This is a genomic window from Mycolicibacterium boenickei (genome assembly GCF_010731295.1).
GTDB lineage: Bacteria > Actinomycetota > Actinomycetes > Mycobacteriales > Mycobacteriaceae > Mycobacterium > Mycobacterium boenickei.
In genome coordinates this window covers 2,779,794-2,891,936 of record NZ_AP022579.1, presented here as the reverse complement: position 1 = coordinate 2,891,936, position 112,143 = coordinate 2,779,794, and the positions used below count along the sequence as shown (strand labels likewise).

General features: G+C 67.0%; 115 protein-coding genes and 1 pseudogene (2 of these 116 running past the window's edge). 45 read left to right on the top strand and 71 right to left on the bottom strand.

Features of this window, described 5'->3' with window-relative positions:
- A protein-coding gene (locus G6N57_RS13795; protein ID WP_077742988.1) for a bifunctional cytochrome P450/NADPH--P450 reductase crosses the window boundary here: on the bottom strand, positions 1–724 show its 5' end (the start). Its footprint begins 2,429 nt before the window's first position; the window shows 724 of its 3,153 coding nt (coding positions 1–724); the start codon lies at positions 722–724; the stop codon falls past the left edge of the window.
- A 47-nt stretch (positions 725–771) separates the two neighbouring features.
- Positions 772–2,280, bottom strand: a complete 1,509-nt coding sequence (locus G6N57_RS13790) for a flavin-containing monooxygenase (protein WP_077742987.1) — start codon at positions 2,278–2,280, stop codon at positions 772–774.
- Positions 2,281–2,380: 100 nt separating this feature from the next.
- Between G6N57_RS13790 and G6N57_RS13785 the strand changes: the two genes are divergently transcribed.
- Positions 2,381–3,610 (top strand): Rv1453 family transcriptional regulator, encoded by a 1,230-nt coding sequence (locus G6N57_RS13785; RefSeq protein ID WP_077742986.1) that lies wholly within the window; start codon positions 2,381–2,383, stop codon positions 3,608–3,610.
- 5 nt (positions 3,611–3,615) lie between these two features.
- Here G6N57_RS13785 and G6N57_RS13780 read toward each other — a convergent pair whose 3' ends face one another.
- Positions 3,616–3,981: an Rv1152 family transcriptional regulator gene (locus tag G6N57_RS13780; RefSeq protein WP_077742985.1), complete on the bottom strand. Its 366-nt coding sequence runs from the start codon at positions 3,979–3,981 to the stop codon at positions 3,616–3,618.
- 36 nt (positions 3,982–4,017) lie between these two features.
- Here G6N57_RS13780 and G6N57_RS13775 point away from each other — a divergent pair, with 36 nt between their 5' ends.
- Positions 4,018–4,743, top strand: a complete 726-nt coding sequence (locus tag G6N57_RS13775) for an NAD-dependent deacylase (RefSeq protein WP_077743260.1) — start codon at positions 4,018–4,020, stop codon at positions 4,741–4,743.
- Here G6N57_RS13775 and G6N57_RS13770 read toward each other — a convergent pair.
- Genes G6N57_RS13770 through G6N57_RS13760 form a run of 3 tightly spaced genes read right to left on the bottom strand, consistent with a single transcriptional unit; the run spans position 4,730 to position 8,368 of the window.
- Positions 4,730–5,365 (bottom strand): class I SAM-dependent methyltransferase, encoded by a 636-nt coding sequence (locus tag G6N57_RS13770; protein WP_077742984.1) that lies wholly within the window; start codon positions 5,363–5,365, stop codon positions 4,730–4,732. The genes G6N57_RS13775 and G6N57_RS13770 overlap by 14 nt on opposite strands.
- Positions 5,362–6,066 carry a TetR/AcrR family transcriptional regulator gene (locus G6N57_RS13765; protein WP_077742983.1) on the bottom strand — a complete coding sequence of 235 codons (705 nt, stop codon included), beginning with the start codon at positions 6,064–6,066 and terminating at the stop codon, positions 5,362–5,364. Before G6N57_RS13765 ends, G6N57_RS13770 begins: the two co-directional genes overlap by 4 nt.
- Before the next feature lies 1 nt (position 6,067).
- On the bottom strand, positions 6,068–8,368 hold the full coding sequence (locus G6N57_RS13760) for an MMPL family transporter (protein WP_077742982.1): 2,301 nt from the start codon (positions 8,366–8,368) through the stop codon (positions 6,068–6,070).
- Positions 8,369–8,528: 160 nt separating this feature from the next.
- Here G6N57_RS13760 and G6N57_RS13755 point away from each other — a divergent pair, with 160 nt between their 5' ends.
- Positions 8,529–9,071: a DoxX family protein gene (locus G6N57_RS13755; RefSeq protein WP_077742981.1), complete on the top strand. Its 543-nt coding sequence runs from the start codon at positions 8,529–8,531 to the stop codon at positions 9,069–9,071.
- Between the two features lie 185 nt (positions 9,072–9,256).
- On the top strand, positions 9,257–9,388 hold the full coding sequence (locus G6N57_RS32215; RefSeq protein WP_003882239.1) for a hypothetical protein: 132 nt from the start codon (positions 9,257–9,259) through the stop codon (positions 9,386–9,388).
- Between the two features lie 78 nt (positions 9,389–9,466).
- Here the strand turns inward: G6N57_RS32215 and G6N57_RS13750 are convergent, their stop codons facing one another.
- From G6N57_RS13750 to G6N57_RS13740, 3 genes are read right to left on the bottom strand one after another with little or no spacing between them, the layout of a single operon-like run.
- Entirely contained in the window at positions 9,467–10,480 is a 1,014-nt protein-coding gene (locus G6N57_RS13750) for an NAD(P)H-dependent flavin oxidoreductase (protein WP_077742980.1), read from the bottom strand.
- A 16-nt stretch (positions 10,481–10,496) separates the two neighbouring features.
- The gene (locus G6N57_RS13745; protein ID WP_036450705.1) at positions 10,497–11,252 is read right to left on the bottom strand and encodes a 3-hydroxyacyl-CoA dehydrogenase; all 756 of its coding nucleotides are present in this window, start codon (positions 11,250–11,252) and stop codon (positions 10,497–10,499) included.
- Between the two features lie 52 nt (positions 11,253–11,304).
- Positions 11,305–12,390 (bottom strand): CaiB/BaiF CoA transferase family protein, encoded by a 1,086-nt coding sequence (locus G6N57_RS13740; protein ID WP_077742979.1) that lies wholly within the window; start codon positions 12,388–12,390, stop codon positions 11,305–11,307.
- A gap of 134 nt (positions 12,391–12,524) precedes the next feature.
- On the opposite strand from G6N57_RS13740, the gene G6N57_RS13735 reads away from it, so the two are divergent.
- Both G6N57_RS13735 and tet(V) read left to right on the top strand, forming a co-directional pair.
- On the top strand, positions 12,525–13,328 hold the full coding sequence (locus tag G6N57_RS13735; RefSeq protein WP_077742978.1) for an enoyl-CoA hydratase: 804 nt from the start codon (positions 12,525–12,527) through the stop codon (positions 13,326–13,328).
- 75 nt (positions 13,329–13,403) lie between these two features.
- The gene (tet(V), locus tag G6N57_RS13730; RefSeq protein WP_097926292.1) at positions 13,404–14,681 is read left to right on the top strand and encodes a tetracycline efflux MFS transporter Tet(V); all 1,278 of its coding nucleotides are present in this window, start codon (positions 13,404–13,406) and stop codon (positions 14,679–14,681) included.
- Here tet(V) and G6N57_RS13725 read toward each other — a convergent pair.
- Entirely contained in the window at positions 14,678–15,265 is a 588-nt protein-coding gene (locus G6N57_RS13725) for a TetR/AcrR family transcriptional regulator (protein WP_077742977.1), read from the bottom strand. The two genes, tet(V) and G6N57_RS13725, sit on opposite strands and share 4 nt — an antisense overlap.
- A gap of 78 nt (positions 15,266–15,343) precedes the next feature.
- Between G6N57_RS13725 and G6N57_RS13720 the strand changes: the two genes are divergently transcribed.
- Entirely contained in the window at positions 15,344–16,381 is a 1,038-nt protein-coding gene (locus tag G6N57_RS13720; RefSeq protein ID WP_077742976.1) for an aldo/keto reductase, read from the top strand.
- Here G6N57_RS13720 and G6N57_RS13715 read toward each other — a convergent pair.
- Together G6N57_RS13715 and G6N57_RS13710 are read right to left on the bottom strand one after the other, a co-directional pair.
- Positions 16,353–16,874: a gamma carbonic anhydrase family protein gene (locus tag G6N57_RS13715; protein ID WP_039324483.1), complete on the bottom strand. Its 522-nt coding sequence runs from the start codon at positions 16,872–16,874 to the stop codon at positions 16,353–16,355. The two genes, G6N57_RS13720 and G6N57_RS13715, sit on opposite strands and share 29 nt — an antisense overlap.
- A 31-nt stretch (positions 16,875–16,905) precedes the next feature.
- Positions 16,906–17,862: a GlxA family transcriptional regulator gene (locus G6N57_RS13710; RefSeq protein WP_077742975.1), complete on the bottom strand. Its 957-nt coding sequence runs from the start codon at positions 17,860–17,862 to the stop codon at positions 16,906–16,908.
- Positions 17,863–17,901: 39 nt separating this feature from the next.
- Between G6N57_RS13710 and G6N57_RS13705 the strand changes: the two genes are divergently transcribed.
- A complete protein-coding gene (locus G6N57_RS13705) occupies positions 17,902–19,242 on the top strand; it encodes an MFS transporter (protein WP_077742974.1) in 1,341 nt (446 codons plus the stop codon).
- Between the two features lie 157 nt (positions 19,243–19,399).
- Positions 19,400–20,089 (top strand): fasciclin domain-containing protein, encoded by a 690-nt coding sequence (locus tag G6N57_RS13700; RefSeq protein ID WP_036448100.1) that lies wholly within the window; start codon positions 19,400–19,402, stop codon positions 20,087–20,089.
- 81 nt (positions 20,090–20,170) lie between these two features.
- On the opposite strand, the gene G6N57_RS13695 is transcribed toward G6N57_RS13700, so the two are convergent.
- The 3 genes from G6N57_RS13695 to G6N57_RS13685 are packed head-to-tail and all read right to left on the bottom strand — an operon-like array spanning position 20,171 to position 23,262.
- Positions 20,171–21,313, bottom strand: coding sequence for an acyl-CoA dehydrogenase family protein (locus G6N57_RS13695; RefSeq protein ID WP_077742973.1), 1,143 nt, complete (start codon positions 21,311–21,313; stop codon positions 20,171–20,173).
- A gap of 3 nt (positions 21,314–21,316) precedes the next feature.
- Positions 21,317–22,117 (bottom strand): crotonase/enoyl-CoA hydratase family protein, encoded by an 801-nt coding sequence (locus G6N57_RS13690; protein ID WP_077742972.1) that lies wholly within the window; start codon positions 22,115–22,117, stop codon positions 21,317–21,319.
- Positions 22,114–23,262 (bottom strand): thiolase family protein, encoded by a 1,149-nt coding sequence (locus G6N57_RS13685; RefSeq protein ID WP_065509939.1) that lies wholly within the window; start codon positions 23,260–23,262, stop codon positions 22,114–22,116. Before G6N57_RS13685 ends, G6N57_RS13690 begins: the two co-directional genes overlap by 4 nt.
- A gap of 202 nt (positions 23,263–23,464) precedes the next feature.
- On the opposite strand from G6N57_RS13685, the gene G6N57_RS13680 reads away from it, so the two are divergent.
- Positions 23,465–24,256: a FadR/GntR family transcriptional regulator gene (locus G6N57_RS13680; RefSeq protein ID WP_077742971.1), complete on the top strand. Its 792-nt coding sequence runs from the start codon at positions 23,465–23,467 to the stop codon at positions 24,254–24,256.
- 102 nt (positions 24,257–24,358) lie between these two features.
- Here G6N57_RS13680 and G6N57_RS13675 read toward each other — a convergent pair whose 3' ends face one another.
- The 4 genes from G6N57_RS13675 to G6N57_RS13660 all read right to left on the bottom strand — a co-directional run bounded on the left by G6N57_RS13675 (position 24,359) and on the right by G6N57_RS13660 (position 27,908).
- The gene (locus G6N57_RS13675) at positions 24,359–24,754 is read right to left on the bottom strand and encodes a hypothetical protein (protein WP_077743259.1); all 396 of its coding nucleotides are present in this window, start codon (positions 24,752–24,754) and stop codon (positions 24,359–24,361) included.
- A complete protein-coding gene (locus G6N57_RS13670) occupies positions 24,726–26,459 on the bottom strand; it encodes a DUF3556 domain-containing protein (protein ID WP_077742970.1) in 1,734 nt (577 codons plus the stop codon). Before G6N57_RS13670 ends, G6N57_RS13675 begins: the two co-directional genes overlap by 29 nt.
- Before the next feature lie 137 nt (positions 26,460–26,596).
- Entirely contained in the window at positions 26,597–27,121 is a 525-nt protein-coding gene (locus G6N57_RS13665) for a DoxX family protein (protein WP_077742969.1), read from the bottom strand.
- A 22-nt stretch (positions 27,122–27,143) separates the two neighbouring features.
- Positions 27,144–27,908, bottom strand: a complete 765-nt coding sequence (locus tag G6N57_RS13660) for an SDR family NAD(P)-dependent oxidoreductase (RefSeq protein ID WP_077742968.1) — start codon at positions 27,906–27,908, stop codon at positions 27,144–27,146.
- A 24-nt stretch (positions 27,909–27,932) separates the two neighbouring features.
- Between G6N57_RS13660 and G6N57_RS13655 the strand changes: the two genes are divergently transcribed.
- Positions 27,933–28,568: a TetR/AcrR family transcriptional regulator gene (locus G6N57_RS13655; protein ID WP_077742967.1), complete on the top strand. Its 636-nt coding sequence runs from the start codon at positions 27,933–27,935 to the stop codon at positions 28,566–28,568.
- Here G6N57_RS13655 and G6N57_RS13650 read toward each other — a convergent pair.
- The 5 genes from G6N57_RS13650 to G6N57_RS13630 form a co-directional block, all read right to left on the bottom strand.
- A complete protein-coding gene (locus G6N57_RS13650; protein WP_077742966.1) occupies positions 28,532–29,788 on the bottom strand; it encodes a WS/DGAT/MGAT family O-acyltransferase in 1,257 nt (418 codons plus the stop codon). The genes G6N57_RS13655 and G6N57_RS13650 overlap by 37 nt on opposite strands.
- A 3-nt stretch (positions 29,789–29,791) precedes the next feature.
- Positions 29,792–30,703: an alpha/beta fold hydrolase gene (locus tag G6N57_RS13645; RefSeq protein ID WP_077742965.1), complete on the bottom strand. Its 912-nt coding sequence runs from the start codon at positions 30,701–30,703 to the stop codon at positions 29,792–29,794.
- The gene (locus G6N57_RS13640; protein WP_077742964.1) at positions 30,700–31,497 is read right to left on the bottom strand and encodes a hypothetical protein; all 798 of its coding nucleotides are present in this window, start codon (positions 31,495–31,497) and stop codon (positions 30,700–30,702) included. The genes G6N57_RS13645 and G6N57_RS13640 overlap by 4 nt, the downstream gene beginning before the upstream one ends.
- Positions 31,494–32,153 (bottom strand): Rv1363c family protein, encoded by a 660-nt coding sequence (locus tag G6N57_RS13635; RefSeq protein WP_077742963.1) that lies wholly within the window; start codon positions 32,151–32,153, stop codon positions 31,494–31,496. The genes G6N57_RS13640 and G6N57_RS13635 overlap by 4 nt, the downstream gene beginning before the upstream one ends.
- A 104-nt stretch (positions 32,154–32,257) precedes the next feature.
- Positions 32,258–32,887 carry a TetR/AcrR family transcriptional regulator gene (locus G6N57_RS13630; protein ID WP_234815794.1) on the bottom strand — a complete coding sequence of 210 codons (630 nt, stop codon included), beginning with the start codon at positions 32,885–32,887 and terminating at the stop codon, positions 32,258–32,260.
- Positions 32,888–32,985: 98 nt separating this feature from the next.
- On the opposite strand from G6N57_RS13630, the gene G6N57_RS13625 reads away from it, so the two are divergent.
- Together G6N57_RS13625 and G6N57_RS13620 are read left to right on the top strand one after the other, a co-directional pair.
- Positions 32,986–33,858 (top strand): alpha/beta fold hydrolase, encoded by an 873-nt coding sequence (locus G6N57_RS13625; protein WP_097926305.1) that lies wholly within the window; start codon positions 32,986–32,988, stop codon positions 33,856–33,858.
- Entirely contained in the window at positions 33,855–36,788 is a 2,934-nt protein-coding gene (locus G6N57_RS13620) for an aminotransferase (protein WP_077742961.1), read from the top strand. The genes G6N57_RS13625 and G6N57_RS13620 overlap by 4 nt, the downstream gene beginning before the upstream one ends.
- 9 nt (positions 36,789–36,797) lie before the next feature.
- Here the strand turns inward: G6N57_RS13620 and G6N57_RS31675 are convergent, their stop codons facing one another.
- Positions 36,798–36,968 (bottom strand): hypothetical protein, encoded by a 171-nt coding sequence (locus G6N57_RS31675; RefSeq protein ID WP_097926293.1) that lies wholly within the window; start codon positions 36,966–36,968, stop codon positions 36,798–36,800.
- 26 nt (positions 36,969–36,994) lie between these two features.
- Between G6N57_RS31675 and G6N57_RS13615 the strand changes: the two genes are divergently transcribed.
- From G6N57_RS13615 to G6N57_RS13605, 3 genes are all read left to right on the top strand, one after another.
- Positions 36,995–37,690 carry a guanylate cyclase gene (locus G6N57_RS13615; protein WP_077742960.1) on the top strand — a complete coding sequence of 232 codons (696 nt, stop codon included), beginning with the start codon at positions 36,995–36,997 and terminating at the stop codon, positions 37,688–37,690.
- An 83-nt stretch (positions 37,691–37,773) separates the two neighbouring features.
- Positions 37,774–38,181 carry a hypothetical protein gene (locus G6N57_RS13610; RefSeq protein ID WP_077742959.1) on the top strand — a complete coding sequence of 136 codons (408 nt, stop codon included), beginning with the start codon at positions 37,774–37,776 and terminating at the stop codon, positions 38,179–38,181.
- Between the two features lie 163 nt (positions 38,182–38,344).
- Positions 38,345–39,775 (top strand): aldehyde dehydrogenase family protein, encoded by a 1,431-nt coding sequence (locus G6N57_RS13605; RefSeq protein WP_077742958.1) that lies wholly within the window; start codon positions 38,345–38,347, stop codon positions 39,773–39,775.
- 8 nt (positions 39,776–39,783) lie between these two features.
- On the opposite strand, the gene G6N57_RS13600 is transcribed toward G6N57_RS13605, so the two are convergent.
- From G6N57_RS13600 to ychF, 5 genes are all read right to left on the bottom strand, one after another.
- Complete coding sequence (locus G6N57_RS13600; RefSeq protein ID WP_077742957.1) at positions 39,784–40,179, bottom strand: hypothetical protein; 396 nt, start codon at positions 40,177–40,179, stop codon at positions 39,784–39,786.
- 41 nt (positions 40,180–40,220) lie between these two features.
- Positions 40,221–40,967: a class I SAM-dependent methyltransferase gene (locus G6N57_RS13595; protein ID WP_077742956.1), complete on the bottom strand. Its 747-nt coding sequence runs from the start codon at positions 40,965–40,967 to the stop codon at positions 40,221–40,223.
- Between the two features lie 157 nt (positions 40,968–41,124).
- Positions 41,125–41,457 (bottom strand): YciI family protein, encoded by a 333-nt coding sequence (locus tag G6N57_RS13590; protein ID WP_077742955.1) that lies wholly within the window; start codon positions 41,455–41,457, stop codon positions 41,125–41,127.
- Positions 41,458–41,508: 51 nt separating this feature from the next.
- Positions 41,509–41,907: a VOC family protein gene (locus tag G6N57_RS13585; RefSeq protein WP_077742954.1), complete on the bottom strand. Its 399-nt coding sequence runs from the start codon at positions 41,905–41,907 to the stop codon at positions 41,509–41,511.
- A 48-nt stretch (positions 41,908–41,955) separates the two neighbouring features.
- Complete coding sequence (gene ychF / locus G6N57_RS13580; RefSeq protein WP_077742953.1) at positions 41,956–43,029, bottom strand: redox-regulated ATPase YchF; 1,074 nt, start codon at positions 43,027–43,029, stop codon at positions 41,956–41,958.
- Between the two features lie 84 nt (positions 43,030–43,113).
- Between ychF and G6N57_RS13575 the strand changes: the two genes are divergently transcribed.
- Positions 43,114–44,307: a DUF6542 domain-containing protein gene (locus G6N57_RS13575; RefSeq protein ID WP_163646631.1), complete on the top strand. Its 1,194-nt coding sequence runs from the start codon at positions 43,114–43,116 to the stop codon at positions 44,305–44,307.
- A gap of 30 nt (positions 44,308–44,337) precedes the next feature.
- Here the strand turns inward: G6N57_RS13575 and G6N57_RS13570 are convergent, their stop codons facing one another.
- Positions 44,338–45,351 carry a 4-hydroxy-3-methylbut-2-enyl diphosphate reductase gene (locus G6N57_RS13570; protein WP_077742952.1) on the bottom strand — a complete coding sequence of 338 codons (1,014 nt, stop codon included), beginning with the start codon at positions 45,349–45,351 and terminating at the stop codon, positions 44,338–44,340.
- A 62-nt stretch (positions 45,352–45,413) separates the two neighbouring features.
- Here G6N57_RS13570 and G6N57_RS13565 point away from each other — a divergent pair, with 62 nt between their 5' ends.
- From G6N57_RS13565 to G6N57_RS13550, 4 genes are all read left to right on the top strand, one after another.
- Positions 45,414–45,992 (top strand): lipid droplet-associated protein, encoded by a 579-nt coding sequence (locus G6N57_RS13565; RefSeq protein ID WP_077742951.1) that lies wholly within the window; start codon positions 45,414–45,416, stop codon positions 45,990–45,992.
- Entirely contained in the window at positions 45,989–47,245 is a 1,257-nt protein-coding gene (gene xseA / locus G6N57_RS13560; protein WP_077742950.1) for an exodeoxyribonuclease VII large subunit, read from the top strand. The genes G6N57_RS13565 and xseA overlap by 4 nt, the downstream gene beginning before the upstream one ends.
- A 22-nt stretch (positions 47,246–47,267) precedes the next feature.
- The gene (locus G6N57_RS13555) at positions 47,268–47,480 is read left to right on the top strand and encodes an exodeoxyribonuclease VII small subunit (RefSeq protein ID WP_077743257.1); all 213 of its coding nucleotides are present in this window, start codon (positions 47,268–47,270) and stop codon (positions 47,478–47,480) included.
- A gap of 63 nt (positions 47,481–47,543) precedes the next feature.
- Positions 47,544–48,641 carry a 3-beta-hydroxysteroid dehydrogenase gene (locus tag G6N57_RS13550; RefSeq protein ID WP_077742949.1) on the top strand — a complete coding sequence of 366 codons (1,098 nt, stop codon included), beginning with the start codon at positions 47,544–47,546 and terminating at the stop codon, positions 48,639–48,641.
- Positions 48,642–48,653: 12 nt separating this feature from the next.
- On the opposite strand, the gene G6N57_RS13545 is transcribed toward G6N57_RS13550, so the two are convergent.
- Positions 48,654–48,929, bottom strand: a complete 276-nt coding sequence (locus tag G6N57_RS13545; RefSeq protein WP_065463287.1) for a dsRBD fold-containing protein — start codon at positions 48,927–48,929, stop codon at positions 48,654–48,656.
- A 1-nt stretch (position 48,930) separates the two neighbouring features.
- Positions 48,931–50,004: a tellurite resistance/C4-dicarboxylate transporter family protein gene (locus tag G6N57_RS13540; protein ID WP_077742948.1), complete on the bottom strand. Its 1,074-nt coding sequence runs from the start codon at positions 50,002–50,004 to the stop codon at positions 48,931–48,933.
- Between the two features lie 138 nt (positions 50,005–50,142).
- Here G6N57_RS13540 and G6N57_RS13535 point away from each other — a divergent pair, with 138 nt between their 5' ends.
- From G6N57_RS13535 to G6N57_RS13520, 4 genes are all read left to right on the top strand, one after another.
- Positions 50,143–51,693 carry an arylsulfatase gene (locus G6N57_RS13535; RefSeq protein ID WP_077742947.1) on the top strand — a complete coding sequence of 517 codons (1,551 nt, stop codon included), beginning with the start codon at positions 50,143–50,145 and terminating at the stop codon, positions 51,691–51,693.
- A gap of 13 nt (positions 51,694–51,706) precedes the next feature.
- A complete protein-coding gene (locus G6N57_RS13530; RefSeq protein WP_077742946.1) occupies positions 51,707–53,248 on the top strand; it encodes an arylsulfatase in 1,542 nt (513 codons plus the stop codon).
- Positions 53,249–54,142 (top strand): HAD family hydrolase, encoded by an 894-nt coding sequence (locus G6N57_RS13525; RefSeq protein ID WP_077742945.1) that lies wholly within the window; start codon positions 53,249–53,251, stop codon positions 54,140–54,142.
- A 78-nt stretch (positions 54,143–54,220) separates the two neighbouring features.
- Positions 54,221–55,108: a formylglycine-generating enzyme family protein gene (locus G6N57_RS13520; protein WP_077742944.1), complete on the top strand. Its 888-nt coding sequence runs from the start codon at positions 54,221–54,223 to the stop codon at positions 55,106–55,108.
- On the opposite strand, the gene G6N57_RS13515 is transcribed toward G6N57_RS13520, so the two are convergent.
- A complete protein-coding gene (locus tag G6N57_RS13515; protein ID WP_077742943.1) occupies positions 55,105–55,671 on the bottom strand; it encodes a TetR/AcrR family transcriptional regulator in 567 nt (188 codons plus the stop codon). The genes G6N57_RS13520 and G6N57_RS13515 overlap by 4 nt on opposite strands.
- 165 nt (positions 55,672–55,836) lie before the next feature.
- On the opposite strand from G6N57_RS13515, the gene G6N57_RS13510 reads away from it, so the two are divergent.
- The gene (locus G6N57_RS13510) at positions 55,837–57,036 is read left to right on the top strand and encodes a cytochrome P450 (RefSeq protein ID WP_077742942.1); all 1,200 of its coding nucleotides are present in this window, start codon (positions 55,837–55,839) and stop codon (positions 57,034–57,036) included.
- Between the two features lie 11 nt (positions 57,037–57,047).
- On the opposite strand, the gene G6N57_RS13505 is transcribed toward G6N57_RS13510, so the two are convergent.
- Positions 57,048–57,323 carry a hypothetical protein gene (locus G6N57_RS13505; RefSeq protein WP_174814481.1) on the bottom strand — a complete coding sequence of 92 codons (276 nt, stop codon included), beginning with the start codon at positions 57,321–57,323 and terminating at the stop codon, positions 57,048–57,050.
- Between the two features lie 398 nt (positions 57,324–57,721).
- Between G6N57_RS13505 and G6N57_RS13500 the strand changes: the two genes are divergently transcribed.
- From G6N57_RS13500 to G6N57_RS13485, 4 genes are all read left to right on the top strand, one after another.
- Positions 57,722–58,801, top strand: a complete 1,080-nt coding sequence (locus G6N57_RS13500) for a cholesterol dehydrogenase/isomerase (protein ID WP_077742941.1) — start codon at positions 57,722–57,724, stop codon at positions 58,799–58,801.
- Positions 58,798–59,562 (top strand): SDR family NAD(P)-dependent oxidoreductase, encoded by a 765-nt coding sequence (locus tag G6N57_RS13495; RefSeq protein WP_097926295.1) that lies wholly within the window; start codon positions 58,798–58,800, stop codon positions 59,560–59,562. The genes G6N57_RS13500 and G6N57_RS13495 overlap by 4 nt, the downstream gene beginning before the upstream one ends.
- 31 nt (positions 59,563–59,593) lie before the next feature.
- Entirely contained in the window at positions 59,594–60,430 is an 837-nt protein-coding gene (locus G6N57_RS13490; RefSeq protein ID WP_077742939.1) for an SDR family NAD(P)-dependent oxidoreductase, read from the top strand.
- Positions 60,431–60,505: 75 nt separating this feature from the next.
- Positions 60,506–61,687, top strand: a complete 1,182-nt coding sequence (locus tag G6N57_RS13485) for an AI-2E family transporter (RefSeq protein WP_077742938.1) — start codon at positions 60,506–60,508, stop codon at positions 61,685–61,687.
- On the opposite strand, the gene G6N57_RS13480 is transcribed toward G6N57_RS13485, so the two are convergent.
- Positions 61,665–62,477: a dienelactone hydrolase family protein gene (locus tag G6N57_RS13480; protein ID WP_097926296.1), complete on the bottom strand. Its 813-nt coding sequence runs from the start codon at positions 62,475–62,477 to the stop codon at positions 61,665–61,667. The two genes, G6N57_RS13485 and G6N57_RS13480, sit on opposite strands and share 23 nt — an antisense overlap.
- Before the next feature lie 11 nt (positions 62,478–62,488).
- A complete protein-coding gene (locus tag G6N57_RS13475; RefSeq protein WP_077742937.1) occupies positions 62,489–63,127 on the bottom strand; it encodes a DUF4245 domain-containing protein in 639 nt (212 codons plus the stop codon).
- A gap of 55 nt (positions 63,128–63,182) precedes the next feature.
- On the opposite strand from G6N57_RS13475, the gene glpX reads away from it, so the two are divergent.
- Both glpX and G6N57_RS13465 read left to right on the top strand, forming a co-directional pair.
- Entirely contained in the window at positions 63,183–64,211 is a 1,029-nt protein-coding gene (glpX, locus tag G6N57_RS13470) for a class II fructose-bisphosphatase (RefSeq protein ID WP_029107932.1), read from the top strand.
- A gap of 18 nt (positions 64,212–64,229) precedes the next feature.
- A complete protein-coding gene (locus G6N57_RS13465) occupies positions 64,230–65,639 on the top strand; it encodes a class II fumarate hydratase (protein WP_077742936.1) in 1,410 nt (469 codons plus the stop codon).
- Between the two features lie 86 nt (positions 65,640–65,725).
- On the opposite strand, the gene G6N57_RS13460 is transcribed toward G6N57_RS13465, so the two are convergent.
- The 13 genes from G6N57_RS13460 to G6N57_RS13400 all read right to left on the bottom strand — a co-directional run bounded on the left by G6N57_RS13460 (position 65,726) and on the right by G6N57_RS13400 (position 77,983).
- A complete protein-coding gene (locus G6N57_RS13460) occupies positions 65,726–67,450 on the bottom strand; it encodes a GAF domain-containing sensor histidine kinase (RefSeq protein ID WP_097926297.1) in 1,725 nt (574 codons plus the stop codon).
- A gap of 36 nt (positions 67,451–67,486) precedes the next feature.
- A complete protein-coding gene (locus G6N57_RS13455; protein ID WP_077742935.1) occupies positions 67,487–67,921 on the bottom strand; it encodes a pyridoxamine 5'-phosphate oxidase family protein in 435 nt (144 codons plus the stop codon).
- Between the two features lie 81 nt (positions 67,922–68,002).
- Positions 68,003–68,650, bottom strand: a complete 648-nt coding sequence (dosR, locus tag G6N57_RS13450; RefSeq protein WP_077742934.1) for a hypoxia response regulator transcription factor DosR/DevR — start codon at positions 68,648–68,650, stop codon at positions 68,003–68,005.
- A gap of 10 nt (positions 68,651–68,660) precedes the next feature.
- Positions 68,661–69,107 (bottom strand): universal stress protein, encoded by a 447-nt coding sequence (locus tag G6N57_RS13445; RefSeq protein WP_162564008.1) that lies wholly within the window; start codon positions 69,105–69,107, stop codon positions 68,661–68,663.
- A 20-nt stretch (positions 69,108–69,127) separates the two neighbouring features.
- The gene (locus tag G6N57_RS13440; RefSeq protein WP_077742932.1) at positions 69,128–70,111 is read right to left on the bottom strand and encodes an Acg family FMN-binding oxidoreductase; all 984 of its coding nucleotides are present in this window, start codon (positions 70,109–70,111) and stop codon (positions 69,128–69,130) included.
- A 70-nt stretch (positions 70,112–70,181) separates the two neighbouring features.
- A complete protein-coding gene (locus tag G6N57_RS13435) occupies positions 70,182–71,066 on the bottom strand; it encodes a polysaccharide deacetylase family protein (RefSeq protein WP_077742931.1) in 885 nt (294 codons plus the stop codon).
- An 81-nt stretch (positions 71,067–71,147) separates the two neighbouring features.
- Positions 71,148–72,461 (bottom strand): RNA 5'-3' helicase PhoH2, encoded by a 1,314-nt coding sequence (locus G6N57_RS13430; RefSeq protein WP_077742930.1) that lies wholly within the window; start codon positions 72,459–72,461, stop codon positions 71,148–71,150.
- Between the two features lie 200 nt (positions 72,462–72,661).
- Positions 72,662–73,489, bottom strand: a complete 828-nt coding sequence (locus G6N57_RS13425; RefSeq protein WP_077743254.1) for an acyl-ACP desaturase — start codon at positions 73,487–73,489, stop codon at positions 72,662–72,664.
- A 78-nt stretch (positions 73,490–73,567) separates the two neighbouring features.
- Positions 73,568–75,031: a glycine hydroxymethyltransferase gene (locus G6N57_RS13420; RefSeq protein ID WP_077742929.1), complete on the bottom strand. Its 1,464-nt coding sequence runs from the start codon at positions 75,029–75,031 to the stop codon at positions 73,568–73,570.
- A 24-nt stretch (positions 75,032–75,055) separates the two neighbouring features.
- Positions 75,056–75,559, bottom strand: coding sequence for a hypothetical protein (locus G6N57_RS13415; RefSeq protein ID WP_077743253.1), 504 nt, complete (start codon positions 75,557–75,559; stop codon positions 75,056–75,058).
- Between the two features lie 43 nt (positions 75,560–75,602).
- Positions 75,603–75,917: a hypothetical protein gene (locus tag G6N57_RS13410; protein ID WP_077742928.1), complete on the bottom strand. Its 315-nt coding sequence runs from the start codon at positions 75,915–75,917 to the stop codon at positions 75,603–75,605.
- Positions 75,918–76,131: 214 nt separating this feature from the next.
- Positions 76,132–76,542, bottom strand: coding sequence for a hypothetical protein (locus G6N57_RS13405; RefSeq protein WP_133118368.1), 411 nt, complete (start codon positions 76,540–76,542; stop codon positions 76,132–76,134).
- A 211-nt stretch (positions 76,543–76,753) separates the two neighbouring features.
- Entirely contained in the window at positions 76,754–77,983 is a 1,230-nt protein-coding gene (locus tag G6N57_RS13400) for a DUF885 domain-containing protein (protein WP_077742926.1), read from the bottom strand.
- Positions 77,984–78,013: 30 nt separating this feature from the next.
- On the opposite strand from G6N57_RS13400, the gene coaA reads away from it, so the two are divergent.
- Positions 78,014–78,952 carry a type I pantothenate kinase gene (gene coaA / locus G6N57_RS13395; RefSeq protein ID WP_070185470.1) on the top strand — a complete coding sequence of 313 codons (939 nt, stop codon included), beginning with the start codon at positions 78,014–78,016 and terminating at the stop codon, positions 78,950–78,952.
- Positions 78,953–78,961: 9 nt separating this feature from the next.
- Here coaA and G6N57_RS13390 read toward each other — a convergent pair whose 3' ends face one another.
- From G6N57_RS13390 to G6N57_RS13370, 5 genes are all read right to left on the bottom strand, one after another.
- A complete protein-coding gene (locus tag G6N57_RS13390) occupies positions 78,962–79,534 on the bottom strand; it encodes a hypothetical protein (RefSeq protein ID WP_077742925.1) in 573 nt (190 codons plus the stop codon).
- Between the two features lie 70 nt (positions 79,535–79,604).
- On the bottom strand, positions 79,605–80,018 hold the full coding sequence (locus tag G6N57_RS13385) for a hypothetical protein (RefSeq protein ID WP_077742924.1): 414 nt from the start codon (positions 80,016–80,018) through the stop codon (positions 79,605–79,607).
- A 125-nt stretch (positions 80,019–80,143) separates the two neighbouring features.
- Positions 80,144–80,569, bottom strand: coding sequence for a hypothetical protein (locus tag G6N57_RS13380; RefSeq protein ID WP_077742923.1), 426 nt, complete (start codon positions 80,567–80,569; stop codon positions 80,144–80,146).
- A 135-nt stretch (positions 80,570–80,704) separates the two neighbouring features.
- Entirely contained in the window at positions 80,705–82,078 is a 1,374-nt protein-coding gene (locus G6N57_RS13375; RefSeq protein ID WP_077742922.1) for a hypothetical protein, read from the bottom strand.
- Positions 82,079–82,093: 15 nt separating this feature from the next.
- Positions 82,094–82,885 carry a (2Z,6E)-farnesyl diphosphate synthase gene (locus G6N57_RS13370; protein WP_055116753.1) on the bottom strand — a complete coding sequence of 264 codons (792 nt, stop codon included), beginning with the start codon at positions 82,883–82,885 and terminating at the stop codon, positions 82,094–82,096.
- A gap of 56 nt (positions 82,886–82,941) precedes the next feature.
- On the opposite strand from G6N57_RS13370, the gene trhA reads away from it, so the two are divergent.
- The gene (gene trhA, locus G6N57_RS13365; protein WP_077742921.1) at positions 82,942–83,685 is read left to right on the top strand and encodes a PAQR family membrane homeostasis protein TrhA; all 744 of its coding nucleotides are present in this window, start codon (positions 82,942–82,944) and stop codon (positions 83,683–83,685) included.
- Positions 83,686–83,830: 145 nt separating this feature from the next.
- Here trhA and G6N57_RS13360 read toward each other — a convergent pair whose 3' ends face one another.
- Genes G6N57_RS13360 through mca form a run of 4 tightly spaced genes read right to left on the bottom strand, consistent with a single transcriptional unit; the run spans position 83,831 to position 87,368 of the window.
- Positions 83,831–84,205: a nuclear transport factor 2 family protein gene (locus G6N57_RS13360; RefSeq protein ID WP_077743252.1), complete on the bottom strand. Its 375-nt coding sequence runs from the start codon at positions 84,203–84,205 to the stop codon at positions 83,831–83,833.
- Positions 84,206–84,215: 10 nt separating this feature from the next.
- Entirely contained in the window at positions 84,216–86,246 is a 2,031-nt protein-coding gene (locus G6N57_RS13355) for a thioredoxin domain-containing protein (RefSeq protein WP_097926299.1), read from the bottom strand.
- Complete coding sequence (locus G6N57_RS13350) at positions 86,206–86,505, bottom strand: hypothetical protein (protein WP_077742920.1); 300 nt, start codon at positions 86,503–86,505, stop codon at positions 86,206–86,208. Before G6N57_RS13350 ends, G6N57_RS13355 begins: the two co-directional genes overlap by 41 nt.
- Complete coding sequence (mca, locus tag G6N57_RS13345) at positions 86,502–87,368, bottom strand: mycothiol conjugate amidase Mca (RefSeq protein WP_077742919.1); 867 nt, start codon at positions 87,366–87,368, stop codon at positions 86,502–86,504. Before mca ends, G6N57_RS13350 begins: the two co-directional genes overlap by 4 nt.
- A gap of 111 nt (positions 87,369–87,479) precedes the next feature.
- Between mca and G6N57_RS13340 the strand changes: the two genes are divergently transcribed.
- The 3 genes from G6N57_RS13340 (at position 87,480) to G6N57_RS13330 (ending at position 89,342) form a co-directional block, all read left to right on the top strand.
- Positions 87,480–87,902, top strand: a complete 423-nt coding sequence (locus G6N57_RS13340) for a DUF4307 domain-containing protein (protein WP_077742918.1) — start codon at positions 87,480–87,482, stop codon at positions 87,900–87,902.
- A 237-nt stretch (positions 87,903–88,139) separates the two neighbouring features.
- Positions 88,140–88,634 (top strand): transcription elongation factor GreA, encoded by a 495-nt coding sequence (gene greA / locus G6N57_RS13335; protein ID WP_019346394.1) that lies wholly within the window; start codon positions 88,140–88,142, stop codon positions 88,632–88,634.
- Between the two features lie 36 nt (positions 88,635–88,670).
- Positions 88,671–89,342 (top strand): GOLPH3/VPS74 family protein, encoded by a 672-nt coding sequence (locus tag G6N57_RS13330; RefSeq protein ID WP_077742917.1) that lies wholly within the window; start codon positions 88,671–88,673, stop codon positions 89,340–89,342.
- Between the two features lie 12 nt (positions 89,343–89,354).
- Here the strand turns inward: G6N57_RS13330 and G6N57_RS13325 are convergent, their stop codons facing one another.
- The 5 genes and pseudogenes from G6N57_RS13325 to G6N57_RS13305 all read right to left on the bottom strand — a co-directional run bounded on the left by G6N57_RS13325 (position 89,355) and on the right by G6N57_RS13305 (position 95,175).
- Positions 89,355–90,512: a cystathionine gamma-synthase gene (locus G6N57_RS13325; protein WP_036447995.1), complete on the bottom strand. Its 1,158-nt coding sequence runs from the start codon at positions 90,510–90,512 to the stop codon at positions 89,355–89,357.
- Between the two features lie 93 nt (positions 90,513–90,605).
- Positions 90,606–91,202: a TM2 domain-containing protein gene (locus tag G6N57_RS13320; RefSeq protein WP_407665971.1), complete on the bottom strand. Its 597-nt coding sequence runs from the start codon at positions 91,200–91,202 to the stop codon at positions 90,606–90,608.
- Between the two features lie 1,086 nt (positions 91,203–92,288).
- Positions 92,289–92,447, bottom strand: a pseudogene (locus G6N57_RS32345) (hypothetical protein); the annotation flags it as partial.
- Positions 92,448–92,713: 266 nt separating this feature from the next.
- Positions 92,714–94,108 (bottom strand): cystathionine beta-synthase, encoded by a 1,395-nt coding sequence (locus G6N57_RS13310; RefSeq protein WP_077742914.1) that lies wholly within the window; start codon positions 94,106–94,108, stop codon positions 92,714–92,716.
- 29 nt (positions 94,109–94,137) lie between these two features.
- A complete protein-coding gene (locus G6N57_RS13305) occupies positions 94,138–95,175 on the bottom strand; it encodes an alpha/beta hydrolase (protein ID WP_077743251.1) in 1,038 nt (345 codons plus the stop codon).
- 192 nt (positions 95,176–95,367) lie between these two features.
- Here G6N57_RS13305 and G6N57_RS13300 point away from each other — a divergent pair, with 192 nt between their 5' ends.
- Together G6N57_RS13300 and G6N57_RS13295 are read left to right on the top strand one after the other, a co-directional pair.
- On the top strand, positions 95,368–96,342 hold the full coding sequence (locus tag G6N57_RS13300; protein WP_407665970.1) for an SGNH/GDSL hydrolase family protein: 975 nt from the start codon (positions 95,368–95,370) through the stop codon (positions 96,340–96,342).
- Between the two features lie 43 nt (positions 96,343–96,385).
- Positions 96,386–97,603 (top strand): acetyl-CoA C-acetyltransferase, encoded by a 1,218-nt coding sequence (locus tag G6N57_RS13295; RefSeq protein WP_077742913.1) that lies wholly within the window; start codon positions 96,386–96,388, stop codon positions 97,601–97,603.
- Between the two features lie 72 nt (positions 97,604–97,675).
- On the opposite strand, the gene G6N57_RS13290 is transcribed toward G6N57_RS13295, so the two are convergent.
- Positions 97,676–98,428 (bottom strand): DUF559 domain-containing protein, encoded by a 753-nt coding sequence (locus G6N57_RS13290; RefSeq protein ID WP_234815883.1) that lies wholly within the window; start codon positions 98,426–98,428, stop codon positions 97,676–97,678.
- Between the two features lie 154 nt (positions 98,429–98,582).
- Positions 98,583–99,431 carry a Bax inhibitor-1/YccA family protein gene (locus G6N57_RS13285; RefSeq protein ID WP_077742912.1) on the bottom strand — a complete coding sequence of 283 codons (849 nt, stop codon included), beginning with the start codon at positions 99,429–99,431 and terminating at the stop codon, positions 98,583–98,585.
- A gap of 174 nt (positions 99,432–99,605) precedes the next feature.
- On the opposite strand from G6N57_RS13285, the gene G6N57_RS13280 reads away from it, so the two are divergent.
- Genes G6N57_RS13280 through G6N57_RS13270 form a run of 3 tightly spaced genes read left to right on the top strand, consistent with a single transcriptional unit; the run spans position 99,606 to position 103,139 of the window.
- The gene (locus G6N57_RS13280) at positions 99,606–100,655 is read left to right on the top strand and encodes an enoyl-CoA hydratase/isomerase family protein (RefSeq protein ID WP_077742911.1); all 1,050 of its coding nucleotides are present in this window, start codon (positions 99,606–99,608) and stop codon (positions 100,653–100,655) included.
- Positions 100,652–101,428, top strand: a complete 777-nt coding sequence (locus G6N57_RS13275) for an enoyl-CoA hydratase (protein WP_077742910.1) — start codon at positions 100,652–100,654, stop codon at positions 101,426–101,428. Before G6N57_RS13280 ends, G6N57_RS13275 begins: the two co-directional genes overlap by 4 nt.
- A gap of 10 nt (positions 101,429–101,438) precedes the next feature.
- A complete protein-coding gene (locus tag G6N57_RS13270; protein WP_077742909.1) occupies positions 101,439–103,139 on the top strand; it encodes an alpha/beta hydrolase in 1,701 nt (566 codons plus the stop codon).
- Between the two features lie 12 nt (positions 103,140–103,151).
- Here G6N57_RS13270 and G6N57_RS13265 read toward each other — a convergent pair whose 3' ends face one another.
- Together G6N57_RS13265 and G6N57_RS13260 are read right to left on the bottom strand one after the other, a co-directional pair.
- Positions 103,152–103,520, bottom strand: coding sequence for a rhodanese-like domain-containing protein (locus G6N57_RS13265; protein ID WP_065509986.1), 369 nt, complete (start codon positions 103,518–103,520; stop codon positions 103,152–103,154).
- Positions 103,521–103,522: 2 nt separating this feature from the next.
- The gene (locus tag G6N57_RS13260) at positions 103,523–104,047 is read right to left on the bottom strand and encodes a cysteine dioxygenase (protein ID WP_097926490.1); all 525 of its coding nucleotides are present in this window, start codon (positions 104,045–104,047) and stop codon (positions 103,523–103,525) included.
- Between the two features lie 116 nt (positions 104,048–104,163).
- Between G6N57_RS13260 and lpqV the strand changes: the two genes are divergently transcribed.
- The gene (gene lpqV / locus G6N57_RS13255) at positions 104,164–104,613 is read left to right on the top strand and encodes a lipoprotein LpqV (RefSeq protein WP_077742907.1); all 450 of its coding nucleotides are present in this window, start codon (positions 104,164–104,166) and stop codon (positions 104,611–104,613) included.
- Here the strand turns inward: lpqV and G6N57_RS13250 are convergent.
- The gene (locus tag G6N57_RS13250) at positions 104,610–106,319 is read right to left on the bottom strand and encodes a SulP family inorganic anion transporter (protein WP_077742906.1); all 1,710 of its coding nucleotides are present in this window, start codon (positions 106,317–106,319) and stop codon (positions 104,610–104,612) included. The two genes, lpqV and G6N57_RS13250, sit on opposite strands and share 4 nt — an antisense overlap.
- Before the next feature lie 47 nt (positions 106,320–106,366).
- Between G6N57_RS13250 and G6N57_RS13245 the strand changes: the two genes are divergently transcribed.
- The gene (locus G6N57_RS13245; RefSeq protein ID WP_077742905.1) at positions 106,367–107,944 is read left to right on the top strand and encodes a SulP family inorganic anion transporter; all 1,578 of its coding nucleotides are present in this window, start codon (positions 106,367–106,369) and stop codon (positions 107,942–107,944) included.
- On the opposite strand, the gene G6N57_RS13240 is transcribed toward G6N57_RS13245, so the two are convergent.
- Positions 107,941–110,271: an arylsulfatase gene (locus G6N57_RS13240; RefSeq protein WP_077742904.1), complete on the bottom strand. Its 2,331-nt coding sequence runs from the start codon at positions 110,269–110,271 to the stop codon at positions 107,941–107,943. The genes G6N57_RS13245 and G6N57_RS13240 overlap by 4 nt on opposite strands.
- A 64-nt stretch (positions 110,272–110,335) precedes the next feature.
- Positions 110,336–111,607 (bottom strand): Glu/Leu/Phe/Val family dehydrogenase, encoded by a 1,272-nt coding sequence (locus G6N57_RS13235; RefSeq protein ID WP_234815884.1) that lies wholly within the window; start codon positions 111,605–111,607, stop codon positions 110,336–110,338.
- A gap of 239 nt (positions 111,608–111,846) precedes the next feature.
- Between G6N57_RS13235 and G6N57_RS13230 the strand changes: the two genes are divergently transcribed.
- On the top strand, positions 111,847–112,143 hold the 5' end (the start) of the coding sequence (locus G6N57_RS13230) for a patatin-like phospholipase family protein (protein WP_077742903.1). It continues 693 nt past the right edge of the window; only the first 297 of its 990 coding nucleotides appear in the window; the start codon lies at positions 111,847–111,849; its stop codon lies beyond the right edge, outside the window.

Here is a 112,143-nt window from a genome sequence, read left to right as displayed (position 1 = left end):
CGTCAGCCGCCGGTCGCAACATCAGGGCAAGCAGATCGTCGACCTCGGCCATACCGGCGCGATGCCCGGCGATCAGGTCGTCGACGAACGCGAAAAGCTTGTCGCGCTCGGTTGCGAACACCTCCGCGTCGCCACCGCCCGGGGCGATGATCTGGTCCAGTGCGACGGCGAAGCTGGCGGGGATCGCGGCGAGCCGGTCCTGGTGATACGAGTCGAACCGCGCCCCGAATCCGGCCAGTCCGACGGTGTCCATGGCGAGCTTGGCCAGGTCCCCGGCGACGTCGACGCGGCGGCGGCCGGCAGCCTGGTCCCACAGGGCGATGAGCTGGCGGTTGATGTCGAGCATCGCCGGGTGATAGCTGCGCAGACCGCTGAAGCTGAAGCCCGGGATCAGGACGTCATGAGCCTGCTGCCACCCGTCTTCCCCCGGGTAGGCGGTGAACAGACCGTTCCCGGCCAGCGCCCGGAAGCGGTCCAGACGGTCCGTGACGCCTTTGGCGAACCGGGTCTCGTCACACAGTTCGTCGACCAACGCCAACGAGCACGCATAGAGCCGTCGGCTGCCGGTGAAGTCGGCATAGAACAGCGGTCCGTACTGCTCGGCGAGCACGTCCGCGGGAAGTGCGTAGGGCCGGCCCGGAACCGGCCCCTGCGGCAATTCCACCCCGACTGCCGAGGGCACACCGTCGATCTCTGGTGGCAGCGCCGGCGAGAACGTCTCCATGGGCGCGAGCTTAGCCACGCAACGGGTGCCGGCTCTGCGAATCAGACTCAGAAAACGAGCTGAGGGGCCGGGTCGGAATCATCGGCCCGGCGCCGGGATCCGAACCGCAGAGCGGAATCCTCAACCGGACCGTTGCGTAGCGTCTCGGCGTCGAGCGTGTAGTTCATCGTCATCTGCCAGGGTCCGTCGACACCCTGCCGGGGAATCTCGTCGAGAGAACGCTGCACGTACCCCGCGCCGAAGTCCAGCAGCGGGCGGGTCTGACCACCGGCGAACTCCGGTCGCACGGTGTCAAAGCCGTTGTCGTCCATGTGCTTCAGCAGTCGGCAGAAATGCTCGCAGAGCAGTCCGACCTTGAGCGTCCACGACGAGTTGGTGTACCCGAACGCGAACGCGAAGTTCGGCACACCCGAGAGCATGATGCCCTTGTAGGCCACGGTGTCGGAGAGGTCCACCGGTTGGCCATCGACCGTCAGCGTCATCCCGCCGAACAGCTGGATATTCAGACCTGTTGCGGTGACGATGATGTCGGCATCGAGCTCGCGGCCTGACTCCAGCAGGATGCCGCGCTCGGTGAACGTCGCGATCCGATCGGTGACCACCGAGGCGCTGCCGTTGCTGATCGCCTTGAACAGGTCGCCGTCGGGCACGGCGCACAGCCGCTGGTCCCAGGGGTTGTAGCGGGGTGCGAAGTGCTCATCGACGGGATAGCCCTTGGGCAACTGGGCGGCGTTGACCTTCCGGATCAGCCGACGCGCCGCGGTCGGGTACTTCTGGCACAGCGTGTAGACGGCGCGCTGCTTGATGATGTTCTTGCGCCGGGCCAGCGCGTAGCCGCGACGATCGCCGAAGAGTCGCTTTGCGGTGTTGGCGAAGCCGTCCTTGGCCGGGACCGGAAGCACGTAGGTGGGCGAGCGCTGCAGCATGGTCACGTGCCCGGCCGTCGGCGCCATCGACGGCACCAGCGTCACCGCGGTGGCGCCACTGCCGATCACCACGACCTTCTTGCCCGTGTAATCGAGGTCCTCGGGCCAGTGCTGGGGGTGCACGATCTGGCCGGTGAAGCGCTCCTGCCCGTCGAAGTGCGGCGTGTAGCCCTGGTCGTAGCGGTAGTAGCCGCCACCACAGAACAGCCAGTTGGCGCTGATCTGGATCAGCTCGGCGTCCCCGCCCTCGCCGTCCGTGCGCTCGATGTCCACCGTCCAGCTCGCGGTCGCAGAATCCCAGGCCGCGCCGAGCACTTTGTGGTGGAACCGGATGTGGCGGCCGATGCCGTTCTCCGAGATCGTCTCGTGGAGGTAGGCCAGGATCTTGTCGGCGGTGGCGATGGCATGCTCGTCACGCCACGGCTTGAACTCGTAGCCGAAGGTGTGCAGGTCCGAGTCCGACCGAATCCCCGGGTAGCGGAACAGGTCCCAGGTGCCACCGGCGGCGCCGCGGGCCTCCAGGATCGCGTAGCTGCGCCCCGGGTGTTCGCGCTGCAGGTAGTAGGCGGCACCGATGCCGGAGATGCCGGCGCCGATGATGAGTACGTCGACGTGTTCGGTGTGGTTCATGTCTCAATGGTTGCGGCAGGCCGGCCGTCGCCCAAGGTCGGAAATACCAAACATCCACTATCTGATGGTGCACTTTGCACCACCGCTCTACGCTGGGGTGATGGTGTGGCAGCCACCGTCGCAGCGGGTCCAGGACCTGATCCGGCAGTGCGCACAGATCGTCCTCAATCCGCGCCAGGACTGGCTCGACGAATTCGATGCCGCGGTCCTGGCCGCCAGTCCGGCAATCGCGTCCGACCCCGAGCTCGCCGCCGCGGTCGTCCGCAGCAACCACGCCAACCTGTTCTTCTGGGGCACCGCGAATGTACGCGACCCGGGCGCCCCGGTGCCGCCGAACACCGGCCCCGAGCCGCTGAGCATCGCGCGGGAACTGGTGCGCCGCGGTGTCAACGAGTTTCCGCTCGATGCCTACCGGGTCGGTGAGGGTGTGGCGTGGCGCCGGCTCATGGAAATTGCGTTCGAGCTGACGTCCGACCCTGGCGAACTACACGAGATGCTCGATGTCTGCTCGCAGTCCATCAGTGCGTTCGTCGACGCCACACTGGCCGGCATCGCCGCCCAGATCGACCTCGAACGCGAGGATCTGACCCGCGGCACCCACGCCGAACGGCGCGAGACCGTTGCGCTCCTGCTCGAGGGTGCCCCGATCCCCCGGCAGCGAGCCGAAGCGCGCCTCGGCCACGCACTGACCGGGGCGCACACCGCCGCGGTCATCTGGAGCGAGGACCCTGCGGGCGACATGTCCGGATTGGACCGGGCCGCCGAGGCATTCGGCCAGGATTGCGGCGATCCGCGGCCGTTGAGCGTGCTTGCCAGCACGGCCACCCGCTGGGTGTGGGCGGCCGGCAGCGCCGACACCCAGCGCGGGTTCCAGGCACTGACCCGCGCCGCCGCAGAGCTGGACGGCGTCCGCATCGCCGTCGGACCGGTCGCCGACGGCCTGGATGGCTTCCGGCGCAGCCATTTCGACGCGATCACCACTCAGCAGATGATGGCCCGGCTGCACTCCACGCAACAGATCGCACAGTTCGCCGACGTGGAACTGGTAGCACTGATCACCGCGGAGCCCGATCGCGCGGCCGAATTCGTCAGCCACGCCCTCGGCGCATTCGAGCCGGCCGACTCCGAATTACAGGAAACGGTCAGGGTATTCGTCAACGAGCAGTGCAACGCCTCGCGTGCCGCAGCTCGGTTGTACCTGCATCGCAATACGCTGCTACGCCGGCTGGCCCGTGCCGACGAACTCCTGCCCCGCCCGCTGGCCGAGAACAGCGTCGCGGTCGCCGTCGCACTGGATGTGCTGCGTTGGCGCGGCAACACCACCGGCTGAGCCGGTCAATCAAAGGCCGCGTCCAGATAGCGCAGCGCGTCGGACTTGCCGATCCCGAGCGCACGCGCGGCCTCGGCGAACGAGTGCGCGGCCGCGGCCATCGCGGCATCAGCCGGATCCGCCCGTGCGACGAACGTCCCGTACCGCCCTCGGGTCTCCAAGACGCCCGCCGACTCCAACTCGCGATATGCCCTGGCCACGGTGTTGACCGCGAGGCCGACCTTCCCCGCCAATTCACGCACCGTCGGCAGCCGGGTACCCGGCGCCAGCCGCCCCTGCCTTATTCCGTCGATAATCTGGATCCTGAGCTGATCGAACAGCGGCTTGTCCGCAGTCGGATCAACCAGCACCCAATCCCCCAACTCACCCACATGCCCAGTATCACCCAAACCGACTACGTTGGTGATGTGCAAGTGACTGTCCTGTCCGGTGCCGGGATCTCGGCCGAAAGCGGTGTGCCGACGTTCCGCGACGTCGAAACGGGGCTGTGGGCGAAGGTGGACCCATACGAAATTTCCAGCATCGAAGGCTGGCAGCGGCATCCCGAAAAAGTCTGGGCCTGGTATCTGTGGCGCCACTACATGATGGCCCACGTGCAGCCCAACGACGGGCATCGCGCCGTGGCCGCCTGGCAGGACTACGCCGACGTCCACGTCATCACCCAGAACGTCGACAATCTGCACGAGCGTGCCGGCAGCACCAACGTCTACCACCTGCACGGAAACTTGTTCGAATTCCGGTGCGATGCTTGCGGTTCGAGGTTCGAAGGAACCCTGCCCGAAATGCCGGAGCCGGTCGAGACCATCGAACCCCCGGTCTGCCCGTGCGGCGGCCTGATCCGGCCGAGTGTCGTGTGGTTCGGCGAGCCGTTGCCCGACGACGCCTGGCAACGGTCGGTGCAGGCGGTCGGCAATGCCGACGTGGTGATCGTGGTGGGCACCAGCTCGGTCGTCTATCCCGCGGCGGGCCTGGCCGAAGCCGCGGTGGCCGCGGGCACCGTGGTGGTCGAGGTCAACCCGGAGCGCACGCCACTGTCCGACAGCGCGACGATCTCACTGCGCGAGACGGCCGCCGGTTCCCTGCCGAACCTGCTGCAGCGATTGCCCACCCTGCTGGGGTCTAAGCAGGCCTGACCGCACGGCCGATGGCGAACTCCGTCACCGGCAGCGGCACCCAGGCCGGCATGGCCAGCTCACGGTGGGCAGTGGCGACCTGAAACCCGCTGCCGGCGATGGTCTGCTCGGTGTGCCGATGGGTGTGGCAGTTTCCGAACAGCCGTGGCCACACCGTGGCGTCGGCCACGCGCTGCATCCCGGCCCGCCAGCCGCTGCCCGCGACATGCTCCAGGTACCTCAGCTCACCGCCCGGCCGTAGTAGCGAAAATAGTTGCTGTAGAACAGCATCCGGTTGTTCGATGGAGCACAGCACCAACGAGCAGACCACCGCGTCGAACGGTTCGGCACTGCTGAACTTCTCGGCGGTGTCGCTGGTGACGGTCACCCGCACCGGCGCCTTGGCCGCCGCTGCGCGGGCCACCTCGGCAAGGTGACGTTCGGGCTCGATGGCGACCACCTCGGTCACCGTCGCCGGATAGAAGGCAAAGTTGGTCCCGGTGCCCGCACCGATCTCCAGGACACGGCCGCTGAGCCCGGCGAGGTTCTCGCCGCGCAGCCGCCGCAGCGCCTTCGGCTCCGAACTCGACAACGTCTTCCACACCCGGGCGAAGAACGGGTTGTCCACGGTCTTGTCAGTCACAGTGCTCCTCCGTCGGCGTACTCACTGGCGAATCCCTTCAACCGGGCGATGGTCTCGGCGGGCTCGAGGTCGGTTCCGATGATCCCCGAGACGATCTGGCCCGTGCACACCGCCCGCAGCACACGGTCGGTGAACTCCTGGACATCTCCCCACGGCAGATACGGTTTGGAGATCAGAATGGCGGCCACCCCGTGTGCGGCGGTCCACAATTCGAGCGCCAGCATCGTGGCGTCGCCGGACGGGTACACCCCCTCGGCGATCAGCGCTTCGATGGCAGCACGCATGTGCTGGAACGCCGAGCTGTTGAGGGTCACGTCGACGTCGCTGCCGGGCCTGCCCTCCCCCATCGTCGCCAGCCGGTACAGCTCCGGCGTGCGCCTGGCGAAGTTCACGTATGCGTGGCCCTGGGCCCGCAACACCTCGATGGTCGAGCCGTGATCGGCGGCCGCCCGCTGCATCTCCTCGTCGAGCTTCTCGAAGTACCGCGAGCACACCGCATCCAGCAACGCGTCCTTGTCGGCGAAATGCAGGTAGATCGACGGCGGGGTGACCCCGACCCGCTCGGCCACCGACCGGATCGACACCGCCTTGGCGTGACCGGTTTCCAACAGCAATTCGGTTGTGGCATCGAGGATCTGATCACGGAGCAGCTCCCCGGAGCCGCGCGGCGCTCGGCGTCGTTTACGGGGTTGGATCGGCATGCTAAACGTCCGTCACTCCGGCGCCGGCCCGTTCCCGCTTGTCGCCGCCCGGTGGAATGTCGCCGGGCTCGCTAGGGTCCGCTTCGGCCGGCCCTGACTCACTGATCCCGAATCGCTTGTGCAGACGGGCCAGTGGTGCGGGCGCCCACCAGTTCCACTGCCCCATCAGATGCATGAACGCCGGCACCAACAACATTCGCACCAACGTCGCGTCGACCAGCACCGCGATGGTCAGGCCGAGGCCGAACATCCGCATGAAGGCCACCTGCGCGGCGATCAGCGCCGCGAACGAGATCGACATCAGCAACGCGGCGGCCGTCACCACCCGGCCGGTGCGGGCCAGACCGAGCGCCACGCTCTCGTCGTTATCTTGGCGGGTCTGGCCGGATTCGAGCCAGTACTCGCGAATGCGCGAGACCAGGAACACCTCGTAGTCCATGGACAACCCGAACGCGATGCAGAACAACAACACCGGCAGGTTGGCGACCAGGGTGCCCGTCGACGTGGTGCCCAGCGCACCGAGATGGCCGTCCTGGAAGATCCACACGAGTGCGCCGAACGCCGCCGAGAGCGACAACACGTTGAGCACCAAGGCTTTCAGCGGAAGTATCACGCTGCCGGTGAGCAGGAACAGCAGCACGAACGTGATCGCGGCGATGATGCCGAGCACCATCGGTAGCCGTGAGGTGATCGCCTGCGAGCTGTCCCGGTTGACCTGCGCGATGCCGGTGAACTTCGTCTCGGTCGGCGCGGGCACCGCGTGCAGTGCGTCGAGCTGGGCCTCGGAGGCGTCGCTGAACAACGGCACGTTGCTGCCGACCGTCAGATACGCGCTGCCGTCGGCGATTCCGGTTCCCGAGGTCGGCGGGCCGACCCGGCGACCGTCGACAAACGTACCTCCTGGTGCGGAAACCGAAACCTCAGCAGCTGCACGCGAGAGATCGCTTGCGTAGCGGTCGATCTCGGCGGGCGGTAGGCCGGCGACGTCGGGAAGTACCACGGTGACGGCGGTCGAGGAGTCGACGGCGAAATCGTTGCGCAGCTCGTCGCCGACCTCGCGGGCCGATGCCGATGAGGGCAGCACGCGGTCGTCGGGGAAGCCCCACTTGATCCCGAGGAAGGGTGCGCCCAGCATCAGCAGCAGCGCGATCACCGCGAGCCCGACCGGGACCGAGCGACGCATGACCCGCTTGGTCGTGCGGTACCAGAAGGTCTGCTCGACGGGCTTGGCCACGGGCTCAGGCCGACCCAGGATTCTGCGGATGAAGCGGCGTACGTCGTACGCGTCCAGACGATCACCGAGCAACGCGATGGCGGCCGGGGCCACCACGATCGCCGCGAATGCCGCCAGCGCCACCACCGCGATCCCCGCGTAGGCGAACGACTTGAGGAAGTACATCGGGAACAGCACCATCGCGACCATCGACAGCGCCACTGTCATCGCGGAGAACAGCACGGTGCGTCCGGCGGTGACCATGGTGCGCACCAGTGCCCGGTCCGGGTCGACGCCGTCGGCCAATTCGTCGCGGTAGCGGCTGACGATCAACAGCGTGTAGTCGATGGCCAGTGCCAGCCCCATCGCGACGGTGAGATTGAGGGCGAAGATCGAGACGTCGGTGACCATCGTGAACCCCCGCAGCACTGCCAGGGACCCGAGAATCGCGAATCCTCCGACCGCCAGCGGCAACGCGGCGGCGAGCAGCCCGCCGAACACCCACACCAGCACGAGGAAGCTCAGCGGGATCGCGATGGACTCCATCATCAGGAGATCTTTTTCGCTCTGCCCGTTGATCTGCACATAGATCATCGCTTCGCCGCCCGCTCGCACGGTCACGCCGTCGCGGTCGTGCACCAGCTGGTCGGTGAGCTCCTTGGCGTGTTTCTGCGCGCCGCTCTCCCCGCCGGTGATGCCGGCCAGGATGAGCCCGGTCTTGCCGTCCTTGCTGACCAGCGTGGCCGCCGCGGGTGCGGGCACGGTCCACGTCGAGCTGACCTCGGTCACATACGGCGACGCTTTGAGTTTGGCGGCGATGTCGGCGCCCACCGCCCGGGCGGCTGGACTGTCGGCTCCGGCGTTGTCGTCGGTCACGCTGATGACCAGCTGCATGTCACCGCGGGCGAACTTGTCCGAGAGCAGCTGGGTGGCCTGCGCGGATTCCGACGTCGGATCCTGGAAACCGCCGGCCGAAAGGCTCTTGGCCACCGGAATGCCGAAGACGCCCGCGGCCACCATGACCAGCGCGGCAACGGCGAGGACACGTCGCGGTGCGGCGATGGCCAGATGGGCGATTCGATGGAGCACTGTGCGTCCTTCCCCGAAGATTATCGCCGTTAAGTTAACAGCGGTAAGTTTCCGGCGTCAACGTCGTCCCTGCTCTACATACGGGCATCAGCACCGAAGAGTTCATCCGGCGAACGCACCGCTTTCCCGGCGATGAGTTCTGCGGCATGGCAGGGTCTAGATGGCTATGACCGACACCACCGTCGCCGAAACCGCGACCACCCGCATGACCGATACCGGGCTGCTGATCCTGCGCGTCGCCGTCGGCGCCACGATGCTGCAGGCCGGCCTGATCAAGGCGTTCGACTTCGGCACCGCCGTGGGGTTCATGGAATCCAGCGGTTGGCGACTACCCGCGTTCGGCGCGTTCATGGTGACCGCGGCCGAAACGCTCGGCGGCATCGGCCTGCTGTTCGGGGTCCTCACCCCGCTGGCCGCGTGTGCGGTGATCGGCGCGATGGTCGACGCCTGGGCGGTGAACGTGTCGACCGACGCCTTCTGGTCCCAGCCGTTCAACGTTCCGTTCCTGGCCGCGTTCGGCGCCGTGGCGCTGCTGTTCACCGGCGCAGGCTCGTTCTCCATCGATGAGCGGGTGTTCGGCCGTTCCCGGGTGTCGGCCAGAGCTGCGGTGGGTCTGCTGTTGATCGGCATCGCCGTCGCCGTGGTGACCTGGATTGCGCTGAACGGCACCAACCCGATCCACGTCACAAAGCCGCAAGCCTGAATTGCGCCCACCTCTACACCTGGGCTGTCGATCGCGTGGTCAAGCAACCCTGCGGTAGAAATCGGCGACCGTGGACCCCAGGACGCTCTGGCTACTGGCCAGAAACCTACCCAAAAGTAGGATTGCCACCATTTTCCGAACCGTGACTCAAAGATTCCTTAATGGTGACCCATACGCTCAGTGTCATGTGGATCGACGACACCAGTGCCGATGTCATCAAGGTTGACTTCGAGGCTCTCTACCACGGCGATGTCCTGGTCGAGGGTGAAACCTCCGAGCAGTTTGACGACTTCCAAGAACTGCCCACCGCAGTATGAGAAAACGCGCGCCTCGCGGCGCGCGTTTCCCATCTTGAGTTTGCCGTAGCTTGCCCCTTCCGGGGCCACAGTCCTCGCTCAGGCGAGGACTGCTTCTTTCTCCGGTTCGGCTTCGCCCGCACCGACCATGTTCGCCAGGCGCCCACTGATCAGCTCCTCGGCCTCCGACACCATCCGCGAGACGAGTTCGCCGCAGGTGGGAATGTCGTTGATCAGGCCCATCGAGGTTCCGACCGACCAGATGCCCGCGTCGAGATCACCGATCTCATAGACCTTCACGCCGCGTTTGCCTGCCACCAGATCCTTGACGTCCTCGAACTGGCCACCGTCTTTGAGGATCTGCACCACCTCACGCGAGACCGCGTTGCTCGCGACCCGAGCGGTGTTGCCCAGGCTGCGGAAGATCAGCTCGGTGTCGAGTTCGGTGCCCGCCACGATCGCTTCCTTGACCTTCTGATGGATCGCCGACTCGGCGGTGCACATGAACCGCGAGCCCATGTTGATGCCGTCGGCGCCCAGCGCCAGCGCGGCCACCAGACCACGCGCGTCGGCGAAACCACCTGAGGCGATCATCGGGATGTCGATCTTGGCCGATGCGGCCGGGATGAGCACCAGGCCCGGGATGTCGTCCTCACCGGGATGGCCGGCGCACTCGAACCCGTCGATGCTGATGCCGTCCACGCCCAGGCTCTGCGCCTTGACCGCGTGGCGCACCGAGGTGCACTTGTGCAGCACCTTGATGCCGTTGTCGTGGAACATCGGCAGGTGCGGCGCGGGGTTGGAGCCGGCCGTCTCGACGATCTTGATGCCGGAGTCGACGATCACCTGGCGGTACTCGTCGTATGGCGGCGGGTTGATCGTCGGCAGGATCGTCAGGTTCACCCCGAACGGCTTGTCGGTGAGCTCACGACACCGCTCGATTTCTTTGGCCAGATCCGCCGGGGTGGGCTGGGTGAGTGCGGTGATGAAACCCAGCGCACCCGCATTGGCCACGGCCGCAACGAGTTCGGCGCGACCGACCCACTGCATGCCACCCTGCACGATGGGGTGCTCGACCCCGAACGTCTCGGTGAACTTCGTCTTCAATGCCATGTGTTCGCCTTCCTGGTTACCGGGGAGCCATGCGGATGGCGCCGTCGAGGCGGATCACCTCGCCGTTGAGCATCGGGTTCTCGATGATGTGCACGGCCAGGGCGCCGTACTCGTCGGGATCGCCGAGCCGGGCCGGGTGCGGCACCTGCTGCCCCAGCGACTTCTGCGCCTCCTCGGGCAGCGAGCCCAGCAGCGGGGTCTTGAACAGGCCCGGCGCGATGGTGCACACGCGGATCAGCTCACGCGACAGATCGCGCGCGATCGGCAGGGTCATGCCGACCACACCGCCCTTGGACGCCGAGTAGGCGGCCTGCCCGATCTGCCCGTCGAACGCCGCCACCGAGGCGGTGTTGATGATGACACCGCGCTCTTCGTTCTTCAGCGGCTCGGTCTTCGCGATGCGCTCAGCGCTGAGCCGGATCACGTTGAACGTGCCGATCAGGTTGACCTCGACCACCTTGCGGAACCCGTCGAGCGGGAACGCACCGTTCTTGGACAGGGTCTTGATCGCGTTGCCGATGCCCGCGCAGTTGACGTTGATCCGCACCGGGCCAAGCGATTCCGCGACGTCGAGCGCCTCGGTCACGCCCGCCTCGTCGGTGACGTCGGTGGCGACGAACCTGGCCCGATCACCCAGTTCGGCCACCACCTCCTCACCCTTGAGGTCGATCACGACCACCTGAGCACCCGCGTCCAGCAGGCGCTTGGTGGTCGCCAGGCCGAGGCCGGAGGCACCGCCGGTGACGACGGCTACCGCGTCCTTGATCTCCATGTACCGCATTCCTTTCCGGCCGGCGCTACGCCGACCTTCTGATGTGGTTGAACTAAACCCAGTCCCGCAGAACGGCTTCGGTGTCAGCTCCCCGCGGGCCCGGTGGCGTCGGCACCGCAGGCACGCTGCGGGAGAACCGCGGCGCCGGCATCGGCTGCAGGTTCCCGCCCTCGTCGAAGAACGTGTTGCGCTCGGCGATGTGCGGTTCGGTGAGCACCTCGGCGAACGACAGCACCGGGGCGGCGCACGCGTCGGTGCCGGCGAACACCTCGGCCCAGTGATCGCGGTCGTGTGCGGCGAACGCCTTGGTGAACGCCTCGCGCAGCTCGGGCCAGCGGGCCATGTCGTTCTGGTCGGGAAGGTCGGCGTCGTCGAGTCCCAGGCCCTTGAGCAGCTCGGCGTAGAACTGGGGCTCGATGGCCCCGATCGACATGTACTTGCCGTCGGCGGTCTCGTAGGTGTCGTAGTACGGAGCGCCGGTGTCGAGCATGTTGGTACCACGCTCGTCGGACCACATGCCCTGGCTGCGGAAGCTCCACATCATCTGCATCAGCACGCTGGAGCCGTCGATCATCGCGGCGTCGATCACCTGCCCCTTACCCGAGGTCTGCCGCTCGAACAGCGCCGCGAGGATGCCGACGAGCAGGAACATCGACCCACCGCCGAAATCACCGGCGAGGTTCAGCGGCGGCACCGGCCGCTCGCCCTTGCGCCCGACCGCATGCAGCAGGCCGTTGAGCGAGATGTAGTTGATGTCGTGGCCGGCCTGCAGGGCCCGCGGGCCCTCCTGGCCCCAGCCCGTCATGCGGGCGTAGATCAGCCGTTCGTTGACCTTGGCGCAGTCATCGGGCCCGAGACCCAACCGCTCGGTGACGCCCGGCCGGAAGCCCTCGATGAGCACGTCGGCCTTCTCGATGAGCTTGAGCACCAACGCGCGGCCCTCGTCGCTCTTCATGTCCGCGGCCACCGACCGACGGTTGCGCAACATGGTGTCGCCGCTCGGCGTACCGGTGCCCTTGCCCGGCCGTTCGATCCGCACGACGTCGGCACCCAGATCGCCGAGAATCATCGCCGCGTGCGGGCCAGGGCCGATACCGGCCAGCTCCACAACGCGCAAACCTTGCAATGGTCCTGCCATGCTCTTCCGCCCTTCGCGTGTTAGGCCTTGGTTGACCGGTGACATAGCTTACTTGTATAACCTTCTCGACCGGCATGGCCATAGCCGGCCCCGCCTCGAGCGGGCCTCCGGCCCGCCAGACTTAAGGTGCATAGATGACCGCGACCCACGCATACCCCGACGTCAAAGACGTATCCGTGTCCCTTGAGGACGGCGTTCTGGCGGTGACGCTGAACCGGCCCGACAGCCTCAATTCGCTGACCCAGGACATGCTCGTGGCGATCGCCGATGCCATGGAACTGGCCGCCACCGACACGGGAGTGCGCGTGGTCCGCCTCGGCGGGGCGGGCCGCGGATTCAGCTCCGGCGCCGGCATCAGTGAGGAAGACCAGAACGCCAAGAGCCACGACGCCGAAGGCGTGCTCGACGCCGCCAACCGCGCCGTCGCATCGATCGTGGCGCTGCCCAAGCCGGTCGTGGCCGTGGTGCAGGGGCCCGCCGCCGGTGTCGGCGTGTCACTGGCCCTGGCATGCGATGTCGTTCTGGCCTCCGACGCCGCCTTCTTCCTGTTGGCCTTCACCAAGATCGGGCTGATGCCCGACGGCGGCGCCTCGGCGCTCGTCGCCGCGAACATCGGCCGGATCCGGGCCATGCGCCTGGCCCTGCTGGCCGACCGCCTCACCGCCACCGACGCCTTCGACTGGGGTCTGATCAGCGCCGTGTACCCGGCCGACGAGTTCGACGCCGCGGTGGACAAGATCATCGCCAAGCTGCGCTCGGGCCCGGCAGTTGCCCTGCGCGAGACCAAGCAGGCAGTCAACGCGGCCACCCTCACCGAGCTCGAAGGCGCCTTCGCCCGCGAGCGCAAGGGCCAACTGCAACTGCTGGTGTCCGACGACTTCCGCGAGGGCACCAAGGCCTTCCAGCAGAACCGGCGTCCGGAGTTCACCCAGCAGTAAGCGCCCGCCGGGCTCGCACGGCGAAAATCGTTGGACTCAACCCACTCCGGGTGGGCACCATCGAATGTTGTGAGCATGCAACACGACATCCAGCCACCGGTCGATCAGACCGGTGGCTGGCGTGTGCTCGCCCCCTTCCGCATCCGCGAGTACCGGTTGCTGATCGCCGCGGTCACGCTGTCGATCTTCGCCGAGGGCATGTGGTCTGTGGTGATGGCGTTGCAGGTCATCGCCATCGACAACGACCCCGCCTCACTGTCAATCGTCGCCACCTGCATGGGTGTCGGCCTGGTGGCGTTCGTCCTGATCGGCGGCATCACCGCCGACCGGATCAACCAGCGCACGATCATCATCGCGGTGGAGACGGTCAACCTGGTGACGGTCGCGACGGTGGCCGCGCTGGGCGTGCTCGACCTGCTCAAGATCTGGCATCTGGCCGTCGCGGCAGCCATCCTCGGCATCGCCGCGGCGTTCTTCTTCCCGGCCTACAGCGCCCTGCTGCCGCGTATCCTGCCTGCCGAACAACTGTTGGCCGCCAACGGCGTTGAGGGCGTGGTGCGCCCGGTGTTCCAGCGTTCGGTCGGCCCGGCGGTGGCCGGCATGGTGATCGCCGCGACCTTCCCGTCGCTGGGTGCGGTCGTGGTGGCGGTGTTGTTCGGCACCGGCCTGGCCCTGCTGATCGCCACCCGCCCCACCACGGATTCGGTTGCGCAGGGCGATGACGAGCGGCCACACGTATTACGCGATCTGCGTGAAGGTTTCGCGTTCATGGTGCGGACCCCGTGGCTGCTCTGGACCCTGCTGTTCGCGAGCATGTTCGTGCTCGTGGTACTGGGGCCGATCGAGGTACTGCTGCCGTTCATCGCCCAGGACCGGTTCGCCGACGGCGCCCGCGCGTACGGATTCATCCTGGCGTTCTTCGGATTCGGCAGCGCACTGGGTGCGTTGACGGTGTCCTCGCGACGGATGCCGCGGCGCTACCTGACGACGATGATGGCGATGTGGGGGCTCGGTTCGGTCCCGCTCGTGGTCGTCGGCGTCACCTCCTCGTTCCCGTTGATGGCATTGGCCACCTTCTGCATCGGCGTCACCGACGGCGCGGGGATGGTGATCTGGGGAACGCTGCTGCAACGCCGGGTGCCGACGGCGATGCTGGGCCGGGTATCGAGCCTGGACTTCTTCGTGTCACTGGCGTTCATGCCGCTGTCGTTCGCGATCGTCGGCCCGCTGTCGAAAGTGGTCTCGATGGAGTCCATCTTCCTGGTGGCCGGGCTGCTGCCTGCGGCGCTGGCCGCGGTGGCCGTGACGGCGGCGCGGATGCCGCGCGACGAGCTGGCGCACCCGCTGCGCTAGGTGAACACCCCTGCCATGACAGCCGCGATCGCGGCGTCGACCGCACGCCGCGCGTCGGCGACCGTGAGAGCTCGTGTACTGGTGAGGAATTGGTAGTAGAGCGGGGCGGAGACCTGTCGGATGACCGCAGCGGCATCGGTCCCGGCAGGTGCCTCGCCGCGTTCCACCGCGTCGGTCACGCACCCGGCCCACTCGGCGATCCGCCGGTCGTAGAACACCTGCAGCGCCGCGGCGGTGCCTTGGTCACACGTCGCAGCCGCGATGGCGGCCTTGAACAACCGGCCCTGGCGGACATCGTTCAAAGTGCGACGCACCAGCTTGGCGTTGGCCCACAGATCGCCACGCAGGGAACCGGTGTCGGCCCGGGGCAGCGACTGATCTGCCATGTCAGCCAAGAGGTCGGCCACCAACGCCGGGGCCGAACCCCAACGCCGGTACACCGTCGACTTGCCGACGCCGGCCCGCTGCGCCAGCGCGGTCAGTTCCAGACCTTCCAGCCCGGCCTCGATGAGTAGGTCGGCCGTCGCGCGCAGCACCGCAGCGCGTACGGCCGCAGTGCGCCCGCCGGGGCGTTCGGCTGCCATAGGGCCGATTTTAATAGGAATATTGTCCCGTTAGTGCGACGTTCCTTATCGGGAAGACAATCTCGTTAAGGAGTGGAAATGGAATATCGCAGAGTGGGTGACTCTGACCTCGTGGTCTCCGAGTTGAGCCTGGGCGCAGCGACGTTCGGTGGGTCGGGAGAGTTCTTCGGCGCCTGGGGCGACACCGGGGTCAACCAGGCGCGGGCGATGGTCGACCTGAGCCTTGAAGCCGGCATCAACCTGTTCGACACGGCGGACGTGTACTCCGACGGCGCGTCGGAAGAGGTTCTCGGCGCGGCGCTGCGGGGGCGTCGCGACGACGTGCTGATCTCCACGAAGGCCGCGTTGCCCACCGCACCCGACGACTGGGGTACCTCGCCGGCACGGTTGGTGCGGGCCGTGGACAACGCATTGGCACGTCTGCAGACCGACCGCATCGACCTGTTCCAGTTGCACGCGTACGACGCGTTCACCCCGATCGACGAGGTGCTGCAGGCCCTCGACACGCTCGTCGAGGCCGGCAAGGTGCGATACACCGGGGTGTCGAACTTCTCCGGCTGGCAGCTGATGAAGTCCCTGAGCCTCGCCGAAAAGAACGATCGCCCAAGGTATATCGCTCACCAGGTGTACTACTCGTTGATCGGGCGCGATTACGAATGGGAGCTCATGCCCTTGGCGAGCGCCGAGGGCATCGGTGCGCTCGTATGGAGCCCACTGGGCTGGGGCCGGCTCACCGGGAAACTCCGTCGGGGCCGGCCGCTGCCGGACCGCAGCCGGCTGCACGCCACCGCTGACGCCGGGCCGCCCGTCGACGACGACCTTCTCTACGGTGTCGTCGACGAACTCGACGTGATCGCCGCAGAAACCGGCAGAACCGTCCCACAGGTCGCGCTCAACTGGCTGCTGCGCAGGCCGACGGTGTCCTCGGTCATCATCGGCGCCCGTGACGAGCGGCAGCTACGAGACAACCTCGGCGCCGTCGGGTGGGCGCTGGATGCCGATCAGATCGCACGACTCGACGCCGCAAGTACCAGGGACGCGCCCTACCCCTATTTCCCGTACTACCGGCAGGACGGGTTCGCGAAACTCAATCCGCCTCTCGGTGCAGCCCGGTGAGGTGCGTATAGGCCGCCGCGTTCAGCTGGTTGTGGCCGACCTCGTCATCGCTGAGCTCTCGGCGCACCTTGGCGGGCACACCGGCCACCAGCGAGCGCGGCGGCACCACCATGCCCTGCGGCACCACCGCACCGGCGGCCACCAGCGAGCCGGCGCCGATCACCGCACCGTTGAGCACCACGGCACCCATCCCGACCAGACTGTCCTGCTCGACGGTGCAGCCGTGCAGCACCACGTTGTGCCCCACCGTCACGCCGGTGGCGATGCGGCACGGGAAACCCGGGTCGACGTGGACGGTCACCCCGTCCTGGATGTTGCTGCCCTCGCCGACCTCGATTGGCTCGACCTCGGCGCGCAACGTGGCGCCGTACCAGACGCTGGCACCGGCGGCCAGCGAAACCTGGCCGATCACACTGGCATTGGGGGCAACCCAGGCATCCGGGTCGATCTGCGGGGTATGACCGGCGACGGACACGATCAGCGGCTCTGGCATGCCGGTCATCGTAGACAGCCGACCGGCCGCGTCACGCGCCCTGGTACACCTTGCGGTAGCTGGACGGCGACATCCCGACGCCGCGGCGCAGATGGTGACGCAGATTGCCCGCTGTGCCCAGACCCGAACGCCTGGCCACCTCGTCGACGGACAGGTCTCCGGATTCCAGCAGTTCGCGGGCCAGGTCCAGCCGACGGCTGCGGATCCAGGCACCCGGGGCCTGTCCGGTCTCCTCACGGAAACGCCGGTTGAAGGTACGAGCGCTCATGTGGGCCTGGGCAGCCAGCCGGGTCACGGTGAGTTCCTCATCGAGGTGCTGCAGCGCCCAGTCGCGGGTGCCTGCGGTCGAGGCATGGTCGGTGACGGTGAACCCGTGGTCGATGAATTGCGCCTGCCCGCCCTCGCGCCACGGTGGCACCACGCAGTAGCGGGCCACCGTGTTGGCCACCTGGGCACCGTGGTCGGAGCGAATGATGTGCAGGCACAAGTCGATTCCGGCAGCCAGGCCCGCCGAGGTCAGCACGTCGCCGTCGTCGACGAACAGGATGTCCTCGTCGAGCTGAACCTCGGGGTGCAGCCGGCGCATATCGGCGGCGAAGCGCCAATGCGTGGTGGCCGGCCGTCCGTCCAGCAGGCCCGCCGCGGCCAGCACGAAGGCCCCGGTGCAGATCGACACCAGCCGGGTGCCGGGACGGATGCGCGACAGCGCCGCCGTCACATCGGCGCCCAGCACACCGTCGGCCCGGGCCGGCGCATACCGGGTGCCCGGGATCACCACGGTGTCGGCCGAGTCCAGCGCCTCGGCCCCCGCGGTGGGCACCATCGCGAAGCCCGTGGTCGACGGCACCGGGTCCGTGGTGAGCCCGCACGTCACCACCTCGTAGAGCGGACGGCCCTCGCTGTCGGTGGCGTTGGAGAAGAACAGCGGCGCGATGGTCGCGTCGAAGCCGACCACCGGGGCCAGCAGCAGGACGGCAACACGGTGCACGCCGCCAGTGTGGCACGTTTTTGATGATTGCTGTCGTTTATGCCACTGGTAGCGCCGGGCGTCCTCGGCAACAGTGGTCGGGTGACTTCGTTGCCGGGGCAGACGCGTACCCGTATCCACTGGGCTTGGGTGGTCGCCGCCGTCAGCTTCGTGGCGATCCTCGGCGCGGCCGGATTCCGGTCCATTCCGGGCGTGATGATGAATCCGCTACACCACGAGTTCGGCTGGTCGCACGGCACGGTCGGGCTGGCGATGTCGGTCAACATGATGTTGTACGGGCTCACCGCGCCGTTCGCCGCGGCACTCATGGACCGCTTCGGCGTCCGGCCGGTGCTGACCGTGTCGCTGCTGCTGATCGCCACCGGTTCGGCCTGCAGCGTCGCGATGACGGCCAGCTGGCAGCTGGTCCTGCTGTGGGGCGTGCTGGTCGGGATCGGCACCGGCTCGATCTCGATGGGCTTCGTGGCAACCGTCGCCACCCGCTGGTTCGAGCAGCGTCGCGGACTGGTCACCGGTGTGCTCACCGCCGCCAGCGCCACCGGCCAACTGCTGTTCCTACCTGTCGTGGCGGCCGTCACGACACAACACGGTTGGCGCTGGGCATCTTTGATCGTCGCCGCCGCCTCGCTGGCCGTCGTCCCGCTCGTCGCGGTGTTCATGCGCAACCGCCCCGCCGACCTCGGTCTGGCTCCGTACGGGGCGACAGAACTCGCCCCGCCCGCCCCGGTTCCCGCCGGCGGCTTCAAGACCGCGTTCGACGGTCTTCGCATCGGCGCCAGGACCCGCGTGTTCTGGCTGCTCGCCGGGAGCTTCGCGATCTGCGGGATGACCACCAACGGGCTGATCGGCACGCACTTCATCCCGGCCGCCAACGACCACGGCATGCCGACGACGGTCGCCGCCGGTCTGCTCGCCACCATCGGCATCCTCGACGTCGCGGGCACGGTGTTCTCCGGCTGGCTCACCGACCGGGTGGACCCGCGGCTGCTGCTGCTCGTCTACTACGCGGGCCGCGGTCTGTCCCTGATGCTGTTGCCGTCACTGCTGTCTCCGCACGCCGAACCGAGCACCTGGGTCTTCGTCATCTTCTACGGCCTGGACTGGGTGGCCACCGTGCCGCCGACCATCGTGCTGTGCCGGGACTACTTCGGAGATCGTTCGCCAGTGGTGTTCGGCTGGGTGTTCGCCTCCCACCAGGTCGGCGCGGCCATCGCCGCTGCCGGCGCGGGGTGGCTACGCGATCTGAACGGCAATTACGACCTGGCTTTCCAAGTTGCCGCAGGGCTGTGCTTCGTCGCCGCCGCGCTCTGCCTCAGTATCCGAAAAGCCCAGGTCACAACCGCCGAGCCGGTGCGAGTAGACACTTCGGCTTTGCCGTAACCGCTTCGTTACCCTTACCATCCGATGCGGCGCCGCGGGGAACGCTGAGGCTGTCATGCTCGCGGTCGCTCGCCATAGTCGCGCGGATAACCGCGTAACGCGTCACCGACAGCCGACGAATACCAGGCTAGGCATGAGCGGGAGGAAAACCCACCAAATGAAGACTCGCACCAAGACACTGGGCGTTGCTGCGGCCGTTGCCGCGATCACGGCGTCGCTGCCGTTGGCTGTCACCGCCTACGCCGACCCGGCACCGACGACGACCGCCGCCCCGGTGGTGGAGATCCCCGACCCGCAGGGCTCGGGCTGCGACAACTTCAAGAAGGCCCTGCCGGATTGGAAGGCCTTCGCGGATCTGCCGGCAGGCAAGGTTCTCGCCAGCATCCCCGACATCAGCACCTTCAACTCCGCGCTGTCGGGCGGGCTGAACCCGGGCGTCAACATCGTGCCGGTGCTCGACAACGGCCCGTACGTGATCTTCGCGCCGACCAATGACGCGTTCGCCGCGATGGAGCCGGGCAAGCTCGATGCGCTCAAGGCCGATCCGGCCGCGCTGACCAGCTTCGACTACTACCATGCGTTCCTCGGCCTGCTCGGCCCCGATGACGTCAAGGGCCAGCGGCCCACCCAGCAGGGCGCCGAGGTCAAGGTGACCGGCAAGGGCGGCGACATCAAGGTCAACGACACCGCCAAGCTGGTCTGCGGCCCCATCCAGGCGCAGAACGCCCGGATCTACCTGATCGACACCGTGCTGGATCCCAACTCCCCGCCGGAGGCCCTGGTGCCGACGATCACGGGCACCAGCACCACCAAGGCGACCCCGGCCGCCGACGCCCCGATCGGCTGATTTCTTTCTCAGCGCGAGCAGACGCCAAACCCCCCAAATCTCCGCTGATTTGGGGGGTTTAGTGTCTGTTCGCCGAGAGAACTAGACGCCGAGCTCGCGACCGATGATCTCCTTCATGATCTCGGTGGTGCCACCGAAGATCGTCTGGATGCGCCCGTCCACGTAGGCGCGGGCGACGCGGTACTCCATCATGTAGCCGTAGCCACCGTGCAGCTGCACGCAGTTGTCGACGACCTTCTTGGCGACTTCGGTGGCCCACCACTTGGCCTTGGCCGCCTCGACCGCCGTCAGTTCACCGTCGACGACGCCCTGCAGGCAACGGTCGATGTAGTTCTCGGTGACCTCCAGCTCGGTCTCCATCTCGGCGAGCAGGAACCGGTTGTGCTGGAAGCTGCCGATCGGCTGGCCAAAGGCCTTGCGGTCCTTGGCGTATTGCAGCGTCTCCTGGAAGACCCCACGGGCACCGTAGATCGCCGAGATGGCGATCCCGAGCCGCTCCGAGGGCAGGTTGGTCATCAGGTGGTAGAAACCGCGACCTTCCTTGCCGAGCAGGTTGGCGTTGGGCACGCGCACGTTCTCGAAGTGCAGCTCCGAGGTGTCCTGGCTGTGCAGACCCATCTTGTCGAGCTTGCGGCCGCGGGTGAAGCCCTCCATGCCCCGCTCCACCACGAACAGCGTGAAGCCCTTGTGCCCGGCCTCGGGGTCGGTGCGGGCCACCACGACACACAGGTCGCAGTTGATGCCGGACGAGATGAAGGTCTTGGAGCCGTTGATGATCCAGTCGTCACCGTCGCGCACCGCCGAGGTGCGGATGCCTGCCAGGTCGCTGCCCGCGCCCGGCTCGGTCATCGCGATGGCGATGATCAGCTCGCCGCTGGCGATGCCGGGCATCCAGCGCTGCTTCTGCTCGTCGTTGGCCAGCTCCTTGAAGTACGGGCCGACGACGTCGTTGTGCAGGCTCAGCGCCGGGCCGTGTACGCCGGCCTTGGCGAGTTCCTCGTCGATGATGGCGTTGAACCGGAAGTCATCCGAGCCGCCGCCACCGTATTCCTCGGGCATGTTGAAACCGATGAGGCCGTACTTGCCCGCGGCCGTGTACGCCGACCGGTCGACGATCCGCTCGGTCTCCCACTTCTCGGCGTTGGGCACGAGCTCGCGCTCGATGTACTCCTTGACCGTCTCGCGGAACGCCTCGTGCTCCGGGCCGTAGATCTGTCGTTTCATGGCTTACCTTGCCTTCCAGACCGGTTCGCGCTTCTGGGCGAAGGCGAGCGGACCTTCCTTGGCGTCCTCGGTCCGCAGCAGGGTGCTGAACTCGCGGTTGGTGCGCTTCCAGCCGTCCTTGTCACCGGTGATGACGCCCTCGTCGGCGCCGTAGGCGACCCGCTTACTGGCCTGCACGGCCAACGGCGCGTTGCCGGTGATCCGCTCGGCCAGTTTGAGCGCGGCGTCGACGACGGTGCCGTCGGGCACCACCTGGTTGATCAGGCCCCAGCGCAGCGCGTCGGCCGACGACATCGGCTCGCCGGTGAACAGCAGCTCGTTGGCCACCTTGCGGGGCAGCTGCTCGGCGATGCGGAACACGCCACCGGCGCCGGCGATCAGGCCCCGCTTCACCTCGGGCAGACCGAATTTGGCGCTCTCCTCGGCGACGATGAGGTCACTGGCCAGGGCCAGCTCGGTGCCGCCGCCCAGCGCGGTGCCGTTGACCGCGGCGATCGTCGGCTTGTCGATGAAATGGCTGACGTAGCCGGCGAATCCGTATTCGGGATGCTCGGGGTGAAAGAGGTTCTCGCCCCGGGAGATCGCCTTCAGGTCGGCGCCGGCGCAGAACGACTTGTCGCCCGATCCGGTGATCACGACGACCCGGATCTCCGGATCGTTCTGGGCCTGCTCCAGCGCATCGCCGACGGCGGTGCTCACCGAGCCGTTGATCGCGTTGCGCGCCTCGGGCCGGTTGATCGTGATGAGCAGTACGTTGCCGCGCTTTTCAACAAGCGCGCCGGGCTGGGTATCGGTGTCGGTCACAGGAGCTCCAGGATGGTCGCGTTGGCCTGGCCGCCACCTTCACACATGGTCTGCAGGCCGTACTGAATGTTGTTGTCCCGCATGTGGTACAGCAGGGTGGTCAGAATACGGGCGCCCGAGCCGCCGAGCGGGTGACCCAGGGCGATGGCACCGCCGTTGGGGTTCAGCCGCTCCTCGTCGGCGCCGATGTCCTTGAGCCAGGCCATCGGAACCGGGGCGAACGCCTCGTTGACCTCGAACGCGCCGATCTGGTCGACACTCAGGCCGGACTTGGCCAGCGCCTTCTGGGTGGCCGGGATCGGTGCGGTCAGCATGATGACCGGGTCGGCGCCGGCGAGCACGGCGGTGTGCACCTTGGCAAGTGGCTTGAGCCCCAGGTCTTTTGCCTTCTCCGCGGACATCACCAGCAGCGCGGCCGAGCCGTCGGAGATCTGGCTGGAGTTGCCGGCGTGGATCACGCCGTCCTCCTTGAAGGCCGGCTTGATGGCGGCCATGGACTCGACGGTGCCGCCGCGGCGGATGCCGCCGTCTTCCAGGACGACGTTTCCGTCCTGGTCCTTGATCCCGACGATCTGATCCTTGAAGGCACCGGCATCCTGTGCGGCAGCGGCCTTCTCGTGCGAACGCAGGGAGAACTCGTCGAGCTGGGTGCGCGACAGGCCCCACTGCTCGGCGATCATCTCGGCGCCGACGCCCTGGTTGGGGGTCTTGTTGTCGTAGCGCTCCCGGAAGGCCTCCGGGTACGGGTGCCCGCCGCTGGCCAGCGAGGATCCCATCGGGGTACGCGACATCGACTCGACACCACCGGCGACGACGACGTCGTAGTGCCCGGCGATCACGCCGGCGACGGCGAAGTGCAGGGACTGCTGGCTGGAGCCGCACTGGCGGTCGACGGTGACACCGGGAACGGTCTCGGGCCACCCCGCGGTCAGCAGCGCGGTGCGGGCGATGTCGAGCGCCTGCTCACCGGCCTGCATGACGCAGCCCCAGATGACGTCGTCGACGAGGGCGGGGTCGATCCCGGCGCGCTGCACGAGGCCGTTGAGCACCTGGGCCGACAGCTCCGACGGATGCACACCTGAGAGGGCGCCGTTGCGCTTCCCGACAGGTGACCGGACAGCCTCGACGATGACGGCTTCAGCCATGACTTCTCCTTTGAAGGGTGGGTGTTGCGACCCCAGTGGAGCTCAACGGGGCGCTCGAGGTGAAAATAGACCAGTAGGTTTACTAGGTCAACCTACTGGTTGGTAGAGGTCGATGTTCCGTTTCTGCGCTGCACAGATGGTTTACTGAGTTGTACAGCTGACCATCCGGCCAGCACAAAGTTGTCCTACCTGGGAGTGTCTGGTGGCTCGAACCACACCACTGGCGCCGATGATCGGCCCTGACGCGATAGCACCGCAGGCACCGGTCCGTTCCCCGAAGACGGCCGAGCTCGTCGCAGGCACGTTACGGCGCATGGTCGTCGACGGCCAACTCAAAGAGGGCGACTTCCTGCCCAACGAAGCCGAGCTCATGGAGCATTTCGGGGTCAGCAGGCCGACCTTGCGCGAGGCCGTGCGGGTGCTGGAATCCGAGCGGCTGGTCGAGGTGCGGCGCGGCTCGCGCACCGGAGCCCGGGTGCGGGTGCCCGGCCCGGAGATCGTCGCCCGCCCGGCCGGGCTGCTGCTCGAGCTGTCCGGCGCCGATATCGCCGACCTCCTGGTGGGCCGCGCCGCGATCGAGCCGATGGCCGCACGCCTGCTCGCCGAGAAGGGCGATGAGGCGGCGTTCGCCGAGCTGGAGCGGATGCTCGACGAGCACATCCCGAAGGACCATCAGTCCGATCAGCTGGCCGAGACCACCGGCGACTTCCACCGCAGGGTCGTCGAGCTGTCCGGCAATGCCACCCTGGGCATCATCGCCGGGATGCTGCACGAGATCACCGTGCGCCACCACGCCTTCCTGTTCAAGGAGCGCCGGCCGGTCTCCAAGAACGACTACGACAAGCTGATGCGGTCCTACCGCAAGCTGATCCAGCTCATCCGCTCCGGCGACGGCGACGCCGCCGAGGCGCACTGGCGCAGGCACCTCGACACCGCACGCATCCTGATGCTGCAGGACATCGAGAGCGTCAAGGTCCGCGACGTGATGCGCTGAGCCTGCGCGCTGCTCACCGAGCCTGCGCACAGATCGCGTTTCGCCGCGAATTTGCGATCTGTACGCAGTTTCGGGGATCGGTGCGCAGTGTCGAGCACACACCTAGTCCGGCCACACGGCCAGCCGCGCATCCGTATCCCGCCACCCGTCCGAGGTCTTCCATCGCATCGGCAGCAGTCGGTAGCGCCAGCTGCCGGCCGGGCCGTCCGGGCCGACGTGGTCGACCGTGATCGAGATCAGGTCCGCATCAAGCTTTTTGGCGTGCGTCTCCAGGTAGATGCCGGCCTCGTCGTCGAGCTCGGACATCAACTCCCCGAACAACAACCGTGGCCCCGGCGCGCGGTGCAACAGCACGCACTGCGCCCGCTCGGGGCAGTGACCGGCCCGGACGGTGGCGTGACACTGCGTGTCGACACTGCCCAGGTCGCTCGTCAACCGCCCGGACTCGTCAACCCATACCGCGACCGGCTCAGGTGGTGACGTCATCTCGCTGGACATGGACCGGCAACTCGTCGTCCCAGGGCTGGCGCGTCACCATGTCGGCCACGTTGACGTAACCCCGCTCGAACTCCCCGGTAGCCGCGTCGACGAGCCGGTACTGCTGGGTCTGGCGCTGGATCGGCTGAGCGTCGAGCATGACGATCCGCACCTCCCCCGGCTCGAAATGGCACCGCTTCTGCAGGGCGGCGACAAGTTGCTCGTTGCTCATGTGCCCGTCTCCGAAGTTCCAGCCGATGGCCGTGGAGACGATGCGCTCGCCATCGGTCAGCACGTAGTCGTCCTCGTTCTGTCCGACCATCGCCCGGTGCGCCAGGGTGAACAGGGCCCGGCCGTGAGAGTTGAAGCCACGGAACGCATATCCCATGTAGAGGTACATCTGGGCGACTTCGGGGCTGCCGTAGTACCGCTCCATCTGGGCGGCAGGCATGCTGGCGATCGCGACGATGTGCTTCTCGATCTTCTCCGCGGCCGAGGGTTTGACGCACCACAGCGAGGTGTCCCAGTTGCCCGCGTAGTAGCGCATTCCCGGCAAAAACGAGATCTTGCGCGGGAACAGGTTTCCCAGCACCACGGTGCCGGCGACAACCGCGAACAGCACGATGGGCCACGGGCTGGTGAGGTCCCCCAGTCCGATGTCGGCGTGCCCGACGAACAGCGCCAGCACGGAGAACATCATGAAGACGTTCCACTCCAGCGGCACGCCCATCGGAATGGAGCTCAGGATGCCGAAGTGGAACACCAGCATGACGAAGGCAGCGATGGCCGTCGCCCAGCCGCCGTGGGAGAAGAACAGCACCAGCGGCACCAAACCCTCGATGGCAGTGGAGAAGTGCGCCACGAACCGCGACGGCCAACCGGGCCGGAGGTCATCCGGAAAGTGCTCGAAGAACTTGCGTTTGATGAACCGCGGCCGGAACACCGGGTTGTTGCTCATCATCGTCGAGATGACGAACGGGAAGTGTTTGGTGAGTTTCGAGGCGGCCGCGCCGATCCAGATCGTCAGGCAGATCAGCTTTGCCGCGATGATGATGTCGGCGCCGCTGAACAGGAAGCAGACCGCCAGCGAGCCGTACACCTCCCCGCGGGCGGCCAGGAAGATCACCTTGTCGCGCAGGCCGGCCACGGCGAGCAGGCCGACGATCGCCGCGGTCTGCCACACCGGCAGCACGCCGATCTCGCTGCCGAGCGCCGGGATGGGCCCGGTGCCCTGCGAGAACAGCGCGATGACAAGCACCACCAGCAGCGCCCCGTAGAGCGCGACGTCGACGATGGTGCGGTCGTCGCCCTTGGTCAACGGCACCCGGTTGGGCCAGGGTGGGAGCCGAATCGTCTTGGGCCGCAACCAGTACAGGATCGAGCCCATGGGTGGGAAGAACCGGTTGTTGAGCGGGCCGAAGCCGCAGCCGAGGCCGACGACCTCGAACAACATCGTGTAGAACACGACCTTCTGGTAGACGATCGGCTCGGCGTACCAGGAGGCGACGTTGGTGAACCCGTCGACACCTTCGGTGGTGAGCGCGATCAGCCACGCGCCCAGGATGTACAGCAGGATCTTGACGACATAGAACAGGTGCAGCGCAACCGGGGTGCCGAACCCCACTTCGGCCCAGTGCCGCGCCATCGGCTGGATCTTCTGCGCGCGCGTGCCCTTGCTCCACTGCTCGAAGTCGATCTGGGGCGATTCCTGTTTGAGAAAACCCATGCCGCACAGATTAGAACGTGTTCTAGTCCCGGGGTAGTCGTTCTGCTCAGTCTGCGGAACCCGCCGAAACTACGGTTTGTGACGAGTAGCGCCGGAAATTCATCAGAAACCGTAGTGCCGGCACCTTTGAAGGCGAACTAAGACGTCTTCGCCGGCGGGCGATAGAAGATCGCCAGCTGACCGATGCCACCGGCCAGGCCGAGCACCACCGCGATGCCCAGGCCGCACCAGCCGTGCAGGTAGTGATAGAAGCTCGAACTGGAGAACAGCAGATGATCCAGGCTGTAGCGACCGGCCCCGGTTCCGGCGATCGCCACCGCCGCCACCGCCAGGATCAGGTTGTACTCCCAGCCTTCTTTGACGATGAAGAAGCCGTTGTGCCGGTGCACGGTCCATGCCGCCACCAGCATCAGCGCCACGAAGCCTGCCGCGGGCACCGGGGTCAGCAGGCCCAAAGCCAGGCCCAGACCGGCCGCCATTTCGGTGGTGGCCGCGACCCGGGCGTGGAACATGCCCGGCTTCATGCCGATGCTGTCGAACCATCCCGCGGTGCCGGGGATCCGCCCGCCACCGAAGAACTTGTTGTAGCCGTGGGCGGCCATGGTGAGGCCGAGCACCACGCGCAGGAGCAGGATCGCAGTGTCGTAAGCGGAGGAAGCCATGCAACAGAATGTAGGACATCTGTTAAGCCGCCGCCCAGCCCCCATCCACACTGAGGATCACGCCGTGAATGTTGCCGGCGTCTTCACCGGCCAGGAATGCGACCGCCGCGGCGACCTCCTCCGGTGTGCTCATCCGCCGAGACGGGATGCGGGCCAGCACCGGGGCGATGTGCTCGGCCGCTTCGAGGGCGCGCTCCGTGGCGATCGGGCCGGGTGCCACGGCGTTCACCCGCACCCCGCGCGGGCCGTACTCGACCGCCCACGACTTGGTGAGCGAGTGCACGGCCGCCTTGGTCGACGAGTACAGCGCCGAGCCGTCTCCGCCGATCAGCCCGGTGATCGACCCGACGTTGACCACCGCGCCGCGGCCGCGTTCGGCCATCGCGGGCGCCAGGGCCCCGGTCAGCAGGAACGGCGCGATGACGTTCGTCTGATACGACTCCAGCAGCGCCCGCTCGGACACCTCGCCGGTGGGTTCGGGCATCCCCCATACGCCGGCGTTGTTGACCAGGATGTCGATCTGGCCTCCCGCGGCCGCAACGGCCTGCTCCGCTAGGCGCTGCACCTCATCGCCACCGGCGCCGAGGTCGGCGGCGACGAACCCGGCCTGCCCTCCGGCGGCACGGATCTCGGCGACGACGGCGTCACCGCGTTCCTTGTTGCGGCCGCTGACGACGACGAAGGCGCCCTGGGCCGCCAGCGTCTTGGCGATGGCGACGCCGAGGCCTCCGGTAGAACCCGTGACAAGTGCGGTGCGGCCCTGCAGCCGCGTAGTGTTTGGACTCATGAGTCCAGGTATAGGCAGTTGAAAATGGACCTGCAAGTCCAGAAACTGACGCCCAAAGGCGAGGCCACCCGGCACCGGATCATCGAGGGAGCCGCCGCGGTGATTCGCCGCAACGGCGTCGCCGCCACCACGCTCGACGACATCCGCGCGCAGACCCAGACCTCCAAGAGCCAGCTGTTCCACTACTTCCCCGACGGAAAGGATCAACTGCTGCTCGCGGTGGCCGAGCGCGAAGCCCAGATGGTGCTGGAGGATCAGCAGCCCTACCTCGGCGAGTTGACCTCTTGGGCCGCCTGGCAGCGCTGGCGCGACGCCGTGGTCGAGCGCTACCGCCGCCAGGGTCAGAGCTGCCCGCTGAGCCTGTTGATGTCGGAGATCGGGCGGACCACTCCTGGCGCTCAGGCGGTAACCAAAGCCCTGCTCCGGCAATGGCATGACGAGATCGCCGCGGGCATCCGGCACATGCAGCGGGAGGGAAAGATCGCCGACGATCTCGATGCCGACCGGGTGGCCGCCGCATTGCTGGCCGGGATCCAGGGTGGCGTCAGCGTGATGCTGGCCTCCGGCGACCTGAGCTACCTCGAGTCGGCACTGGACGTCGGCATCGCGATGCTGCGCCGCGGTCAACCGCCCAGCGCGGCATCCAGCCGGGCCAGGTAAGCGTCGATGTCGCCGACCGCGGACTCGGCGGCATGCACGCTGACCGCTACCGTGTCCCCGATGCCGTGCACCCCATGGGTCAGCCCCATCATCAAGGACAACGACGGGTATCCGGCCGTCACCACGACCCCGGCGGTGCCGAACCTGAGGTCGGCCGCGCCCCGATTGACGCTGGAAACCACCGTGTTGCCCGTCACCATCGGCGCGCGCACCGTCGGATCGAACTGCGCTACACCCCAACGCAACAGCGGTGCGGGCGTCGCGGCGAACGCGCGACTGGACGCGATCAGCGCCGGATGTGCCGCACGGCGGCGGCGGTCGGCGAAGTCCGCTGCGATCCGGGTGATGCGCTCAGGTACGGCGAGTTCGGGATACAGGCCGATTCCGACGTTGCCGAAGTGGTTGTGCGCCAACCGCACCCCGGGCTTGGCCATCGGCACCTCGGCACCGAGCGAGGCCGTATCGTCACCGCACTCCCGGAGGTGATCGGCCAACGCCGAGGAGATGGCGGCAAGAACTCCGATGGTCACGGTGGGTCCCGGAATCTCGGCGCGACGGCGAACGATGGTGCGCACCCAGCGATCCCCCGCCGGCTCGGCATTGCTGCGCAGCACCGGCCGCGATGGCGCCTGCGGTGGCACCGCGCCCGATTCGGTGTCACGCACCAACTCCCGATACGTGCGTGACGCTCGCACGGCACGCCACGGCAGGCGCGCGGCCGGGAAGCGTTGCGGCGACACCGGAAGGATCTCGCCGGAGCGCCCGAACAGCCACGCGGCCAGCGCCGAGGCGCGGGTGCCGTCGGCGAGCGCGTGGGAGACCTGCAGCACCGCCACTGTCCCCGTGGCGGCAGTGGCGCCGGGAATTCCACGGACGCAGGCGAATACGTGCAGACGCCAAGGGGCGACAGCGGCGTCGAGCTGGTGGTCGGCCAACCCGGCGACGACATCCAGACATTCGTTCCACTGCAGGGCGCCGTCGTAGCGGACGAACTGATCGTCACCCACCGCCCGCGGCACCCAGGCCGGGTATGTCAGGCGACAATCGTCGCGGATACCCACAGCCAGGTCTGGACAGCGCTGCGCACGTCCTCTGACCTCGGCCTCAGCCGCTGCCAGATCGTCGGGCACACCGTCGAATCCGTACAGCAGGAACTGATCGTTGGGAAGTTTGGCCGACATCCACCAGTTCTGGGCATCGATTGCGGCCATCCGGCGCACCGGTCAACTCCTCCCAGGGCTGCCGATGAAATCGACGACGTGCTTCCCCACCACATCCGGCTGCTCGAGCTGCAGGAAGTGACCGGCGTGATCGACGATGTGCGCTGCGCTGCCCGGTGGCAGAACCCTCTGCACCCACCGGGTGTAATCCGGTGTCGCGCAGCCGTCCTCGGCGCCGTGCAGGTACAGCGTCGGCACCGACGGCGGCTCCAGCCAATGTTGGTGCAACTCTGCGTACTGCGGCGGCGGCTTGCTGAGTCGAATCGTGGCCCGGTAGTAACCCAGCGCGGCACGCCACCGATCGCGGGCGCCGATCGCGGCGTCGACGTGGCGTACGTCCTCGGCCGCGTCGTATCCCGGCGACCACAGCTTCCACAGCCGGGGCACCACCCAAGACGCGGACCGATCAGGGAGCCAGGGCAATTGGAAGTACATCATGTACCAGCTGCGCAGCATCTGGCGCGGCAACCGGGCCATCAGCTTGCCCGCCTCTGGCACCCGGCCCAGCGGCTGGAACGACGCGGGAGGTGGCACCGACATGATCACCGTCTTGGCGAACGCGTTGTCCGGCATCGCGGCCAGACCCGCTCCCGCGATCGCACCCCAGTCATGCCCGATGAGCACGTCGCGCCCGGTCGGTCCCGCGGCCTGCAGCACGCGCAGCGCATCGTCCATCAGAGCGCCGACGTGGTAGCTCCCGTCGGTGGGGATCGACGAGGGCACATAGCCTCGCATGAACGGCGCCACCACTTTCCAGCCGGCCTCGGCCAGCACCGGCGCCACCTTGCGCCAGCCGTAGGCCGTGTCGGGAAAACCGTGGAGGCACAACGCAACCGGGCCGTCCTCAGGCCCCCAGACCAGAGCCCGCAGTTGCCCTGCGGGGGTGGCGATGTCGATCCAGCGCGGTTCGGTCACAGCGGCACCGGCTCGTACTCGGACAGCATCCAGCGGTCCCCCTCTTTCACCAGCGTGGCGCGCGCCACCGACGCGGTCTTCTGCGGCATGTTGTTTCCGACCTGCACGCTCTGGTTGACGAACAGCACCAGTTCAGCGCTATCGGGCTTCGCGCTCACCACGCCCGCCCGCAACACCTCGGCGACGGCTGCGATCTGTTGCGCATGCGCTGCCGGGACGACCTCGTTGATCATCGCGGAATACTTCCCGAGGAACTCCCCGGTCATCCGGTCGCGGGCGGCGGTGAGCTGCTGATCGACCGTCTCCGTCTCGTACGAGAGCATCTCTGCGGTGATCTCTTTGGCCGCCTGAACCGCTTCGTCCCGGGCTGTGTCGCTTTGATCCTGCGCGACGATCAGCCACCGCAACACCGCGCAGGTCATCGCCAGCACCAGCGCCACCGCCGCCAATACGACCGGCAGGCTGACCCGCGACCGGGCCCGTGACGCGTCGGCTTCGGCAGGCGGGTCCGCGGGCTCATCCGCATCGCCGCCGGCGGCGGACTCAGTGGGTTCAGCGGGCTCGTCGGGAGATTCGGCCGCCTCCTCCTCAGGGCCTGGCTCAACGGCGACGGCGGTGTCCTCGGTGTTCTCGGCGGCCGCCTCGACCTCGGTTGCCTCCGTCGCTTCGGCCGGTTCCGCGGCGCTCGCGTCTTCGACGACCTGCGGCTCCGGGCTCGCCTGCTCGGTGGCCTCCGCCGATTGTGCTGCGGCCTTACGACGCCCGGCCGGCGGCATCTTGTGCCTGCCGCTCACTGGATGAACTCCACGTTCGACACCTTCGACTTGCCTTCAATGTCCTGCACCGTCACCACCATTCGCCACACCTGGGGCTTCTGTTCCGGCACACCCGCATTCGTCGACCGCACGGTGACCGACACCAGGACGTCGGCCTTGTCGTTCGAATAGGACTCCAGCCCCGACGAGGTCACCGTGCCCACCGATTTCGACTTGATCTGCTTGACCACCTCGAGGAACGACTTCGATCGCCGCTCGAAGTCGTCGTAGAACTTCCCGGTCGAGACGTCGAGCACCCGCTGGACGTCGTCTTCGGCGTGCTCCCAATCGATGGTGGTGAGGTTCGTCGCGCCCACCCGCGCGGTGTCGACGAACATCGCACGTCGCTGCTGTTCGTGATGGACCTGGTAGTACCCATAGCCCAGCCAAGCGGTCAATGCCAGGAGCGCGACGACGAGCAATCCACCGACGATCCCCGCGGACGTCGAGCGCAGGAATCCACTGCGCTTCGGTGCCGAGCCGTCGGCCGCCGGCGCGGGTTCGGTGTCCTCGGACTCGGGTTCGGGGGCCTTGGTCGACTCGGTTTCCGGAGCCTCGGCTTCAGGGGCGGACTGGCTCGACTCCTCGATCTCGGTCGGCTCGACCGTCTCGGCGTCGACGCTGTCGTCTGCCATACATCTGCTCCTCGGTGGCACTACGGGGTGCGTGCAACGGCACGCGTGCGGTCCAAAGTACGTGGCACCGGTCACACCGTCATCAGCGGTACCGGCAGTCCCGGCTAGGTGGCGCCAGGCTCCCGGCGCCGGGTGTCAACCCCGACCGCACGCAGCGCGAAGTCCACCGCCGCGGCGCACGCACACTCCCAATCCCCGTCGGCCCCCAGCCGCGACAACTCATGGCTGACCACCGCGCGGATGGCCGCCGCATCCCTATCCGGCCTGGTCAGCGGGAACGACCCGTCGGCCCGGCCACGACGCAGGAGGGCCGCAAGCGACCGTTCGCGGTCCAGGCGCCACTGTTCCTGCGCGGACTGGTAGCCCTTGGCCGAGCGAACCTCCTCCAAGTCCAGGACCGTCGCGCGTCCACGCAGCCGCGCGTCGTGTATCACGTCGAACGACACCCTGATCCACAGCGCCAGCTGCGCTGCGGGCGCACCGTCGGTGTCTTCGGCGATCAGGTCGAGCCGGCGACCCAACGACTTGCCCGAACTCTCCTGCATGGCCAGGAACAGCGCGTCCTTGGATTCGAAGTGCCGGTAGAACGCGCGGGTGGACAACCCGGCTCTGGCCAGCACGGCAGCCAGCGGGACTGCACCGGTATGGGGCTCGGACAAGCAAGTGAAGGCGGCCTTGATGATCGCGCGGCGCTCGGCGTCGTCACCCGCCTCGAAACCCGGCTCGCTCTGCACGATTGCCGATTCTAGAAACGGCACGCCGTGCGGGTCGCAGATGCGGCGAAAACCCTCCTGGGTAACGTGACCTCCGGGGGCTGCCGAGAGGAATGTCCGTGAGCACCGGGAAAACCGAGCACAGCGAATCGCGCATCGTCACGTTCCGGGGAGTCGATGACCTGAACCTGGTCGGCGACGAATGGAACCGGGATGCCGCGTCCGCGGCCGATCGCCCCACGATGCTGCTGCTGCACGGCGGCGGGCAGAACCGGTATTCCTGGAAGAACACCGGGCAGATCCTGGCCGATCGCGGCTTGCACGTGATCGCGCTCGACGCGCGCGGTCACGGCGACAGCGACCGCTCACCCAGCGCGAACTATTCGGTGGAAGCGCTGTCGGCGGACGTGCAGCACGTGCTGTACCAAATCGGACGGCCCGTCGTGCTCATCGGCGCCAGCATGGGTGGGCTGACCAGCATCCTGGCCGCGCACGAGGCCGGTCCCGAGCTGGTCACCAAGCTGATCCTGGTCGACGTGGTGCCGCGATTCGAGAAGAGCGGCAGCGCCCGCATCCGCGAATTCATGTTCACCAACGTGGATGGCTTCGACTCCTTGGACGAGGCCGCCGAGGCGGTCGCGGCCTACCTGCCCCACCGCACCAAGCCCCGCAGCCCGGAAGGGCTGAAGAAGAATCTGCGGGAGCGCGACGGACGCTGGTACTGGCACTGGGATCCGGCCTTCCTCACCAAACCCGAGGACGATCCGTTCATGCGGGTGGAGAAGCTCGAACAGGCCGCGATGAACCTCACCATCCCGATCCTGTTGATCCGCGGCAAGCTGTCCGATGTGGTCAGCCCCGAAGGCGTGCAGGACTTCCTTGACAAGGTGCCCGCCGCCGAGTTCGTCGAGCTGTCCGATGCGGGGCACACCGCCGCCGGTGACGACAACGACGCATTCTCGCAGGTCGTCGTGGAGTTCGTCGGACGGTGAGCGCCGAGCGCGACACTGTCGGCTTCAACTTTCTGCGCGAACCTGAGCTGCCCGCCCCTCAGGTATCCGAACAGCAGGCCCGCGACATCCTGGCCACCCATTTCGGTGTGCGTGCGGAGGTGAAATCGCTGGGCAGCCAACAGGATAAGAATTTCCTGGTCGGCACCGACCCGACGGTCGCCGGGGTGCTCAAGATCGCCAACCCGGCCTTCAACGAAATCGAACTGACCGCACAGGAGCTGGCCGCGGACCTGATCGCGGCGGCCGAGCCGGAGCTACGTGTGGCCCAGTCGCTGCCGAACCTGCGCCACGAGAAGCTCACTGCGGTAACCGGTTTGGGTTCCGGCGCGGCCCACGTCCGGCTGCTGCGCCACCTGCCCGGTGGAACGCTCATCGAATCCGGATACCTGTCGCCGGCCACGGTCGCCGAGCTCGGCACCCTGGCCGCCCGGGTCAGCCGAGCGCTGGCCGGCTTCAACCACCCCGGACTGGACCGCGTCCTGCAGTGGGACCTGCGTTACGGAGCCGAGGTGGTGCGCAACCTGGTCTCCCATGTCGACGACGACACCGCGCGCTCCCGGCTGCGGACCGCGGCCGACGAGGCGTGGGCGCACATCGAACCGGTTGCCGACGCCCTGCCCCGGCAAGCCGTGCACATGGACCTCACCGACGCCAATGTGGTGGTGTCCCACGGCATCGGCGGAGTTGTGCGCCCCGACGGGATCATCGACTTCGGCGATCTCGCCGACAGCTGGGCCGTGAGTGAACTGGCCATCACGCTGTCCTGCGTGCTGCAACACCCAGGTGGAGATCCGACCGCGGTACTGCCGGGGATCCGCGCCTTTCACGCCCTCCGGCCGCTCAGCGCCGCCGAGGCAGAAGCGTTGTGGCCGTTGCTGGTTCTGCGTACCGCCGTGCTGATCGTGAGCGGTGCCCACCAGGCGGGTTTCGATCCGGACAACGACTACCTCACCGAGCAGGCCGACGGCGAATGGCAGATGTTCGAGCGCGCGACCTCGGTGCCGATCGACGTGATGACCGCACTGATCAAGGCCGACCTCGGCTTGGCCTCGCCGCCTCCGCCCGTGCGGGCCACCCGCCCGATGATCGCTGCGCCGCCATCGGTGGTGACCCTGGATCTGGGGGCAACGTCCGATGACCTGGACGACGCGTTCCTTGCCGGCGGCTGGGTGAAGCCCGGTGTCGAGGACGAATTGGCCAAGGCCGCAATCAATGACGGCGCGCTGTTGGTGGTGACCAGGTTCGGGCAGCCGCGGATGGCGCAGGCTCCGGCCCTGAGCCAGGAGGAGCCCGCGGTCGTCCCGACCGGCATCAGCATCTGGCCGGCAGATCGGCTGGAGCTGGCCGCGCCGTTCGACGGTGAGGTCGTCGCCCGCTCGGCGGATGCGGTGACGCTGCGGGGCGCCGAGTACGAGCTGACCCTGACCGGGATCGGTTCTGCGGCCGGCGATCAGGCCGATATCTTGGGCACTGCCGAGCCGGGCCGGTGGACGCACGTGGCGCTGCGGCCGGCAGGCGCACCCCGCGCCCCTGAGCTGACCACGCCCGCCTTGGCACCTGGTTGGTTGGCGTGCGCACGTGATCCGCGGCCGCTGCTGGGACTGGCGCCGTTCGATAGCGAGCCCTCCGATGCCGCCCTGATGGCCAGGCGGGACCGGGCATTCGCGCCCGTGCAGGAGCACTACTACCGTCGGCCACCGCGCATCGAGCGGGGTTGGCGGCATTTCCTGATGTCCACCAGCGGCCGCTGCTATCTGGACATGGTCAACAACGTCACGGTGTTGGGGCACGCACACCCTCGCGTCGCGGCGGCGGCGGCTCGCCAGCTCCGCAAGCTGAACACCAACTCGCGCTTCAACTACGCCGCCGTCGTCGAATTCAGCGAACGCCTGGCCGGACTGCTACCCGAGCCACTGGACACGGTGTTCCTGGTCAACTCCGGGTCCGAGGCCAGTGATCTCGCGCTTCGATTGGCGATCGCGGCGGCGGGCCGTCCCGATGTGGTGGCAATGCGCGAGGCGTACCACGGCTGGACGTACGGGACCGACGCCGTATCGACCTCCACCGCGGACAACCCGAATGCGCTTACCACCCGGCCGGATTGGGTGCACACGGTCGAATCACCCAACAGCTTCCGCGGGAAGTACCGAGGTACCGAGGTGGGCCGCTACGCCACAGACGCGGTGGCCCAGATCGAGGAACTGATCGCAGGCGGGCGAGCCCCGGCGGCCTTCATCTGCGAGACCGTCTACGGCAATGCCGGCGGCATGGCGCTACCTGACGGATATCTGCCGCAGGTCTACGCCACGATCCGCGGCGCAGGCGGCTACGCCGTGGCCGACGAGGTGCAGGTGGGATACGGCCGTCTGGGCGAATGGTTTTGGGGCTTCCAGCAGCAGGGTGTCGTCCCTGACATCGTGTCCATGGCGAAGTCGGTCGGCAACGGCTACCCGCTCGGTGCGGTGGTCACCAGCCGTGAGATCGCCGAGGCGTTCCGCAGCCAGGGCTACTTCTTCTCCTCGACCGGCGGCAGCCCGCTGTCATGTGCGATCGGCATGACGGTGCTCGATGTGCTGGCCGACGAAGGGCTGCAAGCCAACGCGGCCCGCGTGGGTGCGCATCTGAAATCGCGACTGGAGGAGCTCGCCACGCGGCATCCGATCATCGGCACCGTGCACGGCGTCGGCCTGTACCTGGGTGTCGAGATGGTCCGTGACCCCCAGACCCTGGAGCCGGCCACCGAAGAGACGGCACTGATCTGCGATCGGATGCTCGAACTCGGCGTGATCATCCAACCGACCGGCGACCACCAGAACATCCTGAAAACCAAGCCGCCGTTGTGCATTGACATCGAGGCGGCCGATTTCTACGCCGATACCCTGGACCGGGTGCTGACCGAGGGCTGGTAGGCGACGGGCTTACGGCGTCGGTTCGGTCCGTTCGGCCTCGGCCAACCGCTGGTGAAGGCGCTCCCGGATGTCCTGCGGGGTGTAGGCGTTGCGGCGGCGTTGGTCCCGCGCCACCATGACGCCACCCGCGACGACACCGGCGACACCGGCCAGCCCGACCCACTTCCAGATACTCCGCATGCACTCAGTGTGCCTAAGCTGCGCTTGTGAATGCGAACACGGTGTCGTTGAGCAAGGCGCTGGAGGAGACCCGCACGGGTGACATCTGGCTGTTTCGCGGTGGCTCCGGGCCGGACCGGGCGATCCAGACCCTCACCAACAGCCCGGTCAACCATGTCGGCATGACGGTGGCGATCGACGACCTTCCTCCGCTGATCTGGCACGCCGAACTCGGCGACAAGCTCCTCGACATGTGGACGGGCACCAATCACCGCGGCGTGCAACTCAACGATGCCCGCCAGGTCGTCGAACGCTGGTCGCACAGCTACGGGCAGCGCTGCTGGTTACGTCAACTCACCCCGTACGCGTCGCGCGAGCAGGAGGACCAGCTCCTCAAGGTGATCGCGCGGATGAACGGCACCGCATTCCCCACCACCGCACGGCTGACCGGACGGTGGCTTCGTGGACGGATCCCGATCGTCAGCGATTTCACCCGGGGAATTCCCTTTGTGCACAAGAAGGTTCGCCAGTCCGCCGAACGCAAGAAGGCTCAGACCCGGCAGGTCGGATTGGAGACCGCGTACTGCGCCGAAACCGTGGCCATCACCTATGAGGAGATGGGGCTGCTGACCACCGAGAAGCACCACAACTGGTTCGATCCCGGTTCGTTCTGGAGCGGTGACGAACTGCCGCTCGCCACCGGCTACGGATTGGGCGATGAGATCGCCGTGATCGTCGACTGACGAGATTTGCCGGTTTGCCACGTGGCGAACCGGATCGAGGCACAATTGCCTGGTGAGCAGCACCTCATAGGAGGGGAGCCACCATGGATCTCGTTGCGCGATTGGCGGCCATAGCGGTATCTGGCGGGGTGGCCCTGTCCAGCTCGGGATTGGGCGTCGCCCAGGCCGATCCGGCCTTCGGGCCGAGCTATCAAGGCGGGAACTGCCCGGACGGGATCACGTGCACACACTGGTGTCCGGGCGATCCCCCGATACCGGGCAGCCAGGTCATCACCTGGGATGCCGGCATCTGCCACGATTGGTACTGGAACTCAGAGGGCGTGGTGGATGTCGCCTCCAACACCATCTATCCGTGGCACGGCGTTCCGCACGAGGCTCCGCCGCCTCCGGTTCTCGGACCGCCGCCACCGCCTGCTCCCCCGCAGCCCCTACCGGCCGATTGCCCGCCGTGGTCCCCGATCCTGGCCCCCTCGCGCTGCGGCGGGCTTTGACGCTCGCTGAGGGATGACCCGCACCTGCGCACGGTTCCCCCGCATCGTGAACTATGTTAACGTCCATTCTGGTGAGTGTTTGGTCATGGCCAGCCGATTTATAGCCGACCAGACCCACTATCGGGGACATATGTGAATAGCTATTCACTCGTTGGGGGCAACGATGACGGAAACAACGTCCAGGAACGGCAACGTCGCGCACGCAGCTGTCGATGACGAGTTGACCGAGGTCGAAGTCAGCCGGATCACCAAGACCCTGCGGGCGACCTTCGACAGCGGCCGGACACGATCGGCAGAGTGGCGCTCGGATCAGCTGAACCGACTCGCGCAGATGATGACCGACAGCGAAACGGAGATCATCGATGCGCTGTCGGCCGACCTCGGTCGCGCCCCCTTCGAGTCCTGGCTCACCGATGTCGCGGGCACGATCGCCGAAGCACGTTACGCCGCAAAACATGTCAAGCGCTGGATGCGTCGTGACCGACGGATGCTCGAGCTGCCCCAGTTGCCCGGACGCGGCTGGATCGAGTACGAACCCTACGGAACCGTCCTCATAATCGGCACCTGGAACCTGCCGTTCCTGCTGACCCTGGGCCCCGCCATCAGTGCCCTGGCGGCCGGAAACACCGTGCTGATCAAGCCCTCCGAGTTTGCGCCGCGAACGTCACGGCTGTTGGCGGAACTGGTTCCGCGCTATCTCGACCATGACGCGGTGGCCGTGGCCGAAGGCGGGCGCTCGACCAGCGAGCGATTGCTCACGCACGAATTCGACCGCATCTTGTTCACCGGCGGCGCCGCGACCGGCCGCAAGATTCTGGCCGCGGCAGCGCGGCACCTCACCCCCGTCACCCTGGAACTGGGCGGCAAGAGCCCGGTGATCCTCGCCGACGACTGCGACGTCGATGTCGCAGCCTCCCGGGTCGCGTGGACCAAGCTGATCAACTCCGGCCAGGTCTGCGTCGCTCCCGATTACGTGCTCGCCCACCGCGACGTCGCCGAGCGATTCGTCGACCGGCTGTGCGATGCCTGGGTCCGACAGCGGGCAGACCAGCCAAAAGGAATGCGCGTCCTCAACATCGACCAGCTTGAGCGCCTCGGTGAATACCTGATCGAAACCCGCGGGGAGATCGCCTTCGGAGGGGGGCTCGACCCGTCGTCGCTCACCGTCGAGCCGACCGTAATCCTCAACCCCGATCCCTCCGAACCTCTGATGACCGAGGAGATCTTCGGGCCGATCCTGCCGATACTCACCGTCGATTCCCTTGACGATGCAATCAATTTCGTGAATGCCCGACCCAAACCTCTTGCCGCGTATCTCTTCAGCCGATCCCGGGCAGTGCGCAACCGGGTGGTCTCGGAGGTGTCGGCCGGCGGAATGCTGATCAATCATGTGGCATTCCAGGCATCGACCACGCGGCTGCCGTTCGGCGGGGTGGGCAACTCCGGGATGGGCGCCTACCACGGGCGGTGGGGCTTCCAGGAGTTCAGCCACGCCAAGACCGTGCTCACCAAACCCACCCGGCCCGACCTGTCCAAGATGCTGTACCCGCCCTACACCGACAGGGCGTGGAAGTTGGCGCGCAAGCTGTTCTGATCGCCTGATCAGGAAGCGCCAAGCGCCGTCTTGACCAACCGAACGTCGAGTGTAGGAATCTGAACGACGAATGACCCTGCGGCACAATCCAGATCGAACGCGGTGAACTTCGGTCCGACTGCCTTCTCACTCGATTCCGTCAGCGTCACCGGCGGGCCGAGGGTGACGACATTCTTGTCCCGACCGCGCCAGATCACGGACTCACCGCGGGTCAGCGAGAGGGTACCGAACTTGCCCCGCGATGCCTCCCCCTGGGCACGCAGGACGCAACTGACCTGCAGCGTGGCGCCGGACCGAAAATCGGCGAGATCGGCGGCAGCATCCGGCCGCATACCGGCGAACCAGATCTTCAAGACGTCGGTGAAGGTCTGCGTCCCGGCCGCGCGACGGGTGTTCGATGCCACAAGCGCGGAGTTTAACCACGTCGGCGCTGCACCGCGTGTTGTCAGACTTTTCCACGCGCGGCCCACGCGGTGGCGCTGACGGTGAACGGCCCATCGCCCAGTTGGTCGCGAGCTACGGATTCGAGGCGTGCACGAGCGGCTTCGTCCAGACCCTGGACATAGTCACCCGCGGGACCGACGCCGAATGTGTATGGTTCCCACCAGTCTTCGAAGGTGGGATGTGTCAGGTCGACCGTGAGGGGGTGCTCGTCCACATCGCGCAGACCGGCCGCTTCGAAGATCTCGGTCAGGTGCCCGCGATGCGCCCCGGAGAGTAGCGCTTCATCCTCGGCGTCCGGGTCGATCAGGTGGACGGCTTCCCAGAACGGTGCCAGCGCGCCCGTCGGTCCGTCCCACACGCATGCGGCGACGACACCGCCACGCCGGGTCACGCGAGCCATCTGGCCGATGCCGAGCACAGGGTCCGTCATGAAATGCACCACTAATTGTGCCAGCGCCGCATCGAAAATCGCTGCGTCATAGGGCATTTCCTCCGCAGTGCGCTGGCGCACGTCGACGGCGGGGAAACGGGCGCGGATCGCATCGACGAATGGCGGTGACGGATCGATCGCCGCCACCCGGGCGCCCACCGACAGCAACCGCGCGGTCAGCGCACCGGGGCCACATCCCGCATCGAGCACCGAGTCGCCGGCGCCCACCCCGGAGAACGCCACGAAAGACTGCGCCAGCGGATCGGCGTACCGGCCCATGAAGCGCGTGTAAGCATCCGGCGGGACGACAAAGCCCACCAGAAAATGCTACGTCGCCGGCATTCACCGCATCGATACAGCAGCAGCTATTGATCAGGCTGTACGAGAAATCATGGCCGTGCTGCCTTCCCGCGGTCGTCGAAAGTGAAGAAGATGGCCAGTTCTTCCCGAATCGCCACCTTGCTCACGTTCGACGCTAGCTCGGTGGGGGTGGGCATTCGAGGACCTCGATCGAGTTGCCGGGAAACAACCGGAGATGCGGATGCTCGGCGAAGATCGTCACCGCCTCATCGTGTGAGTCCGCTTTCACGATCGTGTAACCGGTCTTGCTGTCGGTGAAGTCTTCGACGCCTTGCGCTGTGACCAACTTCTTCGCGCTCAGAGGTGCTCCCGGGTCGACAATCGCGCTCTGGTGCGACTGCGCCCACGAGGCCCACGCACTCATGAATTCCGACTGCTGCTGCGCGGTGATTTCCGCTTTGTCCGCTTCATCTGCCGCGCCGTTGAAGATCGCCAGGAATCTGCCCATCGCCGAACCATACTGGCGCGTCACTGGACGTATGGCTGGCGTAGACGACCACTAAACCCCGAACTTGGCCCGGGCCTGCTCAGTGACCGGCGTGAACAGATTGACCAGGTTCCCGTCGGGATCGCGAAACAGCAACGCCCGATTGCCCCATGGCATCGTTGTCGGCTCTGTGACGACGTCATCCAATCGCTCGCGAAGGCGCTCGTACTCGGCGTCCACATCGTCGACGATGAACTCGACGATCACGCTCCGGTTGGCTGCGGGTTCGGCGGACCCGACGCCGAAAAGCGGCACCGTCTTGTCGCTGCCGATCGCCAAAGTGCCTACCGCCGTGGGAATCTCAGCGAACAGTTCATTGGCCCATGCCGCCTCGGCAGAGGTGACCGTTTCGTAGAACGACACGAGGCGTTGCACGTCGGCGGTGATGATGCGGATCGAAACGAGCTTCATGCCGTGCAGGCTAGGCCGTACCACCGACAAGGTGGGCCGGCGTCGTCCCTACACGTTGAAGCGGAACTCCACCACGTCCCCGTCGGCCATCACGTAGTCCTTGCCTTCCATCCGGACCTTGCCCGCGGCCTTGGCGGCGGCCATCGATCCGGCGTCGACGAGATCGTCGAACGACACCACCTCGGCCTTGATGAAGCCCTTCTCGAAGTCGGTGTGGATCACGCCGGCCGCCTTGGGGGCGGTGTCGCCCTGATGGATGGTCCAGGCCCGTGCTTCCTTGGGCCCGGCCGTCAGATAGGTCTGCAGCCGCAGCGTGTGGAAGCCGGCCCGGGCCAGGGCGTCCAGACCGCGTTCGGTCTGCCCGATCGACTCCAGCAGCTCGTGGGCCGACTCGTCGTCGAGCTCGATCAGCTCCGACTCGATCTTCGCGTCCAGGAACACCGCGTCCGCCGGGGCCACCAGCTCGCGCAGCTCGGCCTGCTTGGCCGGATCCGTCAGCACCGACTCGTCGGCGTTGAACACATAGAGGAACGGCTTGGTGGTCATCAGGTTCAGCTCACGCAGGATCGACCAGTCCTTGCCGGTCGAGAAGAGCGTCTTGCCGTCGTCGAACACCGCCTGGGCCGCGACCGCCGCATCCAGGACCGGCTTGCGCTCCTTGTTGTTGCGGGCTTCCTTCTCCAGCCGCGGCACCGCCTTCTCCAGCGTCTGCATGTCGGCCAGGATCAGCTCGGTCTCGATCACCTCGATGTCCGAGCGCGGATCCACCCGGCCGTCGACGTGCACCACGTCGTCATCGGCGAACACACGCACCACCTGACAGATGGCGTCGCACTCGCGGATGTTGGCGAGGAACTTGTTGCCGAGGCCGGCGCCCTCCGAGGCGCCCTTCACGATGCCCGCGATGTCGACGAACGTCACCGGGGCCGGCACGGTCTTCTCCGAGCCGAAGATCTCGGCGAGCTTGTCGAGCCGGGGATCGGGCAGCGGAACCACGCCCTCGTTGGGCTCGATGGTCGCAAACGGGTAGTTGGCCGCCAACACGTCGTTACGTGTCAGGGCATTGAACAGAGTCGACTTTCCGACGTTCGGCAAACCGACGATTCCCAGGTTCAGGCTCACAGGGACCACAGTCTAAGCGGGTGTGACGGGCGCGCCAGCGCGAGCTGGCAGCACGTGACCAGACTGAGCCGGTACGGTCTACGTGTGTCAGGACAGCGCGCACAGTCGGCAGTGCCGGCTGACCATCGCTCTGTACACCCGCGATTCGCCGGTGTGCCGTGGTGGGGTGCCGTGCTGATCGCGATCACGGCTACCGCCATCGGCTTTGCTTTCGACGCCGGTTCGGGTGATCGCGAGCTCAGCGCGGTATTCGCGGTCTGCTATTCCCTCGGCTGCATCGTGGCTGTTCTGGTGGTCCAGCAGGCCGGTCTGTTCACCGCTGTGATCCAGCCCCCACTAATACTTTTCGTCGCCGTTCCCGGGTCCTATTTCCTGTTCCACGGCGGCCAGCTGGGGGGCGTGAAGGACCTCGCGATCAACTGCGGATATCCGCTGATCGAACGTTTTCCGCTGATGCTTTTCCTCTCGGCCGCGGTGCTGCTGATCGGACTCGGCCGGTGGTACGTCGGCCTGACCTCACGTCGCGGCGCCGACGCGGCCGAATCGGCTGACACCGGAACGGCCAAAACGGCGAAGGCAACGCCCGTCGCGGGGATTGTGTCATCTGTCACAGAGAAACTTTCCGGACTCGTTCTCCGCAAACCCGCCACCGCGTCGGCCCGCCGGGACCGGAAGGCCCGGCCGGAAGAGGCGGCCGATGCCCCGCCGCGACGGCGCCCATCCGATCGGCCATCTCGCCGCCGCCCGGCCGACGCAGAGCCCGGCACAGGGGCAGCGGCGGCGGCCGCAACGGCCTCCGGGCGACCTCGCGGGGAACGCAGGCCCACCAAACGTTCCGCGGCACCACGCCCCCGCCCGAGCCGTGCCACCGACGGCGATCTCGGTAGCGAACTCGACGGCGCGATGCCCGAGCGGCCGCGGCGCCCCAGGCCCCCGCGCGCGGCGGAACCCGGAGCCGGCGAACCTCGCAGGCGGGTACGGACCCAGCCGCGCGAACCGCGCAAGCAGCCACCGCCGGAGCGGCGTGAGCGTGAGGCGTCGTTCGACGCCCCGCGTGAGCGCCCGCAGCGGCAGCGCCGCCGATTCGACGACTATCAGCCGTTCGAGGATTCGTTCGACCCGCCGACGGGGTCGGGTCGCTCGACGCACCATCCGGTGTCGCGCGTGCGCTACCGCGGAACTGACGACGAGGACCGCCGGGTGGAGCACCGCACGCGGCCCCGGTCATCGAAGGGCGCAGCCGCCAGGGGCCGTCACTCCTGGGATTACGACGACTGATCGAGGCCTAAGGCCGACCGTGCGTGTCGATCAGGCGCGCGGCGGGCGGATCTCCCGCGGCAGGGCGAACACCAACGTCTCGTTGGCGGTGGTGACGGGCTGCACGGTCCCATAGCCGTATTCGGCCAGCCGTTCGAGCACACCGCGGACCAGCACCTCGGGAACCGATGCCCCGGAGGTGACGCCCACTGTGGTGACGCCCTCCAGCCAAGCCGGATCGATGTCCTCGGCGTAATCCACCAGATGAGCGGCCTGCGAACCGGCGCCGAGGGCCACCTCGACCAACCGCACCGAGTTCGACGAATTGCGTGAACCCACCACGATCACCAGTTCGCATTCGGGGGCCATCGCCTTCACGGCCACCTGGCGGTTCTGCGTCGCGTAGCAGATGTCGTCGCTCGGCGGATCCTGCAGCGTCGGGAACTTCTCACGGAGCCGGCGCACCGTCTCCATGGTCTCGTCGACGCTCAACGTGGTCTGCGACAGCCAGATGACCTTGTCCGGGTCACGCACGGTGACCTTGTCCACCGCGTCCGGGTTGTCGACGACCTGGACGTGGTCGGGCGCCTCACCGGCGGTGCCGACAACCTCTTCGTGGCCCTCGTGACCGATCAGCAGGATGTCGAAATCGTCGCGGGCGAATCGCTTGGCCTCGTTGTGCACCTTGGTCACCAGCGGGCAGGTCGCGTCGATCACCTGCAGGCTGCGCTCAGCGGCGGTCTCGTGCACAGTCGGCGCAACGCCGTGCGCCGAGAACACCACGATCGCCCCTTCGGGCACCTCGTCGGTCTCGTCGACGAACACCGCGCCGGCCTTGGCGAGCGTCTCCACCACGTGTTTGTTGTGGACGATCTCGTGGCGCACGTAAACGGGGGCGCCGTGCTTCTCCAGGGCACGCTCCACGGTCTCGACGGCGCGGTCCACACCGGCGCAGTACCCACGGGGCTCGGCCAGCAGGACCCGCTTGCCGGAGGCTTGCGAACCACCGCCTGACCTCACCGAGCTGGTGGCACCCGGGATACCCATGTTGATTGTCGGCGGCATGTCTCCAGGGTACGGGGCGACAACGCAGCGGAGCCAGCCGTGGCTGTGGCTAGTCTGTGCACATGGGAACTGCACCGTACGGGGTCCGGCTGCTGGTGGGTGCGGCTGCGACCGCCCTGGAGGAAACCCGCAAGCTACCTCAGACGATCCTGACTTATCCCATGACGGTGGCCAGTCAGGCGGCCAACCTCGTCATGCATGTCCAGCAGAACCTCGCTGAATTGGTGGTCAAGGGCGACGAGACCCTCGAGCAGCTGTTTCCGCCCAAGGACGAGCAGCCGGAGTGGGCCACCTTCGACGAGGACCTCGACTCCGACGGCGACTCCGAGGCCGACGTCGACGCGCCCGGTGACGGTGAGCGGCGCACCGAGGGCCGGTTCGCCCTCTACAGCACCGGGGAGCCCGAGTCGGCGGGCTCGACGAACGGCAAGGCCGCCAATACCGCCGCTGCGGGCGCCGCGCCGGACATCGCCGGCGAGCTCGGATACGACGCGCTGACGCTGGCGCAGCTGCGCGCCCGGTTGACCTCCCTGCGGGTGGCCGACCTTGAGGCGCTGCTGGCCTACGAAGAGGCCGGCCGGGCCCGCGCACCGTTCGTGACGCTGCTCGCCAACAGGATCACCCGCGCGACCGCGAAGTGACCGAACCGGGTCAGTCACCGGAGAATCCCTGGCCGGTCCGCGCGGTCGCGACCCGCGTCGCCAAATGGATCGACCGGCTCGGCACGGTGTGGGTCGAGGGGCAGCTGACCGAGCTCAAGATCCGCCCGGATTCGAAAACCGTCTTCATGGTCCTGCGGGACCCGGCGGCCGACATGTCGCTGACCCTCACCTGCCCGCGTGATCTGGTGCGCAACGCCCCGGTCAAGCTGACCGAGGGCACGCAGGTGATCATCTGCGGCAAGCCCAATTTCTACACTGGTCGCGGCACATTCTCGTTGCGGGTCAGTGAGATTCGCGCGGTCGGCATCGGTGAGCTGTTGGCCCGGATCGAACGGCTGCGCCGGCTGCTGGAGGCCGAAGGGCTGTTCGACCCGCGGCTCAAACGGCCGATCCCGTTCCTGCCCAACACCATCGGACTGATCACCGGACGCGCCTCGGCCGCCGAGCGTGATGTCACCACCGTTGCCGGCACCCGCTGGCCAGCGGTGCGCTTCGAGATCCGCAACACCATCGTTCAGGGCCCCAATGCGGTTCCGCAGATCGTCGATGCCTTGGCAGCACTGGACGCCATGCCCGAGGTGGACGTGATCGTGCTGGCGCGCGGCGGCGGTAGCGTCGAGGACCTGCTGCCGTTCTCCGACGAGACCCTGTGCCGGGCCATCGTCGCCTGCCGCACCCCGGTGGTCAGCGCGATCGGCCACGAACCCGACACTCCCCTGTCCGATCTGGTCGCCGACGTGCGCGCGGCCACCCCGACCGACGCCGCCAAGCGGATCGTGCCCGACGCGGCGGCCGAACAGGCGTTGATCACCGATCTGCACCGGCGCAGCGCCCGCGCCCTGCGCAACTGGGTTCACCGGGAGCAGCACCACCTGGACCAGTTGCGCAGCCGCCCGGTGCTGGCGCAGCCGCTGGCGGGGCTCACCGCGCGGGCCGACGAGATCGCGCGGGCCAGGGCCACCGCCCAACGCGACATCACCCGGAAGATCACCGCGGAGGCCGACACCATCGGCCATCTGTCGGCGCGGCTGACCGCGCTCGGTCCGGCCGCGACGCTGGCGCGCGGCTACGCGGTGGTCCAGGCGGTCCCGGCGTCCGGCACGCCGACAGTTCTACGGTCAGTGGCCGAAGCACCGGAAGGCACCCGATTGCGGGTGCGGGTGTCCGACGGAGTGATCACCGCCGTCAGCGACGGCAATGAGGCTGCAGCCGTCAGCGACGGTAGCGAGTAGAGGGGGCGCGAGGATCGTGAGTATTAAGCCTATTAGTGAACTGGGCTATGAAGAGGCCCGCGACGAGTTGATCGCCGTCGTGCAGCAGCTGGAGCAGGGTGGATTGGACCTCGATGCTTCGCTCAATCTCTGGGAACGTGGCGAGAAGCTGGCACAACGATGCGAGGAACACTTAGCCGGAGCGCGGCAGCGCGTCGAACAGGCACTGGCCGCGCGCGAGGCCGACGAAACTTGATCCAGCAACGTCTTTTGCTCATCGCGCTCGAAACTGGAACCTGTTTCAGTTAAGCTTCCGGGCATGGGTGACGCATCTCTGACCACTGAACTCGGCCGCGTCCTGGTGACCGGTGGCTCCGGCTTCGTCGGCGCCAACCTGGTGACCGAGCTGCTCGACCGCGGATACTCGGTGCGGTCTTTCGACCGGGCACCGTCCCCGCTGGGCGATCACGCCGGCCTCGAGGTCATCGAGGGCGACATCTGCGACAAGCAGACCGTGGCCGCAGCCGTCAAGGACATCGACACCGTCATCCACACCGCCGCCATCATCGACCTGATGGGCGGTGCCTCGGTCACCGAGGAGTACCGGCAGCGCAGCTTCGCCGTGAACGTGGAAGGCACCAAGAACCTGGTGCACGCGGCCCAGGAAGCCGGCGTCAAGCGCTTCGTCTACACGGCCTCCAACAGTGTGGTGATGGGCGGACAGGACATCGTCAACGGTGACGAGACCATGCCCTACACCGCCCGGTTCAACGACCTCTACACCGAGACCAAGGTGGTGGCCGAGAAGTTCGTGCTAAGTCAAAATGGCACGGCGGGAACAAACGGAGCCATGCTGACGTGTTCGATCCGGCCCAGTGGTATCTGGGGCCGTGGCGACCAGACCATGTTCCGCAAGGTGTTCGAGAACGTGCTCGCCGGACACGTCAAGGTGCTCGTCGGCAACAAGAACATCAAGCTCGACAACTCATACGTGCACAACCTGATTCACGGTTTCATCCTGGCCGGCCAGCACCTGGTCCCCGGTGGCACCGCACCCGGTCAGGCCTATTTCATCAACGACGGCGAGCCGATCAACATGTTCGAGTTCGCCCGCCCGGTGATCGCGGCGTGCGGCCGCAAACTGCCGACGTTCTACGTGTCGGGCAAGCTGGTGCACAAGGTGATGATGGCCTGGCAGTGGCTGCACTTCAGGTTCGCGTTGCCCGAGCCGCTGATCGAACCCCTTGCGGTGGAACGGCTTTACCTCAACAACTACTTCTCGATCGCCAAGGCCAAGCGCGACCTGGGCTACCAGCCGCTGTTCACCACCGAGCAGGCCATGGCCGAGTGCATGCCCTACTACGTCGACCTGTTCCACCAGATGGAGTCCGGGCCCAAGCAGCCCGTCACCGCTTAGGCCGTCACGCGGTCAGCGGTACAGGTGCACCGGATGGTGCGTCGACTGTTCGATGCGTGCCGACGCGGCATGCAGTAGGTCGCTGCCCAGCGCGATGAGCGCGCGGGCCGCGGCGATCTCCTCACCGATCATCGGCGCCCCGGGGTCTCTCGGGTTTCGGTAGGCATCACCGGTGGTGGACATCGTGTCGTCGCGCACCTGCGCCCGGGCCGAGGCGTGGGTGTGGACGTCGTCCTCTGAGAACTCGATCTCGACGAGCCATTTGTTGGTCAGATCCTTGTCATACATCTCAATCACCCTCCACCTCTAAGGGTGCTCCGGATGCGTCCCTGACACCAGGCCGGAGTGTGAGGAACAGGTGGCGCAGCATGGCCAGGAACACCACCGCCCACACGGCCAGCGCGATCCAGCTCTCGGTGTATCCGATGTACTCCACGATCGGCAGCTGATCGGCCTGACCGAGGTAGTGCCCACCGACGCCGTACATGCCGAGCGGGAAGACGATGCTCCACAGGGTGGCGTCGTAGCGCAGCGGGATGCGGTGGATCCAGTGCCGCCAGATGCCGGCGGCGATCAACGGCGGAATCAGCCAGGTACCGAAGGCCCAGAAGAACACCGAGGTTCCCGCGATCAGGCCGCGGGTGGCCGACACCATCGGCGCGTCCGCCATCTCCACGATCCGGGCTCCGGCCACCACCGTGATCGCGGTGGCGCCCATCGCCACCCAATAGGGCGGGGTGAGGTCAGTCGGCAGCAGCGGATACACCAGCATCCGGATGGCCACGAAAATCCCCGCGGCACCGTAGAGAAATATCCCCACCGACCACGAGAACACCGCCAGCAGCGCCAATTCCGAACGGCCCGCGGCTATCTCGGGCTGTAATGCGGCGGCCAGCACGGCGACCGACTGGCTGGCCACCACCCAGATGAACCAGGTTCCGTTGGCGCGCTCCAGTACTGGCCGGGCGGCCTGAGCGAGAACCGCGGTCCAGGGCACCACATAGCCCAGAACCATCCAGGCCACCCAACCGATTGCCAGGAGCGTGAACGCCGGCCCGTAATAGGAGTCGGCAGCCAATCTGGTGCCGACCACACACGTTGCCGCCACGAACGTGAACATGGCGAACCCGCGGCTCGGATCGGTCAGGTCGGCCACGAACTCACGGCGGTAACGGACAGTGCGCACCACGGTCAGGACCACCAGCACCAGGTAAGAGACCCCCGCCACCCACAGCAAGATCACCGAAAGCGCATGTGCGCCGTGGTAATTCATCGCAATGGAAATGATTCCGGTAGCCATGACGAGTGCGAAGTAGCCGGGATGCAGGGTGCGCACCGCGGCGCGTGCCGCCGACTCGCTCATGGCTCTGGTCTTACCACCGAATTTCCGGCGAATCCGTAAATATCGGGCGACAGGCGGGCGAAGCCGCGTCCTGTGCGTGACCGAACGCATAAGGTCGGACTCGGGATCGGGGTACGACGGCAGGGCAAGGAGCCAACCATGCCAAACGGCAAACCGAACATCTTGGTGATCTGGGGCGACGACATCGGCATCAGCAACCTGAGTTGCTACAGCGACGGGTTGATGGGCTACCGCACACCCAACATCGACCGTCTTGCCAACGAAGGCATGCGGTTCACCGATTCCTACGGCGAGCAAAGCTGCACCGCGGGGCGGGCCGCCTTCATCAGCGGACAGAGTGTGTACCGCACCGGCATGAGCAAAGTCGGGATACCGGGAGCCGACATCGGTTGGTCCGCCGAGGATCCGACGATCGCCGAACTGCTCAAGCCGATGGGATACGCCACCGGCCAGTTCGGCAAGAACCACTTCGGTGATCTGAACAAATACCTGCCGACCGTCCACGGGTTCGACGAATTCTTCGGCAACCTCTACCACCTCAATGCCGAGGAAGAGCCGGAGAACTTCGACTACCCGCACGAGGACCGCTACCCGCGGCTGTACAACCTGGCCAAGCCGCGCGGCGTGCTGAAGTGCAAGGCCACGACCGAGGTCTCCACCGAACCCGACGACCCCAAGTACGGCGCCGTCGGCAAGCAGACCATCGAGGACACCGGCCCGCTGAACACCAAGCGGATGGAAACCATCGACGAGGACATCGCCGACGCGACCGTCGACTACATCAAGCGCCAGCACGAGGCGGGCAATCCGTTCTTCGTGTGGTGCAACTTCACCCACATGCACCTCTACACCCACACCAAACCGGAAAGCCGTGGGCAGGCCGGGCTGTGGCAGTCGCCGTACCACGACACGATGATCGACCATGACCGGAACGTGGGCACCGTGCTCAATGTGCTCGACGAACTCGGCATCGCCGAGGACACCATCGTCATCTACTCGACCGACAACGGGCCGCACCGCAACACCTGGCCCGACGCCGGAACCACGCCGTTCCGCAGCGAGAAGGACACCAACTGGGAAGGCGCCTTCCGCGTGCCCGAGTTGATCCGCTGGCCCGGAAAGATCAAGGCCGGCACCGTCTCCAACGAGATCATCCAGCACCACGACTGGCTGCCCACGCTGCTCGCGGCCGCCGGCGACCCCGACATCAGCGAGAAGCTGAAGAAGGGGCACAAGGCCGGTGCCGACGGGAACACCGAGTACAAGGTGCACATCGACGGCTACAACCTGTTGCCCTACCTGACCGGAGAGGTCGACGAGAGCCCGCGGCGCGGCTTCTTCTACTTCTCCGACGACGGTGATCTGGTCGCGATGCGATTCGAGAACTGGAAGATCGTCTTCGCCGAACAGCGCTGCCAGGGCACCCTGCGGATCTGGGCCGAACCCTTCACCCCGCTGCGCGTGCCGAAGCTGTTCAACCTGCGCACCGACCCCTACGAGTACGCCGACATCACGTCGAACACGTACTACGAGTGGCTGCTGCGCCACGACTACTTCGTGTTCTACGCGACGGCGATGGCCACGAAGTTCCTCGAAACGTTCGAGGAGTTCAAGCCGAGGCACCCACCGGCCAGCTTCAGCATCGACCACGCGGTCGAGAAGTTGCACGCATTCCTGGCCAAGGACTGAGCGGAGTCGGACCATGCCCAAGGGAAAGCCCAACATTCTCGTCATCTGGGGCGATGACATCGGAATCTCGAACCTCAGCTGCTACAGCATGGGGTTGATGGGGTATCAGACGCCCAACATCGACCGCATCGCCCGGGAAGGCATGCTGTTCACCGACGCCTACGGCGAACAGAGTTGCACCGCAGGACGTTCCGCCTTCATCACCGGGCAGAGCGTCTACCGGACCGGCCTGAGCAAGGTCGGCGTCCCGGGGTCCGACGTCGGATTGCAGGCCGAGGACCCGACCATCGCCGAATGCCTCAAACCGCTCGGCTACGCCACCGGGCAGTTCGGCAAGAACCACCTCGGCGACCTCAACAAGTACCTGCCAACGGCGCACGGGTTCGACGAGTTCTTCGGGAATCTCTACCACCTCAACGTCGAAGAAGAACCCGAGCTACCGGACTATCCGACAAAGGAACAGTTCCCGGTGCTGGCCGACCTGCAGCGTCCCCGCGGCGTGATCAGATCGTGGGCGACTGACGAGGTCTCCACCGAACCCGACGATCCGAAGTTCGGCCCCGTGGGCAAGCAGCGTATCGAGGACACCGGCCCGCTGACGAAGAAGCGGATGGAGACCATCGACGACGAGACCACCGACGCCTGCGTGGATTTCATCAGGCGCCAGGTCGCGGCCGACACCCCGTTCTTCGTGTGGATGAACACCACCCACATGCATCTGCGGACGCACACGAAGCCGGAATCGGTTGGCCAGGCAGGTGTTTGGCAATCGCCCTACCACGACACGATGATCGACCACGACCGTCACGTCGGCAAGCTCCTCGACCTGGTCGATGAACTGGGCATCGCCGAGGACACCATCGTGATCTACTCGACCGACAACGGCCCACACGCCAACACCTGGCCCGACGGCGCGACAACTCCGTTCCGCAGCGAGAAGAACACCAACTGGGAAGGCGCCTTCCGGGTGCCCGAGTTGATCCGCTGGCCCGGAAAGATCAAGGCCGGCAGCATCTCCAACGAGATCATCCAGCACCACGACTGGTTTCCCACGTTCCTCGCCGCCGCCGGGGAGCCTGACATCATCGAGAAGCTCAAGGCGGGCCATACGGCGGGAGACAAGACGTTCAAAGTTCACCTGGACGCCTTCAATCTGCTGCCCTACCTCACCGGCGAGGTCGATGAGAGCCCACGCAAGGGCTTCATCTACTTCTCAGATGACTGTGATGTGCTCGGATTGCGTTTCCACAATTGGAAAGTCGTGTTCCAGGAGCAGCGTTGCCAGGGCACGCTGCAGATCTGGGCCGAGCCGTTCACCCCGCTGCGGGCCCCGAAGATCTTCAATCTGCGCACCGATCCCTATGAGCGCGGTGACATCACGTCGAACACGTACTACGACTGGTGGCTCGATCACGATTACATCGCGTTCTACGGCAGCACGATCGTGACGAAATTCCTGGAATCCTTCAAAGAGTTCCCGCCACGCCAGGAGGCGGCGTCGTTCACGATCAACCACGCCATTCAGAAGTTGAATTCGTTCCTGGCGGCCGACTAGATGCTGGACTCCTGGAATGACGGGCCTACGAAGTCGGCCATCGTCGACTTCGTAGGCGCAGCGACAGCAGAGTTCGCACCCGAGGAGCGCGTCGCGGTGTTCGACAACGACGGCACGCTGTGGTGTGAGAAGCCGGCCTACATCCAGTTGGACTTCCTGGTGCGACGACTGGCGGAGCAGGCGGCGGCCGACCCGGCCCTGGCCGCCAAGCAGCCCTACACCGCTGCGGCTTCGGGCGATCTGGCCTGGTTCGGCGATGCCGTCACCAAGCACTACAACGGTGATGACTCGGCACTGAAAGTTCTTGCCGGTGGCATACTTTCGGCCTACGCCGGACTGACGGTCGATGAGCACGCCGACCAGATCAGGGCGTTCTTCGCGGAGGCGCAACACCCGACGCTGGGCCGTGCGTACACGACGTGCGGCTATCTGCCCATGATCGAGTTGCTGCGCTACCTGGAGGCCAACGGCTTCACCAATTACATCGTCTCCGGCGGCGGCCGTGATTTCATGCGCCCGGTGACAACGCCGATGTACGGCGTTCCGCCGGAGCGGGTGATCGGTAGTTCGGTGGGGCTGGACTTCGTCGACGGGCAACTCAAGACGACGGCCACGCCGGAATTCCTGAACGACGGTCCGGTCAAGGCGGTCCGCATCTGGGGGCGGGTGGGCCGCCGCCCGATCTTCGCGGCAGGCAACTCCAACGGCGACATCCAGATGCTCGAGTACACCGCCGGCGGGCCCGGACCGTCGATGGGCCTGCTGGTCCGCCACGACGACCCCGACCGCGAATTCGATTACACCGTAGGGGCGGAGAAGGCGCTGGGACTCGCCGCCGAACAGGGCTGGGCCGTGGCCAGCATGCGTGACGATTGGACCACGGTCTTTGACTGAGTTCGCACCGAGGTCATCGACTCTGCGTCCAGGGCGCACAAGTGCGAGTAACCCTCGCCCTCACCGCAGAGTCGATGCATGACGGCAACCGATCTGGTCTGGATTCCGGCGCAGACGACGCTGCTCGGCTCCGACTCGCACTACCCGGAGGAAGCGCCCGCTCGTGAGGTCGCCAGCGCCGGGTTCTGGATCCAGCGTCATCAGGTGACCAATGCCGACTACGCCGAGTTCGTTTCGGCCACCGGCTATGTCACGGTGGCCGAGCGGCCGGTGAACCCGGACGATTTTCCCGGAGCCCCGCCCGAGAACCTGGTGCCCGGCTCGATGGTGTTCCAGCGCACCAGCGGCCCGGTGGATCTACGCCACATCAACCAGTGGTGGGCATGGACGCCGGGTGCGTGCTGGAATCATCCCCGTGGACCACGGTCGTCGCTGAAGGGACGTGAACAGCATCCCGTGGTGCACATCGCCTTTGACGATGCCGCGGCGTACGCGGACTGGGCCGGCCTGGCGCTGCCGACGGAGGCCGAGTGGGAGACCGCGGCCCGGGGTGGGCTCTCCGGCGGGGCGTACACGTGGGGCGACGAGCCGGAGCAGCCCGGCCAGCGGCTGGCCAACTACTGGCACGGCGAATTCCCCTACCTGCCCGACACCGGTTATGGCACAACGAAACCGGTGGGCAGTTTCGAGCCCAACGGTTACGGCCTGTACGACATGGCCGGCAACGTCTGGGAGTGGACCACCGACTGGTACGGGGATGACCGGGCCACCACGCCCTGCTGTGCCGCTGACACCTACGACCCGAACCAGCCGCAGTTCCAGATCGGCCGCCGGGTGATCAAAGGTGGCTCCTTCCTGTGTGCCGACAGCTACTGCATGCGCTACCGCCCGGCGGCCCGGAGGCCTCAGATGGTGGATACGGGCATGAGCCACATCGGTTTTCGATGTGTGCGCCGTGGCGACTAGACCTGCGTCCCACCGAACGCCGGGGCGACGAAGCGCTCCAACATCTCCCTCTCGGCCGCGTCATCGACACCCGGCCAGACCAACAACGACAGCACCAGCCGCACGATCCATGCCGCGGCCGCCGGGTCGTCCTCGTCCAGGCCGGTGAGTTCGGTGGCGAACGCGGCCGGTACCGGCGACTGCGTCAGGTCCGCCATCCCCTCTCCGCTGCGCAGCGAGCTGAGCAGTGGCTCGAACATCGAATCGGCCCGGATACGTTGCAGCGCAACGGTAATAGCGGTCAGCACTCGATGCGCGCCGGTGAGGTCGTCAACCGCCCGCCGTACCTCCCCCACGATCGACGCGGCCATCCGGGCCAGCACCGCATCACGGATCTGCGCCTTGCCGCCCGCATGCCGGTACACCGTCGCGCGTGAGCAGTGCACCCGGGCGGCGAGCGCGTCGATGTCCAGCGCGTCGAACCCGTCGCGAGCCGCCATCTCAGCGGCCGCGCCATAGATGCGCTCAGCAGCTTCAACCCGGCGGTCGCCGCCGACCAACCAGTCCGCACGCTTGGGAGACATGGGAGCGAACTTATCGCACACTGAGACAGAATGCGGACCCTTTCTCAACTACTCCGCAGGTCAACGTGTCCCGCTGAGACACTCCCTGCCCCAGGTCCTCAACGGCCGATATCAACATGCCCGGGCTCCGTTGACGGGCCCAGAATCGCCAGCCAACCTGGGCAAATGCTTCTGGCACACGAACTGTTCGCACCGGCCTGCCTGCAGGATCCGTATCCGCTCTACGACCGGTTGCGCACCGATGCGCCGGTTACCCAGGTCGGCGACTCGCCGTTCTTCTTGGTGACGTCATTCGACGCCGTCATCGAGGCCACCGCGCGCTCCCAAGACTTCTCCTCGAATCTCACCGCGACCATGTGGTCGCAGCCCGACGGCACCGTCTCCGCATTCGGCATGGGCGAGCCGGGCAGCCCTATCCACGTGCTGGCCACCGCTGACGACCCGGCTCACGCCGCCCATCGAAAGTTGGTACTGCCCCGGATGGCGGTCAGGCGGATCGCCGAACTCGAACCGTTCATCGCCGACCTCACCGCCGAGCTGTTGACCGGCGCGAGCGGAGAGTTCGAGTGGATGTCGACGCTGGCCGACCGCCTGCCCATGCTGGTGGTCGCGCAACTGCTGGGACTGCCGGCCGAGGACGTCGATCGGCTGGTCACGTGGGCCTACGCCAGCACCCAACTGCTGGACGGGCTGGTCGACACCGAACAACTGACAGCGTCAGGGATCGCGGCCGTCGAGCTCGGCGGGTACCTGACCGAACAGTTCGGTGCAGCTTCGGCAAACCCACGGGAAAACCTGCTCGGAGATCTGGCCGCCTACAGCGCGGCCGAGCGGGTGTCCGCGGACGTGGCGGTGTTCATGCTGATCCAGCTGGTCGGCGCAGGCGCGGAATCGACCGCGTCATTGATCGGCAGCGCAGTGTGGATTCTGAGTCGCCGGCCCGAACTCGCTGAACGGCTGCGCAGTGATCCGGCCTTGATCGCGCCGTTCCTGGAGGAGGTGCTCCGGTTCGAGTCCCCGTTCCGGGGGCACTATCGGCACGTATTGGCCGATTCCGAACTGGCGGGGGTCGCGGTGCCGGCAGACAGCCATCTACTGCTGTTGTGGGGCGCAGCCAACCGCGATGAGGCGGTGTTCGAGGCCCCGAATGAGTTCCGGCTGGGACGGCCGAACATCAAGAACCATGTCGCTTTTGGCAAGGGCGGGCACTTCTGCCTCGGCGCCGCACTCGCCCGCCTCGAAGCACGGATCGTGCTCTCGGCGCTGCTGTCAGCCGGCAGCACAATTCGGCCGGCAGGCGACGCCGAGTGGCAGCCCAGCCTGCTGGTGCGCCGGTTACACCGGCTTCCGCTGAGCGTGCGGTGAACTACGGGAACTCAGGCAGCTTCCGCGGCCAGCGCGATGCTGTCGTCGTCGACGAACACCAGGCCGCCGTCGTCGAGATTGACCGCCCACCGCCGTGCCGGTTCGACGATTCGCTCGCCGGCGACCTCAACCGCCGTCCCGGCCAGGTCGGCAAAATCTTCGACGACAGTGCCGTGCAGTTCTTCGTCAGTTCCCGGATACACAATCACCGAGGACCCGACAGCAACTTCTTCGGCAATTTCGCCGGAGTCACTGTCGTTAACCCCCGTCACGACATCTTCGGACATCCCACACCTCCCCAATTGCTGACGCGTGCAACCGAGTACATCACAAACGCCTGCGATTGGCTCACTTTCGCCGATACCTACAGCCACACCTTGCATATGTCCCGGGCAAATTTCCAAATCCGGGTACGACGACCGTTCCGGCAAATAGATCACATTGAGGCATGCGACGTGATGCCGGTCACGGGTATCCGTTGAAGGTGCCACTGATCAATGCTTTTGAGGCAACTGCAGCAACATTCGCCTTCTCCGGCGCACCCCCAGTACGACGGCCGGGTGCGAGTTGCTGAGCGCCCCGGGGCGAACCGTCTGCCGCGAACGCCCCAATTCGGTCGGGATCGCGGTGACACACACCACACTTGCGTTCGCTAGTGTTGCAACACGTTCTAGCGAGGAGGCCTATGTCCGACGCTGTTTTGGTTACCGGCGCGTTCGGTTTGGTGGGCTCGGCCGTCGTGAAGGCGCTGGCCTCCGGTGGCCGGACGGTGGTCGCGACAGATCTCGACGTCCCGGCGAACCGCAAGGCCGCCGCCGCGCTCCCGCCATCCGTAGAGGTGCGCTGGGCCGATCTGACCGATTCCGCCGCCGTCGACGCGCTGGTGTCCGCGGTCGCGCCGGCCGCGATCATCCACCTCGCGGCGATCATCCCGCCGTTCTGCTACATGCGTCGCGGGCTGGCCCGGAAGGTGAACGTCGAGGCCACCGCGTCGCTGCTGCGCGCTGCCGAGGCCCAGCCCGCGCCGCCGCGGTTCATCCAGGCCTCCAGCATCGCCGTCTACGGCGCCCGCAATCCGCACCACACCGACGACGTATTGCGGCCCGACACCCCGGTCAACCCGTCAGACATCTACGGCGCGCACAAGGTCGAGGCCGAAGCGCTGGTCAGGGCCTCGAAGCTGGACTGGCTGATCCTGCGTCTCGGCGGGGTGATGAGCTGCGAGTTCAGCCTCGACATCGACGTCGACCTGATCTCGTTCGAGAGCGTGCTGCCCGCCGACGGGCGCCTGCAGACCGTGGACGTGCGTGATGTGGCGGCGGCGTTCGTCGCGGCCACCACGGTCCCGACCGAAACCGCCAACCACGAAGTCCTGCTCATCGGCGGCGACGCCGAAACGCACCGGCACATCCAGTCGGCGGTCGGTTCCGAAGCGGCGGCCGCGATGGGCATCAAGGGTGGCCTGCCGATCGGCAGGCCCGGCAACCCCGACGACGACACCGCCTGGTTCGCCACCGACTGGATGGACACCACCCGCTCGCAGGAGGTGCTCGGGTTCCAGCATCACTCGTGGCCGCAGCTGCTGGCAGATACCAGGGCCAACGCCGGGCTGAAGCGTTTTCCGATCGGACTGGCGGCACCGCTGATTCGCGCGTTCCTGCGATCGAAGTCCGCGTACAAGGACTATCCCGGGAAGTTGGCCGACCCGTGGAACGCCATAGACAAGAAGTGGGGCGACCATCGACCTGACGGGAGTAAGGCATGACCACGCAACGGGTCGCGCTCGTGATCGGCGGAGCCTCGGGGATCGGGTGGGCCAGCGCCCAGGCCCTGGCCGCCGACGGCTGCCGCATCGTCGTGGCCGATCGTGACGCCGACGGCGCTGCTGCGCGGGCCGCTCAGCTCGGCCCGCCACATACGAGCTTCTACGTCGACGTCACCGACGAGGATGCGGTGCAGAAGCTGTTCGACGCCGCGGGACCCATCGACATCGTGCTCAACTGCGCGGGGTTCAGCAATGTCGGCCTGATCACCGACCTGGCGGTCGAGGACTTCCGCTCCGTCGTCGACGTCTGCCTCAACGGCGGGTTCATCGTCGCCAAGCACGCCGGCCGCAATCTGCCCGAAGGCGGTGTGCTGGTGTCGATCTCATCGCTGAACGGGCGCCAGCCCGCGGCCGGTATGAGCGCCTACTGTTCCGCCAAGGCCGGGCTGTCGATGCTGACGCAGGTAGCCGCCCTCGAAATGGGTCCGCGCGGCATCCGCGTCAACGCGATCGCGCCGGGATTCGTGAAGACCCCGCTGACCGATCCCGCGGCGATGATTCCCGGTGTGGTCGAGGAGTACATCGAGAACACCGCGCTGGGCCGCAGCGGAACACCCGAGGACATCGCGGCCGCCGTGGTGTTCCTGTGTTCGCCGCAGGCGTCGTGGCTGACCGGCGAGGTGCTCGATCTCAACGGCGGCGCGCACCTCAAGCGGTATCCGGACATCCTCGGTCATGTCATGAAGCTGGCCCAGGGGTGAACACCAGCGAGAAGCCGAAGGCGGATCGCGCATGACGTCTTTCGCCGGTAAGCAGGCGATCGTCACCGGCGCGGGTTCCGGTATCGGCGCGGCGCTGTGCCGCGCACTGGTGGCCGCCGGCGCCGAGGTGCTCTGCACCGACATCGACGAAGCAGCGGCAGCGCGCACCGCCACTGAGGTGGGTGCCCGGTCGGCACGCCTCGACGTCACCGACCCGGCCGCCGTGCAGGCCGCGGTCGACAGCGTGGTGGAGCGGGCCGGCCGGCTCGACCTGATGTTCAACAATGCAGGCATCGTCTGGGGCGGGAACACCGAGCTGCTCACGCTGGACCAGTGGAACGCCATCATCGACGTCAACGTGCGCGGCGTCGTGCACGGTGTCGCCGCGGCGTATCCACAGATGATCCGGCAGGGTCACGGCCACATCGTCAACACCGCATCCATGGCCGGGCTGGCCGCGGCGGGTCAGCTCACCAGCTATGTGATGACCAAGCACGCCGTCGTCGGGATGTCGCTGGCGCTGCGTTCCGAGGCGGCCGCGCACGGCGTCGGCGTACTGGCGGTGTGCCCGGCCGCCGTCGAGACGCCCATCCTGGACAAGGGCGCGGTCGGCGGGTTCGTCGGCCGCGACTATTTCCTTCAGGGCCAGGGGGTCAAGACCGCCTACGACGCCGACCGCCTGGCCGCCGACACCCTGCGCGCCATCGAGCGCAACAAGGCCATCCTGGTCAAGCCCCGTCGCGCCCATGCCTCCTGGCTCCTCGCCCGGCTGGCGCCGGGACTCATGCAACGGCTCTCGATGCGGTTCGTCGCCTCACAACGCGCCGCCCAGGCCGCCCACGCCGGTCCGAGCGTGAATCTGGACTGACGCTCAATACCGACTGTTCCGATGAGGTGGCGATAGGGTCAGCGCAACGGGCGGGCAGGGGCGGAAGAGGTACAGATGAAAGACCAGTTCACCCTCACCCAGAAGCGGGCGCTGGCGGTCTTCACCGTGCTCGCCCTGTTTCTCGGGGCCTACTTCCTGCGCAGCTTCTTCGTCCTGATCGTGATGGCCGCGGTCGGCGCCTACCTGTTTACCCCGCTCTACCAACGGTTTCAGCGCAGATTCGGCACCGGTCTGTCAGCCACGCTGACGCTGTTGGTCGCCATCCTCATGGTGATCATCCCGGTGTCCCTCATCGTGTTCATGGCCATCGTGCAGGTCACCCAGCTCGTCAACATGGTCAGCACCTGGATCGCCGACACCGACCTCAGCACGCTCGGCGACCGGGCCCTGCAACTGGTCAACTCACTATTGGGCCGGGTGCCGTTCCTCGACATCCACCTGACCGCGGATTCGTTGCGCGACACCGTGGTCAAGCTCTCGCAGCACCTGGGTGAATGGCTGCTGGGCGTCCTCCAAGGCGCGGTCGGCGGCATGGTCGGCGCGATCACCTCATCGATCATCTTCCTGTACGTGTTCATCTCGATGCTGGTCAACAAGGACGAGATGGCCACCCTGATCCGCCGCCTGAACCCGCTCGGCGAGGAGATCACCGACCTGTACCTGGCCAAGACGGGCGCCATGGTGAAGGGAACGGTCAAGGGCCAGTTCGTGATCGCGTTCTGCCAAGGCGTGGCCGGGGCCATCTCGATCTACATCGCCGGCTTCCACAACGGGTTCTTCGTCTTCGCGATCCTGTTGACCGCGCTGTCGGTGATCCCGCTCGGCGGCGGCATCGTCACCATTCCGTTCGGCATCGGAATGATGTTCTTCGGCAACATCATCGGCGGCCTCTTCGTGGTGGTGTTCCACCTGTTGGTGGTCACCAACATCGACAATCTGCTGCGCCCGTGGCTGGTGCCGAAGGCCGCCCGGTTGGACCCCGCGCTGATGCTGCTGGCGGTGTTCGCCGGCATCTCGATGTTCGGCTTTTTCGGTCTGGTGATCGGGCCGGTCCTGATGATCATCATCGTCACCACGGTGAGCGTGTACCTGGCCGTCTACAAGGGCGTCGAGCTCGAAACCGACGAGCCCGACGCACCCCGCAAGAAATGGTGGCCACGTCGGCAGAAGGACGCGACGGCCGAACCAGAGTCCGACGCCGAGCCGGAACCCGCTACGCCACCAGACGTTCCGTGAGAAAGGCCACCACCCGCTTGCGCGCCTCGTACGCGGGATGCCCGTCGACCTCGCGGACCTGATCGGTGAGCACCGAGTGCGCCGACGCGGACAAGCCGTCGGGATTGCCCTTCTTCGAGTTGATCTCGATCACCTCGAACGCGTCGCCGAGTCGCGCCTTGAGGGTGGCGAACCGCTCCCCCGGTGCCAGCCGGTCCTGGCTGAACCGCAGGGCCAGCGCGCACAGGCCGTCATTGGCGGCCCGCTGCTCGATGATCTTGAGCTCGGCCTCCGACATGCCCGGATCGCGTTTCTGCGCCGCGGTCAGGGCGATCGGCACCGAAGGCTGACTCAACACCGGGGCCAGCACGCTGTCGTCCACCGCGGCGGCCAGTGCGAAACCACCGGTGAAGCACTGCCCGATGACGCCGACGCCCTTACCTGGGGTGTTGGCGTTGAGATCGCGGGCCAAAGCCCGGAGGTAATGCGCGACGGGGCGGTCCGCGTTCGTCGCGAACGCCGCGAATTCCTTTGTCACGCAAGCTTTCAGCATGACGGGGATGGCGCCAGGCCGCACCGCGGCCGCACCGGGGGTGCCGAACAGGGACGGGGCGGCCACCGTGAAGCCGTTGTCCACCAGATGGTTGCCCAACGCGAGCACGCCGGGATGCAGGCCGGGGATCTCGGGAATCAAGACCACGCCGGGGCCTTCGCCCTTGCGGTACACGTCGTAGGTCTGGTCGGCTGCGGTGAAGGGGGTGGCGGTCCACCCGGTGAGATCTGCAACTGGCGACGACAACACGGGCTCCATCCGTTAGTGCGTCACGGCCTCTTGATCGGCAGCGGCGACTGCTTCTGCGTCGCACTCGCAAGCGTACGGTACTCATCAGTACCACCGGCACCCGTAATCGCGACCTGCGCCGGTCCGCTGAGCTTCGTCGTCCACACCGGTTCCGGGTCACTGCTCTCGTAGACCACCCAGGTCACCCCTTCGACGTCCTGCGTGCCGGCCGGGTACGAATCCGGCTTGATCGAGGCCACCAGAGCGGCCTCGTCGGCATTGCTCTGGGTCAGGCTCAGGTACTTACCGCTCGGGGCCAGGTAGCCGATGCGCGAGGACACCGCGCGGCCGTGCTGGCCGTCGGGCAGCGTCAACCCGCCGTCGATACCGTGGCGACTACCGGAGTTGGGCTGCCAGCCCTCGGGCAGCTGGGGCAGCCGGATGGGGATCTTCAGCACGTCGGCATCGGCCTGCAGGGCGGCCGGCGCATCGAATTCCGGCGGCGGACCCACCCCGGGCCCGCCGGCCTGGAACGAGCACATGCCCAGCATGCCGGCCAGTACGATGCAGGCTACAACCAGCGGAGCCATCGACCAGAACATATCCCGGCCGTCCTGCAGCAACCGCGACTTTTCCGGCTTCGGGACCGGGGTTGGCTGGGAGGTCGGCTCTGAGGACATGCTCGTCAGTATCCCAGCTCCCAAACGCTGACCACGTTCTGGGACAATCTGGGCCATGAGTCCCACGCGGGGAGAAGCCCCCGATCGCAACCTTGCCCTCGAACTGGTCCGGGTGACCGAGGCCGGCGCCATGGCCGCAGGCCGCTGGGTCGGCCGCGGCGACAAGGAAGGCGGCGACGGGGCAGCCGTCGACGCCATGCGTGAGCTGGTCAACTCGGTGTCGATGCGCGGCGTCGTGGTGATCGGTGAGGGCGAAAAAGACGAGGCACCGATGCTCTTCAACGGTGAAGAGGTCGGCAACGGCGACGGACCGGAGTGCGACTTCGCCGTCGACCCGGTCGACGGCACCACCCTGATGAGCAAGGGCATGCCCAACGCCATCTCAGTGCTCGCCGTCGCCGAACGCGGCGCGATGTTCGACCCGTCGGCCGTGTTCTACATGAACAAGATCGCCGTCGGCCCCGAATGCGCCGACGCCATCGACATCACCGCCCCGATCGGCGAGAACATCCGGCGGGTGGCCAAGGTGCGCGGCGCCTCGGTGAGCGACCTGACGGTGTGCATCCTGGACCGGCCGCGGCACGCCCAGCTGATCGAGGATGCCCGCGCCGCGGGCGCCCGCATCCGGCTGATCACCGACGGCGACGTCGCCGGTGCGATCTCGGCCTGCCGCCCCAACTCGGGCACCGACATCCTGGCCGGCATCGGCGGAACACCCGAAGGCATCATCGCCGCCGCGGCGATCCGCTGTATGGGCGGCGCGATCCAGGCCCAGCTGGCCCCGACGGACGACGCCGAACGCCAGAAGGCCATCGACGCCGGTTACGACCTGGACCAGGTGCTGTCCACCGACGACCTCGTCTCGGGTGAGAACGTCTTCTTCTGCGCGACCGGTGTCACCGACGGTGACCTGCTCAAGGGCGTGCAGTACTACCCCGGTGGCTGCACCACGCAGTCCATCGTCATGCGGTCCAAGTCCGGCACCGTCCGGATGATCGAGGCCTACCACCGGCTGACCAAACTCAACGAGTACTCCGCGATCGACTTCACCGGCGACAAGACCGCCGCCTACCCGCTCCCGTAACTGGTTAGAAAGGCATTCATGAGCACCGACAACGCTGTCGAGTACCGCATCGAGCACGACACCATGGGCGAGGTCCGGGTGCCGGTCAACGCCCTGTGGCGGGCACAGACCCAGCGCGCCGTGGAGAACTTCCCGATCTCCTTCCGCGGGCTGGAGCGCACCCAGATCCGCGCGCTCGGTCTGCTGAAGGCCGCCTGCGCACAGGTCAACAAGGACCTGGGCCTGCTGGCCGCCGACAAGGCCGACGCCATCATCGCCGCGGCCGGCGAGATCGCCGACGGCCTGCACGACGACCAGTTCCCGATCGACGTGTTCCAGACCGGCTCGGGCACCAGCTCCAACATGAACGCCAACGAGGTGATCGCCTCGATCGCCGCCCGCAACGGCGTGACCGTCCACCCCAACGACGACGTGAACATGTCGCAGAGCTCCAACGACACGTTCCCGACGGCCACCCACATCGCGGCCACCGAAGCCGCTGTGCGCCACCTGATCCCGGCACTCGAGGTGCTGCACGAGTCCCTGGCCGCCAAGGCAAAGCAGTGGAAGACCGTGGTGAAGTCCGGCCGCACCCACCTGATGGACGCGGTGCCCGTGACGCTGGGCCAGGAGTTCGGCGGCTACGCGCGTCAGATCGAGGCCGGCATCGAGCGGGTCAAGGCCACGCTGCCCCGCCTCGGTGAGCTCGCCATCGGCGGCACCGCCGTGGGCACCGGGCTGAACGCCCCCGACGGCTTCGGCGCCAAGGTGGTCGAGGTGCTCGTCAACCAGACCGGTCTGGCCGAACTGCGCACCGCCTCAGACTCGTTCGAGGCCCAGGCCGCCCGCGACGGACTGGTCGAGGCGTCGGGTGCGCTGAAGACCATCGCTGCCTCGCTGACCAAGATCGCCAACGACGTGCGCTGGATGGGCTCCGGCCCGTTGACCGGCCTGGGCGAGATCCAGCTGCCGGACCTGCAGCCGGGCAGCTCGATCATGCCGGGCAAGGTCAATCCGGTTCTGCCCGAGGCGGTTACCCAGGTGGCCGCGCAGGTCATCGGCAACGACGCCGCCGTCACCGTCGGCGGCCTGTCCGGCGCCTTCGAGCTCAACGTGTACATCCCGATGATGGCGCGCAACCTGCTCGAGTCGTTCACGTTGCTGAGCAATGTGTCGAAACTGTTCGCCGAGAAGTGCATCGACGGCCTGGTCGCCAACGAGGAGCACCTGCGCACCCTGGCCGAGTCGTCGCCGTCGATCGTGACGCCGCTGAACTCGGCGATCGGCTACGAGGAGGCCGCCAAGGTCGCCAAGCAGGCCCTGAAGGAGAAGAAGACCATCCGCCAGACGGTCATCGACCGCGGCCTGATCGGCGACAAGCTGAGCGAGGCCGAGCTGGACAAGCGCCTCGACGTGCTGGCCATGGCGAAGGTGAAGGACGGCGAGTAGCCGCTCCCCTTCTCTGCCGAGCAGACACATACTGCCCCTTTTCGAGTGAGAAGGGGCAGTTTTGTGTCTGCTCGCGGGTAGGCGCGCTACTCGGGAAGCGGTGCGGCCCAATGCAACACGGTCCCGCCACCGGATCGGTCGGTGATGGTGAACCGACCCCCCGCACCGAGCGCGCGGGCCCGCAGATTACCCAGGCCGCTCTCGGTGACCTCGGCGGCGATCCCGCAGCCGTTGTCGGACACCTCGATCGACAGGTCGTCGGCGACGTCGACCACAACGCTGAGTTCGGTTGCCCCCGAATGCCGTACCGCGTTGCTGATCGCCTCCCGCAGCACCGCCTCGGCATGATCGGCCAACGTCGCGTCGACGACCGAAAGCGGGCCGACGAACCGCGTGCTGATGTGAATCGGCGCGTCGGCGAACTGGGCGATCACCTCATCGAGCCGTTGCCGCAGCCGCGTCGTGCCGGCCTGCGCCCCGTGCAGATCGAAGATCGCGGTCCGGATCTCCTGGATGACCGCCTGCAGGTCATCGACGGTACCGGTGAGGCGTTGCCGGACCTCCGGAGACTGCGTGCGCGGGATCGTGCCCTGCAGTGACAGGCCCACCGCGAACAGCCGCTGGATCACGTGATCGTGCAGGTCCCTGGCAATGCGATCGCGATCGGCGAGGATCTCCAACTCGCGCACGCTGCGCTGGGAGCTGGCCAGCTGCCAGGCGACCGCGGCCTGGTCGGCGAACGCCGCGGCCATGTCGAGCTGTTCGGCGGTGAAACTGCGGGCGCCGTCGGCGCGTATCGCCACCAGTACCCCGGCGACGGTGTCGATGGCGCGCAGCGGCAGCACCAGCGCCGGGCCACCCGCGCCGTCCAATTCGAGGCGGTCCAGCCGGTGCGGCGTGCCGTCGCGGAACGCCGCACCCACCGCGTCCCCCGCGGCGTCCCGGCCCACCGGAATCGAGTCGATCGTGGTCGGGCTGCCCGCGGTGGCGGCCACCACGAGGTTGTCATCCTCGCCGGCCGGTACGTCGCTGCCGGGCACCGCGACCACGATGCGGTCGGCACCGGTCAGTTTGAGCGCCTTGTCGGCGACCATCCGGAAGACGGTCGCCGGATCGGTGCCGCCGAGTAGTTCGGTGCCGATGTCGCGGGTGGCCGCGATCCAGGCCTGGCGGTCGCGGGACAACTGGTAGAGCCGGGCGTTCTCCACGGCCACGCCCGCGGCCGAGGCCAGGGCCTCCACCAGCACCTCGTCGTCCTCGCTGAACGGCTGCCCGTTGGTCTTGTCGGTGAGGTAGAGGTTGCCGAACACCTCGTCGCGGATTCGCACCGGGACACCGAGAAAAGTCCGCATCGGCGGATGGTTCGGCGGGAACCCGACCGACGCCGGGTGCTGGTGGATGTCGTCGAGCCGGATCGGTTTCGGATCGTCGATCAGGACGCCGAGCACGCCCCGCCCTTCCGGCAGATGCCCGATCAGCGCCCGGGTCTCGTCGTCGATGCCCTGATAGACGAACTCGGTCAGCTCGTGGTCGTCACCGCGGACACCCAGCGCGCCGTAGCGGGCGTCGACCAGCTCGATCGCGGTCCGCACGATGGTGCTCAGCGTGACCTCGAGATCCAGGCCCGACGTCACCGCGAGCATGGCCTCGACCAGGCCGTCGATCCGGTCGCGACCGGTGATGATCTCCTCGACCCGGTCCTGGACCTCGGTGAGTAGCTCACGCAACCGCAGCTGCGAGAGCGTGTCCCGCAACGGCGGAGTCCGCTGTTCATCGTCGGGCCGCGCACCGTGACCAGTCACGTCCACCATGCTGGCACTACCGACTACGGCCGACCAAGCTCGCCGTCACCTCGCATCCGGTTCGGGTCCGAACCGGAACCGGCGGCCGGTGACGCGGACCGGCGATACCCGTATGTAATGCGTCTTCGACGTCGCCGTCCACGGCAGCAACTGCGCCTGCTCCGCTTCTTCCAGTTCCTCGTCGGAGCGCAGGGTGCGTGCGATACCGCGCACGATCACGCTCCAGCCCTCGGCCGCGGTGTGATCGTCGGCTTCGAACAACACCTGGTTGTTGATGGCCGCGCTGATCAGCTTGGTGCCCGCCGCCGTCCGGAACAGGATGGTGCGGTTCTGCACCACGAAGTTCACCGGGAAGATGTGCGCCTCGTCATCCACCGCGGTGACGAGGCGGCCCAGCGACACGCCGCCCAGCAGCTCCCAGCTCTCCCGCTCCGAGAGAATCTCGACCGGCTCACTGCGCGTTGACAATTCGATTCCCATAGCGATGACGCTATGGCCGCGCAGGCCTGCGCACCATGGGCGAAAGCCCTGTCAGTCAGGGACCAAAGACCCTGGTATCAGTCATGATTGCGGCTGATTGCGACGGTCCAGGGTGGAGGCGAAGACCGCGGCCTGCGTGCGGCGCTCCATGCCGAGCTTGGCCAGCAGCCGCGACACATAGTTCTTCACGGTCTTCTCGGCAAGGAACATCCGGGCCGCGATCTGCCGGTTGGTCAGCCCCTCCCCCAGCAGGTCCAGCAGCACCCGCTCCTGCTGGGTCAGCCCGGCCAACGGGTCGGAACGCTCGGCATCGCCGCGCAGTTTGGCCATCAGCGCCGTGGCGGCACGGTTGTCCAGCAACGACTTCCCGGCCCCGACGTCCTTGATCGCCTGGGCCAGTTCCATGCCCTTGATGTCCTTGACCACGTAGCCGCTGGCGCCGGCCAGAATCGCGTCCAGCATGGCTTCGTCGGAGGTGAACGACGTCAGCATCAGGCAGCGCAGATCAGGCATGCGCGACAACAGTTCCCGGCACAACTCGATGCCGTTGCCGTCGGGCAACCGCACATCGAGCACCGCGACGTCGGGCACCAGGACAGGCACCCGGGCAAGGGCCTGGGCCACCGAGTCGGCCTCGCCGATGACGTCCAGCTCCGGGTCGGCGCTGAGCAGGTCGATCAGCCCGCGTCGAACCACCTCATGGTCGTCGACCAGAAAAACTCTGATCATTCCCCGAGTCTCACAACCGGTGGCGCCGATCGCAAGTGAGCACCGCGCAACCCGAGCCCGCCAACGCCGTCTGCAGCTCGGCCGAATCCGGGTGATCGGCACCCACCACCAGCAGCTGTGCCGACTCCGGGTAGGTCGTCAGGTATTCCGCCACGCTGTCGTAGCCGTCGATGCTCTGCACATCGAGCTCAGGAGAACGCTTCAGGGCACGGGTCAGGCGCCGCTGCAGCTGCGCCTCAGACAACCGGTCTCGCTCGGCGACAGCGCTCGCGTCGTACATCTCGCGGTGCCGGGCACCCCAGGTGGTCACCACCCGCAGCGGTGCCCCGCGCCGCAGGGCCTCCTCGATCGCGCTGTGCAACGCGTCGTTGCTGGCGGTGCGGCCGTCGGCTTCGACCACGACGGCCGCACCAGCGGCGGTGGTCACGGACGTGGGATCGATCAGGGTGTCGGTCATGGTCATCTCCTTTTCGATGGTCAGGATTCGAAGGTCAGGAAGGCCTCGACAGCGCGACGCGGGGTCGGCGGCGGTGCATCGGTGATCGTGGGTGCGATACCGATCCGAACAAGCAGCTGCGGGCAGGCGTCACGGCCGATCAGGGTGCCGATGATGTCGCGGCTGGCGTGCAACTCGGTCACGTGGCTCACCGGGCAGGTACTCAGTCCTGAGAGGGTGCATTCCAGCAGCAGCGCCGAAAGCGCCTCACCCGCGTCGAGCGCGTCCGCCCGGCTGTACCCGTCGGTGGACAGCACCACCAGCGTCGCCGAATCGTCGCCGACGGTGGGACGCCGGTCGCTGTGCGCGGTGACCGGGAACGTGCGCGCCACCCCGACGCGCTCACTTTCGGAGGCCGAGACCAGGGAACTTTGCGGGATACCGTCTTCGGTCGCGAACGGTGTTGTCCACCAAGCAAGTTCGGCGTGATAGCCAGAATCGTAGAGCCGCAGCGACTCGGTCAGCTCGGCGGCCTCGGCCACGGTCGAGCGCATGTCCTCGGCCAGCACGTCCAGGTGCACCGGGCCCTCGGCAAGCCGCGCCCGCAGCAGGACCTCGAAGGCATCCCAGTCCGCGTACGCGGTCATCGGCAACCGGTCAGTGCGCCGAGCCAGGATCGCATCGGCCCGCCGGCGGTGGGCCTCTGTGACGAAGGCCATCGGCGAGAACTGCAGCGTCGCCAGATGATCCAGGTCATTGGGATTCGGAAAGCGATCGACGATGGTCGTCCACCCGGCCGCGGCCATGGCGACCCGCAGGTGATCCAGCAGCACACCGCAGCTGATGACCGCCTCACGCGCGGACCGGTCCGTCGCGGTCACCACCCGGTGCGGGTCGAGATGCAGGTGCAGGCAGTCACCTTCGGCCACCAACCGCCACGGTTGGGTGTTGTGCAGGGAGGGCGCACGCGATGCCAGCTGCACCGCACGGGTGAGGGTCGCTGTATCGAACATCGTGTCGGGCATGCTTCAAGCCTCGTCGCGCCCGGGCCCGCCGGTTAGGGTCTTTGGTCCTCAAACCGACGCGATGTACGTCTCACGCCCCGTTGTTGGGGCCCCCCGAATTCGCACCGGGGATGTCGGTGATCGGGAAATTCGGCATCGGCGCGGGCGACGGCGTCGCGGGCAGCGACGGGATCTCCTCGGGCGGGATGTCCTTGAGCGCCTCGGCCGGGGGCACGGGCGGGCCGTTCTCGCGGCTGCCGTAGCTGGTGCCGGGCTCACGCTCACCCAGCATGTGGCTGACGGTCACCAGGTGGTAGCCGTTGGCCTTGAGCACCGGGATGAACTGGTACACCAGATCGACGGTCGATGAGTAGGTGTCGTGGAACAGCACCACGCTGTTGGGCTTGATCTGCGTCATCAGCATGTAGCGGGTCGCGGCGATATTGGCGTCGTTGGCCCAGTCGAACGGGATGACGTCCCAGTTGATGTCGGCCAGCCCCTGCTTGCGGGCCTCGGCCAGCACCTGGTCATTGATCAGCCCGCCCGCGGTACGCACCAGCTTCGGCCGTTGGCCCGTCGCGGCCTCGATGGCGTCGCTTGCCTTGCTGAACTGAGCCGGGATCTCCCCCGGCGGGATGGTCGTCATGTTGGGGTGTTCCCAGGTGTGGCTGCCCAGTTCCATCCCGGCCTCGACCACCCGCTTGGCCCCCTCGGGATTGGCGGCGACCTTGTTGCCGATCTCGAAGAACGTGGCCTTGGCGTCGTTGTCCTTGAGGATCTGCAGCAGCCGGTCGGTGTAGGGCCCGGGCCCGTCGTCGAAGGTCAGCGCGACGCAGCGCTCCTTGGAACAGTCAACGTCATCGGGGCCGTCCCGGTAGATGTGACCGGTGAGCACCCCCACCACCACGACCACGACCGCGGCGGTCACGCCGACTGCGGTCCACCGCCATGCCTGACTGTTGGGGAGCCTCGCCACCCCGGCAGCCTACCGGCTGGCGATTTGTGCACCTCCCGTAACTCCCACCGTTACAGGAGGTGCACAAATCACTCAGGAACTTCAGGGCAGAGCGCCGGGGCTGAACTCCTCCAGCATCTCGGTGACCAGCGCGGCGATCGGCGAGCGCTCGCTGCGCTGCAGCGTGATGTGGGCGAACAGCGGGTGCCCCTTCAGCTTCTCGATCACCGCAGCGACGCCGTCATGGCGGCCCACCCGCAGGTTGTCACGCTGCGCCACATCGTGGGTCAGCACCACCCGTGACCCCGCGCCCAACCGCGACAGCACCGTCAGCAAGACGTTGCGCTCCAGCGATTGCGCCTCGTCGACGATGACGAACGAGTCGTGCAACGACCGGCCCCGAATGTGGGTCAGCGGAAGCACTTCCAACATTCCTCGGGCGAGCACTTCCTCCAGTACCGCCGGGCTGGCCAGCCCTTCGAGGGTGTCGAAGACGGCCTGGGCCCACGGACCCATCTTCTCGCTCTCGCTGCCCGGTAGGTAGCCGAGATCCTGTCCACCGACCGCATACAGCGGACGGAACACCACGACCTTGCGCTGAGTTCGGCGTTCCAGCACCGCTTCCAGGCCGGCGCACAGGGCCAGCGCGGATTTGCCGGTGCCAGCCTTGCCGCCGAGCGACACGATGCCGACGGATTCATCGAGCAGCAGATCGAGGGCGACGCGCTGTTCGGCTGACCTTCCCCGGAGGCCGAACACTTCACGATCGCCACGCACCAGCTGAACCCGCTTCTCGGCGTTGACCCGACCGAGCGCCGACGAACTGCCACCGAGCAACCGAATTCCGGTGTGGCAGGGCAGATCCCGAGCCTCAGCGAGGTCGATCTCGCCGTCGGCGAAGAGGGTGTCGATATCTTCTGCCGCCACGTCGAATTCGGTCATGCCGGTCCAGCCGGACACGACGACATCCTGCGCGTGGTACTCGTCGGCGGCCAGGCCCACCGCACCGGCTTTGACGCGCAGCGGGATGTCCTTGCTCACCAGCGTGACATGCTTACCCTCTGCGGCGAGGTTCGCCGCGCATGCGAGGATCCGGGTGTCGTTGGTCTCGGTGCGGAACCCTGTGGGCAACACCGACGGGTCGATGTGATTCAACTCGACCTGCAACGTACCGCCTTCTGCGCCAACAGGAATCGGCTGATCCAGCCGACCGTGCTCAAGACGCAGATCATCGAACATCCGTAGCGCCTGGCGGGCGAACCAGCCCAGCTCATGGTGGTGCCGTTTGGCCTCCAGCTCGCTGATCACGACCAGCGGGACCACCACTTCATGCTCGGCGAACCGGGTGCATGCCCATGGATCGGACAGCAGCACGGATGTGTCGAGCACATAGGTACGGACAGGAGTATCAGTCACGTGGCGCTCCTAGAACCCGCGCGGCCCCACACGAGTTGCTCGGTGGACACTGCGGCACCAGGACCGGAGCCGGTCCTTTCGTCGAAAACCCGATCGGTACCGTCCGGACAGCAGAGCATGTCGCTAGCCATCGGATTTGACGCTACTCCCGCGGTGGCGGGGTTGCTGGCTGGCGCGCCGCGCGAATGACGCCCGGAGCGTTACGTGTTGATGAACTCCTGGAGCTGGGGCTCGCCAGCCAGTCCCCAGGCGGTGATCCGGTCAGAGATGACCTGCGCCAATGCGGCCTTGTCGAAGATGCCGGCCTCGGCCACCAGGGCGACCTTGTCCTGGTAGGCGTCGATGTCGGCACCGATCACGTCAAGTTCGCGGGCGCGCGCGGCGATGGCCGCGACGGTCTCGTCACGGTGGGTGCCCAGCAGGTGCGTCACCAGGTTGGCGAAGAACAGCTCGTGACGCTCCTCGTCGAGAACGATGCGGTCGACCATCGCGCCCAGCACCGGCTCGGCGATCTGCGCCCGCAGGTTGCGGGTGAACACCGCGTGCGCACGCTCGAAGAACGCCATGAACACCAGCGTCTCGATCTGGCTGTAGCTGTCGGCGCGGTAGCCCTTCATCACGTGCTCGACGCGGACGTCCTCGTTGGCCGTCGGGTCGATCTCGCGGGTCACGACGAGGTAGTTACGCAGCGCGACGGCGTGCAGGTGCTCCTCGGCGGTCCAGCGGCCCAGGAAGCGACCCCACTTGTCCTCGAGGATGAAGTGCTCGACGAGCTCGCGGTGGTAGCCGGACAGGTTGTCCTTGGTGATCAGCAGGATCTCCAAGGCGTCGGTGACGTTCTTGGGCAGCGTCACCTGCGACGGATCCCAGTCCTGGCCACCGAGGAAGGCGAAGTTCTCGCCCTGGTCGAACGGCACGTAATCGTGCGCGTACCAGAGATCTTCGGTATCCAGGTGGCGACGCAGCTCGGCCTCGACGACCGGCTCCAGCTCCAAGGTCAGCGCATTAGCGACAGGTTTCTGTGCCATGAGGTAACTGTAACCCGAATTCACATGTTTCTAAAAGTCGGGCCGCCGCGTGTCACAGCGACCCGACTCACAAGACGATCAGAGGGTGAGGCCCGGGTACAGCGGGTTGGCGTCGAGCAGCTCGGCAGATGCCGCATGCACGCGCTCGGCGGTTCCGTCGGCCAGCTTGTACTTGGCTTTCGAGGTCCCCTCGGGCTGCGTGTTGGACAGCACGTCGACGATCAGCTCGGCCACCCGATCGAAATCGTCGGCGCCGAATCCGCGGCTCGTCAGCGCCGGGGTGCCCAGCCGGATGCCGCTGGTGTACCAGGCGCCGTTGGGGTCCGCGGGGACGGAATTGCGGTTGGTCACCACACCCGCGTCCAGCAGGGCCGACTCGGCCTGCCTGCCCGTCAGCCCGAACGACCGCACGTCCAGCAGCACGATGTGGTTGTCGGTACCGCCCGTGACCAGTCCCGCATCACGCTTGACGAACCCGTCGGCTAGCGCCTGGGCATTGTCGGCGACCTGCTGGGCATAGGTCTGGAACGCCGGCTGGCGCGCCTCGGCCAGCGCGACGGCCTTGGCCGCCATCACGTGGCTCAGCGGTCCGCCGAGCACCATCGGGCAGCCCTTGTCCACGGCCGGGGCGAATTCCTCGGTCGCCAGCACCATGCCGCCGCGCGGACCGCGCAGGGACTTGTGCGTCGTCGTGGTGGTGACGTGAGCGTGCGGCACCGGATCTTCGTCGCCCGTGAACACCTTGCCCGCCACCAGGCCCGCGAAGTGCGCCATGTCGACCATCAGGGTGGCGCCCACCTCGTCGGCGATCTCGCGCATCTTGGCGAAGTTCACCCGGCGCGGGTAGGCCGAGTAGCCGGCAACCAGGATCAGCGGCTTGAACTCGCGAGCCGCAGCGGCGACGGCGTCGTAGTCGAGAAACCCGGTCTCAGGATTGGTGCCGTAGCTGTGCTGGTGGAACATCTTGCCGGAGATGTTGGGCCGGAAGCCGTGGGTCAGGTGCCCGCCTGCGTCGAGCGACATGCCGAGCAGCCGCTGGTTGCCCAGCTTGTTGCGCAGGGTCTCCCAGTCGGCCTCGGACAGGTCGTTGACGTGCTTGGCGCCGAGGTTCGCGAGCTCGGGCGCTTCCACCCGGGTGGCCAGGATCGCCCAGAACGCAACGAGATTGGCGTCGATGCCCGAGTGCGGCTGAACGTAGGCATAGGGGGCGCCGAACAGCTCGCGGGCGTGCTCGGCGGCCAGCGCCTCGACGGTGTCGACGTTCTGGCAGCCCGCGTAGAAGCGGTGCCCGACGGTGCCCTCGGCGTACTTGTCGGAGAACCAGGTGCCCATGGTGAGCAGCACGGCCGGAGAGGCGTAGTTCTCGCTGGCGATCAGCTTGAGCGAATCACGTTGATCGGCAAGCTCTTTGCGGGTGGCTGCGGCGACCCGCGGCTCGACGGATTCAATGACCTGCAATGCGGCCGCATACGCGGCGCTTGAGGTGTCGGCGTAATCAGCGCCGGAAGCCGCGGGCAAAGTGGATGACGAGTCTGCTGCCATGCCGTTTAGCCTAGTCGGAGCGGGTCAGGTGGACGGTCCCGGGCCGGGTTGGCCGGGCGGGTAACCGGGATACGGATATGGCGGTTGAGCCGGCGGAGCGACCGCCACACCTCGGGTGAGCTTGGTGAGCAGCACGAACCACGCAGCCGGCCCGACAAATACGCAGCCCCACCAGAGCAGCAGGCTCACGGTTTCCGTCCACGGGCGCTCGCCGAGCAGTTTCATCAGGATCGACGGGAAAGAGCCGCTGTCGCCTCCGTCGGCGCCGAACAGTCCGAAGCCGAACATCGCCGACCACACCACGACCTGCGCTCGGGCCTGTCCGGAGGTGAGCTCCCGTTCGGGCAGCCGGCGCATCAACCTGGTGGTCGCCGCCAAACTGATCAGGAGGAACGGCGAGGCGAGGACGACGAACACCGTCATCCATCCGAGCGGCACGAAAAGTCCGCGCCCGATCGCCATCCACAGCACCAACGCGATGTTGACCGGGGTGGCGATGGCCGGGATATCGCGACGCAGAGCCGACATCATCCGAGCCTAAGCCCGCGATGTCGTCGTGATCAGCGGCAGATCAGTCGGCTGTGTGGTTCCAGGCGCCGCCGGCCTTGCCGTTGGCGAAGCCGCCGCCGGGCCACCCCTTGCTCCAGTCGTGACCGGCCCAGGCACCGCCGGGCCAGCCCTTGCGCCAGTCCCAGCCGGCCCACGCGCCGCCGGGCCACGGGATCGTCACCTCTTCACCGTTCACAGAGACGAAGGGACCGGGATTGGGATCTGGATCAGCATTGGCCATCACCGCGGGTCCGGCGAGGCCTGCCAACGAGCCCGCCACGACGGCCACACCAGCCATCAGCTTGATCCGGTTCGAGCTCTTCCCTGTTGCAGCCATGTCGACTCCCTTGCTGCCACCCGGTTCTATCGCCGTGATGCTCAGCAAACACTTTACGCCTCGGCGAAGGGGGCGATCAACCAGCTGAGCGCAGCGAACCCATGACTCCAACAGCGCAAATCAAGGTCAGTACTTGCACTTTCAACTGCAATTGCCAGCAAACCAGCGGAGCCAGGCGGCCCATCAGGTCCGCCTGGCTCCCTGAGTTGTCAGATCAGTCGCTGTGGTTCCACGCGCCGCCGGCCTTGCCGTGGATGGCCGCGCCGCCTCCCTTGCCGTTGGCGAAACCGCCGCCGGGGTATCCCTTGCTCCAGTCGTGACCGGCCCAGGCACCGCCGGGCCACGGACTGACGATGGACGGAATCTCGGCGCCACCGGACAAGCCGGGGACGCCGGCGATGCCGGAGATGGCAGACGTCACCGGATCGCTGCCGACCTTGGTGAAGGGGGCTTTGTTGCCGCCAGGTTTGGCCGGCGCCACCGGATCGCTGCCGACCTTCGTGACGGGACTGGCATTGGCCACCGCCGCTGAGCCGACAATGCCTGCGAGCGCGATCGCGCCCGCAGCCACGCCGACGCCGGCGATGCGCTTGATCTTGTCCAGTCTTTCCCTTGTTGCTGCCATGGTCATTTCCTTTGCCCGACCCGGCACGGCCGCCGGGCCCACTGGCAACAATGTTACCGACGGGTAACCAAGCGATTCAAGCAGTTGAGACGCGGCTCATACCGGCCACACAGTGCAACGTCGGACACTGCCGGGCAAATAGCAGAAGCGCCTTCGGAGCGGCGATGAATAAGGCCCGTTGAGTTTGCTACATACCCACGGCCGGGCGAGCCTAAGCCCGCAGCGTCGACGGGATCAGCGGCTCATCGAGCAGCCGGCCGAAGCGCTGGGTCAGTGTGACGCCGTCGGGCCGGGCGTCCAACCACCCGCGCAGTAGCCGGTAGCCCTCGATGTAGGTGCTGGTGTAGGCGCGCCACAACGGCGAGGACAGGAATCGCAGGGTCTGCCTGGCCCGGTCGTCGCCGACCAGCAGCCAGCGTTTGAGGAACGCAACGACCTCGTCGATGTCGCGATGCTCGTCGTGCAGCATCAACGCCGCGTCCTGGCGCACGTCGGCCAGCCCGGCCATCGCCTCCGAGATCGCCTCAGCGCGTTCCCCGTCGAACCGCAGCCCCAGGTCGGCGTAGATGTCGGCGGCCCACGCACCCCAGCCGGGCCCGACGATGGCGTACAACGCCAGGTCGGCCAGGCCCTCGGCCATCAGGCATTGCGGGGTGTTGACGAGGAAGATCGTCTGTTCCAGTTGATTGTCGCGGGCCACCAGGCCGGCTTCCTTACGGCAGTGCTCGGTGTGATGGCCGGGGTAGGACTCGTGGGCGACCAGCCGGGGCAGGTTGGCCATCTGCTGTTTGAGGTCGGCGTTGACCGCGACGGTGGACTTGTAGTCGCCCAGGTAGTAGTTGAACCCCGACCACGGTTTGTCGGTGACCACCTCATAGGTGATGGTCTCGGTCTCCGGCAGCGGGTACGCGGCCCGCACCTTGTCGCGCAGGGCTGACGAGAACGCGTGGATGCACTCCTCCAGCCGGGCCGGCGGGATCTCGTCTCCGCTGCGGTGCGCCTGGATCCGCTCGGTGAGCGATCCGCTGCCACCGAGGGCATCGTCCAGTTTGGCGTGGGCCTGCTGGTACTTCTCGGGGTCGCCCTTGCTGATCCGCACGTCGAAGTACGCCTGCACCTCGTCGACGAAACCGACCTGCTCACCGGCGAACTTGCGGCCCGCGCAGTTGAGCGCGCGCAGGTGCGCAGCGATGTACTCGGCGCGGTCGCGGTCGAGGTCGTCGGGAATCTGGGTGAGCAGCCGGTCGGCCCGCCGGGCGAGATCGGCCGGGTCGGGTGGTGGCTCGTTCTCCACCGTGCGGCGCAGTTGCGGGTCGCCGGTGAAGGAGTCGACGTAGCCGTCCTCGACGCGGTCGAAGCGCAGTCCGAGAAGCAGATACTCGCGTACGAAATCAGCTGAGTCCGTCCCCGACCCGCTTCCCAAGTCCATCCCGTTTGCCATGCCCACAACCGTAAATGTAAGACTGACCGAATGCCGCGGCCGAGCGAGCCGAGCCCCTATGTGGAGTTCGACCGAAGTCAATGGCGTGCACTACGCATGTCGACACCGCTGAAACTCACCGAGGACGAACTGCTGCGCCTGCGGGGTATGGGCGAGAAACTCGACATCCTCGAGGTCGAAGAGGTCTACCTGCCGCTGGCCCGGTTGATCCACCTACAGGTGGCCGCGCGGCAGCGCTTGTTCGCCGCGACGGCGGAGTTCCTCGGTGAGCCGCAGCAGAATCCGGACCGGCCGGTGCCGTTCGTCATCGGTGTCGCGGGCAGTGTGGCGGTCGGGAAATCGACAACGGCCCGTGTGCTGCAGGCCCTACTGGCCCGCTGGGGCCATCATCCGCGGGTCGACCTGGTGACCACCGACGGGTTCCTCTATCCGAACAAGGAACTCAACCGCCGGAACCTCATGCACCGCAAGGGATTCCCGGAGAGCTACGACCGGCGCGGCCTGATGCGGTTCGTCACCGCGGTGAAATCCGGCGCCGACGAGGTCTGTGCGCCGGTGTATTCACACCTGCTCTACGACATCGTGCCGGGCGAGCAGCAGGTGGTGCGCCATCCGGACATCCTGATCCTGGAAGGGCTCAACGTCCTTCAGACCGGGCCTGCGCTGATGGTCTCGGACCTGTTCGACTTCTCGGTGTACGTCGACGCGCGGATCGAGGACATCGAGCAGTGGTACATCTCGCGGTTCCTGACGATGCGCTCGACGGCGTTCGCCGATCCGGCTTCGCACTTCCACCACTACTCGACGCTGACCGATGAGCAGGCCGTGTTCGCCGCGCGGGACATCTGGCATTCCATCAACCGGCCCAACCTGATCGAGAACATCCTGCCGACTCGGCCGCGGGCCACCCTGGTGCTCCGCAAGGACGCAGACCATTCGATCAACCGGTTGCGGCTGCGCAAGCTGTAGCTCAACCGCTCAGGCGCGTTCCCAACCGCCCCACTCGTTGCCCACGAATCGTTGGCCGTCGGCAATCACGAAGTGGTGCAGGAACACCTGGAGTGCGGGCTGCATGCGTTGGTGCAGTTCGGTCATCGCGGTGACCAGTTCAGGGGTCATCGGGTCCTCGCCCTCGGGTTTCTTCGGCGGGATCAACCCAAGATGCAACGCCATCTCCAGCTGGTAGAAGGTGAAGTCGCCGTACGGCCGCTTGGGATCGCAGCCGGGCACATCCTCGTCGACATACGGATCGGACAGTTCCCAGCTCATGTGCGCGAGCAAGGTGCGGTGCTGATCGGTGAAGCCGAACGGGCCCGACTCCGGAAGTTTCTCGACGAAGAACGAGTACTCGTGGTCGGCCGGCGGGCGTTTGTAGGGGTATTCGCCTGCGGCACAGGCACCGAACCCGGTGGCGATGCGCAGCAGATCGAGATCGGCGGGCTCGGTCTCCCAGTCCGGCGGGAAACACGGTGCGCCCACTTCGGTTCCGTCCCAGCCGACGCGTACCGTCCGCAGCCGTTCGGTGTGCTCTGGCGCCCAGTGCAATTCCACCCGACGATTATCGGCCACACACGACCGCGCCCAGAACCCCTGGGGCTCTGGGCGCAATGCCGGCAAACGCTCAGGCGGGGATCCGTTTGACGCCGACATACTGCAGTTCGGCCATCGCCAGCGTGTAGATGCCGGTGCCGATGACGGCCACCACGCCCGCGGTGGTCAGCGACATGGTGAACACAGCGACCAATGCGATCACGGTGCAGGCCGCGTTGGCGATCACGGTGCCGATGCCGGCGGGACGCACGCGCTCGATGCCGGCCAGGGCGAACACGGCGATGCCGTAGACGACCGAGAAGATGCCGACGCCGTACTCGACGGATTTCGGCAGGCCGGTGAGATCGGCGAACCACCCGGCCGCGGCCAGCAGCGCGATCCCGCTGATGCCGACCAGGACTGCGTCGAGCCGCATGGCCAGGCGCAGCAGCGAATCGGTTGACTTCCCGGTGCCTGCGTAGCTGCCGGCGGTGATGGCGGACATGATTCTCCTTCTCTCTGGTGATGGTGATTACTTGTCGTGCATTCGACTTCGCGCGGTGGAGCACGGTGCGGGGATACTCGCCGTAACCTCTTCCGCCGGGCACCCCGCACCGGCTCGGAAAGGAGTCACGCCAGACGGCGCACTCCGCGGTATTGCAGCCAGGCCAGCACGACGGTGGCTCCGACGAATCCGAGTACCAATTCGTCGCCGGTCCCGGTCAGTGCCAACCAGCCGGTCGCGATGGCGACGGAGGTGACGATCGCGAAGGACACGTTGCCGGCGAGGACGGCGATGCCGACCCGGCGGACCCGCGAGGCCCCGGCCAGGACGTACAGCAGCGCGCCGTAGCCGACCAGGGCCGCGCCGACGAACCACCCCGCGGTGGCCGAGAGGCCCGCGATGCGGGCCAGCTGATCGGCGGCCATGGCCACCAGCAGGCCGACGCCGGCACACACGGTGGCATCAGCACGCAGGGCGAACCGCAGCAGGAAATCGTCCGTGGCCGCTCCGGCAGTCGAGTCGGTGTGGGGTCGGTTCAGGATCGCGGTCATGTCGGGCTCCTCGGCGATGAGGGTGTCGATGGTGGAACACCTCCGACATTGCTCATCAGGCGCTGCCAGATCGACGCCAAACACTGCCAAGCACTGCCAAGCCCAGGTCAGCGTGGTTTTGAGGAAGCGGGAAACCTAGCGGCCTGCCGAGCCGGCCACCGGTGCCAGGTCCCCGCGCAGGTCTGCCGCGATCACCCGCGCTGCGGCGTTCTGCCAGTTGTGCAGTGAGCGCTGCGGCACCTCGGTGACGAACCACTGCCACGCCTGCCGGGCGACCGGGTCGAGTCCGGCGGCGGTGGCGTTCTGCGCGTAGGCACGGACCCCGACGACGTAGGGGAAATACAGCGAGTTGTAGTGGCGCCACTGCTCGGTGGTGCCGAAATCACCGCCGTCGCGGGGTTTGAGCGCGGCGATGCGATCGGCCAGCAGCGCCTTGAGTTCGTTGGCCCGTTCCAGCGGCTGGTCGGGTGCCCCGCGCTGCGCCAGCCGGGTATCGATGGCGGGCAGCGCGGTCAACGGGTTGGCGACCAGTTTCGACAGGTCGCCGTAGTGGCCGAGCGCGCGCCGGGTGAGCCGGGCGAAGGCCTCCTCGTCGATGCCGCCCAACGGATGATCCGATCGCAGCGGCAGCGCGGCCTCGGTCTGGCGCAGTGCCTCGCGGTCGGCGCGAAGGTCGGGGGACCGCGAGAAGGCCAGCCGGTCGAACAGGCCCGCCAGCGGATCGGCCAGCACCTCCACGGCCACCGCGACGGCCAGGCTGGTGAACAACAGGATCGTCATGACGGTGCGGCCGGTTCCGGCGTCGAGCACGGTCATGCCGATCAGTGCCTGGGCCGCGAACGGAACCGCGATCACCAGGGTGCCGATGATCGAGCGGCGCATGTCGGCACGCAGCGCCTGACCTTCGTCGAAGGCGTCCCAGATCGCGACCGCCACACCGAGCAGCGCCACGTCGAATCCGGTGGAGGCCAGGGCCAGCCAGCTGGGTACCAACCCGAGCGGGATCACCAGGATCGCGTTTCCCAGTGCGAAGAACAGCGTCGCGACGATGATGAAGCCGACGACCGACCCGGGTTTCGCGCCGCCGACCACGGCTTTGATCATGGCGCCCAGCGAGGACAGCGAGATCACCGCGAACATCACCCAATGACCGGTCCGCAGCGGCCCGTCGACGCTGCCGGCTAGCCCCGCACCGGCGAAGGCCAGCACCGCGACGGCGAAGATCGCGGCGATCTCACCGGCGCGCGAGCGGAAGGTGTCGGCCGGCCGGGCAAGTTCGACCATGACCGCGAACCAGGCGATGCCCGGCAACGCGACCAGGTAGATCTCGATGCGGCTGAGCACATCCGAGCCGGTGACCAGCCGGACCGCGTCGAGCGCGACGACGGCCGCGAAGCTGGTCAGCCCGATCGCCGCGAGGACGAGGACGGGTTTGCGCGGGTCGCGGGCAAGCAAGTAGAGACCCAGCCACCAGCTGAGCGTGAAGACCACTGCCGACAGCGCAGCCATAGGTTCAGTTTGGCACTACTTGCCGAAGCGGCGGTGCCTGGCTGTGTAATCGCGCAGTGCGCGCAGGAAGTCGACGCGCCGGAAGGCGGGCCAGTACGCCTCGGTGAACCACATCTCCGAATATGCGCTCTGCCACAACAGGAATCCGGACAGGCGTTGCTCACCCGAGGTGCGGATGACGAGGTCAGGGTCGGGTTGCCCTGAGGTGTAAAGGTTCTCCGAGATCCCGTCCACGGTGACGGCTTCGACGAGTTGCTCGGCGGTGGCACCGTTGGCCAGTTCCTTCGACAACAGCGAGCGCACGGCGTCGACGATCTCCTGGCGGCCGCCGTACGCGACGGCGACGTTCACGTGGAACTTGCCACCTCTGCCGTTGGTCGATTCGACGGCCTCGCGCAGCCGCCGGGCCGGCTCCTCCCCCAGCAACTCCAGGTCACCGACGGTGCGCACGGTCCAGGTGTTGGTCGGGGCGCAGATCTCCTCGACCACATCGGTGATGATCTCGAGCAGAGCGGACAGCTCGTCGGGGTCGCGCTGCAGATTCTCGGTCGACAGCAGGTACACCGTCGTCATCTCGATGCCGGCGGCCTGGCACCAGCGCAGCATCTCGGCGATCTTGGCCGCGCCCATCCGGTAGCCGATGCTGACATCGTCGTAACCTGCGTCACGCGCCCAGCGGCGGTTGCCGTCACACAGCACCGCGATGTGGCGGGGCAGTTCGGATCTGGACTGCGCCAGTTCCTGACGCAACCGCATCTCGTAGAGCCGATAGGCCGGTTCCTTGAGCCGCGGGGGAATGATGTCCACGAGAACCCAGACTACTGTGAGCTTCGGGGTACACCACGGTTCTCAATGGAGGTGACATGACCGCGCCGACGGGTAGCACCAAGCCCTACCGCTCAGCGGCCGCGCTGAACCGGCCCGCGGAAGATCTGCCCGAGGCGGTTGCCGAGGGCGTCGCCCAGTTCCTGGGCAGGCCGCGCGCACGGGGCTGGATCCACGTGTATTCGGCAGTCGTCGCGTTCATCGCCGGTGCGGCGCTGGTGTCGGTGTCGTGGTCGCTGGAATCCACCCGGGCCGGGCTGGCCACGCTGCTCTACACGTTCACGATCGTGGCGATGTTCGCGGTGAGCGGCACCTACCACCGGGTGACCTGGAAATCCGCGAACGCCCGCAAGTGGATGAAGCGCCTCGACCACTCGATGATCTTCATCTTCATCGCCGGCAGCTACACGCCGTTCGCGCTGCTGGCCCTGCCCGAATCCAAAGGCATGGTGCTGTTCTGGATCGTCTGGGGCGGGGCGATCGCGGGCGTGCTGCTCAAGATGTTCTGGCCGTCGGCGCCACGCTGGCTCGGCGTGCCGCTCTACATCCTGCTGGGCTGGGTCGCGGCCTGGTTCATCGGGCCGATCATGCACGGGGCCGGGGTGGCCGCGGTGGTGCTGCTGATCGTCGGCGGCGCGCTCTACAGCATCGGCGGCGTGCTGTACGCGCTCAAGTGGCCCAACCCCTGGCCGACCACGTTCGGCCATCACGAGTTCTTCCACGCCTGCACGGCGGTCGCGGCGATCTGCCACTACATCGCCATGTGGTTCGCCGTCTTCTGACCCCTTTGCACCGCGACCGTGCGTGTCTGCGGGTCGACACGCGGCATTTCGCCGGCACTTTGCGCACGCTCGGCACAGCACCTGCGCCCGCTGCGCCCATGAAAAAGCCCGCACCACCGAAGCGATGCGGGGCTTTCGACAACGACTACAGCGTGACGGCGTCAGCCTGCGACCAGTAGGCCTTCATCGACGTGATCTTGCCCTCACCGTTGAACACCATCACGTCGATGGGCTCGATCCGCATGCTGCTGCTGCCGAAGTCGAGCGTCAGCCGGAAGTGGAACGCGGCCTCGTGGCCGGCCACCCGCAGCGTCACCAGTTCGGCCTTGCCCTTGACGTTCTCGACGTTGGCGTAGAACCCGCGGATGGCGGCCCGTCCGATATGGACCTCACCGCCGCCCACCGGATCCTCGACGGTCGCGTCGTCCGCATACAGCTCGGCGATATCGTCAGCGGTTCCGCTGCCGACCAATTCGAGGTAGCGGTTGACGGTCTGGGTGATTTGCTCGGCGTTGGGCATGGCCGCGAGGCTACACGGCGTCACTTGCGCCGTCTGCCGGATCACCACCCAGCGAGACAGCGAGGTCCCCGACGGTGGTGACGGGCAGGTCGCACACCGTGCCGCGGCACACGTAGGCGGCGTCGGCGCCGTCTACCCGGTCACGCCCCCGAAGCAGCTCCGACGAGTCGACGTGACCCCCGACGACCAGCGCCCCACCGGGCGCCAACCGGCGCGCGGCGGCCAGCAGCGGCGACGCCGGATCGCCCGCCACCGCGATCTGGACCGGTCCGCGCACCTGCGCCTCGGCGACCGCCAGCCAGTGCCCGCCGGACCGGGCCGCACGCGCCAGGATCGGCGTGGCCGACGACAGCGTCGCCTGTGCCGCATCCACATGACGCGCGGACCCGGTCAGGTAACCGGCCGCCTGCAGCGCCTCGGCGATCAGCGAAGCACCCGCCGGCGTCGCACCATCGATCGGGTCGGCCGGGCGCACCATCAGCCGCTCGGCGTCGTCGGCCGTGTCGAACCAGCGACCGGGCTGATCCGGATCGGCGAAATGGTCGAGAGCGATGTCCAACAAGCCGACCGCCTCCGACAGCCCGAAACCGGTGAGCTGGTAGAGCGTCAGCAACGCGGTGGCCAGTGCCGCGTGGTCCTCCAGGATGGCCGCACTCTCCCCCACCCGGCCGCCGAGACTGGCCCGGCGCAGCCGGCCGTCCACCATGTGCAGATCGAGCAGCCTGCGCGCGCAATCGAGTGCGGCGGAAAGTAATTCGGGTTGCTCCAAGGCCACCGAGGCCTCGGCCATTGCGGTGATGGCCAGACCGTTCCATGCGGTCACCACCTTGTCGTCGCGCGCCGGCTGAGGCCGTCGCGCACGGGCCGCCGATAGCCGCGCACGCACCGATTCGAAGCGAGCCGCGTCGTCGGGATCGCGGTGCAGTTGCAGGACCGAGGCGCCTTGTTCGAATGTCCCGCTCGCTGTCACCCCGAAAAGTGAAGCGGCCCAAGCCCCGTCGTCCTCACCGAGGACCGAGCGCAGTTCGGCCGGCGTCCACACGTAGGTCAGGCCCTCGCGACCACCGGCGTCGGCATCCAGCGACGAGGTGAACATCCCGCCGGCACCCAGATCGGACACAATGAACGCCGCCGTCTCGCCGGCCACCCTGCGCGCCAACGGATCCCCGGTACGGCGGGCCAGGTGCGCGTACGCCCGCAGCAGCAGCGCGTTGTCGTAGAGCATCTTCTCGAAATGCGGCACCACCCAGTGCGGGTCGACGCTGTAGCGGGCGAATCCACCGGCCAGCTGGTCGTAGATACCGCCGCGGGCCATCGCGGTGCAGGTGCGCCGCACCGCCGTCAGCGCCGGCCCGGATCCGGTGCGTTCGTGGTGGCGCAACAGCCCTTCCAACAACGCCGAGGGCGGGAACTTCGGCGCGCCGCCGAAGCCTCCGTACGTCTCGTCCTCGTCGTGCAGCACCGCGGCCACGGCGTGATCGCACAGTTCCGGGCCCACCGGCGCCCCGCCGCCGGGCAGTCCGGCCGACATCGACCGCAGTTCGGTGGCGATCTGATCCGAGGCCCGCTCGACCTCGTCGCGCCGGTCCCGCCAGGTTTCGGCGACCGCGTCCAGCAGTTGCAGGAACCCGAGCTTCGGGTAGTAGGTGCCGCAGAAGAACGGCCGGCCGTCGGGGGTCAGGAAGCAGGTCATGGGCCAGCCGCCCTGCCCGGTCAACGCGACGGTGGCGTTCATGTACACCGCGTCGAGGTCGGGACGCTCCTCGCGGTCGACCTTGATGCAGACGAAGCCGTCGTTGAGCACCGCGGCAACATCCGTGTCCTCGAAGGACTCGTGCGCCATCACATGGCACCAGTGGCAGGCCGCGTAGCCGATGGACAGCAGGATGGGGACGTCGCGCGAGGCGGCTTCCGCGAGCGCCTCGGGCGTCCATTCTCGCCAGTGCACCGGATTGTCGGCGTGCTGGCGAAGGTACGGGCTGGTGGACCCGCCGAGCGTGTTAGCCGCCACCCTGCTCACGTGACTGACCCTGGTGGTCATCGGGAGTGGTGTTGACCGCGTCGTCGTCACCGTCGGCGGTGCCCTCGTCGGCCGCCTGGTCGGGCTCGGGGTGCTCGCGGTCGAAGGACTCGGGCAGCTTGCGCAGGTGCCGGTTCATCGACCAGACCAACGCGAAGGTTCCGATCAGCAGCGCCACCGTGACGAGCAGGCCGAGCGGGGTCGCCTTACCGAACTCGGGTCCGGTGTTGCGCGGCTCGTCGGCGAGCAGTGTGACCACTGCAGTCAATGTGTCGATCATTTCTCAATCCCGGTGAACAGGTCGTCTTCCGGCAGATTCACCGGCACGCGCGACCGCGCCAACTCGAACTCCTCAGTCGGCCACAACCGCTGCTGCCACTCGATCGGCGCATGGAAGAAATCGCCTTTCGGATCGATCTGGGTCGCGTGCGCGCGCAGCGCGTCGTCGCGCTGACTGAAGTACTTCGAGCATTCAACACGGGTGGTGACCCGCTTGGCGAATATGTCGTGGTCCGGGTCCCAGTGCTCCAGCCATTTGCCGAAGGGCCCCTGCTGGCCGTTCTTGGCGAACTCGTCCTGCAGCAGCTGCATGCGCTGACGCAGGAACCCGTGGTTGTAGTACAGCTTCGAAACGCTCCACGGCGTCCCGGCCTCCGGGTACAGCCGGTAGTCGGCGGCGGCCTCGTACGCCGCCATCGACACCTCGTGGCACCGGATGTGATCGGGGTGCGGGTAGCCGCCGTTCTCGTCGTAAGTCGTCAGCACATGCGGCTGGAACTCCCGAATGACCCGCACCAGGCGGCTGACCGGCTCGGCGAGCGGCACGCACGCGAAACAGCCGTCGGGCAGCGGGGGCAGCGGATCGCCCTCGGGCAGCCCCGAGTCGACGAATCCCAGCCAGTGGTGCTCGACGCCGAGGATCTCGGCCGCCTTGGCCATCTCGTCGCGGCGCACCTCACTGATCCGGCCGTGGACCTCGGGGAGATCCATCGCCGGATTGAGAATGTCGCCGCGCTCGCCCCCGGTGAGCGTCACGACCATGACGCGTACACCTTCAGCCGCATAGCGCGCGGTGGTAGCCGCACCCTTGCTGGACTCGTCGTCCGGGTGGGCATGCACCGCCATCAACCGCAGTTCACTCATTTCGCTTTCATCTAACTACGGCGTCCTCTTACCTAATCCCTATACCCAACCCAACAGCCCGGTCCCTGGGCTGCGGTCACATATCTGCCTGGCCCTATAGTTCCAGTTCTGATGATCGAACGCCCCGTCGCCCGCTACGGATCCCGCCACATGTCCCGCCGGACCCGGCGCTGGATCACGTTCGCGCTGGTCGGCCTGGTGGTGGCGGCTGGGGTGGCCCTCGCGGTGGTGGCCTTCCAGCGGTTGGGCACCGGAGAGGTGAAAGGCGAGCTCTCGGCCTACGAGCTGGTCGACAACCAGACCGTGTCGGTGACCGTCGGGGTGACCCGTCCCGACCCGTCGAAGCCGGTGGTGTGCATTGTCCGGGCCCGCTCGATCGACGGCAGCGAGACCGGCCGACGGGAAATCCTGGTCGCCCCGTCCGACCAAACGGTGGTGCAGGTGACCGCCGAGGTGAAATCCAGCCGACCCCCCGTGATCGGCGATGTCTACGGTTGCGGGACCGACGTCCCGTCCTACCTGGTAGCGCCCTGATTCTGACGCTCGCAACCCACGTCGGACAGCGATTAAATGAAGATTCGTTGGCCGCTCGGTGGTACGATTGTGCGATACACGGTTCCTCGCTGGGGCCGTGTATTGCTGCATTAGCACTCAGTTAGGCGCTGACGCTCGCGGCAATACACGTGCCGTCCCCGGCCGGAAGCACAACGGACTTCGTACGCGAGGAAGGCGCAACGAGCGCCACAAGCAATAAGACAGGAGCGCGAGAACATGACCGACACACAGGTCACCTGGCTCACTCAGGAAGCATTCGACCGGTTGAAGGCGGAGCTGGATCAGCTGATCGCCAACCGGCCGGTGATCGCCGCCGAGATCAACGACCGTCGCGAAGAGGGCGACCTGCGCGAGAACGGCGGCTATCACGCCGCCCGCGAGGAGCAGGGCCAGCAGGAAGCCCGCATCCGCCAGCTGCAGGAGCTGCTCAACAACGCCAAGGTCGGCGAGGCGCCCAAGCAGTCCGGTGTCGCGCTGCCGGGCTCGGTCGTCAAGGTGTACTACGACGACGACAAGAAGGACACCGAGACGTTCCTGATCGCCACCCGCCAGGAGGGCATCAGCGACGGCAAACTCGAGGTGTACTCCCCCAATTCGCCGCTGGGCAGTGCCCTGATCGACGCCAAGGTCGGCGAGTCGCGCACCTACACCGTGCCCAACGGCAACACCGTCAAGGTCACCCTGGTCAGCGCCGAGCCCTACCACGCCTGACGCGGCTGCCCGGTTCGAAGCACTACAGTCGGGGAAATGGCGCAAATCGCCGAAGACCTGTTCTTGCTTTTGCTGGACAACGCAGCCGCGCAGCCCGGGCTCGACCGTCATCGCAGGGAGAAAGTACTCAGCGCCGCGGTACTGCTGGATCTGGCATACGCCTGCCGGATCCGTCCCGCGATGGCGGGCGAACCGATCGAGGCGGGCCGGCTGATCGCTCTGGCCGGCAATTGGCCCGCCGATCCGGTCGGTGACCCGGCGTTCGAACTACTGCAGCGGCGCCCGCTTCCGGCCCACACCGCGGTGGCCAAGCTGAGCAAGCATGTGCAGCCCGCCCTGGAGGCCCACCTCGAACGCCTCGGACAGATCCGCAGGGTCCGGATGCCCGGCAAGGGCTTTCCGGGCAAGACGGTCTACTGCTGGCCACTGACCAACCGGGATCGGGTCAGTCAGGCGCGCGCGGCCCTGCTGGCCGCCTTGTTCGACGGCCACAATCCCGTGCCCGCCATCGCCGCGATCATCTGCCTGCTGCATGCGGTCGACGGCCTCGGTGCGGTGCTGAGTCTCAACGACCGGGGCTGGCGCTGGGTCCACGCCCGGTCCACCGAAATCGCCACGGGCATCTGGGTGGACGAGTCCGCGTCGGCACTGCCGGAGATGAATCTGGCAGTGACGACGTCGGCGCTCCGCCCGGCCCTGATGGGCTAGCCCTCCCCCGCGTTACTTGCCGAGGGCCTGTTCCAGATCGGCCAGCAGATCGGCGGGATGCTCGATACCGACCGACAGGCGCACCAGATTGTCGGGCACCTCGAGCTGCGAACCCGCGGTCGACGCATGCGTCATGGCCCCCGGGTACTCGATCAACGACTCGACCCCGCCGAGCGACTCGGCGAGAATGAAAAGCTCTGTACGCGAGCACAATTCACGTGCCGCGCGGGGGCCGCCACGCAGCTGCAGGCTCACCATGCCGCCGAATCCGGACATCTGGCGCGCGGCCACATCGTGGTTCGGGTGACTGACCAGACCGGGGTACAGCACCGTCTCGACCGCGGGGTGACCGTCGAGGAATTCCGCTATGAGTGCGGCGTTTTCGCTGTGCTGCCGCATCCGCAGCACCAGGGTCTTGAGCCCGCGCATCGTCAGATACGCGTCGAACGGTCCCGGCACCGCACCGGCGCCGTTCTGCAGGAATGCGAACGCCGCGTCCAGCTCCTCGTCGTTGGTGAGCAGCGCACCGCCCACCACGTCCGAGTGCCCGCCGATGTACTTGGTGGTCGAGTGCAGCACGATGTCCGCACCCAGCAGCAGTGGCTGCTGGAGCGCCGGGGACGCAAATGTGTTGTCCACCAACACCTTGACGCCCGAGGACGACGCGATCTGCACGATCGCGGCGATGTCCGCCACGTTCAGCAGCGGGTTGGTCGGAGTCTCCACCCAGATCATCCGGGTGCGCGGGGTCAGCGCCGACCGCACGGCGTCCAGGTCGCTCAGCGGGACCGGGGTGTGGGTGATGTTCCACTGCGAGAACACCTTGTCGATCAGCCGGAAGGTGCCGCCGTAGGCGTCATCGGGGATCACCACGTGATCGCCGGGCCGCAACACAGCGCGCAGGGCACAGTCGGTCGCGGCCATGCCCGAGGCGAAGGCCCGCCCGTAGGAGGCCTCCTCGACAGCGGCCAGCGCCGCTTCCAGGGCCTGCCGGGTGGGGTTGCCGGTGCGGGCGTACTCGAATCCACCGCGCAGCCCGCCGACGCCGTCCTGGGCGAAGGTCGAGCTGGCGTAGATCGGGGTGTTGACGGCTCCGGTACCCGGGTCGGGTCGGTAACCGGCGTGGATGGCTTTTGTGGCCAGACCGTGCCACCTGCGCTGTTCACTCATAACGCGTCGAGCCTATCGGGACGGGCGCCGAAGCGCCCGGCCCACCACCTCTATTCGCGCTCTGTTCGCGCGACCAGCCGGTACCGTCCCGGTTCAGTTACGCAGTTTTCGTCCGTCCTGGTCAGGCAGGGAACGCGTGAACATCCGCACCGAATCCACCAGAGCCCAGATTCCGACGCCGAGACAGATGAAGACTCCGACGATCAGCCATGACGTGAGGATGCCGAGGATGGTCAGTCCCAGCTGGATCGCGCCGATGTTGGTGTATCCGATGTAGAAGCGTCCGACGCCGAAAGCACCCAGGAAGAACTGCAGGAGGCCTGCGGTCATGGCCTGTTTGTCGGAGAGCGGCTCACCGGTGTACGGGTCACGACCGAATGGTGCCAACGGGTCCGCCGGATAGGCACCGTAGGGCTGCCCCGGGTACCCGGGCGGCGGAGCCTGGGGCGGGTAGCCGGGCTGCGGGCCATGCGGCGGGTAGCCAGGCGGCGGACCCTGCGGCGGATACCCGCCGTACGCCGGAACTCCCTGCGGGGGCAGTCCCTGCGGGGGCACACCTTGCGGAGGCATGCCTTGCGGGGGCAGTCCCTGCGGAGGCATGCCCTGCGGGGGCACTCCCTGCGGAGGTACGCCCTGCGAGGGTCCGCCCTGCGGAGGCATCGCGTACATGTCTCCGGGCTGATTTGGCATTGACATTGCGGCCCTGACTTTCTCGAATGCACCGAGCCGACGGCGTCGGCAGGCTGGATCACATGATGGCACGGACCACAACGCCCGCGGCGCAGACATTTCTGTCGTACGCCGCGGGCGTTGAGCTCGGTTCTACTACTGGGACAGCGGTGCCACCTGGCCGCCGCTGAGCCTGCGCCAGGCGTACACCTGGATGAGCAGGATCAGCGGGATACCCACGATCAGACCGAGCCCGCACGGGATCGATCCGATGATGGCGATGGCCAGCATCGCGAGCACGGTGAGCAGCACCGTGCCGAAGTTGGGCTTCACGAGGGCGAAGCTCGTCTTGACCGCGTCGACGCCGCTGAGATTGCGATCCACGGCGGCAACAGTCGTGAACAGGAACAGCACGCCGAGAAGCACCTCCGCGATCCACGCCAACGGGAGGCTCACGAAAGTGAGCGCCGGCAGCAGCATCGCGGGCAGGAACAGCACCAAGGTGACCGCGAAGACGATCAGGCCGACGATCACGGTCGCCAGGATCACGTTGCCGACGTTGCGCGGTTTGAAGAACGAGCCGATGGTCACCGGCTGTCCGTTGGCGATGTCGAGCAGACCCGCGGTGTAGGCCGCCGCAATCCATCCGCTCATGATCAACAGCACGATCGCGCCGACGAACATCACGGCACCGCCGGCGAACCCGAGATCGCTCGAGGCCGAGAAGCTGAAGCCGTCGTCATAGGACTCGTAGCTGCTGGTGGACTCGGGCGCCACCGCGGCCGCGATGAGCGTGAAGATGAAGTAGACGACACCGGTGGCCAGCCCGTACACAAGTCCCGGCACGATCAGCTCGACCGGATGCTTGAGGAACTTGTTCCAGGCCCAGGAGAAGGCGTCACCGACGCTGTACGGCGCGGCGCCGCCGGCGGGCGGGTAGCCGGGAGCCGGGTATCCGGGCGGCGGGTAACCACCAGGAGGCGGATAGCCACCGGGCGGCGGGTAACCGCCGGCGTCACCCGGAGGCGGAGGCGGGTATCCGCCACCCTGCGGCGGGGGCGGAGGCGGGAAACCGCCGTGCTGCTGTGGTGGGTAGCCACCCTGCTGTGGCGGCGGCGGGTAGCTGCCGGGCGGAGGCGGCGGGTAGCCGCCGCCACCGGGGGGCGGCGGTGGCGGGTAACCACCCTGCTGCGGCGGAGGCGGAGGCGGATATCCACCCTCTGGCGGCGGCGGGTAATTCCCGGGCGGGGGCGGTTGATCGGTCACGTCGAAAGCTCTCCTCATCTCGGATAGCGCTCCGCGAACGGGCGCTACTTTCTGCCAGCACCTAGATGTACAGACTGCTCCACAGGCAGATTACGCACCGTCAACCCGGTTTGACAGGCCAACACGAGCGCATTCGCTGCGCACAGAAGGACGTTCGTCGCCGTGGGCGGTGATGGTGACTGTGTTTGCCAGCCCTAGGCCAGCTCACCCTAGCTGAGAAGTTGCTGGAGGCAAGGTATTCCGCGCAGTGCGATGCCCCGACGTGTCTAGTGCCGGACGCCGCCCTCGGACAGGAAGCCGAGCAGGTCGTGACGGGTGAGAACGCCGACGGGCTTGCCGTCCTCGACAACCATCACCGCGTCGGACTCCCGCAGCGTCTTGGCCGCCGTGGAGACCAGTTCCCCAGCACCGATCAGCGGCAACGGCGGGCTCATGTGGTCGGCGACCGCATCGGCCAGCTTTGCCCGGCCCTCGAAGACCGCGGACAGCAGTTCGCGCTCGGACACGCTGCCCGCGACCTCGCCCGCCATCACCGGAGGCTCGGCCCCGACCACCGGCATCTGGGACACGCCGTATTCGCGGAGGATGCCGATCGCGTCGCGCACCGTCTCCGACGGGTGGGTGTGCACCAGGTCGGGCAGCGCGCCGGACTTGCCGCGCATCACGTCGCCGACGGTCGACTGCTCGATCGACCCGTCGAGCCGGTTGCGCAGGAATCCGTAGGACGACATCCATGCGTCGTTGAAAATCTTTGAGAGATAACCGCGCCCGCCGTCGGGCAACAACACCACGACGACCGAATCCGGGCCGGCCTTCTGGGCGACCTCGAGCGCGGCCACCACCGCCATGCCGCAGGATCCACCGACCAGCAGCGCCTCCTCGCGCGCCAGCCGCCGGGTCATGTCGAACGAATCGGCGTCGGAGACGGCGATGATCTCGTCGGGAACCGACGGGTCGTAGGCCGACGGCCAGAAGTCCTCGCCGACGCCTTCCACCAGGTAGGGGCGGCCGGTCCCGCCGGAGTACACCGAGCCTTCCGGGTCGGCGCCGATGATCTTCACCTTCCCGTCCGACACCTCTTTGAGGTAACGGCCGGTGCCGGTGATGGTGCCGCCGGTGCCCACGCCGGCAACGAAGTGCGTCACCGTCCCCTCGGTGTCCGCCCAGATCTCGGGGCCCGTGGTCTCGTAGTGGCTCTCCGGCCCCATCGGGTTGGAGTACTGATCCGGCTTCCAGGCGCCGTCGATCTCCTCGACGAGGCGGTTGGAGACGCTGTAGTAGCTGTCCGGGTGGTCCGGCGGCACTGCCGTCGGGCACACCACGACCTCGGCACCGTAGGCACGCAACACATTCTGCTTGTCCTCGCTGACCTTGTCGGGGCAGACGAAGATGCACTTGTAACCGCGCGTCTGAGCGACCAGAGCCAGGCCGACGCCGGTGTTGCCGGACGTCGGTTCGACGATGGTGCCGCCGGGCTTGAGTTCACCGCTGGCCTCGGCGGCGTCGATCATCTTGGCCGCGATGCGGTCCTTGGCGCTGCCGCCGGGGTTCAGGTACTCGATCTTGGCCAGGACCCTGCCGGACCCTTCGGGGACAACTGAGTTCAGCTGTACCAGCGGGGTATTGCCGATGAGCTCACTGATGTGCCTGGCGATGCGCATACGTCAATGGTCTCAGGCCCGCCGAAAGCTCACCAGGTGGCCTCGCGAATGTACTCACCGATCTGCCGCAACGAGCGCTTCGCTTCGGACACCATCGGTGACGCGAGCTGGAATACGTGCATCTGACCGGGCCAGATCCGGAGCTCGACGGGAACCCCGGCGGCCGCCAGCATGTGCGCGGCTTTACGCGCATCGCTGAGCAGAACCTCCGAGCCCGACGCGTGGATCAGCGTGCGCGGCAGACCGGACTCGATGTGGTCGAGGGGCTCGTAGACGTCTTCGCCCTTGCGGGCGGCCGCACGCTCGATGAGCTCGACGAGGGCATCGAACGCCTTGGGCGGGAACATCGCGTCGGTGTGCATGTTCGGGTGGTTGGCCCGGGACTCGTTGTCGATCTCGAACAGCGGCGACATCGTCACCAACGCGGCGGGCATCTCGCCCTCGTCGACCAGGCGCTCGGCCAGTGCCAGCGACAGGTAGCCGCCCGCCGAGTCGCCGGCCAGGACGATCTGGTCCGGCTGGTAGCCGGTCAGCCGTAGCCAGCGGTAGGCGTCGTAACAGTCGTCGATCGCGGTGCCCACCGAGTGCTTGGGCACCATCCGGTAATCGACCACGAGCACCGGGCTGTCGGCGTATTCGGACAGCGCCGTGACGATCCCGGAGTGTGTGTTGGCCCCGCAGGCCAGGAACGCACCGCCGTGCAGGTACAGGATGACGCTGCGTTTCCCGTCGGCGGGAAGGACGCCGTCGGCCCGCACGAGCTGTGCGTTGCAGTGGGGCAGCGCGATGGTGGCCTTGATGGTCCCGGGTGCCGGGCGGATCAGCCGAGCGGCGAAATTGACCAGCCCGAACGGCCACGGCAGATGCGGTACATGGCTACCAATTGCCAAGGTCGGCTTGATTGTCAGCATCGCCGCCAGCGAAACCAATCGGCCCGCCAGACTCGGCCCGTCCTCGACCACCTCGACGGGTGCGCCGTCACTGACCGGAAACCGACGCCCGCGGTAGGCCCTAGCTGGGATTACGCCAGCATGATGCGACCTGGATACCTTGCTCGGTGCAGTCATCGTCACCACTTCCTACGTCTTTGTAGTGCTAGGTGAGCTTCGTCACTCAGACAACCCGGGTAACTTAGCTTGACATCCGTAAACAGTTCAACAGTCAAATAAACTGAATTGATACCGGACTTGATACAGCACCGTGATCGCCACGCTGCGCCGCCACGCTGACAACCCGTCTGATCCACTTAGACTGATCTCGTGGGTTCCAGCCGAAGTGCTCCTCACGTGCGCGTCCCGCGCCGGTCGACCATCGCCCTCGCCGCTGCGGCGACGCTGGCGTCTACGGGATCGGTCTACCTCGGAGCGCGCAACCTGCTGAGCGGGCAGGCGAACAAGGCCAGGCAGGTCATTCCCAAGTCCTGGGACATCCCGCCCCGTGCTGACGGGGTGTATCTCCCCGGCGGCGGGCCCGTCGAGAAGTGGGAACGCGGCGTCCCGTTCGACATCCACCTGATGATCTTCGGCGACTCCACGGCCACCGGATACGGCTGCCGTGTGCCCGACGAGGTACCGGGAGTCCTGATCGCCAGGGGCGTGGCCGAGCAGTTCGACAAGCGAGTCCGCTTGAGCACCAAGGCGATTGTGGGTGCCACCTCCAAGGGCCTGTCCGGTCAGATCGATGCCATGTTCGTGGCGGGCCCACCGCCGGATGCGGCCGTGATCATGATCGGCGCCAACGACATCACCAAGCCCAACGGCATCGGCCCGTCGGCCCGCCGCGTCGGCGACGCGGTGCGTCGGCTGCGCTCGGCGGGCGCCGTCGTCGTGGTCGGCACCTGCCCCGACTTCGGCGTGATCACCGCCATCCCCCAGCCGTTGCGCACCGTCGCACGCAACCTCGGCCTGCGCCTGGCCCGCGCCCAGGCCGGTGCCGTTCGCGCGGCCGGAGGCATACCCGTGCCGTTCTCGGATCTGCTGGCCCGGGACTTTCACAAGGCCCCTGACCTGCTGTTCTCCGAGGACATGTTCCATCCGTCGGCGGCCGGCTACGCGCTGGCGGCCAAGCAGTTGCTGCCCGCGCTGTGCACCGCGCTCGGCGAATGGGACGGGGACGCGGCGCTGGAATCCGGGGCCGCCGACACCAGCACACTGCTGACCCGTCTGGGCGGTGTCAGCAGGCTGTGGCGCCGCTCCACCGGGGTGCCCGCACCCATCGTGGTGCACGCGGGCTAGTTTCAACCTGAGTTTTCAAGCCATTCGATCAGCAGGAGCCGTCATGCCTGAAGCCGTCATCGTTGCCACCGCCCGCTCGCCGATCGGCCGGGCCGTCAAGGGCTCACTGGCCACCATGCGTCCCGACGACCTGGCCGCGCAGATGGTGCGCGCCGTGTTGGACAAGGTGCCGTCGCTGGATCCCAAGGACATCGACGACCTGATGATGGGCTGCGCCCAGCCCGCCGGTGAGGCCGGCTACAACATCGCCCGTGCCGTGGCCGTCGAACTCGGCTACGACTTCCTGCCCGGCACCACCGTGAACCGGTACTGCTCGTCGTCGCTGCAGACCACTCGGATGGCCTTCCACGCCATCAAGGCCGGCGAGGGTGACGTGTTCATCTCCGCGGGCGTCGAGACTGTGTCGCGCTTCGGCGTCGGCGCCGCCGACGGTGCACCGAACTCGAAGAACGCGCTGTTCGAAGAGGCGCAGGCCCGCACGATCACGCAGGCCGAGGGCGACATCAAGTGGCACGACCCGCGCGAGGACGGCCTCATCCCGGACGTCTACATCGCCATGGGTCAGACCGCCGAGAACGTCGCCACCTACACCGGTATCAGCCGGGAGGACCAGGATCACTGGGGCGTGCGGTCGCAGAACCGTGCGGAGGAGGCCATCAAGAACGGCTTCTTCGAGCGCGAGATCGTTCCCGTGACGCTGCCCGACGGCACCGTGGTCTCCACCGATGACGGCCCGCGCGCCGGCACCACCTACGAGAAGATCAGCCAGCTCAAGCCGGTGTTCCGGCCCAACGGCACCATCACCGCGGGTAACGCGTGTCCGCTGAACGACGGCGCCGCCGCCGTCGTCATCATGAGCGACACCAAGGCCAAGGAACTGGGGCTGACCCCGCTGGCCCGCATCGTGTCCACCGGGGTGTCCGGCCTGTCGCCGGAGATCATGGGCCTGGGCCCGATCGAGGCCATCAAGAAGGCGCTCGCCAAGGCAGGCAAGAAGATCTCCGATATCGATCTGGTCGAGATCAACGAGGCATTCGCGGTGCAGGTGCTCGGCTCGGCTCGGGAACTCGGCATCGACGAGGACAAGCTGAACGTGTCCGGCGGCGCGATCGCCCTGGGCCACCCGTTCGGCATGACCGGTGCCCGCATCACCGCCACGCTGCTGAACAACCTCTCCACCTACGACAAGACCTTCGGCATCGAGTCGATGTGTGTCGGTGGCGGCCAGGGTATGGCGATGGTTGTGGAGCGCCTGAGCTAATTGGCTTTTGCCGAGTCTGCGTACAGATCGCGATTCACGCGTTTTCGCGATCTGTACGCAGACTCGTTGCCCTCAGCACAGCGTCGATTGTCTGCTGGCAATTGCTGCGCGAACTCTTCGCAGGACCTCCGCCGGCCGGTCCTCGGCCACCACCCTGACGATGATCCAGCCCATCCGCTCCAGCTCGGCTGTTCGGCGGATGTCCTTGACGTATTGCGCACGGTCACTGCGATGTTGGTCGCCGTCGTACTCCACCGCGACCATCCATTGGGGCCAACCCAGGTCTAGGTAGGCGAACGGACAACCCTTCGCCCCCACCACCGGGATCTGCGTCTGCGGACGCGGTAGCCCGTCGTTGATCAGGAGCAGGCGCAGCCAGGTTTCCTTCGGGGATTGCGACCCGGCATCGACCATCGGCAGCACTCGCTCCAGTTGGCGCAGTCCGCGGGCTCCGCGGTGCTGCGCGGCCACTTCTTCGACATCGCGAGCCTTCAAATCCGTTGCCCTGGCGAGGGAGTCGAGCCGCGCCACCGCACGACCGATGCCAGGGGTGCGGCCGATGTCGAACGCAGTCCGCGCCGGCGTTGTCACCGGCAACTCGCAGGCCTGTCCGGTCTCGTTCGGCGGCAAGTTCATTGCGGACGTCCGCACACCACGGGGGCTCCTGGCGTTGGTCCAGATCAACTGGATCGGAGCACACTCGTCCACCCATTTGGCTCCGTGCAGCGCCGCCGCGGTGATACCCGCCAGCACCCCCTGGCGGTGCGACCACAGCCACGCTGCCCTGGCCCGGTCAACCAGGCCCGGGCTGAAATCCAGGGCCACATAGACGTCGGGCAGGACGGCGCGGAAGTTGGCGCGATTTCGCGTCCCTCAGCGCAGGCTCGCGGCCCTCAGCGCAGACTCGCCGCCCGCCCAACGCGAAACCCAAAAGAAAAAGGCGCCCGCAATCGCGGACGCCTTTCTCGGGGCAGGGTTGCTAATCGTTGTTGAAGTACGACAGCAACCGGAGGATCTCGATGTACAGCCAGACCAGGGTCACGGTCAGGCCAAGGGCGATGCCCCACGCCGCCTTCTCCGGAGCACCGGCGCGGATCATCTGGTCGGCCGCGTCGAAGTCGATCAGGAAGCTGAACGCCGCCAGGGCGATGACGAACAGCGAGAACGCGATGGACAGGCCGCCGCCGGAACGCAGGCCCAGGCCCTCACCGCCGCCGACACCGAACATCGCGAGCACGAAGTTCACCAGAACCAACGCGAGTACGCCGAACATCGCGGCGACGATCATCCGGGTGAACTTGGGCGTCACACGGATGGCGCCGGTCTTGTAGACCACGAGCATGCCGATGAACACACCGATCGAGGCCACCACGGCCTGGAAGATCATGGTGGGCCCACCGCTGGACACCAGGTTGGCGAACAGGAACGACGCTGCGCCGAGGAACAGGCCTTCGAGCGCCGCGTAGGTCAGCACGATGGCCGGGTTGTCCTGCTTGCGGCCAAAGGTCGCGATCAGCACCATCACCAGGCCGCCGAGGCCGCCGATGAGGGTGAACGGCATCATCAGGGCCGTGTTTCCGGCCACGAGGAAGTAGGACACGACAGCGACGGCCGAGACGACGGCCAGCGTGATGCCGGTCTTGGTGACGACGTCATCGATGGTCAGCGGCCGGGAGACGCCGGTCTGCGGCTGCTCCAGGTACTCCTGCGCGTAGGGCTGCGCATGCACCTGCTGTGCACCGAAGCCTGCGGCTCCGGTACCGAATTGTGCGTATCCGCCCTGCGTCTTCGGCAGGCTGCGGAATACCGGGTTGCTGGTTTCGCGCACCGTCGGGTTCCTCTCCTATGAGATGTTCGGTAACGAACTACTAGCTCAACGATCAATGTTCCGGGCGGGTTCCCGTGGAGGCGAAATGACTCCCAGGAAACTGCCAGGTTTGATCTTGAGGCAAACCCTACCCGTAGCGCACGCTCCCTGGGTGCCCGAACTAGATTGCAACTCGTGACAGAAAACGAGGACGTCCTAGTAAGTGTCCGCAACGGCGTCGGAATCCTCACGCTGAACCGGCCCAAGGCGATCAACTCGCTCAACGATGCGATGGTCGCGGGCATCTCCGAGGCCCTGCACGCCTGGGAGAACGACGAGTCCGTTCACACCGTGCTGCTGACCGGTTCTGGCGAACGCGGCCTGTGCGCGGGCGGTGACGTCGTCGCGCTGTATCACAGCGCTCGCGAGGGCGGCGCCGACGCGCGCCGGTTCTGGTACGACGAATACCTGCTCAACGCCTACATCGGCAGCTACCCCAAGCCCTACGTGGCGCTGATGGACGGCATCGTGATGGGCGGTGGCGTGGGCGTGGCGTCGCACGGCAGCGTCCGGATCGCCACCGACACCACCAAGATGGCGATGCCCGAGGTCGGCATCGGCTTCATCCCCGATGTCGGCGGCACCTACCTGTTGTCGCGGGCGCCCGGCCGACTGGGATTGCACGCCGCGCTCACCGGTGCGCCGTTCTCCGGGGCCGACGCGATCGCCATGGGTTTCGCTGATCACTATGTGCCCCACGACAAGTTGGCCGCGTTCACCGAGTCCGTCATCGCCGACGGGGTCGAGAACGCCCTGGCCACCCACGCCATCGATCCGCCCGCCAGCCCACTGCTCGAACAGCGCGACTGGATCGACGAGTGCTACGCGGGCGACACCGTCGACGACATCCTCGCCGCGCTCGGCGGCCACGATGCCTCCGCCGCGCAAGATGCCGCGAAGCTCATCGCCACCCGCTCCCCCATCGCCCTGTCCGTCACGCTGGAAGCGGTGCGCCGGGCGGCCAAGCTGGACACACTGGAAGACGTGCTGCAGCAGGAGTACCGGACCTCGTGCGCATCGGTGAAATCCCACGATTTCGTCGAGGGCATCCGGGCCCAGCTCGTCGACAAGGACCGCAACCCGCAGTGGTCCCCCGCCTCGCTCTCCGCGGTCACCCCGGCCGACATCGAGGCGTACTTCGTTCCGGCAGAACCCGATCTGACCTTCCAGGAGGAGACCAAATGAGTGAGTTCGAGACGATCCTGGTGACCCGCACCGACCGGGTCGCCACCATCAAACTGAACCGGCCCAAGGCGCTGAACGCGCTCAACAGCCAGGTCATGACCGAAGTGACCACGGCCGCAGCCGAACTCGACAACGATCCCGGCATCGGCGCGATCATCGTCACCGGAAACGAGAAGGCCTTCGCCGCGGGCGCGGACATCAAGGAGATGGCCGATCTGTCCTTCGCCGACGTGTACTCGGCCGATTTCTTCGAGCTGTGGTCGAAGTTCGCGGCCACCCGCACCCCGACCATCGCCGCGGTCGCCGGTTACGCACTCGGCGGCGGCTGCGAGCTGGCGATGATGTGCGACATCCTGATCGCCGCGGATTCGGCGAAGTTCGGTCAGCCCGAGATCAAGCTGGGCGTGCTGCCGGGCATGGGTGGCAGCCAGCGGCTGACGCGGGCGATCGGCAAGGCCAAGGCGATGGATCTGATCCTGACCGGCCGCACCATCGACGCCGTCGAGGCCGAGCGGGCCGGCCTGGTTTCCCGCCTGGTGCCTGCGGACTCGCTGATCGACGAGGCCCTGGCGGTGGCCGAGACCATCGCCGGGATGTCGCTGTCGGCCTCCCGGATGGCCAAGGAAGCGGTCAACCGCGCCTTCGAGTCGAGCCTGGCCGAGGGACTGCTCTACGAGCGCCGGCTGTTCCACTCGGCATTCGCCACCGCCGACCAGAAGGAAGGCATGGCGGCGTTCACCGAGAAGCGCGCCGCAAACTTCACCCATCGCTAAGGTCTGACGGGTGACCGACACCGCCGAACCCGAGGCCGACGCACCCGAAGTCCAGTCAGGTGACGTGGACAAACCTGTCTGGTGGGCGCGTCATTACACGTTCTTCGGCACCGCGGTGGGTCTGGTGTTCGTCTGGTTCTCGCTGACGCCGTCGCTGCTGCCCCGCGGCCCGCTGTTCCAGGGCCTGGTCAGCGGCGCGGCGGGCGCGACCGGCTACGGGCTCGGCGTGTTCGGGGTGTGGCTGGTCCGCTACATGCGTTCGGCGGAAACCAGCCCGCGGGCGCCGAAGTGGGCGTGGTTGTCCCTGCTGGCCGTCGGCATCGTCGGCCAGGTCCTGATGATCGTCTACTTCCATGTGTGGCAGGACGAGATCCGTGACTTCATGGGTGTGCCCCGGCTGAAGTTCTGGGACCACCCGTTGACGGCGGTGCTGTCGCTGGTGGTGTTGTTCGCGTTCGTCGAGCTGGGCCAGCTGATCCGCAAGCTGGTGCGGTTCCTGGATCTCAAGTTCGATCGCTTTCTGCCGCCACGGGTTTCGGCCGTTGTGGTGGTGGCATTGCTGCTGGCGTTGAGCATCGCGTTGCTCAACGGGGTGGTGGTCCGGGTGGCGATGGACACCATCAACCGGACGTTCGCGGCGGTCAACGACGAGAGCGATCCCGACTTTCCCGCGCCGATGACGCCCCTGCGCTCGGGTGGCCCGCAGTCGCTGGCGGACTGGGAATCGCTGGGCCATCAGGGCCGGGTGTTCGTGTCGGCCGGCCCTACCGTGCAACAACTTTCGCGGTTCAGCGGCAAGCCCGCGGTCGAACCGATCCGCGCCTACGCCGGCCTGCACTCCGCCGACGGCATCAAGGCGACGGCGGCGTTGGCGGCCAGGGAATTACAGCGCACCGGCGGGCTGAACCGCGCTGTGGTCGCGGTGGCCACCACGACGGGCACGGGCTGGATCAACGAGGCCGAGGCCTCGGCCCTGGAATACATGTACAACGGCAACACCGCGATCGTGTCGATGCAGTACTCGTTCCTGCCGAGCTGGTTGTCGTTCCTGGTCGACCAGGAGAACGCGCGGCAGGCCGGGCAGGCGTTGTTCGAGGCGGTCGACGCGTTGGTGCGGGCGATGCCTGAGCCCCAGCGGCCCAAGCTGGTGGTGTTCGGGGAAAGCCTTGGCTCGTTCGGCGGCGAGGCGCCGTTCCTGTCGCTGAACAATCTCGTCGCCCGCACCGACGGCGCGCTGTTCTCGGGCCCGACGTTCAAGAACACCATCTGGACGACGCTCACCCGTGACCGCGACGCCGGTTCACCGGAGTGGCTACCGATCTACGACAACGGCGAGAACGTCAGGTTCGTCGCGAAGGCCGAGAATCTGGACCGGCCAGAAGCGCAATGGGGCCACCCCCGCGCGGTGTACCTGCAGCACGCGTCGGACCCGATCTCGTGGTGGACTCCCGACCTGCTGTTCGCCAAGCCGGACTGGCTGCGTGAGCCCCGTGGGTACGACGTGTCCCGCCGCATGGAGTGGATCCCGATCGTGACGTTCCTGCAGGTGTCCGCGGACATGGCCGTTGCCGTCGACGTGCCCGACGGACATGGGCACGTTTACGTCCAGAATGTGGCCGATGCCTGGGCGGCGATCCTGCAGCCGCCGGGTTGGACGCCGGAGATGACCGCGAAACTCCGTCCGCTGCTGAACAACAACGAAAACGCCTGAGTGGCGTCCTGATCAGACCTGACCGGCGGCCACCAGTGCGTGGTAGCCGCCGACGACATCGGTCGACCGGTGCAGCCCAAGGTCGATCAGCGAGGCGGCGGCCAGGCTCGAGGTGTAGCCCTCCGAGCACAGGATCACCCAGTAGACGTCGTCGTCGACGGCCTGCGGAATCCGTGCGTCGCTGGTCGGATCGCAGCGCCACTCCAGCACGTTGCGCTCGATGACCAGCGCGCCGGGCACCGAGCCTTCGGCGGCGCGTTGAGCGGCGGGCCGGATGTCGACCAGCACGGCGCCGGAATCCAGCGCCTCGGGCAGGTCTGCGGCGGGCAGCCGGTGCAGCCGGGCGCGGGCCTGCTCCAGCACGGTGTCGATGCGGCTCATCGCTATCCCTCCGGTGCGTCGGTGAGCTCGGTGCGGTTGCGCCGCAACGTGTTCTGCGGTGTCACCTCGTAGTAGGACATCGCGGTCAGCGGCGGCGAGTAGGCGTGCACGCTGAGCGTGGGCCCGGTCACCGTCACCGGTCCGGAGGCATGGACGACATCGTGAACCCAACCCAGCGGGAAGGCCGCCTGATCGCCCTCCGTGAGCCGTCGCTGCCTCAGCAGCTCGCCGTCCCAACGGGTTTCGCGCAGTGAGCCGGACACCACGGTCAGCGCGCCGAGCGAGCCGCCGTGGTCGTGCAGTTCGGTCGACTTGTCGGGCACCCAGCTGATCAGCCAGACCTCGACTTCGTCGTCACCGGACAGCCGGGTGTACCACCGGTCATCCTTCGGCAGCCCCCTCAGCAGCCGGTCGTAGCGGCCGGACAACACGTCGTCAGCGGCGCGGTCGGTGGCGTGCAGCAGATCGGGCAGTCGCAGCCGGGTGGGCGCCGAGACGGCAGGGACGGGTGCGAGCGTGGACAGCATCAGTGAAGCTCCAGGAACGACGGGAACAGGGCAGACGGGCGCGCTAGCGAGCCCGACAACACTCCTGGAATCCGGTCCGTTCCGTCACGGCCGCCAGTGTTGCATAGATTGGCGGGATGCGCCGTTACACGTGGACCACACGCTTGACCGCCACAGCCGCCGGGCTGGGCCTGCTGATCGGATGCTCGACGGATGCCGGCAAGGACCAGTCCGGGGCATCCACGGCACCTGCTCCGCAGGCGACGACGACCGCCGAGGCGGCCACCCCGACGGCCAAGCCCGGTGAGGTGGCGACCTCGCCCGGCGGGGTCACGACGGCCGTCGGCGCCGACGCGCAGTCCACCGAGGAGGAGTATTTCCAGGCCTGTCACGCCGCGAAGATCTGGATGCAGGCCAAGGGTGGTGACCTCAAGGCCCAGATCGAGCCGTACCTGGCGAGCGTGCAGGCTCCCGACGCGGCACCCGGGCCGGGCACGTACAACGTGGCATGGGCCCAGCTGGAGCCGGGGCGTCAGGCTGCCGTCATCGTGGCGGCGCGGGCTGCGGCCGACGAGCTCTGCAGCTAGTTCGAATCACGCTGCGGCGAATCCCCCGGTTCGCCGCCCTGAGCGGCCACCCAGGCGCGGCCCCGTTCGACCGCCACGTCGAGCGCGCCGAAGATCCGGTCGGATGCCGGGACCACGCCGTCGGCGCCCAGCAGGTCATCGAGCCCACCGCGCAGCAGCACCTCCGCGGTCCCGGGGTTGACCCCGGCGATGATCAGCCTGCCGTTGTTGGCGGTCAGTTGGCCGGCCCAGCGGCGCAGCGCCTTGATGGTCACCGAGGACGGCACGTCGGGCAGCGCCCGCAGGCTCAGCACCACCACGGCATTGGTGGTGCCTTCGGCCCGCGGCCAGGTCTCGTCGATCCGGGCCACCTCGGCGAACAGCCCCACGCCGGCGTAGTGCAGCACGGTGACGTCGTTGCTGGCGCACCGCTCGGGCACGGGCGCCTCCTGCCAGCCGCCATCGGACGTCGGGGTCAGCGCCATCAGTTGCGCGGCCTCGGCAGCCTTGGCGCAGTAGAGCACGAGTGAGGTGATCACGCCGATGACGATCGCGGTGTGCAGGGGCAGTTGGGTGGTGGCGGCAAAGGTGACCAGCATCGCGACGGCCGACAACGGCGCGACCCGCAGCACCAGCTTGATGTCGGGCAGCCGGCCGACGACGAGTTCGGCCCCGATCACCAGGATCAGCCCGCCGATCACGGGCATCGGGATGATCTCCGCGGCCGAGCCCGCGACCAGCACCAGCACGGCCAGCCAGAGCCCGGCGAAGATTCCGGCCCACCGAGTCTGGGCACCGGCCGAGGTGGCCACCCCCGTGCGCGAGAGCGAGCCGCCCGCCGGCAGCGCACCGAACAGGCCACCTGCCACGTTTGCCGCACCCTGGGCCAGGAAATCACCATTCATGTTGGTGCGGCTGCCGTCCGGATTCGGTACGGCGGCAGAGATTCCCGCGGCCTGAGCCAGCGCGACGAGTGCCACCGCGACGCCGCCGACGATCAGCTCGGGCATCGCGGCAAAGTTCGGAACCGTCACCGGTGGAAGCGCATTCGCGATCGACGCGATGTCGCCCACAGTTTCGACGTCGATGTGCGCCACCGCCACCACCGCGGTCACCACCACGAGGGCGAGCAACGTCGCGAATGATTCGAGTGGCTTGATGAAGTGGAACACCGCCCACACCGCGACCGTGCCCAGCGCTACCGCGACGGCGGCCGGGTGCCATAGCCCGATATGGGCGAGGGAGTCGATGAATTTGCCAATCGTGTTGCCGCTCTGCGGTTTGTAACCCGTCGCGTCGCCGAGGACGCCGGCCACGATCTGCAGGGCGATGCCGGTGGAGAAGCCGGTCATCACGGCGTTGGAGACGAAGTTCATGATCGAGCCGAACCGCAGCAGACCGAACAGCAGCATCACCACACCGACCACAAGGGCCAGCGCGGCGACATTTGCCGGGTCCGCCGGATCGAGACCGGCTTCCTTGAGCACACTGCGTGATGTCAGCGCGATTGCGCTGGTCAGGGTGGTCACCATCAACACCGTGCGGGCGAACAGCGACCCAATGATGCCCGGCATGACGCCGGCGTAGATGCCGGTGACCGGGTTGAACCCGCCGATACTGGCGTAGGCCATGCCCTCGGGTATGGAGAACAGGCCCGTGACCAGTCCGGCTATGACATCACGGGGCTTGGGACGACCGAGCTTTCGAACGAACGTTGGCGTACCCACATGTCAACCCTCCCACGATTGCGTGCGTCGTGGGCGATACTTCGAATGTGCGTGTGCCGGGAATCCTTCCGTATCAGCGGGTGTGGTTACGCGCCGACGTAGTCGCCGGTCTGGCTGCCGGTGCGGTGATCATTCCGCAGGCCATGGCCTACGCGACCGTGGCGCACATGCCGGTCCAGTTCGGTTTGTACACCTGCATGCTGCCGTTGGTGATCTACGCGTTCATCGGTGGATCACGCACCACCAGCGTCACCACCACGTCGACGATCGCCACGCTGAGCGCCTCGACGATGGTCGGTGCGGGGATCGCCGCCGGCTCACCGGATGCGCAGGCCCATCTGATCACCTTGACGCTGCTGGTCGGCGCATTCCTGTTGGTTGCGCGGCTCTTGCGGCTCGGTGCGATCATCGAGAACATCAACGAGGCGACGCTGCTCGGACTCAAGGCCGGCGTCGGCCTGACGGTAGCGGCCGCACAGGTACCCAAACTCTTTGGTGTGGAAGATAATCCGCATGCCACCGGCTTCTTCCACATCCTGTGGTCGGTGCTGCGCCAGCTCGGTCACGCGAACGTCCCCACCGTGCTGCTGTCCATCGTCACCATCGCGCTGCTCCTGCTGATCGGCAAGTTCGCGCCGCTGGTGCCCGGTCCGCTGATCGTGGTGGCGCTGGGAATCGCGCTGGCGGCCTTCGGCGGGCTGCCGTCGATGGGCGTGGCGTTGATTCCCGAGGTGCCGCAAGGCATTCCGCTACCTGCACTGCCCGCTCTCGACCATGTCGGGCACCTGATTCCCGGTGCGCTGGCCATCGCGATGATGGCGTTTCTGGAGACCGTCGCGGTGGCGCGTGGGGTTCGCCGGCCCGATGAGCCACAGATCGACGCCGACCGCGAGTTGTCCGCCAACGGCATTGCCGCAGTGGTGGGTTCGTTCTTCCACACGCTGCCGCCGGCCGGCGGGTTCTCCCAGACCGGGATGAACCTGCGCACCGGGGCCCGGTCTCAGGTCTGCGGTCTGGTGACCGCGGCGCTGGCTGTGCTGGTCGCGGTGTTCCTGGCACCGGCGCTCTCGAAGCTGCCGCAGGCCACGCTCGGCGCGATGGTGCTGGTCGCGGTGCTCGGATTGATCGACATCGGCGCCCTGCGGCGGTTGTACAGGTTCGACAAACTGGAATTCAGCCTGGCAGCGATCGTCGGGGTGTTCGGCCTGACCGTCGGTCTGCTGCCGGCCGTCGCCGGCGGCGTCCTGCTCACCCTGTACTTCGTACTGCGGGAAGCCAATCGGGCTCACGTCGTTCAGGTCAGCGTCGAACCGCTGGTGCTGCGGTTCGACCTCGGCCTGTACACCGCAAACCTGCGCGCCAACGTCGACGCGGTGCTCACGAAGGTCGCCGCGGCCGAACCGCGTCCCGGCGTGGTGATCCTCGATCTGTCCCGGTTGCCCTGGCTGACCTCCACGATCCTCGACGGCCTGCGGGATCTGGAGACCGAGCTCGACGGTGTCGAAGTCCGCTACACCGGTCTGCGCGACGACCTGCACCAGATGGCGAAACGCTGGCCGTGGTGGCAGGAGGTGGAGAGCCAGCACCGATACTTCGACACCGTCGACGAGGCCGCTGTCGGTTAGTCTCGCGACATTGCCGCGGCGAAGTGCCGTTCCACGTCGATGTAGGCGTCGTCGGCCACGTCGAATACCACCTTGACGATGCGGCCGCCGGTGTAGTCGAAGCGGCCGCTGTAGTCGGTGGTCACCGGATCAGAGCTGTCGCAACCGATGCACAGACCTTCACCACACAGCGCATAGTGGCCCGACATCGTCCGGATCTCCTTGCTGTCTGACGCGACCTCGTCGACGTACAGCGTTGCGGTGCCGTGCGATTCGCCGTGTTCGCCCATCCGCTCTTTGGCGAAATCGACGCCGATGATGTGCCGCCCGGCCGCAGGTAGGGGCGCCTCCAGCACCTGCATCGGCGCGATGCCCAGGAAGTTGTTGACGTAGCGGACCTTGCCGTCCTTGACGTACAACGCATGCCCGCCGAACCGTGAACCTTGGGCGAAGATCACGCCCTGCGTCCCGGCCTCGACCACAACGTCGGCCAGCACCTTGAACGACACCGCGTGCGTGTTGGCCGCCGACCGCTCCGGGATCGGACTGGTACCCGGGTAGTAGACGTATTGGCCACTGGGTGACACCGGGACCTGGAATTCCAGTGCGAGGAACTTCTTCAGGTCCTCACCGCGGGTGCCGTAGTCGTTGAGCGGCAACACATTATTGGCCTTTGCCTCGCGCATCCACAGGTCCGCCAGCTCGGCAACCTTATCCGGATGCTGGTCGGCGAGGTCATGGGCTTCGGCGCGGTCGATGTCGGTGTGGAACAGCTCCCAGCGGTCGTTGTCGAAGTTGCTCATGCCGCTGGTCGGCCCGTGTTCGGTCACCGCTTTCCAGCCCTTGTGCCAGATGCCACGCTGGCCGTGCATCTCGAAGTACTGCGTCTCCTTGCTCGTCGGCGCGTCGGCGTCGTCGAACGAGTACCGCATCGACACTCCCGAAAGTGGGTGCTGCTGTACCCCGTTAACGACATCGGGCATCGGGACACCGCAGCATTCCAGGATCGTCGGCACGATATCGGTGCAGTGATGGTATTGGTCGCGTACCTCGCCGCGGGACTTGATGCCCTTGGGCCAGCTGATCACCAGCGGATCGCACACCCCGCCCTGATACGTGTACCGCTTGAACATCTTGTACGGCGTCGAGAACGCCACCGCCCACCCGGTCGGGTAGTGGTTATAAGTATTCGGGGTACCCAATTCGTCAATAAGGGCGAGGTTCTCGTCCATGTCGTCGGGCCAGCCGTTGAAGAACTTGTTCTCGTTGACCGAGCCATTCGGGCTGCCCTCCCCCGACGCCCCGTTATCGGCAGCGTAAATGATCAGGGTGTTGTCGAGCTGCCCGGACTCTTCGAGATAGTCGATGATCCGACCGACCTGGGCGTCGGTGTACTCGGAGAACCCGGCGAAGACCTCAGCCATGCGGGAGAACAGCCGCTTCTCGTCCACGCTCAACGAGTCCCATGGCCGTACCGAATCGCCTTCGGAGAACGTGCCGGGCGGCATCGGGTTGAGCGGCGTCAGTTCGGTGCCCTCGGGCAGGATTCCGCGCTCGATCATGCGCGGCAGGACCCACTCCCGGTAGGCCTCGTAGCCGTCGTCGAACATTCCCTTGTACTTGTCGATGTAGTCCTTGGGGGCGTGGTGCGGGGCATGATTGGCACCGGGGCAGAACCACAGGTACCACGGCTTGTTCGGCTCGGTCTGCCGCGAATCCTGCAGAAACGCAATGGCCTTGTCGGCAAGGTCCTTCGACAGGTGGTAGCCGTCCTCCGGCCCGTAGGGCTGGTCGATGTAGTGGTTATCCTCAGCCAGCGACGGGAACCATTGGTTGGTCTCGCCGCCGATGAACCCGTAGAACCGGTCGAAGCCTTGCGCCAGCGGCCATTCCTTCTTGGAACCGCCGGCGGTCCAGGCGTCGATCGGTACGTTGTGATTCTTGCCGACCCAGTAGGTGCCGTAGCCGGCATCGCGCAGCACGGTAGCGATCGTGGCGTTGGACGGCGGGATGTGCGAGCAGTAGCCAGGGAAGCCCGACGCCGCCTCTGAGATCGAGGCGAACCCGTTGAGGTGGTGATTGCGGCCGGTCAGGAAGGTCGAGCGGGTCGGCGAGCACAACGCCGTGGTGTGCCACTGGCTGTACGTCAATCCGTTGGCGGCAAGCCGATCCAGCGTCGGCATGTTCACCCGGCCGCCGTAGGTCGACCAGGACGCACAGCCCGTGTCGTCGTAGAGCACCACCAACACATTGGGCGCACCATCGGGCGCCGGCTTGGCGGTGAAAGCGCTCCAGTCGGGTGTCGAATCGCGGATATCGAGGTTGATGGTGCCGTTGAACTCAGCCATGGCACCCAGTGTTGTCGATCCCGTTTCGCGGATCCATCGGAATGGCCGTATGCGGATCGCGACCTTACGGGTAGAGCCCGCGTAGCCGGCCGGCGTGGGCGACACGTTCGACGGCCAGGCAGGTCGCGGCGGCACGCAGCGGTCGCCGGAGTTTGTCGGCGTGGGCGCTCACCTGCTCCCAGGCGGTCAGCATGCGTTCGGCCAGCCGCGCCTCGACTTCGTCGGCACCCCACCAGTAGGCCTGATTGGCCTGCACCCATTCGAAGTAGGAGACGATGACGCCGCCGGCATTGGCCAAGATGTCGGGAACCACCAGTGTCCCAGCGTCATTGAGCTGACGATCCGCCTCCGGGGTCGTGGGCCCGTTGGCTCCCTCGACGACGACGGTGGCCTTGACCTGCCCTGCATTGCCGCCGTGGATCACCCCTTCGACGGCGGCGGGAACCAGGAGGTCGACCTCGGCTGCGAGCAGGTCTTCGTTGCTGATCGCGTTGGCTTCCGCGAAGCCGAGCACCGACCCGGTGTCGTCTACGTGACGCGCCAGGGCCGCGATGTCGAGGCCGGTATCGGCGCTGACCGCGCCGTACTGGTCGGATACCGCGACGACGCGGACGCCGGCCTCGTCGAGGAAACGTGCCGCGTGCCCACCGACCTTCCCGAAGCCCTGCACTGCGGCGGTGGCACCCTGGGGTTTGATGCCACGCGACCGCAGCGCGGCCAGTGCGACGTGCACGACCCCGCGCGATGTCGATGTGGCGCGGCCCAGCGAACCGCCGAGACTCACCGGCTTTCCGGTGGTGACACCGAGAACGGTGTGCCCCTGCTGGGCCGAATAGGTGTCCATCATCCAGGCCATGGTCTGTTCGTCGGTCCCGACATCGGGTGCGGGGATGTCATGGTCCGGCCCGATCAGTGGACTGATCTCGCTGGTGTAGCGACGGGTGATCCGCTCGAGTTCGCCGCGGCTGTACCGGCGGGGATCGACGCGGATCCCTCCTTTGGCGCCGCCGTAGGGCACATCGAGCAGGGCGCACTTCCATGTCATCCACATCGCCAGGGCCCGCACCTCGTCGAGCGTGACGTCGGCGGAATAGCGCAGGCCGCCCTTCGCCGGGCCACGAGAGACGTTGTGCTGTACGCGATGTCCGATGAACAGTTCCAGCTCACCGGAATCTCGGTGCAACGGCACGGCGACGGTGAGCTCGCGGCGGGGGTTGGCCAGCAGTTCGTACATCCCGTCGTCGTAGCCCAGGATCGTGACAGCATCGCGCAGTTGGGCACGTGCGTCGTCGAACGGGTGGGCGATCTCGGCCGCGGTGTGTTCGATCGTGGTCAAAAAATTCTCCCCTTGTTGGTTGACCGATGCCGGGATCTGCGCAGCCCGCGAATATTCGACGGTGCATCCGGGTCGGCGGCGCGGGCCGGCCCGAAATGTCCTTGTACCGATGCTAATTGGCATCATCGCCGGGCGGCGGATGCAGAGCTGGTCTCAAACCATGTTCTAAGACTTGCCGACGCCAGGGGCTTCGGGGGCGAGGTGGCGACCATCTCCCCCACGTGCTTCACAATGGAGTTATGCGTGTTGCTCTGGCCCTCGGCAGTGGTGGGGCTCGCGGCTACGCGCACATCGGGGTGATCAACGAGCTGCACGACCGCGGTTACGAGGTCGTCGGTGTATCCGGATCATCGATGGGTGCGCTGGTCGGCGGGTTGCATGCGGCCGGCAAGCTCGACGAGTTCGCCGACTGGGCACGGACTTTGACTCAACGGGCGGTGTTGCGGCTGTTGGATCCGTCGATCACCGCGGCAGGCATCCTGCGTGCGGAGAAGATTCTCGACGCGGTCCGCGAGATCATCGGCGAGGCCACGATC

Bases quoted from the DNA above. Each gene is read 5' to 3' on its own strand.
- G6N57_RS13425 (WP_077743254.1), bottom strand. From the start codon at position 73,489: ATGGCACAGAAACCTGTCGCTAATGCGCTGACCTTGGAGCTGGAGCCG.
- G6N57_RS13385 (WP_077742924.1), bottom strand. From the start codon at position 80,018: ATGTCCGCCATCACCGCCGGCAGCTACGCAGGCACCGGGAAGTCAACC.
- G6N57_RS13240 (WP_077742904.1), bottom strand. From the start codon at position 110,271: ATGGCTGAGTTCAACGGCACCATCAACCTCGATATCCGCGATTCGACA.
- G6N57_RS13530 (WP_077742946.1), top strand. From the start codon at position 51,707: ATGCCCAAGGGAAAGCCCAACATTCTCGTCATCTGGGGCGATGACATC.
- G6N57_RS13635 (WP_077742963.1), bottom strand. From the start codon at position 32,153: ATGGCAGACGACAGCGTCGACGCCGAGACGGTCGAGCCGACCGAGATC.
- G6N57_RS13275 (WP_077742910.1), top strand. From the start codon at position 100,652: ATGAGTGAGTTCGAGACGATCCTGGTGACCCGCACCGACCGGGTCGCC.
- glpX (WP_029107932.1), top strand. From the start codon at position 63,183: ATGAGTCCCACGCGGGGAGAAGCCCCCGATCGCAACCTTGCCCTCGAA.
- G6N57_RS13550 (WP_077742949.1), top strand. From the start codon at position 47,544: ATGGGTGACGCATCTCTGACCACTGAACTCGGCCGCGTCCTGGTGACC.
- G6N57_RS13475 (WP_077742937.1), bottom strand. From the start codon at position 63,127: ATGTCCTCAGAGCCGACCTCCCAGCCAACCCCGGTCCCGAAGCCGGAA.
- G6N57_RS13670 (WP_077742970.1), bottom strand. From the start codon at position 26,459: ATGGGTTTTCTCAAACAGGAATCGCCCCAGATCGACTTCGAGCAGTGG.
- G6N57_RS13340 (WP_077742918.1), top strand. From the start codon at position 87,480: ATGATCGAACGCCCCGTCGCCCGCTACGGATCCCGCCACATGTCCCGC.
- G6N57_RS13320 (WP_407665971.1), bottom strand. From the start codon at position 91,202: ATGCCAAATCAGCCCGGAGACATGTACGCGATGCCTCCGCAGGGCGGA.
- G6N57_RS13265 (WP_065509986.1), bottom strand. From the start codon at position 103,520: ATGAGCCGCATCGACACCGTGCTGGAGCAGGCCCGCGCCCGGCTGCAC.
- G6N57_RS13535 (WP_077742947.1), top strand. From the start codon at position 50,143: ATGCCAAACGGCAAACCGAACATCTTGGTGATCTGGGGCGACGACATC.
- G6N57_RS13465 (WP_077742936.1), top strand. From the start codon at position 64,230: ATGAGCACCGACAACGCTGTCGAGTACCGCATCGAGCACGACACCATG.
- G6N57_RS13590 (WP_077742955.1), bottom strand. From the start codon at position 41,457: ATGGGCAGATTCCTGGCGATCTTCAACGGCGCGGCAGATGAAGCGGAC.
- G6N57_RS13790 (WP_077742987.1), bottom strand. From the start codon at position 2,280: ATGAACCACACCGAACACGTCGACGTACTCATCATCGGCGCCGGCATC.
- lpqV (WP_077742907.1), top strand. From the start codon at position 104,164: ATGCGCCGTTACACGTGGACCACACGCTTGACCGCCACAGCCGCCGGG.
- G6N57_RS13675 (WP_077743259.1), bottom strand. From the start codon at position 24,754: ATGTCCAGCGAGATGACGTCACCACCTGAGCCGGTCGCGGTATGGGTT.
- G6N57_RS13295 (WP_077742913.1), top strand. From the start codon at position 96,386: ATGCCTGAAGCCGTCATCGTTGCCACCGCCCGCTCGCCGATCGGCCGG.
- G6N57_RS13540 (WP_077742948.1), bottom strand. From the start codon at position 50,004: ATGAGCGAGTCGGCGGCACGCGCCGCGGTGCGCACCCTGCATCCCGGC.
- trhA (WP_077742921.1), top strand. From the start codon at position 82,942: ATGACCGCGCCGACGGGTAGCACCAAGCCCTACCGCTCAGCGGCCGCG.
- G6N57_RS13410 (WP_077742928.1), bottom strand. From the start codon at position 75,917: ATGGCTGCAACAGGGAAGAGCTCGAACCGGATCAAGCTGATGGCTGGT.
- G6N57_RS13325 (WP_036447995.1), bottom strand. From the start codon at position 90,512: ATGAGTGAACAGCGCAGGTGGCACGGTCTGGCCACAAAAGCCATCCAC.
- G6N57_RS13765 (WP_077742983.1), bottom strand. From the start codon at position 6,066: ATGCCGATCCAACCCCGTAAACGACGCCGAGCGCCGCGCGGCTCCGGG.
- G6N57_RS13525 (WP_077742945.1), top strand. From the start codon at position 53,249: ATGCTGGACTCCTGGAATGACGGGCCTACGAAGTCGGCCATCGTCGAC.
- G6N57_RS13380 (WP_077742923.1), bottom strand. From the start codon at position 80,569: ATGACCGCGATCCTGAACCGACCCCACACCGACTCGACTGCCGGAGCG.
- G6N57_RS13415 (WP_077743253.1), bottom strand. From the start codon at position 75,559: ATGTCGGCTCTGCGTCGCGATATCCCGGCCATCGCCACCCCGGTCAAC.
- G6N57_RS13660 (WP_077742968.1), bottom strand. From the start codon at position 27,908: ATGAGTCCAAACACTACGCGGCTGCAGGGCCGCACCGCACTTGTCACG.
- G6N57_RS13350 (WP_077742920.1), bottom strand. From the start codon at position 86,505: ATGATCGACACATTGACTGCAGTGGTCACACTGCTCGCCGACGAGCCG.
- G6N57_RS13440 (WP_077742932.1), bottom strand. From the start codon at position 70,111: ATGCCCGACACGATGTTCGATACAGCGACCCTCACCCGTGCGGTGCAG.
- G6N57_RS13705 (WP_077742974.1), top strand. From the start codon at position 17,902: ATGCCACTGGTAGCGCCGGGCGTCCTCGGCAACAGTGGTCGGGTGACT.
- G6N57_RS13610 (WP_077742959.1), top strand. From the start codon at position 37,774: ATGGATCTCGTTGCGCGATTGGCGGCCATAGCGGTATCTGGCGGGGTG.
- G6N57_RS13330 (WP_077742917.1), top strand. From the start codon at position 88,671: ATGGCGCAAATCGCCGAAGACCTGTTCTTGCTTTTGCTGGACAACGCA.
- G6N57_RS13405 (WP_133118368.1), bottom strand. From the start codon at position 76,542: ATGGCAGCAACAAGGGAAAGACTGGACAAGATCAAGCGCATCGCCGGC.
- G6N57_RS31675 (WP_097926293.1), bottom strand. From the start codon at position 36,968: ATGCGGAGTATCTGGAAGTGGGTCGGGCTGGCCGGTGTCGCCGGTGTC.
- G6N57_RS13480 (WP_097926296.1), bottom strand. From the start codon at position 62,477: ATGGAGCCCGTGTTGTCGTCGCCAGTTGCAGATCTCACCGGGTGGACC.
- G6N57_RS13740 (WP_077742979.1), bottom strand. From the start codon at position 12,390: ATGGCAGGACCATTGCAAGGTTTGCGCGTTGTGGAGCTGGCCGGTATC.
- G6N57_RS13655 (WP_077742967.1), top strand. From the start codon at position 27,933: ATGGACCTGCAAGTCCAGAAACTGACGCCCAAAGGCGAGGCCACCCGG.
- G6N57_RS13700 (WP_036448100.1), top strand. From the start codon at position 19,400: ATGAAGACTCGCACCAAGACACTGGGCGTTGCTGCGGCCGTTGCCGCG.
- G6N57_RS13720 (WP_077742976.1), top strand. From the start codon at position 15,344: ATGGAATATCGCAGAGTGGGTGACTCTGACCTCGTGGTCTCCGAGTTG.
- G6N57_RS13305 (WP_077743251.1), bottom strand. From the start codon at position 95,175: ATGACTGCACCGAGCAAGGTATCCAGGTCGCATCATGCTGGCGTAATC.
- G6N57_RS13585 (WP_077742954.1), bottom strand. From the start codon at position 41,907: ATGAAGCTCGTTTCGATCCGCATCATCACCGCCGACGTGCAACGCCTC.
- G6N57_RS13500 (WP_077742941.1), top strand. From the start codon at position 57,722: ATGTCCGACGCTGTTTTGGTTACCGGCGCGTTCGGTTTGGTGGGCTCG.
- G6N57_RS13375 (WP_077742922.1), bottom strand. From the start codon at position 82,078: ATGGCTGCGCTGTCGGCAGTGGTCTTCACGCTCAGCTGGTGGCTGGGT.
- G6N57_RS13360 (WP_077743252.1), bottom strand. From the start codon at position 84,205: ATGCCCAACGCCGAGCAAATCACCCAGACCGTCAACCGCTACCTCGAA.
- coaA (WP_070185470.1), top strand. From the start codon at position 78,014: ATGCCGCGGCCGAGCGAGCCGAGCCCCTATGTGGAGTTCGACCGAAGT.
- G6N57_RS13510 (WP_077742942.1), top strand. From the start codon at position 55,837: ATGCTTCTGGCACACGAACTGTTCGCACCGGCCTGCCTGCAGGATCCG.
- G6N57_RS13725 (WP_077742977.1), bottom strand. From the start codon at position 15,265: ATGGCAGCCGAACGCCCCGGCGGGCGCACTGCGGCCGTACGCGCTGCG.
- G6N57_RS13420 (WP_077742929.1), bottom strand. From the start codon at position 75,031: ATGGCAGCAGACTCGTCATCCACTTTGCCCGCGGCTTCCGGCGCTGAT.
- G6N57_RS13495 (WP_097926295.1), top strand. From the start codon at position 58,798: ATGACCACGCAACGGGTCGCGCTCGTGATCGGCGGAGCCTCGGGGATC.
- G6N57_RS13745 (WP_036450705.1), bottom strand. From the start codon at position 11,252: ATGGAGATCAAGGACGCGGTAGCCGTCGTCACCGGCGGTGCCTCCGGC.
- G6N57_RS13460 (WP_097926297.1), bottom strand. From the start codon at position 67,450: ATGGTGGACGTGACTGGTCACGGTGCGCGGCCCGACGATGAACAGCGG.
- G6N57_RS13565 (WP_077742951.1), top strand. From the start codon at position 45,414: ATGGGAACTGCACCGTACGGGGTCCGGCTGCTGGTGGGTGCGGCTGCG.
- G6N57_RS13545 (WP_065463287.1), bottom strand. From the start codon at position 48,929: ATGTATGACAAGGATCTGACCAACAAATGGCTCGTCGAGATCGAGTTC.
- G6N57_RS13490 (WP_077742939.1), top strand. From the start codon at position 59,594: ATGACGTCTTTCGCCGGTAAGCAGGCGATCGTCACCGGCGCGGGTTCC.
- G6N57_RS13485 (WP_077742938.1), top strand. From the start codon at position 60,506: ATGAAAGACCAGTTCACCCTCACCCAGAAGCGGGCGCTGGCGGTCTTC.
- G6N57_RS13505 (WP_174814481.1), bottom strand. From the start codon at position 57,323: ATGTCCGAAGATGTCGTGACGGGGGTTAACGACAGTGACTCCGGCGAA.
- G6N57_RS13715 (WP_039324483.1), bottom strand. From the start codon at position 16,874: ATGCCAGAGCCGCTGATCGTGTCCGTCGCCGGTCATACCCCGCAGATC.
- G6N57_RS13515 (WP_077742943.1), bottom strand. From the start codon at position 55,671: ATGTCTCCCAAGCGTGCGGACTGGTTGGTCGGCGGCGACCGCCGGGTT.
- G6N57_RS13400 (WP_077742926.1), bottom strand. From the start codon at position 77,983: ATGGCAAACGGGATGGACTTGGGAAGCGGGTCGGGGACGGACTCAGCT.
- G6N57_RS13695 (WP_077742973.1), bottom strand. From the start codon at position 21,313: ATGAAACGACAGATCTACGGCCCGGAGCACGAGGCGTTCCGCGAGACG.
- G6N57_RS32215 (WP_003882239.1), top strand. From the start codon at position 9,257: ATGTGGATCGACGACACCAGTGCCGATGTCATCAAGGTTGACTTCGAG.
- G6N57_RS13685 (WP_065509939.1), bottom strand. From the start codon at position 23,262: ATGGCTGAAGCCGTCATCGTCGAGGCTGTCCGGTCACCTGTCGGGAAG.
- G6N57_RS13570 (WP_077742952.1), bottom strand. From the start codon at position 45,351: ATGCCGCCGACAATCAACATGGGTATCCCGGGTGCCACCAGCTCGGTG.
- G6N57_RS13445 (WP_162564008.1), bottom strand. From the start codon at position 69,107: ATGACCGACACCCTGATCGATCCCACGTCCGTGACCACCGCCGCTGGT.
- G6N57_RS13605 (WP_077742958.1), top strand. From the start codon at position 38,345: ATGACGGAAACAACGTCCAGGAACGGCAACGTCGCGCACGCAGCTGTC.
- G6N57_RS13520 (WP_077742944.1), top strand. From the start codon at position 54,221: ATGACGGCAACCGATCTGGTCTGGATTCCGGCGCAGACGACGCTGCTC.
- G6N57_RS13260 (WP_097926490.1), bottom strand. From the start codon at position 104,047: ATGCTGTCCACGCTCGCACCCGTCCCTGCCGTCTCGGCGCCCACCCGG.
- greA (WP_019346394.1), top strand. From the start codon at position 88,140: ATGACCGACACACAGGTCACCTGGCTCACTCAGGAAGCATTCGACCGG.
- G6N57_RS13355 (WP_097926299.1), bottom strand. From the start codon at position 86,246: ATGACCACCAGGGTCAGTCACGTGAGCAGGGTGGCGGCTAACACGCTC.
- G6N57_RS13455 (WP_077742935.1), bottom strand. From the start codon at position 67,921: ATGGGAATCGAATTGTCAACGCGCAGTGAGCCGGTCGAGATTCTCTCG.
- G6N57_RS13735 (WP_077742978.1), top strand. From the start codon at position 12,525: ATGACCGCGACCCACGCATACCCCGACGTCAAAGACGTATCCGTGTCC.
- G6N57_RS13310 (WP_077742914.1), bottom strand. From the start codon at position 94,108: ATGCGCATCGCCAGGCACATCAGTGAGCTCATCGGCAATACCCCGCTG.
- G6N57_RS13785 (WP_077742986.1), top strand. From the start codon at position 2,381: ATGGTGTGGCAGCCACCGTCGCAGCGGGTCCAGGACCTGATCCGGCAG.
- dosR (WP_077742934.1), bottom strand. From the start codon at position 68,650: ATGATCAGAGTTTTTCTGGTCGACGACCATGAGGTGGTTCGACGCGGG.
- mca (WP_077742919.1), bottom strand. From the start codon at position 87,368: ATGAGTGAACTGCGGTTGATGGCGGTGCATGCCCACCCGGACGACGAG.
- G6N57_RS13750 (WP_077742980.1), bottom strand. From the start codon at position 10,480: ATGGCATTGAAGACGAAGTTCACCGAGACGTTCGGGGTCGAGCACCCC.
- G6N57_RS13755 (WP_077742981.1), top strand. From the start codon at position 8,529: ATGGCTATGACCGACACCACCGTCGCCGAAACCGCGACCACCCGCATG.
- G6N57_RS13665 (WP_077742969.1), bottom strand. From the start codon at position 27,121: ATGGCTTCCTCCGCTTACGACACTGCGATCCTGCTCCTGCGCGTGGTG.